Annotated in this window: 111 protein-coding genes (1 of these 111 cut by a window edge); 53 read left to right on the top strand and 58 right to left on the bottom strand. The window is 66.2% G+C overall.

Annotated elements, in window-relative coordinates; all coding sequences use genetic code 11:
- Positions 1-498, top strand: the 3' portion of a protein-coding gene (locus AC0QDI_RS16575; protein WP_474670119.1) for a PadR family transcriptional regulator. The gene continues 27 nt to the left of window position 1, outside the view; the window shows 498 of its 525 coding nt (coding positions 28-525); its start codon lies beyond the left edge, outside the window; its stop codon occupies positions 496-498.
- A gap of 183 nt (positions 499-681) precedes the next feature.
- Here the strand turns inward: AC0QDI_RS16575 and AC0QDI_RS16570 are convergent, their stop codons facing one another.
- From AC0QDI_RS16570 to AC0QDI_RS16555, 4 genes are all read right to left on the bottom strand, one after another.
- Entirely contained in the window at positions 682-2,526 is a 1,845-nt protein-coding gene (locus AC0QDI_RS16570; protein WP_474670117.1) for a site-2 protease family protein, read from the bottom strand.
- A gap of 147 nt (positions 2,527-2,673) precedes the next feature.
- Positions 2,674-4,449, bottom strand: coding sequence for a lysine--tRNA ligase (gene lysS, locus AC0QDI_RS16565; protein WP_474670115.1), 1,776 nt, complete (start codon positions 4,447-4,449; stop codon positions 2,674-2,676).
- A complete protein-coding gene (gene pyrH, locus AC0QDI_RS16560; RefSeq protein ID WP_474670113.1) occupies positions 4,446-5,171 on the bottom strand; it encodes a UMP kinase in 726 nt (241 codons plus the stop codon). Before pyrH ends, lysS begins: the two co-directional genes overlap by 4 nt.
- A 105-nt stretch (positions 5,172-5,276) precedes the next feature.
- On the bottom strand, positions 5,277-6,347 hold the full coding sequence (locus AC0QDI_RS16555) for a CapA family protein (RefSeq protein WP_474670111.1): 1,071 nt from the start codon (positions 6,345-6,347) through the stop codon (positions 5,277-5,279).
- Between the two features lie 193 nt (positions 6,348-6,540).
- Between AC0QDI_RS16555 and AC0QDI_RS16550 the strand changes: the two genes are divergently transcribed.
- The 3 genes from AC0QDI_RS16550 to AC0QDI_RS16540 all read left to right on the top strand — a co-directional run bounded on the left by AC0QDI_RS16550 (position 6,541) and on the right by AC0QDI_RS16540 (position 9,382).
- The gene (locus AC0QDI_RS16550; RefSeq protein ID WP_474670109.1) at positions 6,541-7,377 is read left to right on the top strand and encodes a molybdopterin synthase; all 837 of its coding nucleotides are present in this window, start codon (positions 6,541-6,543) and stop codon (positions 7,375-7,377) included.
- Positions 7,378-7,633: 256 nt separating this feature from the next.
- A complete protein-coding gene (locus tag AC0QDI_RS16545) occupies positions 7,634-7,873 on the top strand; it encodes a DUF7123 family protein (protein ID WP_474670107.1) in 240 nt (79 codons plus the stop codon).
- Positions 7,874-8,224: 351 nt separating this feature from the next.
- Positions 8,225-9,382 (top strand): site-2 protease family protein, encoded by a 1,158-nt coding sequence (locus tag AC0QDI_RS16540; protein WP_474670105.1) that lies wholly within the window; start codon positions 8,225-8,227, stop codon positions 9,380-9,382.
- A gap of 62 nt (positions 9,383-9,444) precedes the next feature.
- Here AC0QDI_RS16540 and thiL read toward each other — a convergent pair whose 3' ends face one another.
- Positions 9,445-10,350, bottom strand: a complete 906-nt coding sequence (gene thiL, locus AC0QDI_RS16535) for a thiamine-phosphate kinase (protein WP_474670103.1) — start codon at positions 10,348-10,350, stop codon at positions 9,445-9,447.
- A 98-nt stretch (positions 10,351-10,448) separates the two neighbouring features.
- On the opposite strand from thiL, the gene AC0QDI_RS16530 reads away from it, so the two are divergent.
- From AC0QDI_RS16530 to AC0QDI_RS16520, 3 genes are all read left to right on the top strand, one after another.
- Complete coding sequence (locus AC0QDI_RS16530) at positions 10,449-10,904, top strand: 30S ribosomal protein S19e (RefSeq protein ID WP_474670101.1); 456 nt, start codon at positions 10,449-10,451, stop codon at positions 10,902-10,904.
- Positions 10,905-11,001: 97 nt separating this feature from the next.
- A complete protein-coding gene (locus AC0QDI_RS16525; protein WP_474670099.1) occupies positions 11,002-11,349 on the top strand; it encodes a DNA-binding protein in 348 nt (115 codons plus the stop codon).
- Positions 11,349-11,939, top strand: a complete 591-nt coding sequence (locus tag AC0QDI_RS16520) for a DUF7411 family protein (protein ID WP_474670097.1) — start codon at positions 11,349-11,351, stop codon at positions 11,937-11,939. Before AC0QDI_RS16525 ends, AC0QDI_RS16520 begins: the two co-directional genes overlap by 1 nt.
- A 106-nt stretch (positions 11,940-12,045) precedes the next feature.
- Here AC0QDI_RS16520 and AC0QDI_RS16515 read toward each other — a convergent pair whose 3' ends face one another.
- Positions 12,046-13,092 (bottom strand): sensor histidine kinase, encoded by a 1,047-nt coding sequence (locus AC0QDI_RS16515; RefSeq protein ID WP_474670095.1) that lies wholly within the window; start codon positions 13,090-13,092, stop codon positions 12,046-12,048.
- A gap of 181 nt (positions 13,093-13,273) precedes the next feature.
- On the opposite strand from AC0QDI_RS16515, the gene hisS reads away from it, so the two are divergent.
- Positions 13,274-14,572 carry a histidine--tRNA ligase gene (hisS, locus tag AC0QDI_RS16510; RefSeq protein ID WP_474670093.1) on the top strand — a complete coding sequence of 433 codons (1,299 nt, stop codon included), beginning with the start codon at positions 13,274-13,276 and terminating at the stop codon, positions 14,570-14,572.
- Between the two features lies 1 nt (position 14,573).
- Here hisS and AC0QDI_RS16505 read toward each other — a convergent pair whose 3' ends face one another.
- Entirely contained in the window at positions 14,574-14,816 is a 243-nt protein-coding gene (locus AC0QDI_RS16505) for a hypothetical protein (protein ID WP_474670091.1), read from the bottom strand.
- A gap of 131 nt (positions 14,817-14,947) precedes the next feature.
- Between AC0QDI_RS16505 and AC0QDI_RS16500 the strand changes: the two genes are divergently transcribed.
- Entirely contained in the window at positions 14,948-16,432 is a 1,485-nt protein-coding gene (locus AC0QDI_RS16500) for a sulfatase family protein (RefSeq protein ID WP_474670089.1), read from the top strand.
- 49 nt (positions 16,433-16,481) lie between these two features.
- Here AC0QDI_RS16500 and AC0QDI_RS16495 read toward each other — a convergent pair whose 3' ends face one another.
- Entirely contained in the window at positions 16,482-16,754 is a 273-nt protein-coding gene (locus tag AC0QDI_RS16495; protein WP_474670087.1) for a hypothetical protein, read from the bottom strand.
- Between the two features lie 137 nt (positions 16,755-16,891).
- Here AC0QDI_RS16495 and AC0QDI_RS16490 point away from each other — a divergent pair, with 137 nt between their 5' ends.
- Positions 16,892-17,332, top strand: a complete 441-nt coding sequence (locus AC0QDI_RS16490; RefSeq protein WP_474670085.1) for a hypothetical protein — start codon at positions 16,892-16,894, stop codon at positions 17,330-17,332.
- Positions 17,333-17,428: 96 nt separating this feature from the next.
- On the opposite strand, the gene AC0QDI_RS16485 is transcribed toward AC0QDI_RS16490, so the two are convergent.
- Positions 17,429-17,848 (bottom strand): desampylase, encoded by a 420-nt coding sequence (locus tag AC0QDI_RS16485; protein ID WP_474670083.1) that lies wholly within the window; start codon positions 17,846-17,848, stop codon positions 17,429-17,431.
- Positions 17,845-18,825 carry an ABC transporter substrate-binding protein gene (locus AC0QDI_RS16480; RefSeq protein ID WP_474670081.1) on the bottom strand — a complete coding sequence of 327 codons (981 nt, stop codon included), beginning with the start codon at positions 18,823-18,825 and terminating at the stop codon, positions 17,845-17,847. Before AC0QDI_RS16480 ends, AC0QDI_RS16485 begins: the two co-directional genes overlap by 4 nt.
- Before the next feature lie 127 nt (positions 18,826-18,952).
- Here AC0QDI_RS16480 and AC0QDI_RS16475 point away from each other — a divergent pair, with 127 nt between their 5' ends.
- Positions 18,953-19,321: a DUF7475 family protein gene (locus AC0QDI_RS16475; RefSeq protein WP_474670079.1), complete on the top strand. Its 369-nt coding sequence runs from the start codon at positions 18,953-18,955 to the stop codon at positions 19,319-19,321.
- Positions 19,322-19,351: 30 nt separating this feature from the next.
- Here AC0QDI_RS16475 and AC0QDI_RS16470 read toward each other — a convergent pair whose 3' ends face one another.
- The gene (locus AC0QDI_RS16470) at positions 19,352-21,208 is read right to left on the bottom strand and encodes a molybdopterin biosynthesis protein (RefSeq protein WP_474670077.1); all 1,857 of its coding nucleotides are present in this window, start codon (positions 21,206-21,208) and stop codon (positions 19,352-19,354) included.
- A 269-nt stretch (positions 21,209-21,477) separates the two neighbouring features.
- Between AC0QDI_RS16470 and AC0QDI_RS16465 the strand changes: the two genes are divergently transcribed.
- Both AC0QDI_RS16465 and AC0QDI_RS16460 read left to right on the top strand, forming a co-directional pair.
- Positions 21,478-22,956 carry an MATE family efflux transporter gene (locus AC0QDI_RS16465; RefSeq protein WP_474670075.1) on the top strand — a complete coding sequence of 493 codons (1,479 nt, stop codon included), beginning with the start codon at positions 21,478-21,480 and terminating at the stop codon, positions 22,954-22,956.
- 125 nt (positions 22,957-23,081) lie between these two features.
- On the top strand, positions 23,082-24,209 hold the full coding sequence (locus AC0QDI_RS16460) for a serine hydrolase domain-containing protein (RefSeq protein WP_474670073.1): 1,128 nt from the start codon (positions 23,082-23,084) through the stop codon (positions 24,207-24,209).
- A 58-nt stretch (positions 24,210-24,267) separates the two neighbouring features.
- Here the strand turns inward: AC0QDI_RS16460 and AC0QDI_RS16455 are convergent, their stop codons facing one another.
- Positions 24,268-25,929, bottom strand: coding sequence for a potassium channel family protein (locus AC0QDI_RS16455; RefSeq protein ID WP_474670071.1), 1,662 nt, complete (start codon positions 25,927-25,929; stop codon positions 24,268-24,270).
- 165 nt (positions 25,930-26,094) lie between these two features.
- Between AC0QDI_RS16455 and AC0QDI_RS16450 the strand changes: the two genes are divergently transcribed.
- Positions 26,095-26,745, top strand: coding sequence for a DedA family protein (locus tag AC0QDI_RS16450; RefSeq protein ID WP_474670069.1), 651 nt, complete (start codon positions 26,095-26,097; stop codon positions 26,743-26,745).
- 36 nt (positions 26,746-26,781) lie between these two features.
- On the opposite strand, the gene AC0QDI_RS16445 is transcribed toward AC0QDI_RS16450, so the two are convergent.
- Positions 26,782-28,107 carry a molybdopterin molybdotransferase MoeA gene (locus AC0QDI_RS16445; RefSeq protein ID WP_474670067.1) on the bottom strand — a complete coding sequence of 442 codons (1,326 nt, stop codon included), beginning with the start codon at positions 28,105-28,107 and terminating at the stop codon, positions 26,782-26,784.
- A gap of 667 nt (positions 28,108-28,774) precedes the next feature.
- Here AC0QDI_RS16445 and AC0QDI_RS16440 point away from each other — a divergent pair.
- The 7 genes from AC0QDI_RS16440 to AC0QDI_RS16410 all read left to right on the top strand — a co-directional run bounded on the left by AC0QDI_RS16440 (position 28,775) and on the right by AC0QDI_RS16410 (position 36,689).
- Positions 28,775-29,137, top strand: a complete 363-nt coding sequence (locus AC0QDI_RS16440; RefSeq protein WP_474670065.1) for an Hsp20/alpha crystallin family protein — start codon at positions 28,775-28,777, stop codon at positions 29,135-29,137.
- A gap of 76 nt (positions 29,138-29,213) precedes the next feature.
- A complete protein-coding gene (locus tag AC0QDI_RS16435; protein WP_474670063.1) occupies positions 29,214-30,890 on the top strand; it encodes an ABC1 kinase family protein in 1,677 nt (558 codons plus the stop codon).
- Positions 30,891-31,025: 135 nt separating this feature from the next.
- Positions 31,026-32,705: an asparagine synthase-related protein gene (locus tag AC0QDI_RS16430; RefSeq protein WP_474670061.1), complete on the top strand. Its 1,680-nt coding sequence runs from the start codon at positions 31,026-31,028 to the stop codon at positions 32,703-32,705.
- A 244-nt stretch (positions 32,706-32,949) separates the two neighbouring features.
- Entirely contained in the window at positions 32,950-34,023 is a 1,074-nt protein-coding gene (locus AC0QDI_RS16425) for a hypothetical protein (RefSeq protein WP_474670059.1), read from the top strand.
- Positions 34,024-34,561: 538 nt separating this feature from the next.
- Positions 34,562-34,936 (top strand): translation initiation factor IF-5A, encoded by a 375-nt coding sequence (locus AC0QDI_RS16420; protein ID WP_098725471.1) that lies wholly within the window; start codon positions 34,562-34,564, stop codon positions 34,934-34,936.
- Positions 34,936-35,823 carry an agmatinase gene (gene speB, locus AC0QDI_RS16415; RefSeq protein ID WP_474670057.1) on the top strand — a complete coding sequence of 296 codons (888 nt, stop codon included), beginning with the start codon at positions 34,936-34,938 and terminating at the stop codon, positions 35,821-35,823. The genes AC0QDI_RS16420 and speB overlap by 1 nt, the downstream gene beginning before the upstream one ends.
- Before the next feature lie 374 nt (positions 35,824-36,197).
- The gene (locus AC0QDI_RS16410; RefSeq protein ID WP_474670056.1) at positions 36,198-36,689 is read left to right on the top strand and encodes an 8-oxo-dGTP diphosphatase; all 492 of its coding nucleotides are present in this window, start codon (positions 36,198-36,200) and stop codon (positions 36,687-36,689) included.
- A gap of 32 nt (positions 36,690-36,721) precedes the next feature.
- Here AC0QDI_RS16410 and AC0QDI_RS16405 read toward each other — a convergent pair whose 3' ends face one another.
- The 4 genes from AC0QDI_RS16405 to AC0QDI_RS16390 form a co-directional block, all read right to left on the bottom strand.
- The gene (locus AC0QDI_RS16405) at positions 36,722-37,696 is read right to left on the bottom strand and encodes a quinone oxidoreductase family protein (protein WP_474670054.1); all 975 of its coding nucleotides are present in this window, start codon (positions 37,694-37,696) and stop codon (positions 36,722-36,724) included.
- A 159-nt stretch (positions 37,697-37,855) separates the two neighbouring features.
- Positions 37,856-38,779: an LLM class oxidoreductase gene (locus tag AC0QDI_RS16400; RefSeq protein ID WP_474670052.1), complete on the bottom strand. Its 924-nt coding sequence runs from the start codon at positions 38,777-38,779 to the stop codon at positions 37,856-37,858.
- A gap of 99 nt (positions 38,780-38,878) precedes the next feature.
- Positions 38,879-39,940 carry a zinc-binding metallopeptidase family protein gene (locus AC0QDI_RS16395; protein ID WP_474670050.1) on the bottom strand — a complete coding sequence of 354 codons (1,062 nt, stop codon included), beginning with the start codon at positions 39,938-39,940 and terminating at the stop codon, positions 38,879-38,881.
- 99 nt (positions 39,941-40,039) lie between these two features.
- Positions 40,040-42,010 (bottom strand): aconitate hydratase, encoded by a 1,971-nt coding sequence (locus AC0QDI_RS16390; protein WP_474670048.1) that lies wholly within the window; start codon positions 42,008-42,010, stop codon positions 40,040-40,042.
- Between the two features lie 272 nt (positions 42,011-42,282).
- Between AC0QDI_RS16390 and AC0QDI_RS16385 the strand changes: the two genes are divergently transcribed.
- From AC0QDI_RS16385 to AC0QDI_RS16350, 8 genes are all read left to right on the top strand, one after another.
- Entirely contained in the window at positions 42,283-42,765 is a 483-nt protein-coding gene (locus tag AC0QDI_RS16385) for a deoxyuridine 5'-triphosphate nucleotidohydrolase (RefSeq protein ID WP_474670046.1), read from the top strand.
- Between the two features lie 87 nt (positions 42,766-42,852).
- Complete coding sequence (locus AC0QDI_RS16380; protein WP_474670044.1) at positions 42,853-43,407, top strand: metal-dependent hydrolase; 555 nt, start codon at positions 42,853-42,855, stop codon at positions 43,405-43,407.
- A gap of 78 nt (positions 43,408-43,485) precedes the next feature.
- Entirely contained in the window at positions 43,486-43,950 is a 465-nt protein-coding gene (locus AC0QDI_RS16375) for a copper resistance protein CopD (protein WP_474670042.1), read from the top strand.
- A gap of 95 nt (positions 43,951-44,045) precedes the next feature.
- Positions 44,046-44,477 carry a hypothetical protein gene (locus AC0QDI_RS16370; protein WP_474670040.1) on the top strand — a complete coding sequence of 144 codons (432 nt, stop codon included), beginning with the start codon at positions 44,046-44,048 and terminating at the stop codon, positions 44,475-44,477.
- A gap of 82 nt (positions 44,478-44,559) precedes the next feature.
- Positions 44,560-46,530, top strand: coding sequence for an ATP-binding protein (locus AC0QDI_RS16365; RefSeq protein ID WP_474670038.1), 1,971 nt, complete (start codon positions 44,560-44,562; stop codon positions 46,528-46,530).
- A gap of 149 nt (positions 46,531-46,679) precedes the next feature.
- The gene (gene gnd / locus AC0QDI_RS16360) at positions 46,680-47,579 is read left to right on the top strand and encodes a phosphogluconate dehydrogenase (NAD(+)-dependent, decarboxylating) (protein WP_474670036.1); all 900 of its coding nucleotides are present in this window, start codon (positions 46,680-46,682) and stop codon (positions 47,577-47,579) included.
- 155 nt (positions 47,580-47,734) lie between these two features.
- A complete protein-coding gene (locus AC0QDI_RS16355; RefSeq protein WP_474670034.1) occupies positions 47,735-48,040 on the top strand; it encodes a HalOD1 output domain-containing protein in 306 nt (101 codons plus the stop codon).
- A gap of 611 nt (positions 48,041-48,651) precedes the next feature.
- A complete protein-coding gene (locus tag AC0QDI_RS16350) occupies positions 48,652-49,038 on the top strand; it encodes a hypothetical protein (protein ID WP_474670032.1) in 387 nt (128 codons plus the stop codon).
- Positions 49,039-49,135: 97 nt separating this feature from the next.
- Here the strand turns inward: AC0QDI_RS16350 and AC0QDI_RS16345 are convergent, their stop codons facing one another.
- Entirely contained in the window at positions 49,136-49,618 is a 483-nt protein-coding gene (locus AC0QDI_RS16345) for a hypothetical protein (protein ID WP_474670030.1), read from the bottom strand.
- Positions 49,619-50,293: 675 nt separating this feature from the next.
- Between AC0QDI_RS16345 and AC0QDI_RS16340 the strand changes: the two genes are divergently transcribed.
- Positions 50,294-50,425 (top strand): hypothetical protein, encoded by a 132-nt coding sequence (locus AC0QDI_RS16340; RefSeq protein WP_474670028.1) that lies wholly within the window; start codon positions 50,294-50,296, stop codon positions 50,423-50,425.
- Positions 50,426-50,613: 188 nt separating this feature from the next.
- The gene (locus AC0QDI_RS16335; protein ID WP_474670026.1) at positions 50,614-50,790 is read left to right on the top strand and encodes a hypothetical protein; all 177 of its coding nucleotides are present in this window, start codon (positions 50,614-50,616) and stop codon (positions 50,788-50,790) included.
- A gap of 312 nt (positions 50,791-51,102) precedes the next feature.
- On the opposite strand, the gene AC0QDI_RS16330 is transcribed toward AC0QDI_RS16335, so the two are convergent.
- The 3 genes from AC0QDI_RS16330 to AC0QDI_RS16320 form a co-directional block, all read right to left on the bottom strand.
- Positions 51,103-51,468 (bottom strand): 4a-hydroxytetrahydrobiopterin dehydratase, encoded by a 366-nt coding sequence (locus AC0QDI_RS16330; protein WP_474670024.1) that lies wholly within the window; start codon positions 51,466-51,468, stop codon positions 51,103-51,105.
- A 79-nt stretch (positions 51,469-51,547) separates the two neighbouring features.
- The gene (locus AC0QDI_RS16325; protein WP_474670022.1) at positions 51,548-52,798 is read right to left on the bottom strand and encodes a hypothetical protein; all 1,251 of its coding nucleotides are present in this window, start codon (positions 52,796-52,798) and stop codon (positions 51,548-51,550) included.
- A 58-nt stretch (positions 52,799-52,856) separates the two neighbouring features.
- The gene (locus AC0QDI_RS16320; protein WP_474670020.1) at positions 52,857-53,132 is read right to left on the bottom strand and encodes a hypothetical protein; all 276 of its coding nucleotides are present in this window, start codon (positions 53,130-53,132) and stop codon (positions 52,857-52,859) included.
- Between the two features lie 31 nt (positions 53,133-53,163).
- Here AC0QDI_RS16320 and AC0QDI_RS16315 point away from each other — a divergent pair, with 31 nt between their 5' ends.
- On the top strand, positions 53,164-53,550 hold the full coding sequence (locus tag AC0QDI_RS16315; protein WP_474670018.1) for a thiol-disulfide oxidoreductase DCC family protein: 387 nt from the start codon (positions 53,164-53,166) through the stop codon (positions 53,548-53,550).
- Between the two features lie 27 nt (positions 53,551-53,577).
- Here AC0QDI_RS16315 and AC0QDI_RS16310 read toward each other — a convergent pair whose 3' ends face one another.
- Both AC0QDI_RS16310 and AC0QDI_RS16305 read right to left on the bottom strand, forming a co-directional pair.
- On the bottom strand, positions 53,578-55,038 hold the full coding sequence (locus AC0QDI_RS16310; protein ID WP_474670016.1) for a lipase maturation factor family protein: 1,461 nt from the start codon (positions 55,036-55,038) through the stop codon (positions 53,578-53,580).
- A 204-nt stretch (positions 55,039-55,242) separates the two neighbouring features.
- Positions 55,243-56,475 (bottom strand): MFS transporter, encoded by a 1,233-nt coding sequence (locus AC0QDI_RS16305; protein ID WP_474670014.1) that lies wholly within the window; start codon positions 56,473-56,475, stop codon positions 55,243-55,245.
- A 105-nt stretch (positions 56,476-56,580) separates the two neighbouring features.
- On the opposite strand from AC0QDI_RS16305, the gene AC0QDI_RS16300 reads away from it, so the two are divergent.
- The gene (locus AC0QDI_RS16300; protein WP_474670012.1) at positions 56,581-56,847 is read left to right on the top strand and encodes a pyridoxamine 5'-phosphate oxidase family protein; all 267 of its coding nucleotides are present in this window, start codon (positions 56,581-56,583) and stop codon (positions 56,845-56,847) included.
- 75 nt (positions 56,848-56,922) lie between these two features.
- Positions 56,923-57,060, top strand: a complete 138-nt coding sequence (locus AC0QDI_RS16295) for a hypothetical protein (protein ID WP_474670010.1) — start codon at positions 56,923-56,925, stop codon at positions 57,058-57,060.
- A gap of 95 nt (positions 57,061-57,155) precedes the next feature.
- On the opposite strand, the gene AC0QDI_RS16290 is transcribed toward AC0QDI_RS16295, so the two are convergent.
- The 6 genes from AC0QDI_RS16290 to AC0QDI_RS16265 all read right to left on the bottom strand — a co-directional run bounded on the left by AC0QDI_RS16290 (position 57,156) and on the right by AC0QDI_RS16265 (position 64,946).
- Positions 57,156-59,666 carry a heavy metal translocating P-type ATPase gene (locus AC0QDI_RS16290; RefSeq protein WP_474670008.1) on the bottom strand — a complete coding sequence of 837 codons (2,511 nt, stop codon included), beginning with the start codon at positions 59,664-59,666 and terminating at the stop codon, positions 57,156-57,158.
- A gap of 81 nt (positions 59,667-59,747) precedes the next feature.
- The gene (locus AC0QDI_RS16285; protein ID WP_474670006.1) at positions 59,748-60,878 is read right to left on the bottom strand and encodes a GNAT family N-acetyltransferase; all 1,131 of its coding nucleotides are present in this window, start codon (positions 60,876-60,878) and stop codon (positions 59,748-59,750) included.
- A 301-nt stretch (positions 60,879-61,179) separates the two neighbouring features.
- A complete protein-coding gene (locus AC0QDI_RS16280) occupies positions 61,180-62,550 on the bottom strand; it encodes a WD40/YVTN/BNR-like repeat-containing protein (protein ID WP_474670004.1) in 1,371 nt (456 codons plus the stop codon).
- 27 nt (positions 62,551-62,577) lie between these two features.
- Positions 62,578-62,718, bottom strand: coding sequence for a hypothetical protein (locus AC0QDI_RS16275; protein ID WP_474670002.1), 141 nt, complete (start codon positions 62,716-62,718; stop codon positions 62,578-62,580).
- 86 nt (positions 62,719-62,804) lie between these two features.
- A complete protein-coding gene (locus tag AC0QDI_RS16270) occupies positions 62,805-63,101 on the bottom strand; it encodes an Hsp20/alpha crystallin family protein (protein ID WP_474670000.1) in 297 nt (98 codons plus the stop codon).
- Positions 63,102-63,263: 162 nt separating this feature from the next.
- On the bottom strand, positions 63,264-64,946 hold the full coding sequence (locus AC0QDI_RS16265) for a sulfatase (RefSeq protein ID WP_474669998.1): 1,683 nt from the start codon (positions 64,944-64,946) through the stop codon (positions 63,264-63,266).
- Positions 64,947-65,262: 316 nt separating this feature from the next.
- On the opposite strand from AC0QDI_RS16265, the gene AC0QDI_RS16260 reads away from it, so the two are divergent.
- Positions 65,263-66,057 carry a prolipoprotein diacylglyceryl transferase gene (locus tag AC0QDI_RS16260; protein WP_474669996.1) on the top strand — a complete coding sequence of 265 codons (795 nt, stop codon included), beginning with the start codon at positions 65,263-65,265 and terminating at the stop codon, positions 66,055-66,057.
- Positions 66,058-66,191: 134 nt separating this feature from the next.
- On the opposite strand, the gene AC0QDI_RS16255 is transcribed toward AC0QDI_RS16260, so the two are convergent.
- Positions 66,192-67,127, bottom strand: coding sequence for a phosphatase PAP2 family protein (locus AC0QDI_RS16255; protein WP_474669994.1), 936 nt, complete (start codon positions 67,125-67,127; stop codon positions 66,192-66,194).
- Positions 67,128-67,357: 230 nt separating this feature from the next.
- On the opposite strand from AC0QDI_RS16255, the gene AC0QDI_RS16250 reads away from it, so the two are divergent.
- The 3 genes from AC0QDI_RS16250 to trpB all read left to right on the top strand — a co-directional run bounded on the left by AC0QDI_RS16250 (position 67,358) and on the right by trpB (position 69,792).
- The gene (locus AC0QDI_RS16250) at positions 67,358-67,495 is read left to right on the top strand and encodes a hypothetical protein (RefSeq protein ID WP_474669993.1); all 138 of its coding nucleotides are present in this window, start codon (positions 67,358-67,360) and stop codon (positions 67,493-67,495) included.
- Positions 67,496-67,499: 4 nt separating this feature from the next.
- Entirely contained in the window at positions 67,500-68,483 is a 984-nt protein-coding gene (locus AC0QDI_RS16245) for a YeiH family protein (RefSeq protein WP_474669991.1), read from the top strand.
- 157 nt (positions 68,484-68,640) lie between these two features.
- On the top strand, positions 68,641-69,792 hold the full coding sequence (gene trpB / locus AC0QDI_RS16240; protein ID WP_474669990.1) for a tryptophan synthase subunit beta: 1,152 nt from the start codon (positions 68,641-68,643) through the stop codon (positions 69,790-69,792).
- Between the two features lie 54 nt (positions 69,793-69,846).
- Here the strand turns inward: trpB and AC0QDI_RS16235 are convergent, their stop codons facing one another.
- The 3 genes from AC0QDI_RS16235 to AC0QDI_RS16225 form a co-directional block, all read right to left on the bottom strand.
- The gene (locus tag AC0QDI_RS16235) at positions 69,847-70,257 is read right to left on the bottom strand and encodes an HIT family protein (protein ID WP_474669988.1); all 411 of its coding nucleotides are present in this window, start codon (positions 70,255-70,257) and stop codon (positions 69,847-69,849) included.
- A 78-nt stretch (positions 70,258-70,335) separates the two neighbouring features.
- On the bottom strand, positions 70,336-71,397 hold the full coding sequence (locus AC0QDI_RS16230; RefSeq protein ID WP_474669986.1) for a glycosyltransferase family 4 protein: 1,062 nt from the start codon (positions 71,395-71,397) through the stop codon (positions 70,336-70,338).
- Positions 71,398-71,559: 162 nt separating this feature from the next.
- Positions 71,560-72,279, bottom strand: a complete 720-nt coding sequence (locus AC0QDI_RS16225; RefSeq protein ID WP_474669984.1) for a hypothetical protein — start codon at positions 72,277-72,279, stop codon at positions 71,560-71,562.
- A gap of 229 nt (positions 72,280-72,508) precedes the next feature.
- On the opposite strand from AC0QDI_RS16225, the gene AC0QDI_RS16220 reads away from it, so the two are divergent.
- The 3 genes from AC0QDI_RS16220 to AC0QDI_RS16210 all read left to right on the top strand — a co-directional run bounded on the left by AC0QDI_RS16220 (position 72,509) and on the right by AC0QDI_RS16210 (position 76,163).
- Positions 72,509-74,329 (top strand): S9 family peptidase, encoded by a 1,821-nt coding sequence (locus AC0QDI_RS16220; RefSeq protein WP_474669982.1) that lies wholly within the window; start codon positions 72,509-72,511, stop codon positions 74,327-74,329.
- 74 nt (positions 74,330-74,403) lie between these two features.
- Positions 74,404-75,345: an ABC transporter ATP-binding protein gene (locus tag AC0QDI_RS16215; protein ID WP_474669980.1), complete on the top strand. Its 942-nt coding sequence runs from the start codon at positions 74,404-74,406 to the stop codon at positions 75,343-75,345.
- Entirely contained in the window at positions 75,342-76,163 is an 822-nt protein-coding gene (locus tag AC0QDI_RS16210) for an ABC transporter permease subunit (protein ID WP_474669978.1), read from the top strand. The genes AC0QDI_RS16215 and AC0QDI_RS16210 overlap by 4 nt, the downstream gene beginning before the upstream one ends.
- Positions 76,164-76,220: 57 nt before the next feature.
- Here AC0QDI_RS16210 and AC0QDI_RS16205 read toward each other — a convergent pair whose 3' ends face one another.
- Positions 76,221-77,282: an NAD(P)-dependent glycerol-1-phosphate dehydrogenase gene (locus AC0QDI_RS16205; RefSeq protein WP_474669976.1), complete on the bottom strand. Its 1,062-nt coding sequence runs from the start codon at positions 77,280-77,282 to the stop codon at positions 76,221-76,223.
- Between the two features lie 1,248 nt (positions 77,283-78,530).
- Entirely contained in the window at positions 78,531-79,520 is a 990-nt protein-coding gene (locus AC0QDI_RS16200; protein WP_474670574.1) for an NAD-dependent epimerase/dehydratase family protein, read from the bottom strand.
- 189 nt (positions 79,521-79,709) lie between these two features.
- Here AC0QDI_RS16200 and AC0QDI_RS16195 point away from each other — a divergent pair, with 189 nt between their 5' ends.
- Positions 79,710-79,847, top strand: a complete 138-nt coding sequence (locus AC0QDI_RS16195; RefSeq protein ID WP_474669975.1) for a hypothetical protein — start codon at positions 79,710-79,712, stop codon at positions 79,845-79,847.
- A gap of 221 nt (positions 79,848-80,068) precedes the next feature.
- Complete coding sequence (locus tag AC0QDI_RS16190; RefSeq protein WP_474669973.1) at positions 80,069-80,683, top strand: peroxidase-related enzyme; 615 nt, start codon at positions 80,069-80,071, stop codon at positions 80,681-80,683.
- A 133-nt stretch (positions 80,684-80,816) separates the two neighbouring features.
- On the opposite strand, the gene gltB is transcribed toward AC0QDI_RS16190, so the two are convergent.
- The 7 genes from gltB to AC0QDI_RS16155 all read right to left on the bottom strand — a co-directional run bounded on the left by gltB (position 80,817) and on the right by AC0QDI_RS16155 (position 90,621).
- Positions 80,817-85,376 (bottom strand): glutamate synthase large subunit, encoded by a 4,560-nt coding sequence (gltB, locus tag AC0QDI_RS16185; RefSeq protein ID WP_474669971.1) that lies wholly within the window; start codon positions 85,374-85,376, stop codon positions 80,817-80,819.
- 630 nt (positions 85,377-86,006) lie between these two features.
- A complete protein-coding gene (gene proS / locus AC0QDI_RS16180) occupies positions 86,007-87,488 on the bottom strand; it encodes a proline--tRNA ligase (protein ID WP_474669969.1) in 1,482 nt (493 codons plus the stop codon).
- Between the two features lie 157 nt (positions 87,489-87,645).
- Complete coding sequence (locus AC0QDI_RS16175) at positions 87,646-88,104, bottom strand: BAR domain-containing protein (RefSeq protein ID WP_474669967.1); 459 nt, start codon at positions 88,102-88,104, stop codon at positions 87,646-87,648.
- 80 nt (positions 88,105-88,184) lie between these two features.
- Positions 88,185-89,423 (bottom strand): MBL fold metallo-hydrolase, encoded by a 1,239-nt coding sequence (locus AC0QDI_RS16170; RefSeq protein WP_474669965.1) that lies wholly within the window; start codon positions 89,421-89,423, stop codon positions 88,185-88,187.
- Between the two features lie 65 nt (positions 89,424-89,488).
- Positions 89,489-89,842, bottom strand: a complete 354-nt coding sequence (locus tag AC0QDI_RS16165; RefSeq protein ID WP_474669963.1) for an SHOCT domain-containing protein — start codon at positions 89,840-89,842, stop codon at positions 89,489-89,491.
- Positions 89,843-89,944: 102 nt separating this feature from the next.
- Positions 89,945-90,289, bottom strand: coding sequence for a hypothetical protein (locus AC0QDI_RS16160; RefSeq protein ID WP_474669961.1), 345 nt, complete (start codon positions 90,287-90,289; stop codon positions 89,945-89,947).
- 53 nt (positions 90,290-90,342) lie between these two features.
- Positions 90,343-90,621, bottom strand: a complete 279-nt coding sequence (locus AC0QDI_RS16155) for a WNWW family protein (protein WP_226039386.1) — start codon at positions 90,619-90,621, stop codon at positions 90,343-90,345.
- Positions 90,622-90,984: 363 nt separating this feature from the next.
- Between AC0QDI_RS16155 and AC0QDI_RS16150 the strand changes: the two genes are divergently transcribed.
- Together AC0QDI_RS16150 and AC0QDI_RS16145 are read left to right on the top strand one after the other, a co-directional pair.
- Positions 90,985-91,386, top strand: coding sequence for a 30S ribosomal protein S6e (locus AC0QDI_RS16150; protein ID WP_474669959.1), 402 nt, complete (start codon positions 90,985-90,987; stop codon positions 91,384-91,386).
- A 27-nt stretch (positions 91,387-91,413) separates the two neighbouring features.
- Positions 91,414-91,851, top strand: coding sequence for a DUF7112 family protein (locus AC0QDI_RS16145; protein ID WP_474669957.1), 438 nt, complete (start codon positions 91,414-91,416; stop codon positions 91,849-91,851).
- A 165-nt stretch (positions 91,852-92,016) separates the two neighbouring features.
- Here the strand turns inward: AC0QDI_RS16145 and AC0QDI_RS16140 are convergent, their stop codons facing one another.
- From AC0QDI_RS16140 to AC0QDI_RS16105, 8 genes are all read right to left on the bottom strand, one after another.
- Entirely contained in the window at positions 92,017-92,517 is a 501-nt protein-coding gene (locus AC0QDI_RS16140; protein ID WP_474669955.1) for a helix-turn-helix transcriptional regulator, read from the bottom strand.
- A 337-nt stretch (positions 92,518-92,854) separates the two neighbouring features.
- Complete coding sequence (locus tag AC0QDI_RS16135; RefSeq protein ID WP_474669953.1) at positions 92,855-93,319, bottom strand: FlaD/FlaE family flagellar protein; 465 nt, start codon at positions 93,317-93,319, stop codon at positions 92,855-92,857.
- 175 nt (positions 93,320-93,494) lie between these two features.
- Positions 93,495-95,222, bottom strand: coding sequence for an archaellar assembly protein FlaJ (gene flaJ, locus AC0QDI_RS16130; RefSeq protein WP_474669951.1), 1,728 nt, complete (start codon positions 95,220-95,222; stop codon positions 93,495-93,497).
- A 7-nt stretch (positions 95,223-95,229) separates the two neighbouring features.
- A complete protein-coding gene (locus AC0QDI_RS16125) occupies positions 95,230-96,909 on the bottom strand; it encodes a type II/IV secretion system ATPase subunit (protein ID WP_474669949.1) in 1,680 nt (559 codons plus the stop codon).
- On the bottom strand, positions 96,910-97,638 hold the full coding sequence (gene arlH, locus AC0QDI_RS16120) for an archaellum protein ArlH (RefSeq protein WP_474669947.1): 729 nt from the start codon (positions 97,636-97,638) through the stop codon (positions 96,910-96,912).
- The gene (gene arlG / locus AC0QDI_RS16115; protein WP_474669945.1) at positions 97,635-98,096 is read right to left on the bottom strand and encodes an archaellum stator protein ArlG; all 462 of its coding nucleotides are present in this window, start codon (positions 98,094-98,096) and stop codon (positions 97,635-97,637) included. The genes arlH and arlG overlap by 4 nt, the downstream gene beginning before the upstream one ends.
- 3 nt (positions 98,097-98,099) lie before the next feature.
- Positions 98,100-98,549 (bottom strand): archaellum stator protein ArlF, encoded by a 450-nt coding sequence (gene arlF, locus AC0QDI_RS16110; protein ID WP_474669943.1) that lies wholly within the window; start codon positions 98,547-98,549, stop codon positions 98,100-98,102.
- 38 nt (positions 98,550-98,587) lie between these two features.
- Positions 98,588-99,694, bottom strand: a complete 1,107-nt coding sequence (locus tag AC0QDI_RS16105; RefSeq protein WP_474669941.1) for a FlaD/FlaE family flagellar protein — start codon at positions 99,692-99,694, stop codon at positions 98,588-98,590.
- Between the two features lie 417 nt (positions 99,695-100,111).
- Between AC0QDI_RS16105 and AC0QDI_RS16100 the strand changes: the two genes are divergently transcribed.
- The 5 genes from AC0QDI_RS16100 to AC0QDI_RS16080 all read left to right on the top strand — a co-directional run bounded on the left by AC0QDI_RS16100 (position 100,112) and on the right by AC0QDI_RS16080 (position 103,278).
- Positions 100,112-100,738 carry an archaellin/type IV pilin N-terminal domain-containing protein gene (locus AC0QDI_RS16100; protein WP_474669939.1) on the top strand — a complete coding sequence of 209 codons (627 nt, stop codon included), beginning with the start codon at positions 100,112-100,114 and terminating at the stop codon, positions 100,736-100,738.
- Entirely contained in the window at positions 100,739-101,338 is a 600-nt protein-coding gene (locus AC0QDI_RS16095) for an archaellin/type IV pilin N-terminal domain-containing protein (protein WP_474669937.1), read from the top strand.
- Positions 101,339-101,370: 32 nt separating this feature from the next.
- Positions 101,371-101,814, top strand: coding sequence for a DUF7500 family protein (locus AC0QDI_RS16090; RefSeq protein WP_474669935.1), 444 nt, complete (start codon positions 101,371-101,373; stop codon positions 101,812-101,814).
- A 243-nt stretch (positions 101,815-102,057) separates the two neighbouring features.
- Positions 102,058-102,492, top strand: coding sequence for a DUF5807 family protein (locus AC0QDI_RS16085; RefSeq protein WP_474669933.1), 435 nt, complete (start codon positions 102,058-102,060; stop codon positions 102,490-102,492).
- A 90-nt stretch (positions 102,493-102,582) separates the two neighbouring features.
- Positions 102,583-103,278: a hypothetical protein gene (locus AC0QDI_RS16080; RefSeq protein ID WP_474669931.1), complete on the top strand. Its 696-nt coding sequence runs from the start codon at positions 102,583-102,585 to the stop codon at positions 103,276-103,278.
- A 528-nt stretch (positions 103,279-103,806) separates the two neighbouring features.
- Here AC0QDI_RS16080 and AC0QDI_RS16075 read toward each other — a convergent pair.
- Together AC0QDI_RS16075 and AC0QDI_RS16070 are read right to left on the bottom strand one after the other, a co-directional pair.
- Complete coding sequence (locus AC0QDI_RS16075; RefSeq protein WP_474669929.1) at positions 103,807-105,087, bottom strand: DHH family phosphoesterase; 1,281 nt, start codon at positions 105,085-105,087, stop codon at positions 103,807-103,809.
- Between the two features lie 77 nt (positions 105,088-105,164).
- The gene (locus AC0QDI_RS16070; RefSeq protein ID WP_474669927.1) at positions 105,165-105,638 is read right to left on the bottom strand and encodes a universal stress protein; all 474 of its coding nucleotides are present in this window, start codon (positions 105,636-105,638) and stop codon (positions 105,165-105,167) included.
- A 199-nt stretch (positions 105,639-105,837) separates the two neighbouring features.
- Between AC0QDI_RS16070 and AC0QDI_RS16065 the strand changes: the two genes are divergently transcribed.
- Complete coding sequence (locus tag AC0QDI_RS16065) at positions 105,838-106,296, top strand: universal stress protein (protein WP_474669925.1); 459 nt, start codon at positions 105,838-105,840, stop codon at positions 106,294-106,296.
- Between the two features lie 37 nt (positions 106,297-106,333).
- On the opposite strand, the gene AC0QDI_RS16060 is transcribed toward AC0QDI_RS16065, so the two are convergent.
- Positions 106,334-106,909, bottom strand: coding sequence for an N-acetyltransferase family protein (locus AC0QDI_RS16060; RefSeq protein WP_474669923.1), 576 nt, complete (start codon positions 106,907-106,909; stop codon positions 106,334-106,336).
- A gap of 2 nt (positions 106,910-106,911) precedes the next feature.
- A complete protein-coding gene (locus tag AC0QDI_RS16055; RefSeq protein WP_474669921.1) occupies positions 106,912-107,283 on the bottom strand; it encodes a universal stress protein in 372 nt (123 codons plus the stop codon).
- Positions 107,284-107,428: 145 nt separating this feature from the next.
- On the opposite strand from AC0QDI_RS16055, the gene AC0QDI_RS16050 reads away from it, so the two are divergent.
- Complete coding sequence (locus tag AC0QDI_RS16050) at positions 107,429-108,880, top strand: ATP-binding protein (protein WP_474669919.1); 1,452 nt, start codon at positions 107,429-107,431, stop codon at positions 108,878-108,880.
- A 383-nt stretch (positions 108,881-109,263) separates the two neighbouring features.
- Here AC0QDI_RS16050 and AC0QDI_RS16045 read toward each other — a convergent pair whose 3' ends face one another.
- Positions 109,264-109,680, bottom strand: coding sequence for a universal stress protein (locus AC0QDI_RS16045; RefSeq protein WP_474669917.1), 417 nt, complete (start codon positions 109,678-109,680; stop codon positions 109,264-109,266).
- Positions 109,681-109,802: 122 nt separating this feature from the next.
- On the bottom strand, positions 109,803-109,952 hold the full coding sequence (locus AC0QDI_RS16040; protein WP_474669915.1) for a DUF7557 family protein: 150 nt from the start codon (positions 109,950-109,952) through the stop codon (positions 109,803-109,805).
- 197 nt (positions 109,953-110,149) lie between these two features.
- Here AC0QDI_RS16040 and AC0QDI_RS16035 point away from each other — a divergent pair, with 197 nt between their 5' ends.
- Complete coding sequence (locus AC0QDI_RS16035; protein WP_474669913.1) at positions 110,150-110,389, top strand: hypothetical protein; 240 nt, start codon at positions 110,150-110,152, stop codon at positions 110,387-110,389.
- A gap of 42 nt (positions 110,390-110,431) precedes the next feature.
- Here the strand turns inward: AC0QDI_RS16035 and AC0QDI_RS16030 are convergent, their stop codons facing one another.
- Entirely contained in the window at positions 110,432-111,220 is a 789-nt protein-coding gene (locus AC0QDI_RS16030; protein ID WP_474669911.1) for a hypothetical protein, read from the bottom strand.
- A 195-nt stretch (positions 111,221-111,415) separates the two neighbouring features.
- Positions 111,416-111,682 (bottom strand): cupredoxin domain-containing protein (locus AC0QDI_RS16025; protein WP_474669909.1); only part of this gene is annotated, 267 nt, incomplete at its 5' end.

Raw genomic sequence — 111,682 nt, 5'->3', positions numbered from 1 at the left:
CTCATCGCCTATCTCGTGCTCGAACTCCTCGAGGAGAAGCCCCGGTACGGCTACGAGATCCTCAAGGAGATTCGCGAGATCAGCGGCGGTCACTGGGAGCCGTCGTACGGCTCGGTGTATCCGATCCTCTACAAGTTCGAGGAGAAGGGCTGGGCCGAGCGCATCGAGCGCGAGGACGAACCCGATCGGAAGTACTTCGAACTCACCGACGACGGCCTCGCCGAACTCGAGGACCGCCGCGAGAGCGGCTCGGAGAAGGCCCGTGACTTCGCGGACGTCATCCTCGGCTTCTTCCACGTCTACGCGACCTTTTCGACCGACGACCGGTTCGAGATCCCCGAGATGGACGGCGAGTGGCGCTTCGACGAGGCGTTCAGCCACTGGGTCGTCGAACAGGTCGTCCGTCACCACGAACACTACTTCGATACCGAGTTCGAACGCCTCGAGGAGACGCCCGAGGAGTTCTTCGAGCGCCACGGCGTCGATATGGAGGACTGAGACGGACGCCCCTCCAGCAGCTCTGGCGCACCCGTGACTCCCCCTCCGGATACGCCGATACCGAGGTACAGCAAGGCTGTCTGCGGAGACGACGGTTCGCGCTCGTTCCACGCGGTACTCGATTGATCCGGTCATTCCTCGAGGAATGTGGTCGATTCGGTGCGCAGCTGTGAGACCCCTCGATCAGCCCGAGAACAGTTGCGGGCCGAACAGCATCACGAGGAAGCTGACGAGCATCGTCACGCCGACCGTCGTCGTTACCAGACGGACCATCCCCCGGGTCGGGTCGACGACGGGCAGCCGTGAGACGATCGCCTCGGTACTCGTCCGAAGGATGTGCCCGCCGTCGAGCGGGAACGCCGGGACGCAGTTGAAGAAGCCGAGCTGGACGTTGATCCAGCCGGTCCAGAACAGCAGGTTCGCAACCAGGAAGACGGTCCCGTCGCCGAACGCGCCGAGTGCACCCTGCACCTCGTAGAAGTTCTGGATCCCGCCGGTGAACCCGGCGAAGTTAAACGGCAAGGCGCCGCTGACGCCGATGACCGGCAGCATGATGGCGAGCCCCATCTTCCCGAGGAAGGTGTCGGCGACGCCGCCGAAGCGCGTCTCGCCGTCCCCGCCGAGCAGGCCCAGATACTCGCCGGCGGGATAGAGTTGGACGCCGATGTCGCTGACGTCGACGCCGGACGTTCCCGGATACGGTTGAATCCCGAGGAACCCGCTCTCGGATCGCGGATTCTCGTCGAGCGTGACGGTGTGCGTCTGTCGTTCGTCACCGAAGTAGCCCGTCACCTCGACCTGCTGGCCGGGCTCGGTGTCCGCCAGCAGGGGAGCGAGGTCCTCGTAGCTGTGCACCCGCTCGCCGTCGAAGCGGGTGATGACGAACGTCTCCTCGGTCGGGCCGGTTTCGGCCTCGAGCGGCTCGTCCTCGGCGATCGAGACCGCGGCGCCGATCGTCACCGTTCGTTCGACGCCCTCCTCGCTGTCCGCGGGTTCGATCGTGAGAGTGACTCGCTCGTCGTCGCCGACCGCGTCGAAGAAGCCGCGTTCGGTCGCGACTGTCTGCCCGTCGACCGCGCGAATCTCGTCACCGGTAGAGAGCCCCGTCGGACCGTCGTCCATCGCCGCGGTCACGATCAGCGATCTATCGACCGTTACGGTCTCCTCGCCGTTGAGTTCGACGGCAACCTGCTCGCCCTCGACGGTCTCGAGCCGGTCCGCGAGATCGTCGTTGCCTTCGACCGCGGTGCCGTTGATCGCCGTGATGCGGTCGTTGGGTTCGATGCCGGCGTCGGCCGCGGGGGAGTCCTGAGCGACACCGCCGACGGCGGCTCCGGGTGCGACGCCGATCGCGCCGACGACCGGGCCGAAGAGGAGCGCGAAGGCGAGGATCGTAATCGCGAAATTGTTCGTCACGCCGGCGGCGAACATCCGCGTCTGCCCGCCGCGGGACGCGGATTTGCTGCTCTCCTGGTCGGGTTCGACGAACGCGCCGACGGGAAGGACGGCGAGCATCGCGACTCCCATCGAGTCGATGTCGATGTCCTCGACGCGACAGAGCAGGCCGTGGCCGCCCTCGTGAACGACGAGTCCGACGAGCAGTCCGAAGACGATTCCGGGGGTCGCCGACAGCGGCAGGAAGTCGTTGACGCCGGGGATGACGAGGACGTTTCGCGGCTGCCGAACCGCGGAGGTCGCCATCTGTGGCGTCGAGAGCGCGGTTATCGCCGCTTGAATGAGGAACGCGAACATGGCGACCATCACGACCAGTGCGATGCCGACGCCGATATTCGACCACGCGCGCCAGAACCGTTTCGGACGGGCGAGCCGGTCGAGGAGCACCCGGCCGCGTTTGGTGTGGAAGGTGAGAATCGGTCCTTGCGTGCCGATATAACCGGGCAGATAGCCGCCGTTTCGGAGTCCGACGACCGCGAGCCAGTAGAGCAGGAGGCCGAGCAGAACCCACGTCAGGAGTTCCGATCCGTAGATTGCGGGGGGCGAAACGAAAGCGAAGAGACCGTGATCCATCGATAGTATCTCCGGGCGGCGTTCTCAAATGGCTTTTGTCATCAGCCCGACGATCCGGGTCGATTCATACGGTCTGTTGTACCGATGTACCGGTACAATCGCAGGGCGGTTCGCGGTTGTACCGGAACTGACTGACAGCAGTCCGTATCACCGCTCCCGGCGGAGCCGGCCGACGACGAACTCCCGGTCGACCTTCGCGAGGAAGGAACCGAGCTTCGGCCCCTGCTCTTCGTCGAAGAACAGCCGGTAGCCCGCCGCGAAGAAGTCGCCGACGTCGACGTCGTGGCGTCTCGCGGTCTCGTAGATCTCGCCCTGAATTTCGTCGGGGTCGTGGCCCGCCTCGATGAAGTCGGCCAGTTCCGCGAGCGCGGCCTCGGTGGCCGCGTCGAACTCGTGGTCCGGGATCTCGCTCCGCTTGAGCTCGTAATCGAACTCGTTGCCCGTCCGGCGCGCCCAGTTGCGGGCCTGCTCGACGCGCTCGAGCGCCCCGTCGACGGCCCACTCGGGCGCGTCGTCGGGAATATGGCCTTCGCGCCGGGCGATCTCCTCGCGCAGGTCGGGATCGTCGGTCATCCCGAGCACCGCGGCGAAGGTGTAGGGGAGCCGAATGCGCTCTTCGCGCGGCTCCTCGACGACGAACGGATAGACCCGCTCGGCGAACGCCCGCTCGTCCTCGCTACCCTCGATCTCGCCGAAGTAGATCGCCTCGAGCCGGTCGAACTCGTCGACCAGCTGGTCCAGCCGTTCGATGCTGAAGTCTCGGGCCTTCGCTGGGTCCTTCGCGAAGAAGTAGCGCAGGACCTCGGGCTCGAGCAACTCGAGCACGTCCGAGACCAGAATCACGTTTCCTTCCGACGAGGAGAACGGTTCTCCCTCGAGGGTGAACCACTCGTAGACCATCGGGACCGGCGGCTCGATCTCGAGGACGTTCCGGGCGACGTCCTGGCCGCTGGGCCAGGAGCCCTCGGCGTGGTCCTTGCCGAAGGGCTCGAAATCGACGCCGAGGAGCTGCCACTGAGCGGGCCACTCGAAGCGCCAGGGGAGTTTGCCCTCGCGCAGCGTCGCGGTGCCCTCGTGGCCGCAGCCGTCGACCGTCTGGTTGCCCGCGTCCATGTCGGTACAGCGGTAATCGACGGTCCCGGCCTCCCCCGCGTCTAGATCGACGCTCGTCACCGTTTCAGTGATCTTGCCACATTCCTCGCAGATCGGGTTGAACGGCACGTAGTCGCCGTTCGTGTCGACTTTGTCCTGATACTTCGAGAGGACCTCGCGTGCGCGCTCTCGGTGCTCCAGGACGAATCGCGTCACCGCCTCGAACTCGCCGGATTCGTAGAGTTCGGTGTTCGAAACGAGCTCGATCGGCACGTCGACGGCGTCGGCGCTGTTCTGGATGATCGTCGCGAAGTGGTCGCCGTAGGAGTCACAGCAGCCGAAGGGATCCGGGATATCGGTGTAGGGCGCGCCGAGGTTGCGGCCGAGCGCGCCGGCGTCGACCTCGCCGAGATCGACGAGGTTCCCCTCGAGGTCACAGAGGGTCCGCGGGAGCTTTCGAAGGGGGTCGCGGTCGTCGGCGGTGAAGACCTGCCGGACCTCGTGGCCCCGGTCGCGAAGCACTTCGGCGACGAAGTAGCCGCGCATGATCTCGTTGACGTTGCCGAGGTGGGGGACGCCGGAGGGAGAGATGCCGCCTTTGACGACGATCGGCTCGTCCGGGTTCCGGCTCGCGGGTCGTTCCTCCCCGCTCGCTTTGTCCGTGGCCTCCCGCTGGTCGGCCACGCGCTCTTCGACTCGATCCGCGACCGTATCCGCCCAGAACGCGTGTCGCGTTTCGCTCGCTTCCTCGCGCTGGAGCGTGTAGGGGCTGATCGCGTCGGATTCCGGCGCGTCGATCGCGTCTCCGTCAGGGTCGCCGTCGGTACTCATTGCTCGTCGTTCGCCCAGTAGGTCGGTTCTTCGCCGGCACCGTCGGGGATGACGTCCGTCCCCTCGTGATCGCCGTGGCGAACCGCGCGGGCGATCCGGTCGGGATCGGTGCCGTCGAGGACGATGGTGCGCATTCCGGAGCGCTCGATTATCTTCGCCGCCAGCAGGTCGACGGGGGCGGACGCGCCGGCGTTCATCTCGAGGCCGGCGATGACGTCGACAAGCTCCGTGGCGGAGAGCCGGTCGTACTTTGTCGCGTCGGCGTCCTCGTTCGGATCGTCGCTGTAGACGCCGGGGACGCTCGTCGCGTAGACGAGGAGGTCGGCGTCGATGTACTCCGCGAGGGCGGCGCCGACGGCGTCGGTGGTCTGGGCCGGCGCGACGCCGCCCATGATACAGATGTCGTCTCGACGGAGCGCCTCGCTGGCCTCCTCGTAATCGAGAGCCGGCGCAGTTACGGACTCCTCGCTCAGCGCCGCGATGAGCAGCCGAGCGTTGAGTCGCGTGACGTCGATCCCCAGCTGATCGAGTTCGATCTCGTTCGCCCCGAGCTCTCGAGCGGCCGAGATGTACTCGCGGGCGACGCCGCCGCCCCCGACGACGGCACCGATCCGACAGCCCTCCGAAATGAGTTGCTCGATGACGGCAGCGTGTTCGGCGACCCGATCCCCGCCGGGTTCGGGAACGAGGACGCTCCCGCCGATAGAGACGACCACTTTCATACTACACCGGTGTAACGGAGTTGCTATCTTAAGGGTTGCCAACTGCCCGGACGACGTGGTGACACACCCCTCGAGTCGGCGCTCGGCGGACCTTCGTGTCGGTGTTTAGGCACCTCTCGATCGGAGCGAATCGACCGACGCCTCGAGCGACAGGACGAGCCCGTCGCCGTCCCGATCGAACTCGGTGCCAAAGGGCTCCGAGAGTTCGCGCATACGCTCGCGGGACCACGCGGCGGCCGCCGGGTTCGCCTCGCGGACCGCACAGTCGTCGATCTCGGTCGGCTGCAATCGGAGTTCGGTCGGCCGCCCGTCGGGCGTCACCGAAAGGACGAACAGAAAGCTCCGGTCGTTCCGTAACTCGTCGTCGACCCGGTAGTCGTCGACGAAATCCCCCGCGTCGTAGACGATCGGCCGGCCCTCGTGGACCTCGATCCCCTGGAAGACGTGCGCGCTGTGGCCATGAACGATATCGACGCCCGTTTCGATCAGCCGGCGGCCGAACTCCCGGAACGACTCGGGCGGCTCCGCGACCATGTTCGGCCCCCAGTGCAGCGAGGCGACCAGCAGGTCCGGCTTCGTCTCGCGTGCGCGCTCGAGCGCATCTGAGACCAGCCGCCGCGTGTCCGAATCGTCGACATTTATCTCGATTCGGGCCGTCCCCGGCGAGTCCCCGTCGGCCGCGTACTCCGGCGTGTTGTCGGTGAACGAGACGACCGTAACGTCGAGTCCGCCGTCGGTGTCCGCGTTCGACTCATCGTCGCCGGTGCTCGAACCGTCGATCGTCCGAACCGCGGGCTCGAGCGCCTCGTCGATCGTCTCGCCGGCACCCGCGTGAGCGATGCCGGCCCCGTCGAGGGCCGCGAGGGTGTCCCGCAGCGCGACCGCCTCGTAGTCGAGGACGTGATTGTTCGCCAGCGCACAGATATCGACGCCCGCGCGCTCGAGGGCCGGAATCGCCCACTCGGGATCGGCTCGGAAGTGAAACGGACGGTGAGTGCGTTGCCACTCCCGGCCGCGCGTCGAGAGCACGCACTCGAGGTTGATCACGAGTCCGTCCAGTTCGCGAAGGCGCTCGCGGACGGTTCCCCAGACCGCACCGACGGAGCGGCTGCGTTGACGGCCGTCGACGAGCCGCCCGAGCATCACGTCGCCCGTGAAGCCGATTCGGAAGGGCATATCGAACGTTCGGGGTGCACGCCCAAAGTCCCAGGACCCCGGTTCTCGACGCGCTTTCCGTCGCAGGACACCCTCCCGAGCCCGACTCTGCCGGGTGGGACTGAAGGGGGCGCAGTGGGCGGGCGTGTGGCGATCGCCCAGCGCGGTGCTTTCTGGCGACAGCTACAAAGCCCGACCGCCCCATCGTTCGAACATGCACGTACTGGGTGTTCGCGACGGGGGAGCGGACGGCGACGCGCTCGAGGCGGTCGTCGATCGGACCGTCGATCGGCTCTCCGAGCGAGGCCGCGTCGGCGTCGTCAGGTACGACGCGACGATCGCTGACGGCGCACGGGCGCGCGAATCGATCACGCTCGGCGGGGACGTCACCTACGACCTCGGGGTCGACGGCGACTGGCTCGCCTCGGGGACGGGGATGTCCGTCGGCGACGCGCTCGACAGTCTGGCGACCGACTGCGAGTACGCGGTCGTCGCCGGCACGCCGACGCTTCGCTATCCCTCGATCGTCGTGGGATCAGCCGACGTCGAGCGCGAGCCGACCGGTGACATTATCGCGAGCGTCAACGACCCCGGTGACCTCGAACTCGATGCCGTGGTGGGGGCCGTCGAGTCGGCAGAGCCCCACGAGACGCTCGAGTCGCTGGTGGCCCGCATCAAACGATCGCCGCGGGCCGACCGAGCGGGTGCGATCGCGACCTTCACCGGCCGGGTCCGCGCGAAAGACAGCGCGGACGACGCGCGCACCCAGCACCTCGAGTTCGAGAAGTACGAGGGCGTCGCCGACGAACGGATGGCGGCCCTCGAAGCGGATCTCGAGGCTCGAGACGGCGTCTTCGACGTCGAACTCTATCACCGGACGGGTATCGTCGAGGACGGCGAGGACATCGTCTTCGTCGTCGTCCTCGCCGGCCACCGCGAGGAGGCGTTTCGGACCGTCGAAGACGGGATCAACCGCCTGAAAGACGAGGTGCCGCTGTTCAAAAAGGAGGTCACGGTCGAGGACGAGTTCTGGGTCCACGATCGACCGTGACCGTTATTTTCGTTCGCCGTTCGGGATGCAACTGTGAAACGGTCGGGAAAGACGATATTGCATCGATCGGAACGGTCTAATCTGAAATAATGCGTTAGGCACGGTTTTAAAACATCTCGTGGCTTCTCTTCGTCTTATTAACAGTCTGGTAATCGAGCATAAAACGTCGTTTACCCCCCAGATCGCTGAACACAATCGAAACGCCGCTAACCATCTGCTATTTATAACAGATATCCCCCACAAGGAGAATCCGTCGATGAGCACGACAGCCCAACCCTCCACGGAAAGCAAGGAACACCGCCTCAAGTCCTACCTTCGCGATCGCGCCGAAGACGGTGAACTATACTTCAAAGGCAAGTTCATCGCGGACGATGTCGGGATGTCTCCCAAGGAAATCGGCGCGTTGATGGTCAAACTCTCCGACTCCGTCACCGACCTCGAGATCGAGAAGTGGTCGTACACGAGTGCGACGACGTGGCGCGTCGCCCCTGCGTAACTCCGATCACCCAGACCGATTCGCACGAACGACAGTCCCCGCGTTCTCCACTCCGCGCTGTGTCACCGACGCGATCCAGCGCGGTTCCCTACGTTCCCGGCGACTCCGCTGACGCTTCGGTTCCCTTCCCGTTTTCCCGACCGTCGTCTCAGGTCGCGACGAGCTGTTCCGACGTCGTTCCCGCGCGGCTCGAGCGACGCGTACGCGCCCCCCTCTTTTCGCCTGCTCTGTCGACGATTCGCAGACTGGCGAGGGCGACGTGGCCGAGGCGGGTAGGCTCTGTAACCGGGAGAAACGGACGGCCCTGCCGACGGCAGTCGATTTATACCCGGCCGCGGTAAATCACGCGTGATGGACGACGTCGACCGGTCCGAATTCGGGACGGCGAGACGGGGCGGCCGCTCGCTCGAGGACGGGCCGCCGATCGACCGGATCGAGTCGGTGTTTGCGGTCTACGAGGTGAGCCGCGAAGACGGGCAGTTAGTGTACTACGGCGATCCGTCGACCCACCCGGAGCAGGTGCTTCGAGAACTCTGGCCCGTCTTTCACGAACGCGGGTACGACGTCGACCTCGAGCGTCGTCACGGCGAGTACGCGATCGTCGCCGAGCCGACCAGCGTCGGGATCGACGGGATTCCGTGGACGAACATCGTGCTGTTCCTGTTGACGATCGGCTCGACGCTGTTCGCGGGTTCGTTCTGGTACCAGCTCGATCCGATCTCCGATCCGACCGTGATCTGGCAGGCCTGGCCGTTCACGGCGGCTATTCTGGGGGTGCTCGGCGTCCACGAGATGGGTCATTACGTCGTGAGCCGGTACCATCAGGTCGACGCCTCGTTACCCTACTTCATCCCCGTCCCGACGCTTATCGGGACGATGGGGGCGGTCATCACCCTGAAAGGCCGGATGCCGGACAGAAAGGCGCTGTTCGATATCGGCGCTGCCGGACCGCTGGCCGGGCTGATCGCGACGGTCGTCGTAACCGTGATCGGACTTCACCTGCCGCCGGTTTCGGTCGATCCAGCGTTACTCCAAAACCCCGACGCGGTTCGGATCGAACTGGGCTATCCGCCGCTACTCGAGTTGCTCGCGGCCGGGTTCGACCAGCCGCTGTACCGCAACGATCCGACGACCGGGGTGAACCCGGTCGTCATCGGCGCGTGGGTCGGGATGCTCGTCACCTTCCTCAACCTGATCCCGGTCGGTCAGCTCGACGGGGGCCACATCCTCCGGGCGATGGCCGGCGAGTTGCAGGAGACGATCGCCGCGCTGGTTCCGGGCGCGCTGTTCGCGCTCGCCGCCTACCTCTACTACGTCGACGGCTACGGCGTGAACACGGTCCTGATCTGGATCATCTGGGGATTCTTGACCGCGCTGCTCGCCTCGAAGGGGCCCGCCGCGCCGGTACGGGACGAGCCGCTCGGCCGCGGTCGGTTCCTGCTCGGGACCGCGACGTTCGGCCTCGGGGTGCTCTGTTTCATGCCGATCCCGGTCGTGATCGTGGGGTAATTCGGCCCGCGTCCGTCCCTCTACTCGCACATCTCTGCCCCTCTTCTCGCCGTTACACTCCCTCAGCCGTGGGTATAGCCGCGATCCGCGAGCGGTTCGCCGTCCATCGCGAGTCCGTCCTCGGCTTCGGACGCGACACCGATCACCGACAGCGATACGTCGGCCGTCTCTCGGACAGCCGCCAGCGCGTCCTCGGGGAGCGTCGCGACGAGTTCGAAGTCCTCGCCGAAGGTGGTCGCGAGCTCGAGCGCCTCGTCGTCACCGTCTGCCACGTCGCGGACGCTGTCGTCGATCGGAATCGAGTCGGACTCGATCGCAAATCCGCAGTCGCTGGCCTCGGCGAGCTGATGGAGCGACCGGGCGAGCCCGTCGCTCGAGTCCATCATCGCGCTCGCGTGGGGAGCCAGCGCACGGCCGGTCGCGATCCGCGGCTCGAAGCGAAAGAGGTCGTTCGCGCGTTCGAACAGCCGCTCGTCGCCACCGGCACTCGCGGCCGCCCGTTCGAAGTACTCGAGCGCGGCCGCGCTGCGACCGAGCGTGCCGGTCACGCAGACGGCGTCGCCGGGCCGAGCGCCGCTCCGGGGGACGGGCTCGTCGGTGCGTCCGATCGCGGTCGTCGCGACGGTGAACTCGTCGTGGCCGTCTAGATCGCCCCCGACGTACTCCGTGTCGACGCGCTCGCAGACATCGCTCGCGCCGCGAACGAAGTCGAGCAGCTCGTCGCGGTCGAATTCGGGGGCCGCGTAGGCGGCGACGGCGGCCGTGGCCTCGGCTCCCATCGCCGCCACGTCCGAGAGGGACGCGCCGACGGCGCGCCAGCCGGCCGTGTAGCGGGTCGTTCCGTCCGGAAAGTCCGTCCGCTCGTGAAGCATGTCCGTCGTGACGACCAGCCCGTCGACGACGGCCGCGTCGTCGCCGGCCGTCGCGAGTTCGTCCGACAGGAGTCCCAGAGCGGCGCGTTCGTCCATACCCCCCGTTTCGACTCGAGGGCGAAAAACGGTCCGGGCCGACGCCGGGCTGTGCGGATACGATGGCCTTAAATGCCGCCGACGGGAATCACACGCCAATGGCTACGATGTACGACGTTCCGGCGGACGACCTCATCGAGGCGCTCGCCGACGATCTCGCGGATCGACTCGAGGAACCGGACTGGGGCGCGTTCGCCAAGAGCGGCGTCGACCGAGAACTGCCACCCGAACAGGACGATTTCTGGGCGACCCGCGCCGCGAGTCTCCTGCGCAAGGTCGCCGACCGCGGCCCCGTCGGCGTCGAGCGGCTCTCGACGCAGTACGGCGGTGCGAAGGGCGGTTCGAACCGCTATCAGGTCGCGCCCGACAAGCGCACCGACGGCTCGAAGAACCTCATTCGGACGATCCTCCAGCAACTCGAGGAGGAGGACCTCGTCGAGACCGCCGAGGGCGAGGGTCGCCGAATCACCGCCGAGGGACGGAGCCTGCTCGACGACACCGCCGGTCAGGTTCTCGAGGAGCTCGACCGTCCGGAACTCGAGCGCTACGCCTAATTCACGAGTTCGTTTTCGTGTCGGTTTTCCCGCCCAGAGCCATCGCTACCGTCGTCCGTAATCATTTTCCGGCGTGCCGGCCAAGTACGAGACAACGATGAGTGGCTCACCGGACGAGGAAAAACTCGAGGAGCTTCGACAGAAGAAAATGGAGCAGCTGCAGGACCGCGCCGACGGGCAAGGCGAGGGCAATCAGGAGGCGGCCCAGCAACAAGCCGACGCCCAGAAGAAGGCCGTGTTGCGCCAGCACCTGACCGACGAAGCCCGCAAGCGGCTCAACACGGTCAAGATGAGCAAGCCCCAGTTCGGCGAGCAGGTCGAGCGCCAGGTCGTCAGTCTCGCCCGAAGCGGCCGCATTCAGGGCAAGATCGACGACGACAAGATGAAACAGCTCCTCAAGGAGCTGAAGCCGGACTCCCAGAGCTTCGACATCCAGCGCCGGTAATGGAACTCGGACTGCTCTACAGCGGCGGGAAGGACTCGACGCTCGCCGCGCTCTTGCTCGAGGAGTTCTACGACGTAACGTTGCTGACGGCTCACTTCGGGATCAGTGACGACTGGAAGCACGCCCGCGAAACGGCCGATACGGCCGGGTTCGAGTTCGAACGCCTCGAGTGCGATCCGGACGTCGCCCGCGAGGCCGCCGATCGGATCCGCGAGGACGGTTTCCCGCGAAACGGGATCCAGCTGGTCCACACGCACGCCCTGGAGCAGTTGGCGACTCGAGAGTTCGACGCGATCGCGGACGGCACTCGCCGCGACGATCGCGTTCCCACGGTGTCGCGGGCGCAAGCCCAGAGCCTCGAGGACCGACACGACGTCGATTACATCGCGCCGCTGTCGGGCTTTGGCCGGTCGGCCGTCGACCGGCTCGTCGAGGCGCGCCTGGACGTGACCGTCGGGCCGAGCGAGGAGATCGACAGGGCCGATTACGAGGCGGAACTCCGGGCGCTCATCGCGGAAGAAGGCGGCCCGGCGGCGATCGCGGAGTGTTTCCCCGATCACGATCAGACGTACGTGACGAAGATTCGGTGACCGTCGGCCCGATGTGAGGCGTTTCGTACGGACTGACGGACGTCATCTCCGGAGCAGCCGCGAACCGTCCCGCGGGTGCTCCGGGACGCCGTTCCACCGGACCGTCTCAGCCGCCGCGAGTAAACTCGAACCGGGCCCCGCCGCCCTCGCTTTCGGCGATCGAGACCCGCCAGCCGTGGGCGTCGGCGATAGCGCGGACGATCGCGAGGCCGAGCCCCGACCCCTCCGCGGACGTCGAGTACCCCTGCTCGAGCACCGACGCTCGCTCGTCTTCGGGGATACCGGGGCCGTCGTCGGCGACGAAGAAGCCGCCGTCGCAGGGGCCGACGCGGATGTGGACGTCCTCGCGGCCGTGTTCGATCGCGTTACGATAGAGGTTTTCGAAGAGTTGTTTCGACCGAAGGGGGTCGACTTCCAGCGTTCGGTCGCCGACGATCTCGTAGGTGGCCTCGTCCGTCTCGACGACCGTCCACGCGTCGCTCGCGAGTTCGACCAGCGGGACGTCGTACGTATCTTCGACCTGCGTCCCGCTGCGAGCCACCGACAGCGTCTCCTCGATCAGTTCGTCCATCCGATCCAGCGCGGCGTCGACCTCCCGCAAGTGCTCCGGATCGCCGTCGGTGAACGCCGCTCGGAGCCGACCCTGAGCGACGCTGAGCGGGTTTCGGAGATCGTGACTGACGACGCTCGCGAACTCTTCTAAGCGCGCGCTCTGTCGTTCGGCCTCGCGGACGGCGGCCCGCTGTTGGATCTCGTAGACGCCGGCGACGGTACCCGCGCCGACGCCGACCGTTCCGCCCATCAAGAGCAGGTACAGGGGCGCTTGCGCGCCGGTCTCCTCGAGATACAGCACGTAGAGATGCATCGCCGTCACGAGGACGGCGGCGAGGAAGCCGCCGAGTCCGTAGCCGAAGACGGTGAGTCGGTCTCGAATCGAGATGTCGCGGGAAACCAGCCAGCGGTCGGCGAAGACGACGGCGGTCGCCGCCAGCAGCGGAAAGACGCTCTCGAGGAGCGCTCTGGTCGTCACGTGTTCGAGAGCGATGCGGATCCCGATGATCGCGGCCAGAAAGAGACCGAGCGCCGAGAGCGGCGAAACCGGCAGTCGCTCGCCGATCTCCGCGACCCAATCGTCGTCGGCCACGCGTTGCACAGTTGCCACTTGACGCAGGTCAGTATCAATGTACGGGACGGTCTCAGGGCGGGGACGGTCGAACTAACGGGAATTAGCATTGAACCAAAACGCCCACCGACCGCTCGTCGAGACCGCCGACGGTCGCGACGGACACGCCGGAACGAAAGGATAGAAGTTCGCCGTCCCCGAACGAATTCGCATGTACGACCGGATCAAGGGCTTTCGTGACTTCTATCCCGGCGAAATGTCCGCCAGGCGGGCGACTATCGACGTGTTGGAGGAGACCGCCCGAGAGTACGGCTTCCGCGAGATCGGAACGCCGGCGCTCGAGCGCGCCGAACTCTGGACCGACAAGAGCGGCGACGAGATCGTCGACGAACTCTACTCTTTCGAGGATCAGGGCGGCCGCCACGTCGCGATGACGCCCGAACTGACGCCGACCGTCGCCCGGATGGTCGTCGCCAAGCAACAGGAGCTGTCGAAGCCGATCAAGTGGGTCTCGACGCGGCCGTTCTGGCGCTACGAGCAGGTCCAGCAGGGCCGCCAGCGCGAGTTCTATCAGACCAACGTCGACATCTTCGGCTCGTCCGCGCCCGAGGCCGACGCCGAGATTCTCGCGTGGGCCGCCGACGCCCTCACCGGCCTCGGACTCACCGGCGACCACTTCGAGTTTCGGATCTCCCACCGGGACATCCTCGGCGGCGTCCTCGAGAGCTACGACGCCGACGTCGACACCGAGGCGGCGATCCGCGCGGTCGACAAGTCCGGCAAGATTTCGGCCGTCGAGTACCACGACCTCCTGATCGACGCCGGTCTCTCGGCCGATCAGGCGGCCGAGTTCGACGATCTCATCGCTGACGGCGACCTCGAGGCGGTCGACGCGTTCGCCGACACCGAGCGCGTGACCGCGGCCGTCGAGAACCTGCAAAACGTGCTCGCGGCCGCCGAGGACTTCGGCGCGCGCGAGTACTGCACCGTCTCCCTCGAGACGGCCCGCGGACTGGACTACTACACCGGCGTCGTCTTCGAGTGTTTCGACTCCGCCGGCGAGGTCTCCCGGTCGATCTTCGGCGGCGGCCGCTACGACGATCTCATCGAGGGTTTCGGCGGCCAGCCGACGCCCGCGGTCGGCGTCGCGCCGGGCCACGCGACGCTGCCGCTCCTGTTACAGCGCGCGGGCGTCTGGCCCGAGGAGGAGGTCACGACGGACTACTACGTCCTGCAGGTCGGCGACACCCGAAGCGAAGCGGCGCGAATCTCCCGCGAACTGCGCGATCGCGGTCACGTCGTCGAGACCGACGTCGCCGGTCGTTCGTTCGGGGCGCAGCTCGATTACGCCGACTCGATCAACGCCGAAACCGTCGTCATCGTCGGCGAACAGGACCTCGCGAACGACGAGGTGACGATCAAGGACATGTCGTCGGGCGATCAGACGCAGGTTCCGGTCGACGAGTTCCCGGGCGACGCAGAGCGGCCGACGTTCGAGGACCTCGACTGAGTCACTCGAGGCGCGTGTTCGAATCCCGTTCCGACACCGACGCTGGCGGCTGTTCCGACCGGTTCTCTGCCGGTTGCTCGTCGGCATCGGCGCGGTTCTCGAGGCGCTCCTCGGCGTCGCGTCGCTCGACCGGCGAGTGCCCCGTCTCGACGAAATGATCGATCATCGCGCGGCTGAGCTCGCCCGGGTCGTCCCCGTCGACTCGGTGCTGCCACTCACACTCACCACAGTACGCACTAGGCACGCGTGCACCGTCGAACGGGGGGCTATTGAACGGTCGGGTTCACACCGAGGATATCGCATCCGTCCCCCCGCTCGAGCGAGATCACGACTGCAGGTCCCATCGTTAACTGCTGCGGCGACGTACCTCGCCCGATGGCTGACGCTGACGCCGATACCCGTCCGAACGTTCTGCTCGTTCTCACCGACCAGGAGCGATACGACGCCAGCACACCCGAGGGACCGCCGATCGAAACGCCGGCGATCGATCGGCTCTCGAGCGAGGGGGTCCGCTTCGAGCGGGCGTTCACGCCGATCAGCATCTGCTCGAGCGCTCGCGCGTCGCTCCTGACCGGGCAGTTCCCCCACGGTCACGGAATGCTGAACAACTGCCACGAGCCGGACGCGATTCGGGCGAACCTGCCCGCGGAGCTGCCGACGTTTTCCGAGGCGCTCGTGGCGGCCGGCTACGACCTCACCTACACGGGGAAGTGGCACGCCGGTCGCGATCAGACGCCCGCCGATTTCGGCTTCTCGTATCTCGGGGGCAGCGACAAACACCACGACGACATCGACGAGGCGTTCCGCGAGTACCGCGAGGAGCGAGGCGTCCCGGTCGGCGAGGCCGACCTCGAGGAGGAGATCTACACCGGTGACGATCTGCGAGACGCCGAGGAGGGGACGTTCGTCGCCGCGAAAACGTCCGTCGACGTCGAGGACACCCGAGCCTATTTCCTCGCCGAGCGGACGATCGACGCGATCGAATCGCACGCGGACGGCGATCGGAATGGTCCCTTCTTCCACCGGGCGGACTTCTACGGGCCCCACCACCCCTACGTCGTCCCGGAGCCGTACGCCTCGCTGTACGATCCCGACGAGATCGAGCCCCCCGAGAGCTACGCCGAAACCTACGACGGGAAGCCCCAGGTCCACGAGAACTACCTCGCCTACCGCGGCGTCGACGGCTTCGACTGGGACATCTGGGCCGAAGCCATCGCGAAGTACTGGGGCTTCATCACGCTGATCGACCACCAGCTCGAGCGGATCCTCGAGACCCTCGAGAATCGGGGGCTGGCCGACGACACGGTCGTGGTCCACGCCTCGGATCACGGCGATTTCGCCGGGAGCCACCGCCAGTTCAACAAGGGGCCGTTGATGTACGACGACACCTACCGCATCCCGCTGCAGGTGCGCTGGCCGGGCGTGGTAGACGGCGAGTCGAGTTGCGACGTTCCGGTTCACCTGCACGACCTCGCGGCCACCTTCCTCGAGATCGCCGGCGTCCCGGCTCCCGACGGCTTCGACTCGCGGAGTCTGGTTCCGCTCCTCGAGAACGGCGGCGAGTTGCCCGAGGGCCACGACTGGCGCGACTCCACGTTCGCGCAGTACCACGGCGACGAGTTCGGCCTTTACAGCCAGCGGATGGTCCGCACGGATCGGTACAAGTACGTCTACAACGGCCCCGACATCGACGAACTGTACGATCTCGAGGCGGATCCGGCGGAGCTCCGAAATCTGATCGATCACCCCGAATACGAGGACGCGCGACGCGAGATGCGGGATCGACTAGTCGACTGGATGGAGGTGACGGCGGACCCGAACCGCGTCTGGGTGACGGACGTCCTCACGAACGCGTCGTAATCGCATGCGTCGTAATCGCGACTCTCGTAACGGGGTTGGATTGCGACCGCTACACTTTGTCGAGTCCGATCATCCGTACCATCGAGATCGTCCCGAGGACGACTAGCGGGAGGACGACCCCCAGACCGACGACGTTCGCAACGATGCCGACGTAAGGAAACTGTGGTATCAATTCTGAAACATCTACAAAGTGGCGGACCATCTCGCGGAGAGCGACGTAGAGAAGAGCGCCGATTCCGACACCTTCTACCGCAAAGATGACGATATAGCGATTTTTCACAACCCCACTTTCACGAGGGGGGTTCGTAATGATCTCGGCCACATGTCAGAAAATCTTTAGCCAGTTCGTCGTCGACCCCTCGCGAGATGACGGAGCGAGGAACAAGCGTACGTTTACGGTGCCAAAGCGGGTACCGTCCAGTATATGATCGCGGACACCGACGTGCCGGGGGAGAGCCGATGACGGGATCCGATTCGAGTGAGTCACCGGCAGACCTTCGCGAGGAAGCCGCCGAGTGCGAGGAGATCGCCGACGCCCTCGAGGACCTGCTCGCGGAACTGCGCGACGAGGAGATCAAGGACTCGCGACTCGAGGGGCTGTTCGACGAGGTGAGCTCGAGCGATCCGAACATCTGGAACATCGTGAGCGCGTTCATCGACGTCGAGGACGGCGAGGCGGTGATCGCGGACGAATCGAAGCTGGCACAGGGAAGCTGGGCCCCTGAGATCATCGAGGGCTGTGACACGATGATCACCCTCGATATCGAGTACGGCATGATGCCCGACGAGTTCAAATACACCGCGGGGAAGAAGCTGAGCCAGCGGATCGAGGAGTTTCGGGCGCAGGCGGCCGAGGCGCGAGCGCACGCGGACGAACTCGAGGACGACGCGGACGACTGATACGGTCTGCTGTCCCTGTGTACCGGTGCACCCGCATGGCGGGTCGCGGGTGCGCCGGAACGACGGACAGTAGTCCGTATGAGAACCGCTCGACGATCAGCCGACGACGATCCGTTCTCGCTCGAAGTTATCCGCGCCGGTATTCGTCCGCCAGCGCCACGACCCCACCTCGAACGGCTCGAGCGAGACGATCACGTACGACCGATCGGGCCACGTCGCTCGCGCGGCGTCGGTCGCGCTCGGCCGCGGCGGGCCGCGGGGATGGGAGTGGTAGAAGCCGACGATCTCCTCGCCGCGGTCCTCGAGGCGCTCGAAGATCAGGAGCTGCTGCTCGGGATCGATCTCGTAGCGCGTGCGCGGCGTTTCCGCGACGTTTTCGGCCGGGTACTGCGACCGCGCGCGGCTCCGCCCGTCGGGCTCGTACTCGCCGCCGAGGACGCCGCAAACCTCCTCGGGATCCCCCTTCCGAGCGCGCTCGAGGATCGCCTCGCGGACGGCGGTCGGGAGGACGATCACGGGCTCGAGTCGATTTCGGCTCGCGACTCGGGATCGGCGGGGTCGCGCTCCGACTCGAGCCCCTCGAGTTCCGCGAACGGAACCGCGATATCCGCAGCCGGTTCCTCGAACGGTTCCGGTTGAACGATCGGTGCCAGCGCCTCGAGCGTGTTCACCAGCTGCGGTCCGGGTCGATTGAGGTAGTGATCGCCGTCCATCGCCCAGACGCGTCCCTCGCGAACCGCCGTCAGCGCCTCCCATCCCTCGCGCTCGGTGAGGTCTGCCGTGTTCTCGGCGATCTGCTCGAGGTCGAAGCCACAGGGCGCGACGATCACGACGTCGGGATCGTACGCGCGGATGTCGTCCCACTCCCGCGGCCGCGAGCGCTCGCCGACGGCGGCCAGCCCGTACTCGCCGCCGGCCCAGCCGACGAGTTCGCCGGTCCAGTGGCCCGCGATCATCGCGGGATCCGTCCAGTCGAAGATCGCGACGCGCGGACGGTCCTCGGCCGGGATGTCGGCGGTTCGACTCCGGACCGCCTCTATCCGCGACTCGAGCTCCCGCCGAACCTGCCCAGCGCGCTCTTCCCGACCGACCGCACGGCCGATTCGCTCGAGGTCGCCGAGCACGTCGTCGACGCTATGGGGATCGGTCGGAACGATTTCGGGGTCGGCCGAACTCCGGTCGACGGCGTCCTCGATGACCGCCACGTCGACCGCGCAGACGTCGCACATCCCCTGCGTGACGATCACGTCCGGCTCGAGGTCGTCGAGCGTTTCGACGTCGACGTCGTAGACGCCGCCCTCGGCGTCGGCGGTCTCGAGGACCTGCTGATCGATCTCGCCGCTCGAGCCCGACGCGTCGATCCGCGATCGGGTGACGGCTGGCGCGTCGGCGGCGTTCGGTGGATAGTCGCACTCGTGGGAGACGCCGACCGGCTCGCAGCCGAGCGCGGCCACCATTTCGGTCGCCGAGGGGAGCGTCGTGACGATTCGCATGGCTGCTCGTACGGCGCGGGCGACCAAAAACGGCGGCCTCGGTTCGCGGGGGTGGCCCGTGATCGTGGGGGAGCCGATGTCGCAATTCAGCAACTGGTATGCCGTGCACTCATCTATCGATACGAGAATGACCGTTGGATTAGGGGCCCACAGAGATTCGATCAGGTGGGTCTTTCTGCTGTTGTGTCTCCTGCTGGCCGGTATCCACCTGTATCTGGGGGGATTCGCGTCGTCGGTTCCGACCGACTCCGCCCGCCAATTCGTCCTCATCGGAGCGGCGCTCCTCGTTGGCCCCGTCGTTTATCTCACGCGATACTGGCGTCCGGTCCTCTATCTGATCGGTGCAGGCTTCGCCGTCTACCTCGGTATTCTGTGGCTGTTAGGCGGGATGGAGTATCCGCTCATCGGCATCATTACCGGGATCGCGGCGACGAGTTTCATCGTCCTCGCGCTGGTGCTGTTCGTTCGCGAGGAGTCGTCCCACAGTGAGTCGTAGTGGTCCGGTGGGAATCGTTTCGACGCGCGTTCACGACGAGACGTCCGAAAGCGCCGCCTCGAGTTCTCGCACTCCGTCCTTCTCCGTCCGGTCGGGGTTCGCGAGGACGCGAACCGGCTGCTCGCCGAGGGAGACGAAGCCGAGATCCAGCCGGTCGGCGGTCTCGCGCAGACCGAGCCCGGCGTCGGCGTCGCCCGCGATGACTTTGCGGGCGGGGCTCTCGTGGGCGCGCAACCCGAGGTCGTAGCCGCTGATCGCGTCAGTCAGGTCGCGGCGGGTCGTCCCTCGGTCGGTCGAGATCTCGTCTACGGCAGCGTCGAGACTCGAGCGCAGTCCGGAGTCAGTCGTCCGATTGACGAAGCGCAGGTCGCGATCGACCAGGTCTTCGAGCCCCTCTATCTCGTCGGGGTTGCCGGCGCGGACGATCAGCCCCCACTCGCGATCCCAGTGGCCGAGTTCGCTCGTTTCCGTCTCTCGCTCGAGGGGCCCCGCAACTACGGCCACGTCGGGGCCCCCCTCGCGAAGCTGCCGCAGGCCGGGCCGAGTGCCGACCGAGAGGTAGCGCGGGTTCTCGAGGCCGTCGAGCACTCGATTCAGCGTCGGATCGCCCTCGCCGACGCCGAACAGCGTCGGCGGCCGGACGTCTGGCGAGAACAGCGTGACCGTGACGGGTTCGCCCTTCTCGAGGTAATCGGTCTCGGGACCGACCTCCACGACGCCGTCGGCGTCGGCGAGACTGGTCGTCGCGCCGCTGCCCTTGTCGACCGGGTAGACGAGCGTCTCGCCTGCGCCGTCCGTAACCAACCCGACGGGCATGAGCCGATGGCGTCCCTCCTCGTAGCGTTCCTGTCGTGCGAGGCGGCCGGAAACCGTCGCGGACGCGGGTTCCGGGATGCCGGCCGCCTCGCGGATCGCCGACGCGACGAACGCTCCGAAGACCATCATCGCGGAGACGGGATACCCCGGCAGCCCGACGTATGCAGAGTTATCGAGCCGTCCGATCAACATCGGCTTCCCCGGCTTGACGCTCACGCCGTGGAGCAGCAACTCGCCCTGTTCCTCGATGACGCGGTAGATGACGTCGACCGCGCTCGCGCTGGTCGATCCCGACGAGAGCACGAGGTCGCACTCCTCGGCGGCCTCGCGAAGGATCCGCTCCATCTCGTCTTGCTCGTCTCCGGCGTGGGGGTAGAGGACCGCCTCTCCGCCCGCGTCTTCGACCCCCGCGGCGATCGTGTAGCTGTTGACGTCGTAGATCTGCCCGCGCTCGCTGTGCAGTTCCTCGCCCGGCCGGACGAGTTCGTCGCCCGTCGAAACGATGCCGACGCGCGGCTTCGCCCGGACCGGCACCTCGTCGATTCCCAGCGCGGATAGGAGGCCGATATCGCGCGGCGTGATCGTCGTTCCGGGACCGAGCGCGCGCTCGCCGGCGGCGACATCCGCCCCCGCGAACATGACGTTGTCGCCGGGTGCGACCGACGTGCGGACCAGCACCTCGTTGCCGTCTGCGTCTGTATCAGTTCGCTCCACCGGGACCATCGCGTCGGCCCCGTCGGGCATCACCGCGCCGGTCGAAATCTCCGCCGCCTGTCCCGACTCGAGTACCACGTCGGGTTCCGCGCCGGCGTGGACCTCGCCGACCACCTCGAGCCGAGCGGGATCGGCCTCGTCCGCGCCGAACGTGTCCCGCGCCCGCAGCGCGTAGCCGTCGAGGCTCGCCCGGTCGAACCCCGGCACGTCGAGTTCGGCGTCGAGTCGCGCGACGAGCACCCGACCGCGCGCGTCCTCGAGCGGGACGCGCTCGATGCCGCCCTCGAGCGAGAGCGAGTCGATCGCCTCGCGGGCCTCGTCGGGGGAGGCGAGATCGCGAAACTCCTTGCGGTTCATAGCGGCTCTTCGCGCGCCGAGGGTAAAAACGTCGGTCGAACGAGCCTGCGGTCCCAGCGACTGGATCGCTCCCCGATCCGATGGTCCCGCAGCCCGGACACGTCCGACGGGAGCCGTTCCGATCGCGTCGATCGTCACCCGTTATCCATCACCGAACGAGCGTGACGAAATGACCGGTCTGGAGCGATTGACACCGCTAACTAGGCCGATTGTTAATTATAAATGTCGGAATGTGAAGGGTTTTACCGCCGGATCACTGACCGTCGTCCGTGTCCCTCCGATGGAGCGCCGTCCCGAACCCCTTCCGGTGGTTCCTGCTGGCGGTCGGCTACCTGCTCGCACGGCTCGGTGTCGTCGATGCCCGGCGCGTCGAGCGGACGACCGACCTCGCCTGGCCGCGGATCGTCACGGGGATCGCCCGGATGTCGAAGTCCGCGGCGGACATCGCGATGGTCGGGATCGCCCTCGGCCCGGCGGCGATCGCCGGCGTCGGGCTCGCGACCCCGTACTGGGCGGTCGCCTTTGCGATCGGTGGCGGGATCGCCGGCGCGACGATCGGTCTGGTTTCCCAGCGCTACAGCGGCGGGACCGCGGAGGGCGTCACGCTGGCGGTCACGGCGAGCGGCGTCATCGTCGTCGCACTGTTGCTTCCCCTCGCCGCGCTGTACGGAACGGTTCCCGAACGACTGATCGCGCTCGTCGGTAACGACCCCGCGTCGATCGCCTACGGTTCGGACTACCTCCGGGTCGTCGCGATCGGGGTCCCGTTCGCGGGGCTGAATCTCATCGGCAGCCGGGCGCTCGTCGGTGCCGACGACGCGTGGACGCCGATGGTGCTCCGAGCGGGCGGTGCGGTGGTCAACGTGACCATCAACGCGGTGTTGATATTCGGCCTCGAGCTGGGCGTCGTCGGCGCGGCCATCGGGACCGTCGTCGCGAACGTGCTCGTGCTGACCGCGTTCGTCACCGGATTCACCGTCGGCCGGCTCCCGCTGATCGGCGAGTTCCCCGTCACCATCGACGTGGCGTGGCCGCGTCCGACGATCGGCGAACTCCGAACCGTCCTCGACATCGGGACGCCGCTCGTCTTCACGAACATCGCCCGGCGAGCGGCGCAGTTTCCGATGCTCGCGATCGTCGCCCTCTTCGGGCCGAACGTCCTCGCCGCCTACGTCGTCGCCCGCCGCGTCCGGGATCTGCTGGACACGCCCGGCTGGGGCTTCTCGCTCGCCTCGAGCAGTCTCGTCGGGCAGGAGCTGGGCACGGGCGACGAACGGGACGCCGACACGTACGGCCGCGAGGTCCTCTGGTTCGGGACCGGCGTCTACCTCGTCAGCGGGGCGATCGTTCTCCTCTTCGCCGAACGGGTCGGTCGCATCTTCGTCGCCGACCCGTCGATCCTGCCGCTCGTGACCGCGTTTATCGCGGTCGCCTGCGTCAGCGTCGTCTTCCGCGGCGTGAGCAGCGGTGCGACCGGGCCGCTTCGCGCCAGCGGCGACACCCGCTGGCCGTTCTACGGGCAGGTGCTCGGTCTCTACGGCGCCGCACTCCCCGTCGCCTTCCTCGGTGCGGTCCCGGTTCCGCTCCCGTTCCTCGAGGCCGTCACGCCGCTGGGGATCGGCGCGCTCTACGCGGCGTTGATCCTCGAGACGCTCGTTCCCGCCGTCGTCACCTACTATCGGTTTTCGACCGGCCACTGGAAGGCCATCAGCCGATCGTACCGTCCCGGGTCGTCGCCCGGTGACTAACCCCTCGAACCGAAGACGGTCAGTTCGATCTCCCCTCGTTTCTCCCGTCGATCCCGAACGAATCCGCCGTCACGCTCGGGCCGCCGAGGGGAACGGTTACAACCCCGCCGCTGGATGATTGTGGTATGTCACGACTTGGCCAATCGGACCGCGAGCGCATCGCAGCCCTCTTCGAACGCCACCTCGAGGTCGGGCTCCACCACGGGGCGCAGCTAGCGGTCTACGTCGACGGCGAGCCGGTGATCGATCTCGCGGGCGGCGTCGAAGCGCCGGACGGCGAGGAAGAGACCCGCGAGACGCGCCACGTCCTCTTCTCGAGTACGAAGCCCTACGCGGCCGTCACGTTGCACTCTCTCGTCGAGGAAGGGGCGCTCGACTACGACGACCGGGTGGTCGACCACTGGCCCGAGTTCGCCGACGAGGGGACCGAAAAGGTCGAAATCACCGTCCGGCAGGTACTCAGTCACACCGCGGGGCTCAACCGCAGCGAGATCGACGACCGGCCCGATCTGTGGGGCGACTGGGACGCCGTCGTCGAGAAACTCGAGGCGATGGAGCCGAACTTCTCGCCGGGGGAGACGCCGGCCTATCACGCGCTGACCTTCGGCTGGCTCGTCGGGGAACTCGTCCGGCGCGTCACGGGGACGCCGATCGAGGCGGCCGCCCGGGAGCGCGTCTTCGGTCCGCTCGGACTGGACGACACCGGGATCGGCTTGCGGGACGACGAGGACGACGACGTGGCGACGTTGGTCGGATTCGAAGAGTTCGACCGCTGTCGCGACCCCGGCGAGGGCCTTGGCGATCACACCGACGTCGCGGCTCCCTTCAATTCGGAGGAGATCCACCGCGCCGTGATCCCCGCTGCCAACGGCATCGGGACCGCCGGGGACATGGCCAGATTCTACGCCTGTCTCGCCAACGGCGGCGAACTCGAGGGAACGCAACTCCTCGAGCCCGAGACCGTCGAGCGGATGACGCGCCTCGAGGCCGAGACGGACGCCGACGGCACGATCGGCCGGGAAGCCCGGTTCGCGCTCGGCTTCTGGAAGGGCGGGACCACGGTCGCGCCGTACGGCTCGCTCTCGCCCGAGCGCGTGTTCGGCCACGCCGGCCTCGGGAGTAGCGTGGGCTGGGCGGATCCCGAGGAAAACATCGGCTTCTCGTACGTGACGAACGGCGTTCGCGACGGCTCCTACGAACACGTCGCCCGCGTGAACGCGCTCGCGGACGCGGTTCGGCAGGCGCTCCGGTGAGGGAGTCGAGCGAACACTACGGCCGTTCCGGCGGTCGATCGCTGACTGCAGACCGCCGTCAGGAGGCGTCGACCGTCCGCTCGAACTCCCGAATCGTCTCGTCGCTGCCGGCGACGATCACCTCCTCGCCCGATTCGATCGCCGTCCGCTCGTCGGTGACGATCGCTCCCTCTCGGACGACCCCGACCACCGTCCAGCCGCGCTCGGTGTGTCGGCGGACCGCTCTGAGCGAGTCGCCGGCGAACGGTTCCGAACCGGTCCGAACGAGGCGGATCTGGCTCGTCGGATCGATGACTCGCTCGCCGTGGACCTCGGCCGCGACCAGCCGCGCGGTCGTCCGCTGAATGGAGAGGACGTAGTCGGCACCGGCCTTGAACGCCGGCGTCGCCTTCTCGGTGTCGGTCACGCGGGCGAGTATCTCCACGTCGTCCGAGAGCGATCGGGCCGTCGCCACGGTCAACAGCGCGGTCGCGTCGTCGTCGACGGTGACGATCAGCGCGTCGGCGTCGTCGACCCCCGCTTCCCGGAGCGTCTCCGGTTCGCTGACGTCGCCGACGACGTCGGGATCCGTCGGCGCGGACCGGTCGACTGTCGTGACCGAGGCCTCGTCGGGGAGCGCGTCGGTAGCGGCCGTCCCGCCTTCGCCGACGCCGGCGACGACGATATCGGCGTCCGCCGACGTTCGCGGCGCTCGGACGCCGGACACCTCGCTCGAGACCTCGTCGATCGCCCGTTCCGGCCCGGCGACGACCAGTACGGTGTTCGGCGTGAGCCGAACGTCGCCCGGCGGCGACAGGCGGAGGGTCCCGTCGAACCAGCCGCCGACCAGCGTCAGGTCCGGACTGGTCGCGATCGGCGACTCTCCCACGCGAACGCCGTGGAGCGGACTCTCCCGTCGGACGAGAACCTCTCGGACGGCGATCGACTCCTCGTCCTCCGTTGCGGGGTCGTCGACCGCGACCGGCGTCGTCGCCTTCTCGGCGAGCCGACGACCGATGAGCGCGTGGGGCGCGACGCTCCGGTCGACGCCGATCTCGTCGAACGCCTCGTCGTGGCGCGTCGATTCGGTGAAACTGATCGTCCGCAGCTCCTCGTTGGCCTCCAGCGCCGTCAGGACGATGCTCGCGGTGCGATCGCCGGCGTCGGTGATCAGCAGCGAGGCGCGATCGATCATCGCTCGCTCGAGGTCCGCCCCGTCCTCTGGATCGCCGTGGATGGCCTGATAGCCGTCGTCCGAGAGCCGTTTGGCCTCGTCCTCGTCGGACTCGAGGAGGACGTACTCCGCGTCGAGTTCCTCGAGTTCGTCGAGCAGGACCTCGGTGTCGCGCCGGTACTCCGCGACGACGACGTGATCGTCCTTCGCGGTGAGCCGATCGTCGAGGTTGAGCGGCGTCCGCTCGAACAGCGGGATGACGAGGATTCGCAGGGTGAAGAAGCCGATCCCGACGCCGGTCACCTGCATCGACATCATCAGCAGGTTCATCGCCGGGGTCGACCACGGCGCGCCCGCGCCGTACCCCGTCGTCGTCATCGTCTCGGTGACCGTCTGCAGCGAGCGGAAGATCGATTGGGGCCGGTCCTCGAGCGCTCGCATCCCGACGTTGTAGAGCGTCGCGTAGAGGAGGACGATCGAAACGAGACTGACGACGTAGACGACCAACAGCCGCTGGCGTCGCGTCAGATCCGCCGGGTGCAGCCCCTCGAGCTGTAATTCGCGCATACGCCGTTTTCCGTGGTACCGGCTCCGGGCCACTAAGGGCTCGGTCGGAATAACCAACCGGCCCGCACGCGACCCGTCAGTCGGCCGTGCGCGGATGTCGTCGCTTCCGCACTCCTCGAGGGCTCCGGCCGAACAGTGAAACGTCGTCCACGCCCTAGCCCACCCATGGTGGATTTCGGGACGGCGGCCTTCGGGATTGACTTCGGGTCGACCGCGTTGCGATTCATCCGGCTGTACGGTCCGATCGCGCTCTTGCTCTTCGTCTTCCTCGAGACCTCCATGCTCTTTCCGTTCTTCCCGAGCGAGGTCGTCGTTCCGGCGGCGGCCGCGCTCCTGATCACCGATCCGTTCTCGTTCCTCGTCTTCGTCGCGGCGGCGACCGTGGGCGGGACCGTCGGGGCGTTCGTCCCCTATTACGCGTTCCGCGGCCCCGGCTCGAGCGGGCTCGGCCGCCTCAGAGAGCGGATCAACGTCTCCGACGGGACGGTCGAGCGCGGCCGGCGATGGTTCCGTCGCTGGGGCGCGTCCTCGGTCTTCTGGGGTCGGTTCCTCCCGGCGCTGCGCTCCGTCGTCACCATTCCGGCGGCGCTCGCCGGGATGTCGCGCCTTCGGTTCGGCGTCTACACCGCGATCGGAACCCTCCTGTTCTACGCGGCCGTCGGCGCGCTCGTCTACTACGGCCGACGGGAGTCCCTCTTCGCGGCCAGCCGGGCCGCCGCCGTCGACCGACCGCTCCTCGCCGCCGCGATCGCGCTCGCCGCGCTCGCGGTCGGCCTGTGGGCCGTCCTGCGCTCTCGGCGGAGCGAACGGTACTGAGCGCCGGCCCTGGCACCGCGCCTCGAGACGCCGCCGTCAGGCGGTCGGTTCCCAGTCCTCGACGGCGACCGTCTCGCCCGCCGGAACCCCCTCGCGGTCGTCGTCGACGACCACCCAGCCGTCCGCCAGCGCGACGCTCGAGAGCACGCCCGAGCCGCTCGCCCGCGTCGGAATCGCCGCGTACTCGGGCTCCTCCCCCTCCCTCTCACCCTCATCCTCGTCGCGTACCTCGAGTTGCACCCGCGCGAACGTCCGCGTCCCGGGTTCGCTCGGGATCTTACGCTCGAGAGTCGCCCGCGTCGTCGGGTGGGGATCGGGCGTCGTCCCCTCGAGCCAGCGCAGTGTCGGCCGGAGGAACTGGACGGCGTTGACGATGCAGGCGACGGGGTAGCCCGGCAGCGCGAGCACGGGGGTGTCCTCGACGATTCCGAGACAGACGGGGTGGCCGGGTTTGAGCCCGACGCCGTGGACGAGCACTTCCCCCAGATCGTCGATCACCTCGGGTAAGAGGTCGCGCTCGCCGACCGAGGAGCCGCCGGTCGTGACGATCACGTCCTTCGTCAGATCCCGCTGGATCGCCACCCGTAGCGACTCGGGATCATCGGTGACCACGTCGCGGTAGGTGGCTCGAGCGCCCCAGCGCTGGGCCAGCCGCGAGACGGTGAGCCCGTTGGTCTCGACGACTTCGCCGGGGTCCGGGTCGCCCGCGACCAGTTCCTCGCCCGTCGGCACGACGCCGACCGCGGGTTGCTGGGCCACCGCGACGCGACCGTAGCCCGCCGATCGGAGAAGCCCCAGATCCGACGGTCGGAGCCGGTGGCCGGCGTCGTACAGGTGCTGGTCCGCCTCGATATCCTCGCCGATCGGGGCGACGTTTTCCCCCTCCGCAACTGCATTCCCGACCTCGAGTTCGCCGGCCGACTCGAATTCGGTCACCCGCTCGATCATAACGACGGCGTCGGCTCCCTCGGGGAGCGCGCTGCCGGTGTGAACCCGGGCAGCCGTTCCCGGTTCGATTCGGTCGGCGGTAGCGTGCTCGCCGCCGTCGGACCCCGAAGCGGGTTCGGCGATCCGCAGCACTTCGGGCGACCGATCGCTGGCCCCGAACGTGTCCGCGGCCCGGACGGCGTAGCCGTCCATCGCCGCCCGCCGGTAGTGTGGCACGTCTCGAGCCGAGGTGACGGGCGCGGCGAGGACGCGGCCGTCCGCGCGGTCGACGTCGACGGTCTCGGTCCCGCAAGGGACGTCCAAATCGGCGTCCCCACTCCCCTCGAGCGCCTCCTGTAGAATCCGACGCGCCTCGTCGACCGGCGTCCGCACCTTGAACCCGGCCTCCGTGCGCTCGCGGTCGGCACCTTCCATACGGTGACTCGAGTCGCCGGAGGCCAAAAGCGTGGGGGAACCCGTTGTCTGACCATTCGATCCGTAGGTGGGCCAGGGCGTCACAAACCGGGGGCTCTCGTCCCGATTGAAAGCACACTAGAGGAGAGGGAGGTGTCATTCCGATCTCACCAACCGGTGTGCAGTGGCGCGCGCTGTCAGCTGGTCGAACGGGAGTGAGGCCAGCTGACGACATTGTGCGAGGGATGAGTGAACGCCGCAGGCGTGAGCGAATCGGCTGGGGAGGGCGTGGCGATTCCATGTTGCCACGGTCGCCGGACAGATTATTTTCCGTTCTCCTCGTCAGAATCCATCATTCCATACATACACGAATGGACAGTGTACTCGAGAGTGATCGAACCGAAACAGAAGCGTCCTGCTATCATGGCAACACGGAATGACCACATCCTCCCCAGCCGATTCGCTCACTCCGTTCGCTCATCCCTCGCACGAGTTCGAACCGCGGTTCGCTATCCGCTCACCGCGATACAGCGCGCGCCACCGCACGTCGGTTGGCGAGGTCGGAGTGACACGGAATGTTTCCGCTCCGTACACAACTCGTCAGTGAAACCGTCATAGATCGTTCACAGGGTGTCAACGCCTCGCCGCGACCGCGGGGTTTTTCGTATCGGCGTTCGAACCTGTATCCATGTCTGCGCTCCGCGACGCGTTGCGGGATCTCTCCGAGGACGTCTTCTTCGATCTGCTCGAGAGCGAGGACGCCTACCTGCTCGTGCTCGACGTGCCCGGAGTGTCCGCCGAGTCGCTCGACCTCGCGATCGAGGACGGTCGGATCACCATCGACGCCCACCGCGAAAAGGAGCCGATCGACGACTACCAGTACGTCGCGGAGAACCGCTCGCTCTTCCTCGACGTCGACCTGCCCCTGCCCGACGACGCCTCCGACGCTAACGCGACGGCGACGGTCGATCGGGGCGTCCTCGAGTTGACCCTCCCGAAACGCGGGACGAGCGGCGAGACGACGATCGACATCGTCGACGAGGACGCCTAACCCGGGGTGACCGAGGCTGGCCTCCCTCCGCGCGTACAAGCGATTCGTCATCGTCGCCCGGCAGTTCCTCCCGCTGTTGCTCGCCTACGCCCGCGACCGACGGCGCTTCCTCCTGTTCGGTCGCCCCCGGCGGGTCGACACCGAGACGCACCGCCGTCGGGCCGAGCGGTTGCTCGAGTCGTTATTGACTCTCGGGCCGACCTTCATCAAACTCGGCCAGTTGCTGTCGACGCGTCCCGACGTGCTCCCGCCGGCGTACATCGACACCCTCGCGTCGCTTCAGGACGACGTGCCACCGGCTCCCTGGCCGGACGCGAAACGGGTGCTCGAGGACGAACTCGGGCCCGTCGACGAGCGCTTCGCGGAATTCGACACCGAGCCGATCAGCGGCGCGAGCCTGGGGCAGGTCTACCGAGCGCGTCTCGACCCCGAGACCGAGCGGAGACGGGCCGAGAGCGAACGGGCCGACGGAAGACCGTCCGAGACGAACCCCGACGTCGGCCGTGACGTCGCCGTGAAGGTCCGCCGCCCGGAGATCGAGGCCCTCGTCCGGGCCGATTTGCGGGTCATCAAGTGGTCGCTGCCGCTCCTGCTGTACTTCGTCGACGACGCCCGGTCGTTCTCGCTCGAGAATCTCGCCGAGGAGTTCTCGAAGACGATCCGCGAGGAGATGGACTACGAGCGCGAGGCGGAGATGCTCGCCGAAATTCGGTCGAATTTCGCGGACGACGACCGGTTTCTCATCCCCGACGTGCTCGAGAGCCACTCCGGCCCGCGCGTGCTCACGATGGAGTACGTCGAGGGGACGAAGATCAACGACCTCGCGGCACTCGAGCGCGAGGGAATCGACCGAACCGAGGTCGCGGAGAACCTCGAGCGAGCGTACCTGCAGATGATCATGGACGACGGGGTCTTCCACGCCGATCCGCATCCGGGAAACCTCGCGGTGACCGACGACGGCCGGATCGTCTTCTACGACTTCGGAATGTCGGGACGGGTGGAGCCGTTCGTCCAGGAGAAGATCATCGAGTTCTACGTCGCCGTCGCCAACCAGGACATCGACGCGATCCTCGACGCGCTGATCGAGATCGGGACGCTCAGCCCGGACGCCGATCGGGGCGTGATGGCCGAGGTGATGGAGATCGCGATCCAGGACGCCCGCGGGGAGGACGTCGAGCAGTATCGCGTCAATCAGATCGTCGGCCAGATCGAGGACTCGATCTACGTGTTCCCCTTCCGGCTGCCGAAGAACCTCGCGCTCGTCCTCCGGGTCGCGACCGTCGTCGAGGGCGTCTGCGTCACCCTCGACGAGGACTTCGACTTCATTTCGACAGCGACCGACTACCTGACCGAGCAGGGGTATCGCGAGGAGTCCATCCGACAGTATCTCGACGAAACGGGCCGACAACTCCGCCGGTCCGGCGAGTCGTTAACGCGGCTCGCGCCCAAGGCCGAGCGGGCGCTCGACCGCCTCGACCGCGACGACCTCCACGTCCGCATCGGCGTCGAGGACAAAGAGAACGTCTTCGACAAACTCGCCAAGCGGCTGGTCTACGGCATGTTGCTCACCATGTCGCTGTTCTCGATGGGCGTCCTCTACGCCCTCGAGGCACCCCGCGGATCGATCGTCGCCGCGGGCTTCGCGGTGCTCGTGACGGTCCAGCTCTACCGGTCGTTTCGCTCGCCGAAATCGATCGGTACCCGGCCGCAGTTCACGCGACAGAACCTGCGCCAGCGTCGCGGCGAGGAGTAGTCACGGCGTTCATCGCCGGACGCAACCGCGGCGTTCATCTCCGAACGTAACCGCAGCGTTCATCGCCGATTGATTGTCCGCTCGAGCGGAGTATTCCTTTCATAACAATAGCTGTGTATCCGATTCGGGTCGATAATGACGACAGTACTGCTCGCGAATCCGAACGCCGAGGTCGTTAGCTCCGGCGAGCGACGGTGGATACTCTGTGGAACGCATCGGCGTGAGCTTCGGTCGGAGATCGAAGACGGTGGCGACTTTCGGGACGTCAAAGCGTGTCACGACTCGCTCCCCGGCGAAGGGACCGTCATCGTCCTCTCGACGCGGGCGGGCGAGCCGACGATCCGGGCCCACCGCGGAATTACGTCCGCCTACGAAGTGTTCTACTGTCTCGATTCGGGCGGCGAGCCCGTCCTGACCGACCTGTTCCGGAACGCGCTCGCCCGCCTCGAGCCCGGCGATCGGACGGTTCCGGACCGGGCGAAGGCCGATCACCTGCTCTATCGGACGACGCCGATCGACTCCTACGTCGAGCGCGTTCACCGGCTCGGCCACGGCGAGACGCTCACCTGGTCTCCGGGAGAGACGACGCCGCGAACGGAACTGACGGAGACGCTCGAGCCCGAGGTCGGGCTCACGCCCGAGAGCGCACACGAGCGACTGGACGAGGTGCTGTCGGCCGTCTGTGCTCCCGTCGCCGACGAAGCGTCGCTCATGCTCTCCGGCGGCGTCGACTCCACCGTCCTCGAGCCCTACCTGACGGGCCCGACCGAGAGCGTCACCGGCTCGTTCGACACGCCCGAACTGGAGTTCGAACGGGAGTACGCCGACCGCGCCGACGCCCTCGTCGAGACCGACCGCGAAATCGTCGAGATGTCCGAATCGTCCTACCTCGAGCGCCTCGAGGCGGCCGTCGACGCGCTGGGATTGCCGCCCCACCAGCTCCAGACGCCGACGTTCGACGGCATCTATCGCGAATACGACGGAAGCGACACGCTCGTCAGCGGACAGGTCGCGGACGCCGTCTTTGGTTTAAGCGGCCAGCTCGACGTCGCCCGCACGGTGTGGCGGACCCGCCACCTCCGGTACGCGCCCCCGGTCCTGGAGAAACTCCGGCGGCACCGAGCCGAACTCGAGAAGCTCACCCGGCATCCGTCGGATCCCGAGGGACAGGCGCTGCGCTTCGCGCTGTACACGGACCGTCAGTCGGCCGTCGACGCGATCGGTCGCCGTGAGTTCGACCGCCGGCAGCGGGAGCGTTACGAGTACGCGATGGATCGCGTTCCCGACGCGACCGGCGACGACTACGCCCGTCACGTCCACGTCGGCCAGTGGGTCGACTTCTTCTGCGAGGACGCCGTCACCGTCTGGCGACAGGCGGGTATCGCGCGGGGCCGCGAGATGTACACGCCGTTTGCCGGGAAGGCGGTCGCCGAACTCGCCCTCGGCCTCGACTCGCCGGAGCGATACGTCCACGACGGCGAGCCCAAACACGTCCCGAAGAACCTGCTCGGCGAGTGGTATCCCGACTACGATCGGAGCAAGCCGAAGGGCAACGGGAACTTCCCGGCCGACCGATTCCTTTCGTCCGGCCCGCTCGAGTCGGTCTTCGACCGCTACGACGTGCCCGAGTTCGCGCCGGATATTCGGGGCGAGATCGTCGACCACTCCCCCGGTCTCGCGTGGAACCTGGCCGGCTACGCCGTCTGGCGCGACCGCGTCCTCCGATCGGACGGCCTCGAGCCCGCGCCCCACAGCCGGATCGTGTCGGTTTCCGATCGCGCGACAGCGCCGCGGTCCGATATCGAGTTGGTGTGAGCGATCGACCGGCGTGCCGGTGCACGCCGTCACACGACGTCTCTCCCTCGAGCCGCCACAACCGCCGCAGTCGCCGGACCACCGAAGCCGCGGGACCACCGCAGCCACCGGAATACCGCAGCCGCCGGATTACCACAGCCACCGAGTCGCCGAGCCACCGCAGTCACTACCCCGCCGAGCCACCCCGCTCACCGAAGCTGCGACAGCGGCCAACCTTCTTTCCACGGCGGGCCGAACGCCCCGTATGGACTACGATCAGATCGCCGACCTGCCGCTGACGATCGAGTCGGTCGCGAGCGAGCGCCTCGAGCGCGAGACCTCGAGCGAGTTCACTCGCGTGACCACCGTCTTCTCGCTCTCGGGGCCGGCACCGGGCGACGGTGACACGACCACGGGTCGGGGCGAGGACGTCACCTACGAAACCGACGACCACGACCGGCTGGCGGAGACGGGCCTCCCGGATCTCACCGGCGACTACACCGTCGGGTCGTTCTCCGAGCGACTCGCGGACCTCGATCTCTTCCCTGGCGGCGCACCCGACCGCGAGGTGTTTCGGAACTACCGGCGGTGGGGTCTCGAGAGCGCCGCCCTGGACCTCGCGCTCCGGCGCGCGGAGACGGATCTCGGGAGCGTGGTCGGTCGCAGCGCCGATCCCGTCCGGTTCGTCGCCAGCACTCGCCTCGGCGAGCCGCCGACCACCGACCGGCTCGAGGCGCTGCGCGAGCGGGTCCCCGACCTCGAGTTCAAACTCGACCCGACCCCGGCATGGGACGCCGATCTCGTCGCGGCCATCGACGAAACGGTCGGCACCGATTCGATTCGCATCCTCGACCTGAAGGGCCAATACGAGGGGACCGACGTCGACGTGCCGGCGGATCCCGCGCTGTACGAGCGCGTCCTTGAGGCGTTCCCGGAGGCCGTCATCGAGGACCCCAACCTGACCGACGAGACGCGGTCGCTCTTTGCGGATCCCGACGTTCGATCCCGCGTCTCCTGGGACGCGCCGATTCACGGCCTCGCGGATATCGAGGCGCTCCCGTGGGAGCCCAGCTGGCTGAATATCAAACCCTCCCGCTTCGGTTCGCTCGAGTCGCTACTCGAGACGATTTCCTACTGTGAGCAACAGGACGTTCGGCTCTACGGCGGCGGGCAGTTCGAACTCGGCGTCGGCCGCGACCAGATCCAGACGGTGGCGTCGCTTTGCTATCCCGACGGGCCGAACGACGTCGCACCGGGGGCGTACAACGACCCCGAAGTCGGGGCCGAGTTGCCCCGGAGCCCGCTCGAGCCGCCGGCCGATCCCCTCGGATTCGAGTAAGAATCGATCTGTGTTGGTGAAGTACGGCGACTGAGATGAGCCCGTCGACCACGCGGCGGGTTCGGTGAGGTTGACGCCGATATCGTGACAACCGCTGTCGTAATCGGGCAGTAGAACTTTCCTCGTCCGTGTCGATCGAAGAAGTCCGGGTTGGACTGGATGGATGTGAGCTCCGCGGTCCAGCCTGGATGTGAGTTTTTTACCCGGACATCCTTCCGGTTTGGATCACTCCTATGAAAATATACGGATTTTCGCCCGCCTGTGGCTAGTTCACGCGACCGTCGCTCGACCGTGTCTCGAGCACGACGATCGCCTGGCGCTGCCGACCGAGCGGGACGGAGCGATCGATTCGGTGAGCCGACGCGGCCGGTTCGACCGAACCGGCTCCGTCCTCCCGTCTAGCGTCTCGCCTCGTGCGATTTCCCGAACGGGTCGCGGCGAATTGTGACACCGACTGACATTCGGCAGTACACCACACCGAACGCGCCCCAGCGGGCATTCCAAACGGTTTATGGCCGTCGGTTGATTACGCCGGGACATGGCGAAACAGCAGACCGAAGTTCGCGAACTCCAGGAAGGGAGCTACGTCATGATCGACGACGCGCCGTGTAAGATCAACGCCTACTCGACGGCGAAGCCGGGCAAACACGGCAGCGCCAAGGCCCGCGTCGAGGCCGAGGGCGTCTTCGACGGGAAGAAACGGTCGCTCTCTCAGCCGGTCGACGCGAAGATCTGGGTTCCGATCATCGAGCGCAAACAGGGCCAGGTCGTCTCCGTCGACGGCAACGACATGCAGGTCATGGACCTCGAGACCTACGAGACCATCACGATGCGCATCCCCGAGGACAAAGACGTCTCCCCCGACGAGGACATCGAGTACCTCGAGATGGAAGACAACCGAAAGATCGTCTGATGTTTCCCGGGGCGACCGACGAACGCGAGGCGACCGACACGGCGGATCGATCCGATCGTGACGGTGAGACCGACGCGCGAGGCCGAACGGCCGACCGTGGCGGCGCGAACTTCGCGGTCGTCGGTGCGCCCCTGGACGCAACGACGACCTTTCAGCCGGGGACCCGATTCGGGCCCCAGCGGATCCGATCTTTTGCGGAACCGTTCGACGATTACGACCACCGGACGGACCGTCGCTTTTCGGAGCTCGGCGTCGTCGACCGGGGGAACGTCCGCGCGTGGAACGACGTCGAAGCCTACCTCGAGTATCTCACGAGCAGCCTGCGGGAGGCCGTCTGGAACGACGCGGTTCCCCTGCTGTTAGGGGGCGAACACACCGTCTCGCTCGCCGGTGCCCGCGCGGTAGAACCCGAGGTGTTCGTCTGTCTCGACGCGCATCTCGATCTGTACGACGCCTACGACGGTAATCCGCTCTCGCACGCCGCCGTGACGCGGCGGATCCTCGAGGACGTCGACTCCGTCGAGGAAGTCATTCTACTGGGCGTCCGCACCGGCAGCGAATCCGAGTGGGACCGGGCGGCCGCGGACGACGTGACCGTCGTTCCGCCCGCGGACGTCAGTGACTGGTCGCCCGGCGACCGACTCGCGGACCGCACGGTCTACCTGAGCGTCGACATCGACGCCGCGGACCCCGGCTACGCGCCGGGAACCGGGACGATGGAGCCGTTCGGACTCGAGCCCCGCGAACTCCGCGAGGTCGTCCGAACCGTCGCCCCCCACGCCGGCGGCTTCGACGTGGTCGAGGTCAACGACCGCGATGACGGCCAGGCGGCCGCACTGGCCGCGAAACTGGTGCGGGAGTTCGTCTTCTCGTACGCCGACGGGTGAACCGGACTTCTCGTTCCTTCTCAACGGAGTGCGGTGGCGCGTGCTGAGCCGCAGTGAGCGGTGAGCGAACTGCGGTTCGAACGCACGCGAGGTCTTCGCGAACGTAGGGAGCGAGGGCTTGGAAGACGCAATGCGTCTTCCAGTGGATGAGTGAGTGACCGAAGGGAACGAGCGTTAGCGCGGGACCAACGGTCCCGCGAACCATACGAACGGGCCTTCGGCCCGTGAGTAGAAATCGGTTGGGGAGGGTGTGGTCCCCTAGTTGTCGCGATAGCAAAACGCCATTCTCAGAACCGCCCCTCTCTACGAGATGGATTCTAAGTCACCTCGAGCGAGAGCGCATGCTTTTCCTCTTCCAAACGAATCGCTCGGATATGATCGAGGCGACGCTGTGTTTCCCGCTCCGAAACGGCGGTGCCGAAACCGGTCCCGAGGTCTTGTTGATCGAGAAACGCCGCGGGTTGGGCGAGGGCTGGTACAACGGCCCCGGCGGGAAGTGCGAACCCGGCGAAGCCCCCCGCGAGTGTGCTATCCGCGAAACCCGCGAAGAAGTCGGCCTCGAGGTCACGGCCCTCGAGAAGGCGGGCGAACTCATCTTTCTCCTCGACGGCGAGGGCCACACCCGCTGCCACGTCTACCGCACGCGCTCGTTCGACGGCGAGCCGACCTCGTCCGAAGAAGCCTACCCGGAGTGGGTCTCCGTCGAAGATGTCCCCTACGATCAGATGTGGGACGACGACCACCTGTGGCTTCCCGGCGTGCTCGAGGGAAAAACGGTGATCGGCGAGTTCAGGTTCGAGGGCGGCGAACCGCTGGACGAGGCCGAATTCGTCGACCACGACCTCGAGTGGGACGTTTCGTTGTAATCGATAGTCGAGACGAGGACTCGATTGTTGAATTACGGCTTCAGCACGACCTTCCCCGAACTCTTCCGGTCCTCGATGTACTGATGCGCTTCCGCCGCGTCCTCGAGCGCGAACGATTCGCCGAGGATGATCTCGAGATCGCCGCTCGCGAGGCCCTCCGTCAGTTCGGGAACGGCCTTCATGACTCTCCCCGGATCGTGCACGGAGGCCTGCCCGAGGTGGAACCCCTTGACGGTCTTGTTCTCGAAGAGCAGCCGCTGATTGCTCACTTCGGCGGGGACGCCGCTGGCGACGCCGTAGGTGACCATCCGCCCGAAGTGGCTCATCGCGTCGAGGCTGCGCTCGAAGACGTCGTCGCCGACGCTCTCGAGGACGAGATCGACTCCCTCGCCGTCGGTTTCCGCCTCGACGACCTCTCGGAAGTCCGTCTCGGTGTAGTTGATCGGGTGGTCGCAGCCGAGGTCCGCGGCGAGCTCGAGCTTTTTGGCGGTGCTCGCGGTGCCGAAGACCTCCGCGCCGGCGTTCGACGCCAGCTGGACGGCCGCCGTTCCGACCCCGCCCGCGGCGGCCTGGATCAGCACTGACTCGCCTTCCTCGAGGCCGCCCCACTCGAAGAGACAGGCGTGGGCGGTGAGGAACTGAACGGGGAAGCCGGCGGCCTCCTCGAAGCTCATCGCCTCGGGGACCGGGAAGAGCGACTGGGCAGGGGCGGTGACGTACTCCGCGTAGCCGCCAGTGTCGACCATGCCGACGACGCGGTCGCCCTCGCTCAGTTCGTTGACGCCCTCGCCGACCGCGTCGACCGTCCCCGCTGCTTCCATACCTGGGACGTACGGCGGCTCGGGACCGCCCGGGTAGTGACCGCGGCGCTGCATGATGTCCGCGAAGTTGATTCCGGCCGCTTCGATCTCGATCCGAACCTCGCCGGCGTCCGGTTCGGGCGTCTCCGCATCGATGACCGATAGCTCGCTGCTGTCGCCGTACTCGGATACCTCGATGGCTTTCATGTCTCCCCCTCCGTGCGACAGCCGCATAAAGCTCCGAGAACCGGATAGAACTAATTCGAAGTTGTAAATTCACCCGTTTCACATCGGGTGACTCGAGGCCGTCTCATCGCAGCGTCGCGCTCGTATCGACGGACATTCTGACTCACAGAACCCGAATCGCTACAGCTGATCGATAATCTCGTCGGCGAACGTCGACAGCGCCGCCTCGCGGTCGTCGTTTCGGAGGCCGACGATCGCGTGATCGAGTCCCATCGCCTCGAGCCGGCCGAAATAGTCCCGAAACCACTCGATTCCGGCCCGGAATCCGAGGTGCAGGTGCTCCGGGTCGGCCGTCGGATCGTCGGTCAACTCGACCTGGACGGCGATGGCGAACGGCTTTGCCCCCGCGGCCTCGCGCCAGTCCGCGAGATAGTCCTCCAGCGTGCGCTCCGGGAGGTGGTAGAACAGCCAGCCGTCGCCGTGCTCGGCGATCCACTCCCGAGACTGACGCGAGTTTCCCGTCGGAAGCAGCGGAATCGTCTCCGCCGTCGGCTTCGGAACCACGTCGAGGTCCCCCTCGAGCGACCCCCACCGTCCCTCGAGTTCGGGGAACTCCTCGCGCCAGACCGCTCGGAGGGCCTCGACGGACTCGCGGAACAGTTCGCCGCGCTCCTCGCGGTCGACGCCGAAGGCGGGGTACTCGGGGTCGCGGTCGCCGGAGGCGACGCCCATCACGAGCCGCCCGTCCGAGAGTCGGTCGACGGTCGCCGCGGACTTCGCGACGTGGATCGGGTGGCGGAGCGTGAGGACGACGCTCGAGGTCCCGAGCGCGATATCGTCGGTGTGAGCCGCGACGTGCGAGAGCCACGGCCAGGTGTCGAACGTTTGGCCCGCGTCGCCGAACTTCGGCCAGTCGGTCGGTACGTCCCGAGCCCAAAGTCCGTCGAAGCCGACCGACTCGGCGTGTTTGGCGAGTTCGATTTCGGCCGCGATATCGGGTGTCGAGCGGTTCGCACCCGTCAGCGGAAAGCCGGCCCCGAAGCTCAGGCCGTCGTCGTCGAACAGTCGTCGGTAGCCAGCGTTTTCGTGTCCACGGGTCGGCATTCGGTCGAGCTATCGGCTCCGGTCGGATGTCGATACCGGTTCGCGAGCTCGGACGGAGCGCGTCTCGTCGCAGTCCTCACCGATCGACCCGATCGGGAATCAGATATCGACGGCGAACGGGGCGAACTCGTGTGCGGTACTCGCGAACGCGCCGAGCAGCGCCGCCACGGACTCGAGGTCGTCCGTCTCGATCACTTCGACGGGCGTGTGCATGTACCGGTTGGGGACGCTGACGACCTGCGACGGGATCCCGCCGGCCGCGGTGAAGAAGCCGTCGGCGTCCGTCCCAGTCCCGAGTCCCAGCGCCTCGAGTTGCACGTCGAGTTCCCGATCGTCGGCGACCGACCGCAGCGCCTCGAACAGCACCGGGTGGTTCGTGCTCCCGCGTCCGAGGGCCGGCCCGCCGCCGAGTTCCATCCCGCTCGTCTTGTCGCTCGGCGCCGAGGGGTAGTCGACCGCGTGACCGACGTCGACCACGACGACCGCGTCGGGCTCTAAGTCGAAGCCGACCATCTGCGCCCCCTTGACGCCGACCTCCTCCTGGACGGTCGAGACGGCGTAGACGGTCGCCTCGGTGCCGGCCTCGACCGCTTCGCGGAATCCCTCGGCGGCGGCCCACGTCCCGACGCGGTTGTCGATCCCGCGAGCCGCGAGACGGGTCTCCGAGAGCCAGGAGACCGTCGACGAGAACGTGATTGGATCGCCGATCTCGAGGCGTTCGCTCGCCTCCTCCTCGCTCTCGGCCCCGACGTCGATCCAGAGGTCCGAGACGTCGGGGCCGTCGTCGTCCTCCTCGCGGAGGTGGATCGCCGTCCGTCCGACGACGCCCTCGACGGGACCGTCCGCGGCGTGGACCGTCACGTGTTGACCCCGCGAGACCGACGGATCGCTGCCGCCGATGCGCCCCGGTCTGACGAATCCGTTCTCGTCGATCGATCTGACGATGAACCCGATCTCGTCGGCGTGACCGGTGAGAACCACCTCGGGCGCGTCGGGGTCACCCTCGTGGACGGCGATAGCGTTCCCGTAGGCGTCCGTCCGAACGTCGTCCGCAAACCGTTCGACGTAGTCGAGCCAGACGCGCTGTCCCCGCGTTTCGTAGCCCGACGGAGAGGGCGTCTCGAGCAGTTCGACGAGGAAATCGCGCGGCGAATCGTCCATATCCGAACTGGCGGAGCGACGAATAAATACTATCGGCTAGGGGCGAGCCGAGCGACGGCGAAAAAATCGCGACGCGAGTTCGGTCGCTAAGCGAGCCGATCAGTCGTCGGCGGGTGCGGCGCCGCTGCCGCCTTCGGCCTGGTCTTTCGTCCAGGCGAGCTTGCCACCGGCGGCGAGGATTGCGCGCTCGCGTTCGGAGGCGTCGAGCGTTGCGGTGTACTCCTCGTCGCCGACGCGGACCGTGAACTCTTCTTGTCCGCTGGTGACGGCCTCGTAGACGTCGTCGACGATCTCGATCTGGTCGCCCTGATCGATGTTCTCGTAGGTGTCCTCGTCGATCGTCAGCGGGATGATCCCGAAGTTGAAGAGGTTCGCGCGGTGGATGCGTGCGAAGCTCTGTGCGAGGACGCCCTCGATGCCGAGGTACATCGGACAGAGGGCGGCGTGCTCTCGAGAGGAGCCCTGCCCGTAGTTCTCGCCGGCGACGAGGAAGCCGCCGTCGGCGTCCAGTGCGCGCTGTGCGAAGGTGTCGTCGACGCGGCTCAGGGTAAACTCGCTCAGTTTGGGGACGTTCGACCGGTACATCAGGATATCCTGCGTCGCGGGAATGATGTGGTCGGTCGTGATGTTGTCCTCCATCTTCAGGAGCGCCTCGCCCTGAATGTCGGTGCCGAGCTGGTCCTTCAGCGGGACGTCGCCGATGTTGGGGCCCTTGATGAGCTCGTCGTCGACGGCCTCGTCGGGACTGATGAGGTCCGTTTTGGAGCCGTCGTACTCGTCGGGGAGCTCGACGCCGGGTGCCTCGAGGTCGCCGACTTCGTCCGCCAGGTTACGCGGATCGACGATTTCGCCCTTGAGGGAGGCCGCGGCGGCGACCTCCGGCGAACAGAGGTAGACGTTGTCGTCTTCGATCCCGGAGCGCCCCTCGAAGTTGCGGTTGAAGGTTCGCAGGGAGACGGAGTCCGAGGAGGGGACGTGACCGATGCCGATACAGGCACCGCACGTCGCCTCGGAGAAGTTGACGCCGGCGGCCATCATCTCCGCGACCCAGCCCTCGCGGGCGAGCATCTCGGAGGCCTGCTTGGAGCCGGGCGCGACGATCGTCTCGGTCTCCATCGAGGTTTCACGGCCCTCGAGCATCTTGGCGACGGGGAGGATGTCCTCGTAGCCACCGTTCGTACAGGAGCCGACGATGACCTGCTCGACGGACTCGCCTTCGACTTCGCTGACGGGAACGACCTTGTCCGGCATCGAGGGCTGAGCGATCAGCGGCTCGAGGTCGGAGAGGTCGACGACGATCTCGTCGTCGTAGTCGGCGTCGTCGTCGGGCTGGAGCTCGACGTACTCGTCGCCGCGGCCGACGCGCTCGAGGTAGTCCTCGGTCTGGTGGTCGGTCGGGAAGATCGACGTCGTCGCGCCGAGTTCCGTTCCCATGTTGGTGATGGTCATCCGCTCGGGTGCGGTCAGGGTCTCGACGCCCGGACCGGTGTACTCGAGGATCTTGCCGACGCCGCCCTTGACGGAGAGGCGGCGGAGCAGTTCCAAGATGACGTCCTTCGCGGTGGCCCACTCGGGAAGCTCGCCCTCGAGGCGAACGCTGACGATCTCGGGCATCTCGATGTAGTACGGTGCGCCGCCCATGGCGACGGTGACGTCGATCCCGCCGGAGCCGATGGCGAGTTCGCCGATTCCGCCGGGCGTCGGGGTGTGGCTGTCGGAACCGAGCAGCGTCTTGCCGGGCGCTGCGAAGTTCTCGCGGTGGACGTTGTGGCAGATACCGTTACCGGGTCGGGAGAAGTGAGCGCCGTATTTACCGGCCGCAGAACGCAGGAAACGGTGGTCGTCGGTGTTCTTAAAGTCGAACTGATATGTCTGGTGGTCGCAGTACTGCGCTGCGATCTCGGTCTGGACCTCGTCCAGCCCCATGGCTTCGAACTGGAGCCAGACCATGGTCCCGGTCGTGTCCTGGGTAAGTACCTGGTCGATCTCGATCCCGATCTCCTCGCCGGTCTCGAGTTCGCCCTCGACGAGGTGGTCGTCGAGAATCTTTTCGGTGAGAGTCTGTCCCATAGCACCCAGAACTCGGCTTTCCGTCCTGATAAATCCAGCGTGTTTCTGTGAGCGTCGACCGCCGTATGGGGGTCCGAAACGGAGGGTTTCGAGTAAGTATTGCCGATTGAGCCCTCGGCTCATCGGTCGAGACGCAGCCCCTCGTCGGCCACTCGCTACCGGGGCGTCAGCACCGTTTCGTCCCAAGAGCTTTCGTGTCGATTGGTACCGCCCCATCGAGCCGTCGCGAACGGATACGCTTTTGCCGTCGCCGCAGCGTTGAGCCAACAGACATGTTCCGTTCCGGTGCCTTCGTCGCCGACCACGTCTCGCCGACGACCGACGCGCAGATCCAGCCCAACGGCGTCGATCTCACCGCCGACGTCGTCTTCGAGCAGCTGGAACCGGGCCGCATCGGCCGGGACGGCAAACAGATCGGCGACCGCGTCGCCCGTCCGCTCGAGGAGATCGAGCAGAAGGATCCCGACACCTACTACCTGCCGGAGGGTTCCTACGTCGTCCGATACGGCGAGCGGATCGCGATTCCGGAGGGACACGTCGGCTTCGTCTATCCCCGCTCCTCGCTCATGCGCAACTCGTGTATGCTCAATACGGCGGTGTGGGACGCCGGCTACGAGGGACGGGGCGAGGGACTGTTGCAGGTCCACCACGACATCGAACTCGAGCGCGGCGCTCGAATCGCCCAGCTCGTCTTCGCCGAAGCCGATCACGAGGACGTCTACGACGGGAGTTATCAGGGCGAGAACCTCGAGTAGCCGGTCGCCGAAGCGGCCCCAACACGCGCCGGGTGCCGGTTCGCGTACCGTTTTGCCCCTCCTCTCCGTACGCCCCAGTGGTACCCCATGATGGCGACCACGCACGTGTTTGCCGGACTCGCGGTCGTCGCGCCGGTCGCGTACGTGGCCCCCGATTTCGCGGTCGCGCTGGCGGTCGGTGCGATCCTCGGCGGGCTCGCTCCCGATTTCGACCTCCTTCGTACGCATCGGCGGACGCTACACTTTCCCGTCGCCGGGCTCGCCGTCGCCGTCCCCGCGGTCGTCCTCGCCGCCGTCGCCCCCTCGACTCTCACGCTCGCGCTCGCCGCGTTCGTCGTCACGGCCTGGCTGCACGCCGCGAGCGATTCGATCGGCGGCGGTCCCGAGATGGACCCGTGGAACGATCGCATGGAGCGTGCGGTCTACGATCACGTTCGCGGGCGATGGATACGGCCGCGACGGTGGGTCCGCTACGACGGTGCCCCCGAAGACGCCGTTCTCGGCGTCGCGCTCGCGATCCCGGGGCTCGTCGCCTTCGACGGCTGGCTCACGGCCGTGATCGCCGGCGGCGTCGCCGTCTCGCTGATCTACGCGCTCCTTCGGCGACGACTGGTCGCGTGGACGCCCGACTGGCTCGAGTAGCGGGACGTAACGGCGAGGCGGACTGTCTCCCGGTCCGAAGTCGGAACCCTGATACGCCCGGTCCTCGAGCGGCCCCGTATGGTCGACGCGCTCGTCGCCAGAACGACTCACCTGGTCTTTGCTGCTCTCTGGGCCGGCAGCGTCTGCTTCGTCGCCGCCGTCGTCCTGCCGCTGGCACGCGACGGGGCGTTCAATACGACCCGTCCGCTCGAGGTCATTTCGGGAAAGCTCACGACCGTCTCGCGGGTGAGTTCGCTCGTCTTGTTCCTCTCGGGGAGTCACCTCGCGGGCACCGTCTATACGGCCGACACCCTCTTCGGGTCGACCAACGGGCGGCTGGTGCTCGCGATGGTCGCGCTCTGGCTACTCCTGACCGCCCTCGTCGAAATCGCGGCGAAGCGCTTCGAGGCCGGGCTCACCGGGAAGAAGATCCGCGAGCCGGCCCGCGAGGCGCTACCGGTGTTCCGGGCGGCCGCCGTCGTCGCCGTCGGACTCCTGGTCGTTGCCGGCCTGCTTTCGGCGAACGTCGGGCGGCTTTTGTGACTTGCGGCCCTGACGGGCGTTTTTCGACGTCGAACCTCTCGGAAACGAACATTCTTGCGAAAGATACTTAGTCAGTTACTGTAAGGTACTCGCTAATGATCAGGGGTAAAGACATGGCCATCTCGCTCCTCGCGGTGGGATCGGCTGCGGTGGCCGGCTACGTCCTCCGTTCCGAGCGAACAGGAACCTGCACGTCGCGATCGAAAGCGGATCTCGGTGCCCGTCTCGTCGGCCCGGCCGACGTTCCGGACGACGCGACGGTCGTCGACGCGTCCGCACGACGTCTCGGCGAGATTCCCGGCGCTCGGCGAGCGCTGGACCGCGCCGTCCGTAACGGCGCGCGCGACGAGTGGGAACACATCACGCTCGAGAGCGACGGCGCGTGGTCGGTCGTCGACCGCGTCCGCCAGTCGTTGCCCTACTACGATGCCGATACCGGCTCGTACAACGGCGTCTACGTGCGATACAACGATCGCATCGTCGTTTTGGATGCGATCGGCTGGGCCCGTCTCGAGGAACCGATTTAGTAACCGCAGTCGGCAGCCCCAGCTATTCCGGTCTCACCTGCCATAACATTAATCCCGGACGGGTCCCTCCATTGGTCCGACAGTGACTGGAACCGGTCAGCCCGTCGTCTACGTCGGCGACGAGCCACCGCTGCGGGAACTCGCGATCGAATTCGAGATCGTGACGGTGCGAGAACGGATCCGGGCGGTCGAGCGCGTCGAAACGGCCGCCGTTAGTTGCGTCGTCGTCGACGGGCGCGAGGGCGACCGCCTCGAGGCCGTCGCTGCGGTGCGCGAGGCAGCGCCGTCGGTCCCGATTCTCTACGTGACGGCAAGGCCCGACGGCACCGTCGCGGCCGCAGCGACGCGCGCGGGAGCGACGGAGTACTTCGCCGGCGCGACCGACGAGACGCTCGCCGACCGCGTCGCTGCCCTCTCGGTCGACGGCACCGACGCGCACCGAGCGGCGACCGGTTCGATCCGAGCTAGTCCCGGCGCTCGAGCCCCCCTCGCAGAGCGAGACGGTAGTGGAGAGACGGTCACCGAGGGAAACTACCGCGCGGACGTCGTGACCCAGTTGCTCGAGACGACGCGAGCCCTGTTCTCCTGTGAGTTGCGCGAGGACGTCGCGGACGTCGTCGTCGACGCCGGCGAACGGGTGCTCGGGTTCGACGTCGTCTCCGTTCGACTCCACGAGTGTGACGACGATGATCTGGTCCTCACCGCGGCCTCCGATGCGGTCGGTGACCTCTTCAGCGAGCGAAAACGCGTCGGCGTGTCCGAGAGCAAGATGGGTGACTCGTTCCATCGATCCGAACCGGTCATCTTCGAGGACCTGCAGCACAGTTCGCAGTACGATTACGGCCCGCTTCGGGGCGCGATGATCATTCCGATCGCCGACCACGGCCTCCTCAACGTCGGTTCGCCGGTCAGCGGCGCGTTCGACGACCACCACGTCCAACTCGCACAGCTACTGACGGCCAGCGCGGCGGCCGCGCTCGAACGAGCCGACCGCCGCGAGGATCTCCTCCGTCACGAACGGGTCCTCGAAACCGTCGAGGGGATGGTGTACGCGACCGACGGCGACGGCCGGCTGACGCTCGTGACCGATCCGCTGGCCGAGCGGCTGGGGTACGATCGCGACGACCTCCTCGGCGAACACGTCTCGCTCATCTTCGACGAGCGGGCCTACGACCGTGCGGTCGGACACGTCGAGGAGTTACTCGCGGACCCCCAGCGAGACAGCGGTCCCCTTGAGGCGACCTACGCGACCGCGGACGGCGACCAGTTCCCGGTCGAGATCGAGTGTTCGCTGTTGCCCGGTGCCGACGGGAGCTTCCGCGGTACCGTCAGCGTCGTCAGAGACATCACCCACCGAAAGGAGCGCGAACAGTATCTGCAGGTGCTCAACCGCGTCCTCCGCCACAACCTGCGCAACGATCTCACCGTCGTCATCGGCTACGCCGAACTGCTCTCCGAGCGGCTCGACGACGATGACCTCGTGGCCGCCGCCGACAGGCTCCGCGAGACCGCGACCGGCCTCGCCCGGACCAGCGAGAAGACGCGGACCATCCAGCACGCACTCGATCGGGACGACGATCTCGAGGCGATCGATGTCGCCGAAATCGTCGACGGTGCCGTCGACGCGTTCGACACCGCTGACGTCACGCTCTCCGTCTCGACGGTTGGCTCCTGCCGTGCGTGGGCCGATCCCGGGCTACGAGCCGTCGTCGACAACCTCCTCGAGAACGCTGCCCACCACACGGGATCGGAGCCGACCGTCGAGGTGTCGGTCACGCGCGACGGCGAGACGGTCCGCCTCTCGGTCGCCGACGACGGCCCCGGCATCCCGCCGGCGGAGATCGACGTCGTCACCGGCGAGACCGACATCACGCAGCTGACCCACAGCAGCGGCCTCGGCCTCTGGTTGGTCCGCTGGATGATCGACAGCTACGGCGGCAGCGTCTCGTTCGCACGGTCGGCCATCGGCGGCAGCCGCGTCGAAATCACGCTCGAGGCCGCGCCGGTCGAGTCGTCGGACGCGATGCGATCCGGCGGGCAGTCGAGTTCCTGACGCGAATTCGCGGCGGGGCGGGTCCACCCGACCGCACCGAACCGCAGTCACTCCCCCAGCGGCCGCCACCGAATCGCAACCGCAATCACTCCCCCAGCGGCCACCACCGAATCGCAACCACTACCACACCGGCCGGCCGACCCATATCCATGCAACTGGGCCTGATCGGACTCGGACGGATGGGACAGATCGTCGTCGAGCGCACTACCGCGGCGGACCACGAGGTCGTCGCCTTCGACCTCGACGAGGACGCAGTCGCGACGGCGGCCGACGCCGGTGCCGACCCCGCCGACTCGATCGCGGACTTCGTCGACCGGCTCGACGACGAGAAACGCATCTGGCTGATGGTCCCAGCCGGCGACGCGGTCGACGTCACCCTCGAGGAACTCGAGCCCCACCTGGACGGCGACGATATCGTCGTCGACGGCGGCAACTCAAACTTCGAGGACTCCGTCCGCCGCGCCGAGGCTTGCCCCGCGGCGTATCTCGACTGCGGCACGTCCGGCGGCCCCGCCGGTGCCGAACTCGGCTTCTCGCTGATGGTCGGCGGTCCCCGGTGGGCCTACGACGAACTCGAGTCCGTCTTCGACGCCGTCGCGACCGGCCCCGACGGCCACGAACGGATGGGCCCCGCCGGCTCGGGCCACTACGTCAAGATGGTCCACAACGGCGTCGAGTACGCCCTGATGCAGACCTACGGCGAGGGGTTCGAACTGCTCCACGAGGGGCGGTACGATCTGGACCTCGAGAACGTCGCGTCGGTCTGGAACAACGGCGCGGTCATCCGCTCGTGGCTGCTCGAACTCTGCGAGGAGGCCTTCCGCGAGGAGGGAAGCGATCTGGGTACCGTCGCCGATCGCGTCGAAGGCGGGTCGACCGGCACCTGGACCGTCCAGGAGGCCCTCGAACAGGAGGTTCCCCTGCCGCTGATCTACACCGCGCTGGCCGAACGGTTCGGTTCGCGGGCCGACGACGGCCGGTTCTCGCGGCGACTGGCGAATCGACTCCGGTACGGCTTCGGCCGGCACGAGGTCCCGAGACGAAACTAACCGTGCGTTGACACCGAATCCCGGAGATGCGAACACTCGATTCCGGACCGTTCGTGACAGCTATTCGACCGACTGCGTCGAACCGTTCTTTTATCCGGAACTGGCGTGCGGAAATATTGGGGCATCTTCTTTACTCCGCGACCCGGATGGCGGTTATGAACACGACTCAGTCGCAATCCGCATCAGCGGAGACGTCCGTCAGCATGACCGTCATCGACCTCGTCGCCCGGGCGGACGGCGCCGATCCGCTCGAAACCGAGCCGCTGTACCACGCGATCGATCCGGACCTCCTCGACTCGCTTCCCGACGCTGACGGCTTTTCACGCCTCGAGTTCTCCTATCAGGGGTATACCGTCTCCGTCACGGACGGCGACGACGGCGTCGAGGTTTCGCTCGCCGAAACGGGCGTTTCGGCAGACGGGTCGGGCGAGGACCTCGTCGACACCGAATTTTCGACGTAGTCTCGACGCTGACGGGGCGACCGTGTCGGAACGGGGGATCGTCGTATTTTCGCTGCGGCTCCGTTCTCTCGAGGGCGCATCGCTCGGCGGCTGCGCTTTTCGTCTCGAGCCAGGGTAGCGAGTCCGAACGCAACCCAATGGCCGCTCGCTCGAGCGTTCACGAGCGGTGCCGTTACTCCGAGCAGTGATGTCTGTCTCGACGGGCGCTTCGAACGCCGCTCGAGTCCCTCGTTCGGTCGGACCCAACGTGATTTGGGGATAGACGTATCATCTGTACCACGGTATACAGAAGTACGGCAGGGCGACGCGCGACATTGAAAGTCACTTAATTTCGCGTGCTGTGTCCCCTGCCAGCATACCACTTCTCACGCAGCGCCGATCCGTCCCCGAGGCATCCCGAAAGACGTCCGACGGTCGATAGCGCCGCTCGACGACCAGCATAGTCCGGCCTTCAATACACGCTGATCGAGCGACAGCGATGCGATCAGCGCGATAATCGCCCGATCACTGGGTTACCGATCGGATCGTGAGCCGGGCTCGGGTGCCGTCGAACTCGAGCCCGGCGGCTCGCAGTAGTCACTCTTATCAACGCCTTGTCCGATTGAACTTACATGGAGAGGCGGGCGGTACTCTACGGGAGCGGTGCGATATTCATACCGGCACTCGCCGGCTGCTCGAGCGACGAGACCGACGCCGATTCCGACGGTAACGGCGACGGTGACGAACCGGAAACGGTCGTCGACGAAACGATCGTCACCGCGTCGAACTACAGCGTCGACGCCGACGCGGGAGACGTGATCACCGTCGACGTCACCGGGTACGAAGAGGGAGCCAGTATCCGCGTGGTCAACGTGGACGGGGCCGTCGAATCGATCTATCGCGAAACCGTCGAGGCCGACGCGTCGTTCGACGTCGCGATCGAGGACGCCGGAACGTACGAAATTCGAGCGGATCCACGGGGAGAGGCGAAGATCCGGGCCCGAATCATTCGCTCATAGGCAGCTACCGATACCGCCGGCCGCCGACTGTGTCGACCCCGATCGCCGAGCGAGTACGGCGATGGGATTCCGTACCCGGCCTCGAGAACCCCGGATCTCAGTCGTCTTCGGTCTCGCGCTGGCGCTCACGCTCGCGCTCGAGCGCCTCCGGCTCCGGGCCGCGATAGGCAGTCGTCAGCGAGCCGCCGGGAGCGGCGATCGAGAGGCCGCTGGAATCGCCGTCGGGTCGATACGGAATCGCCATCTCCGGACCGAACAACAGGAGGCCGACGCGGCTCGCTTCCGCTCTGATTTCTCGGATGTGTCGTGTCGCTTCGAGACGTGCGTCTCGATCCGCGGTCTCGAGGTCGGCGTGAAACTCGCCCGTCTGGATATCCGCGAGCAACGAGCGCGTGAGTCGATCGAGCGACTCGAGTCGCTCGCGAACGGTGTCGTCGGCCGCCTCGCCGTCGGAACGGAGTTCCGGAGCGGGGCGCTTCGTTTCACTCGGCTTACCGCCATTGTGACGGCCTCGAGCATTCGGTGTCGATACGTCTAATCGGTCGGGGCTTTCAAGGCCCCGTGAATTGTCGTCGGACATGGCTTCCGTAGCACTGATACGGGAGCTACTGCGGCTCGGTGTCTGCGCACCGGACCGCTTTTCGAAGTACCCGGACCGACAGGGCCTCCGTCGCTTCCGTCCGAGTGCCATTTCGTGATCGATCCACTTAGGATCTTTGCATATGCGAATTTTAAAAAATCCATATGCGTATACGAGAGTGCATAAAAACCTATATGCGAGTATTTTCGCTTGCATGAGCGGGTTCTATTGCCGTGTAGAACACGGGCCTCGGTATGCGGGAACGCGCTGACTGGATGGTTCCGACTGACGACGCTGTTCTGGAGTATACCCGAGATGCAGGCGAAGTTCCGCCAGCGGTTATCGGTCGGAATATCGATTCCCATCCGAACTACACCGGACAGCGCTGTCGCATCCTCGCCGACCACGGACTACTCGATCGCGAAAGCGATGGGTATTATTCGCTTACCAAACTGGGTGCTCGGTATCTCGACGAAGATCTCGAGCCGGGCGAATTGGATGACGATTCGGGGTAGGAGAGGACATGCGTCCGAGGTTAGCCGACTGGATGACGCCGGTCGATCGAGACATCCTCGAGGTACTCCACAACGCTGGCGGTCCTCACGAACTCGTTCTGTCACCGCGATTATCGCGGAAAACATCGACTGGAGTCGGCAAACCGTTCGAGACCACGTAATGACGTTCCGTGACCGGGGTCTCGTCGAGTACTACGACGAAACCGGCGGCATCTACCAACTCTCCGATCGCGGCCGTTCGCATCTCGAGGGGGATCTCGATGCCGCCGATCTCGAATCCGAGAGTGACTAACAGTAAGTAGTAATATAATTCCTTTATTCAGCTCGCAGCATGAAACTGAAACATTCGATTTGGTAAGTACGCATGCGTACTAGCCGGCAGAGGTTTTGCTCGGTAACGGACAATCGTGCTAAGTCGGCTGCCCGTGTGGATATTCAAGAATCGTAACACGGTTCAATAGTGATGGACTGTTGACCGGTATGGATCGAACGGAACTGTTCCTCGCTTTGCTTGTGTTCCTTTTAGCGGCGCTTGTATACGAGACAGGAGATGGATATACACCAGATTTTATCGCGATTCCAGTCCTAGTGATAGTATTCATATTCCCACTTTATGTGGTTGGTGCCATCATCAGTGAGAATATCATCGATAAGTGAAAAATACCCATTTTTACTGGCAACTACACGTGCTTATTCAGCGGTGGACGGTACGAGCATCCGCGAGCGAAGCGAGCGGTTCACCGCCGGAGCGGGGTGAAACCCCGCGACGGCGGCTTTTTGGCATCAACGGATTTTGCCGGGGTTCGACCAAGTGAACAAAGCGAACGAGGGAGGACCCCGGTAAAAGAGGTTGCTCTACTTGCCGCGAATTGCACGGGTATTGCTACATGAAACCGCGGAGAGTCCTGCCCCGCTGAAGCGAGCCGCTTCACATCCAACAGTGGTGTGTCTGCGGTCGGATCGCCAGCGCTACGCGTCCTCGTCGGGTTCGTACTCCGCGTAGATGCGGTCCATCCGAGCGGCCATCACGAAATCGGTCTTGTGGAGCCCGTCGATCTTGTGGGTCCACATCTCGATCGTTACCTCGCCCCACTCGAGTTGGATATCCGGATGATGCCACTCCTCCTCTGCCAACTCGCCCACCTCGTACGTGAACTCGAGGGCGTCCCGGAAGTCCGCGAACGCGTACGTTCCCTCGAGATGGTGGTCGTCGACGACACCCCACACGTCGTCGCGAATCTCCGCTACGTAGTCGGCGTACTCGTCGGATTCGAGGGGTTCGTCGTCGCTCGTACAAGCTTCGCACGCCTGGTCGGCCAGTGCTGGTTCGGACATGGACGATACTACGACCGCGAACGACGTGAAGATTCGGACGAGAAGCCGCGTCGTCTCGAGGAGCCGAAGGCGAACCGAATCAGACGGGTTCGCGAAGCGCCCAGACGTCCTCAAGCGGCTCGAGCCGGTGGGGTTCCGCTCCTCGCTCGGAGAGGATCCCGGTGTGGTACAGCATCGCCTTCAGCTGGAACACGGTCGGGGAGTGATAGACGGAGCCCTCCTCGAGCGCGGAGCGCCGGAGCTCGCCGTCCTCGGTCAGCACCCGGCTTCGAACGCCGTCGTCGCTCCGAATGAACAGTTCGACGGTGAACGACGGGTGGAGCTCGTGCAGATAGGTGACCGCGTCCACCAGCGACGGCGCCGCGATCCCGTCCTCGTGCATGGTCTGTAACTCCGCGACCAGCAGTTCGGTCGCGGGATAGGCGAAGAGCACCCGCCGGGCCAGCCGGCCCCACGCGGGCGCGAGATCGACGAACCGCTTCCGGGATCGGTACCAGTCCTCGAACTCCGCGAGCGCCGCCTCCGCGGAGCCACAGCGGGCCGTGGCGAATCGGACGACTTCCTCGCCGAGCGACGTCAGTTCGACGCCCTCGACCCCGACGCCGTCCTCGATCAGCCCCAGAAACGCGGCTCCCTGTCTGGCGCTTTTCACGGCGCTGACGACCTCGTACTCCGACAACAGCGCCGCGGTGTCTCCCGCCGCGTAGTGGGCCAGCGGATAGCTGAGATAGTTCTTCGGGTGGTTCAGCCCGAACGAGGCGTCCGCGACCCCCTGCGCGCTCGCCTGGAATCGCAGCGCCGTCGCCTCGGTCGTCGTCCGATTGCCGACGACGCGGGGCACCTCGAGCGCGTCGACCGTCCCCGCGGAATCGACGCCGAGAACGCCGACGTTCAGCTCCCGCGCGAGCGTTCGATCGGTCTCGGAGATCGCGCCCGCCGGCGCGGCGAGGTAGGCCGCGTTCGCCTCGTGGAGCCGATCGTACGCCTGGACGATCCCGCGTTGCGTGTCGACGCCGCCGCTCGTCTCCCCCTTCGCTTCGACGACGATCAGCGGCGGCTCGTCGCCGAGGCGCTCGACGGCCAGCAGGTCGGACTCGAGGGTTCGAACCCCGACGAGATCGGGGTAGCCGCCGCCGATCCGGACGTGGTTGAACGGTGCCAGAGCGTCGCGAATTGCCGGCTCAACGGGCCGGCCGGGCAGCCACTCTTCCCGCGAGAACTGGGTGTCGGCCACCGCGTAGGCGGTCGACTCCGCCTCGGCCGGAAAGAGCCGCCGCTTCGCGTGGGCCAGCACCTGCGGTTCCGAGAGCGACCGGGCCGCGCTACTCATGGCTCCCCATTGGCCAGCGCTCCCAATACTGTTCTGGTAACGGGTCGACCGAACGGGGTCACTCCTCCTCGACGGCGAACGCGCCCGGCTCGAGTTCACCCGTAATTCCGGCGACGACGGCTCCCGTTCCGAGCAGGGCGAGGACGACCCCTCCTACCCACGGGCCGGACCCGTAGTCGGCGAGCGCGACGAGCCAGCACGCGCCGACGAGGACGAGGCCGCCGGCGACGATCAGCCGAACGAACCGCTCCATGGGTGTCGCTTCGCCGTCCCGGTCCAAGTATCCCGCTGCTCGAGGGTTCCCACCGCCGGCCGCCGCTCGCACTCGAGCCAAGCGTTTGTACCTCGAGCCCGTTCGTCCGGATATGACCGAGGCGACGTTAGTCTACGACGACGACTGCGGCTTCTGTACGTGGTGGGCCGACTACTTCGACGAGCGAACGGACCTCCAAATCGTCGGCTTCAGCGACCTCACCGACGAGTTACGTGCGAGACTCCCCGACGAGTACGAGGACTGCTCGCATCTGGTGACCGACGACGCGGTGTACTCCTGTGGCGCGTCACTCGAGGAGGCGCTCACCCGAACCGACGTCGGCGGCCCCGTCGACGACGTCGTCGCGTTCCTCCGGCAGTTCGAGGACTACGAGCGCTTGCGCGAGCGCGGCTACCGCTGGGTCGCGGACAACCGCGACCGCTGGGGGCGATACCTCTCGAAGACGCCGCCGGCGCGTCGGGGATCCGACGACGGCTGAACTGCGGCGCCAATACGGGCCGCCGAATCACCCCGATCGCCGCCGGCGTCCCCGCAACTCCTCGAGCGAGACCGGCCGGACGTACGTCCCGACGCGCTCGCGGTCCCACCACCGGCCGCTCTCGGCGCGCTCCTCGGGCGTGGTGTACCGGTAGCGGTATCGGACCGCGCGGACGTGAGCCGGTGGCTCCCCCTCGAACGGGTCCTCGGCGAGCAGCGCGAGCGTCTCCGCGTCGGCCTCGAGGAGCTTCGCGAGGAATCGCGGGAACCACGGACTCCGGCGCGGGGTCGGCGACATGGCGGCGAACCATAGCTGCCAGTCGAGCCGGAGGTGGTAGGGCGCGATCTGTGGCGGCCACCGCTCGGGATCCGTCGGCTTCCCTTTGAACCGATAGGACCGCCACTCCGTCTCCGGCGTGAGTTCCTCGTCGGTGGTCCCCTCGACGACGACCTCGTAGCGCTCTCGTGTTATCGAGCCGAACGCGCCGTAGGTGTTGACGAGATTCAGCGGATCGAACGACGTGTTCATGAGCTGGCTCTCCGAGAGCATGTTTCGCACCGGCTGGACGCTCAGGACGATCACGACCACGGCCAGGATGACCGCGAGGACCTCGAGGTAGAGCGGCGTCGGCGCGGTCGCGGGCGCGGAGAGCGGGAGCGCGGCCGCGAGCACGCCGTCGCTGAACGTCGGAATCGCCAGCACGATCGTGAGCGCGTTCAGCCAAGCGAAGTTGCCGGTGACCAGCAGCCACCCCTGAAAGCCGATCGTCGCCAGCCCGGCCAGCGCTGACAGGGGTTGGGGCGCGAAGTAGCAGAACGGCACCAGCAACTCGAGGACGTGGTTTCCGAACGTCTCCGCGCGGTGAAATCGACCCGGGAGGTGGTGGGCGAACCAGCTCACGGGGTTCGGGATCGGCTGCGTTTCGTAGTGGTAGTCCATCGCGGTCAGATCCCGCCAGCAGTCGTCGCCGCGGAGCTTGATCAGCCCGGCACCGAACATGTTTCGAAACAGCACCCACTGCAGGAGCACGAGTACGACGAACGGCGGTGCGACCGATCCCGCCCCCAGAAAGATCGCGAGAAAACCGGTCTCGCAGAGCATCGACTCCCAGCCGTAGCCGTAGAAGGTCTGGCCCGCGTTCACGAAGGAGAGATAGAGCGCCCACAGCGCGGCCCACAGGATCATCGAGACCGGCGTCGCGAATCCCGCGGGGAGCCAGTACGGCACTCCCACGAGCGTGAGCGCCGAGAGCACCACGCCGGTCCATGCCGCAATACCGATCGCGCGGTCGCTCGGCACGACGTAGAAGAGGCTCGGCCGGTCCCAGAACGAGACGCCGTCGACGTACCGCTCGAGGGGCAACAGCCCGTCCTCGCCCGCTAGCGGTCGAAACTGGGAGGCCGCCACGAAGAAGGCGAGCAGGTACAGCAGGGCGAGGCCCCGCTGGAAGAGGAACCGGACGAGCCAGTAGCCGTCGCCCTGCCACATAGTCGGCCGTCACTCCGCGGACGGCCAAAGGAGTGACGCGTCTGAGCGCGCGGTCTGCTCCCGGGATTCGATTTTGCTGGGATTCACCGATCGATCGCGTCGCCGGACTGCTTTTGCATACGAGGAAAAGGGTTGCATATCATGCAAAGCCGAGTCCGAGCGCAATTTCGATCCGAGAGATAGCCCGATCGGAGACGTGAGCGACTACTCGTACCGATACCGCAACACGCCGCCGGCGACCGCCGCGACGAGCCCGCCGGTCGCGAGGATTCCCAGCCCCGGCGCGTACGAGCCGGTGAGGTCGTACAGCGTCCCGATCAGTACCGGGCCGAGGAAGCCGCCGATCTCGCCGACGGCGAAGATGAAGCCCACGGCCGTCCCGGTCAGCCGCGCGCCGATCCCCTCGAGTTCCGGCGGAATGGCCCTGATGAGCGGCGAGAGACCGCCGAAGCCGAAGCCGGTGACGAGGACGCTTCCGAGGAGCACGAGTCCGAGATCGCTCGAGAGCACGCCAGAAATCCCGAGGCTGGCGACGAGTCCACAGGCCATCAGGGCGGTGCGGCGAGCGCCCAGTCGGTCGGCCGCCGCGGGGACGGTCAGCACGCCGACGACGTTGGCGGCGACGAGCAGACTCGTCGTCCGTCCCGCTCGATCCGGCGAGTAGCCCCGCGCCTCGAGTAGCGTCGGGAGCCACCCCTGCATCCCGTGGGCGATCAGCAGGTACATCGTCCCGATGACGACCACGAGCTGTAGTTCGCGGTGGGTGAGCACGAGCGCGAGATCCCGTCGAACGGCGGCGAGCGAGAGCGACGAGTCCGCCGCGTCGGCGTCGTTGGCCGCGCGGTTTCGGGCGTCGATCCCCCATCGGCGAGCGACGACGAACCACAGGAGGCCGTATCCGATCGCGACGACCCCGCTCCAGAAGAACAGCTCGCGCCAGCCGCCCAGCAGCGGGCTCAGGATCGGCCGCCCGACGGCGAACGCGCCGGCCGTTCCCGCCGACGCGCCGACGAGGTAGATCGAGGACGGGACGCCGGTCTCGTCGGGCGGAAACAGCACGGAGACGAGTTTCGGCATCCCGAACGTGATGGCCGTCGCGCCGACGCCGATCAGCAGCGTCGCCGCGAGCAGCGACGGAAACCCGGCCGCGAAACTGCGACCGACCTGGGCGACGCCGTAGATCAGGACGCCCGCCGCGAGGCTCCGACCCGGCCCGACGCGGTCGACGAGTATCCCCATGAACAGCGCGATCGGGATGTAGGTCAACGGAACCGCACCCGCGACGACGCCGGCCTGCGTCCCCGAGAGCCCGAGGTCGTCGATGATCGTCGTGAGGGACGCCGGCAGCGAGAACCAGATAAACATCAGGCAGGTGTAGCCGAGCGTCCCGACGACGACGGCACCGTACGCGCGACGCCGACTCATCCGATCGTCCATCTGGACGTGGATGGGACGCGACGGCCCGAGTAAGTTGGCCTCGCGGAACGACTCCCCGCGGTCCGCGGCCGCAGTTCTTTCCGCCCGCCTCTCGTCCGTCGCGCTATGACGCCCGACGAACGGCGCTTCCTCGAGCGAGCGCGCGTCGGCTCGCTAGCGACGGTCGACGAGGAGAATCGCCCGCACGCGGTGCCGATCTGTTTCGCGCTCCTCGAGCGCGGGGACGCGACGCACGCCGATTTCGAGGACGCGTTGCGGATCGTCTCGGCGATCGACGAGAAGCCGAAGGCGACCCGCGATCTCCGGCGCGTTCGGAACGTCCGGACGAATCCGCGGGTGACGGTGCTCGTCGACCGCTATCGCGAGGACTGATCGCGCCTCGCGTGGGTTCAGGTCCGCGGTCGTGCACGGGTTCTCGAGCCCGACGCGTCGAGACACGAGTCGGCCGTGAACGCACTCGAGTCCAAATACGATCAGTACGCGGACCACGCCCTCGACGAGCGCCCGATCGTTTCGATCCGCGTCGCTCGAGTCGTGTCGTGGGGCGCGCTCGAGGACGCCGAGGAGAGCGTCGAGGAGGACTGAGACGGTCTGCTGTCAGTCAGTCCCGGCGCGACTGCGATCCGGCCTGCGGTCGCGCCGGGACATCGGTACAGCAAATCGTACGACGGCCGTGACGGTCAGTCGTCGACGAGCGATCGCTCCGCGTTCCCGACGATGAGGAGGGTGCCGACCACCACGGCGACGGTCGTCACCAGCGGGTTCACGATGCCGAGCAGGGCCGGCGGGATGGCGATCGCGTTGTAGACGAACGCGAGCCCGAGGTTCTGCCTGATTCGGTCGCGTGCGGCCCGCGCCAGCGCGAACGCTCGCTCGACCGCGGCGAGGTCGTCGTCGACGATCGCGACGTCGGCCGCGTCGGCGGCGAGCGCGGTACCGCTCCCAAGCGAGATACCCAGATCGGCCGCGGCGAGTGCGGGCGCGTCGTTCGTCCCGTCGCCGACCATCGCGACTCGGCCCTCTCCTTTCATCCGCCTGACGGCCGCCGTCTTCCCGTCGGGCGAGACGCCGGCGAAGACGTGATCGACGCCGGGATGCCGGTCGAAGACGTCGGCCGACGTTCCGTCGTCACCGGTTAGGACCACGATATCGACTCCGTCCGCGTCCAGGGCCGCGATCGTCTCCTCCCACGCCTCGCGGGGTTCGTCGCCGACGATTACGACCCCCTCAGCCGTCCCGTCTCGGCCGACGACGACCGGGAGCTGCCCCCCTTTTCGAGCGCGTTCGACCCTCGCCTCGAGCGCGTCACCGAGCGTCCAGCCCCGATCTCGGAAGAGGTCGGGATGGCCGACCAGCACGGTTCGGTCGTCGACGGTGCCTTCGACGCCGGTCGCGTGGGTGTGGAAGTCGCGGACCGATCGGTCATCCGCCGCAGCCGCGCCGCCGTCCGCGCGAGCCGGCCCGCTCGCGTCGTCCCCCTCGTCGCGCTCGCCGCTCCCGTCGAACGCGTCCGCGATCGCCGCCGCCGCCGGGTGGGCTGCGCGCCGCTCGAGGGCCGCGGCGGCCGCCAGCAGGTCGTCGGGCGCGTCGGCCTCGAGGACGGACATCTCGCCGGTCGTCAACGTCCCGGTCTTGTCGAAGACGACGACGTCGATCGCGCGCAGGCGCTCGAAGATCGTCTCGTCGAAGACGACGATGCCGCGCTCGAGCGCCGCCTCGAGGCTCGTCGCGACGGAGTACGACGTCGCGAAGCCGAGCGCCCACGGGCTCGCGACCATGAGGGTCATGCAGACGGCCAGCGCGGTCACCGTCCCGCTCGCACCGAAGAGGAGGGAGCCCGCCCCGACGACGACGGCGGCCGCGAGGACGATCGGCACGAGGGTCGCGGCGAGTTCGTCGCCCCGGCGCGTCACGCCGTGGTCCGCGCTCTGGACGTTCCAGACGATCCGCGTGAGCCGGTCGATGCTGCTGGTCGTTCGCTCGCCGACGTCGACGACCGCCGCGTCGGTCGTGACCACCGAGCCGCCGACCACTTCGTCACCGTCGCGTTTCGTCACCGGGAGCGACTCTCCGGTGACGACGGCCTCGTCGACCGCGCACTCGCCCTCGGCCAGCCGTCCGTCGACGGGAACCCGCTCCCCCTCGCGGACGAGCACCCGATCGCCGGACTCGAGGTCACCGACGGGAAGTTCGGTCGTGGAGCCGTCCGACGCGTACAGCCGGGCCGTCTCGACCTGCGAAACGGTGAGGTCGGTCAGTCGGTCCGTTGCGCGCCGCTTGACCGTCGCCTCGTAGTAGGTCGCGCCCATCACGATCGAGGCGACGACGATCGTCAGATCGAAGTAGAGGTCGTTGCGTCCGAGTCCGGAGACGACGACGCTGTAGACGTACGCGCTGCAGATCGTCAGCGCCGCGAGCAGGTCCGTCGTCGGCCGCCGGAGTTTCAGGCTGACGTACGCGCCCCGCAGGAGCGGGCCGCCGGTCAGGGAGAGGATCGCGGCCGTCATCACCAGAAACAGGGGCATGTACATCGGGCCGCTGAAGCCGGTAAAGGCGTCGTCGAACTGCGAGAGCGCACCCCAGTCGGTAAAGTCGGTCAGAAACATCGGATAGAGGACGGCCAGAAACGGCAACAGGAGGAAGGAGCCGAAGACGACGCCGACCACGTACCGCATCTCGAGCATGTCGTCCGCGCGGCGCTTCCGGAGGCCGGACATCTCCCGCGAGCGCCGGGTCCCGCCGGTCTCGTCGTCCGCGGTCGCGTCCTCCCGAAGGTACGCCGTGTAGCCGAGCGTGCTCAGCGCGTCCTCGAGCGCGTCCGCCGAAATCCGATCCGGCTCGTGGTCGATCCGGATCGTCTCCGTGACGTAACTCGCTTCGGCGTCGCTCACGCCGTCTCGGCCCTCGGCGACGGCCTCGAGGAACGCCTCGCAGGTCGCGGAGTGCATCCCGTCGACTCGGAAGAAGGTGCGGACGGTCCCGTCTCGATCGGTATCCTCCGTCCCGCCGTCGGTCATGTCTCCGCTGTCGGTCCCGCTCTCGCCGTCGTCCGCGCCGAACTCGGCGGCGACGTCGCGACAGCCGGTCGAACAGAAATCGCTCACCGCAGCCTCGCCGGCCGTCTCCGAGAGCGGCGACTCGCACAGTCGACAGCGGTCGCGTCGGTCGTCGCCCGCGCGTCGATCGCTCACGCTAGTGGCTGCGGGTTCGACGGCAATAACGGTGGCCGATTCCGGCGGCCTCGCCGTCGACCGGTGACCCGCCTCGCTCTCTCAGGTCGTGTCCAGATCGAGCCGGGAGAACGTCCACGACGCGATCGAACTCGACTCGAGGTCGATCTCCGCTCCGAGATTGCGCGCGAGGAGCGTTCGAGAGGTCGGCTGGATCAGCGCGGACAGCGGGAATCGGGTATCGGGATAGAACCGGAACCGGAGCGGCGCGGGCAGTGTTTCCCCGAACGCCTCGACGTAGCTCCGGTCCGCGCAGTCGTCGAGCGCCGAGACGAGCAGGCGGTTGAGCGTCTCCGATTCCGATTCGACCGTTCGAGGGAGCGTGTCGACGATCCGAGCGTACTGGTCCGCGCTCGAGACGACGACCGCGGCGATCGGTTCGCCGTCCCGTCGGGCGACGTAGGCCCCGTACGAGTGCACGGGGTTGTCGAACCGCCAGCGATAGAACGTCGCAGTCCGGTTCGTGTGGATCGCCTCGGGAATCGACCGTCGATAGATCGCCGCGAGCGTGTCTGCCGGCGGCGGCTCGTAGTACTCGAGTTCGAGTTCGGAATCGGATTCGACGAGCAACCGATCGCTGGCCCGCTGGGAGGTCGCGATGGCGTCCTCGAGCGTATCCGTGACGGCGGTGGCCGGACCGTCGTCGGTCGACCGGGCGTCGGTGACGTCTCTCCTCGGCCCGGCGTTGATCCGGTCTCCGAGAACGCTAATCGGGTTTTGCGGCCGATAGTAGGCCGGGACCGTGCCGATCTCGCGCCAGCCGTGTGCCAGATTGCCGGGCTTCGAGTTCTCGTTCGGGAAGTTGAAGAAAAACGACGGCTCTCCGTCGGTGTAGCGCTCGATGGCCCGCTCGTTCAGACGACCGAACAGGCCGCGTCCGCGATGATCCGGGTGAACCATCGTATCGCAGGGCTGGAACGCGGTTCGAGCGACCCCGCCGATGCGCATCTCCTGGGCGAAAAACGATCGGAACCCGACGGGATCGCCGTCCTCGCTCGCCACGAGGATCGGGACGTGATCGACGTACGGGTTCTCGTTGAACTTCCAGCGAAACCAGTCCGCGTTCCGCTGGTGGCCGAACACCGATTCGTACAGCGACAGAAACGCCGATCGGTCATCGGATTCGAACGCGCGGACGGTGTATCGCGTCGCCGTTCGTTTGCGTGTACTCATGGTGGTGGCCGTTTCACGGCTGTCTGCAGGTCAACCGAGAGATGTCCCGCAATGCGGTCGTGATAGTCCGTTATTCCCTCCGGAGTGGAATGGTGGTTTGCCTTGAATACGCCGATCCGACAGGTCGTGAATTACTCGATCGATGTGACTAGTAATCGGTCCGCTCGAGCCCACGAACGGGGAATCCCGAGAAGCTAAGAACTCGACACTATCGTCGTTCCGTCTGTTTCGAGACCCGGCGTTCCGTCGATCGTACTCCGATCAATCGTATTTCGGTCGATCGTGCGCTACTCGATCGGTGTCACCGACGTTCGACGGCGGTCCCGTCCTCTCCGACCGCGACCGCCCGCTCGCCGTCTGCACCGACCGAGACGGCCAGCAGCGACTCGGGTGCACGCGCGTCGGCCTGTCCCCACTCGGCCTCGGTCCGCTCGTGGATCACCCCGTCCGCGTCGCAGGCGATCGTCTCTCCCGTCCGGCGAGCGATGCCGCAGATGGCTTCCTCGCCGACCCGCTCGGGCGTCCACGTCGACCCGCCGTAGCGGTGGACGACGCCGTCGTCGGCGCTCACCAGGCAGTCGCCCCGCCCCAGCGTCGCGAGGTTCTCGAGCGTTCCGCCGGCCCCGACTGGCCCGATGCGATCGAAGGAATCGCCGCCGTCGGTCGTCTCGAAGACGCCGTCGTTCGTATCGCAGCAGTAGCCGACCGACGCGTCGGCGAGCGCGATTCCGCTCAGACTCGAGCCGCCGCCGGGTGTGACGGGCTCGTCCCACGAACACTCGCCGTCGCGATAGCGTCCGCGGAGGACTTCGCCGGAGCCGTTGATCAGCAGTACCGTCTCGTCGCCGCTCGGGCCGGCGACGGCGACTCCCGGCCAGTTGTCCGTGATTCCCGCCGGAGCCGAGTAGTCGGTGTGACGGCCGGTATCGGCCTCGAGCCGGCCGACCGAACCGCTGTCGCCGGCGATCCAGACGGCCTCGCCGTCGGCGGTCGCGTCGACCCCGCTGAGGTTCTCGCCCGCGGCGGCCGGGCCGTCCTCGAGGACGACCGTCCACTCGCGCTCGGCGGAGTCACCGTCGCCGGGGCCCGCAGTGAGGACCTGCCCGTCGTCGCCCACCGCGTAGACCGCCCCCGTCTCGGTGACGCAGACGCCCCGGAGCGTCGTCTCGGTTGGGACGTCGACGAATTCCCAACTGGGGGAGCGCTCGTCGTCGGTCGCTCGGTCCGCTTCGGTTTCGTCGTCACCGTTCGGTTCGGCGCCGCGACGCCGCCCCTTCGAAACGGTCGGAGCGCCGCCGGGTGTGCGGCCGGGTTCGGTTCCCTCCTCGCTCTCGGGCTCAGCAACGGTCGCTGGCTCGGTGTCGCCGTCGGTTTCGGGACGCTCGAGCGACGCGGTCCCCGAACCCGTCGCGCGATCCGCGGCTACCGCGTCACGCTGGCGATCGGTCGCGGCGTCCTCGTCGGATCCCTCGATCGGCGTCCGCAGCACGTAGAGCAGGATCGGCGGCACGACGTAGGAGGCGAGCGCGAGCACGGCGAATCCGCGGTGGACGATCGTCAGCGTCCCGAAGGCGGTCATGCCGGCCGCCGCGACCGCGTGAACCCACGACTTCGCGTAGCGCCGAAAGAAGGGGACGAAGCCGTCGCCGGTGCTCGAATTGCGGGTGGCCATTGGTGGAATCCGAGGGCTCGCATCCACCTATCCGACTGGCGATGAAAAGCGTGCTGCAGGCACGCCGCGGCGGCGGCCGGGAGCCGGATTGCCCGTTCGGAACCCGTGGGATTCGTCGACCTCGAGTTCGTCCGCGAAATCGTCTTTCGTGTGGTAGTCGTCGCTCATCGGGGTCCCGGTGATTCGACGCCACGCGGGATCGACGCGGGGCGAGCAAATACCGGCGACGAGCGCTGAGCGGGCGCTGACTACCGTCAGCGTTCGACGGGCTCGAGGGTCACGCTGAGGACGCCGTTGTTGTAGACGGCCTCGCGGTCGTCGCCGAAGACGAGCTCGCGCGGGAGCGGCGTGACGATTCGTTCAGCGGCGTCGTGAGCGTCGTTAGAGGCGACCCCGATCCGGAGGCGACGCGCGCCGACCGCGACCGTCACGTCCTCGGGGGCGACGGGGGCGACGTCGACGGCGGCGCGTACCTCGTCGGCCCGACCGTCGTAGAGGACCTGCGTCGGATACGGGAACGACGTCGTTTCGGGAGGCGAAGCGGAGGACACGGACCCATGTTCCGACGACGGTCGGAAACGGGTCCGGGTGTACAGTTGTGCGTTTGATAGTCACGGTCCCGTCGTTGAACCCTCTTTTTCGCCGTCAGCACGCTTCGATGAGCGTCTCGCCTCCGTGACTGTCAGGGTACGAGACACCCTGCCAGGTACACCTCAGAGATAGCCGAGATCCGCGAGTCGTTCTTTCGTCCCCGCTCGCATCTCGACCTCCTCCGACGCGCCGTCCTCCGACGAGTCATCCGCCGACCCGTCGACCTTCTCGAACGGCTCGAACCGCTCCTCGAGCCGCCTGCGAAGCGCTCGGACGCGCCGGGGCTCGTCGTCGCTGATATCGGTCCGCTCGAGCGGGTCGGTCCGGACGCGGTGGCAGCGCTCGAAGCCGTCGTCGCCGCGGACGTACTTGTACTCGGCCGTGCGGACCGCCCGCAGCCGTCGGTCGAACGCCCGGACGCGGTCCGGAATCTCGCCGAAGCGGGCCTCGAGGCGCCCGATAGACGGTTGGGGAGCGACGTACTCGGCGAAGACGGCGTCGCGGGGCTCGGCGGCCGATTCGGGGTGGAGCGATCGACTCGACCACTGCTCGCGGAGCTCGGGGTCGTCGATACCGGCCGTCTCGAGCAGCGTGGCCGGGAGGTCGAGCAGTTGAACGAGATCTTGCCGTCGGCCGCCGCCGGGGCGGTGGCCGTCGGTGAAGGGGCCGCCGTGGAACACGAGCGGGACGTTGAGCAGGGTGTCGTAGAGGTTGTACTGGTGGCCGAAGAAGCCGTGTTCGCCGATGTGCTCGCCGTGGTCGCCACAGACGACGAAGAGGGTGTCCTCCCACTCGCCGCTCTCCTCGAGCGCGGTTCGAAGCTGCCCGACCTGCTGGTCGACGTAGGCGAGTTCCGCCCGATACAGGCCGCGGAGGAGGGCGAATTCGTGGTCGGAGATGTCGTAGTCCCCGCAGTCGTAGGCGCGGGGATCCTGCCTGATCGCGGTCGCTTCCTCGTAGCTGGCACCGCGGGGGAGGAACCGTTCGGCGTACTCCCTGGGGGGATCGTACTGGACGTGGGGCTCGATGAAGTTACAGAACAGGAAGAACGGCCGCTCGTCGTCGCGACTCTCGAGCCAGTCGGCGATCCAGTCGGTCGCTCGGTCGGAGCCGTCGTCGCCGGCGGGTTGCAGGAGTTCGCTGTAGAGGATGTTGGCGGCGTTGACGACCGGGTTGCCGTCGAAGAGCCGGTTTCGAGTCGCGGTCAGCTTCTCCCGGAGGTCCTCGCCGCGGACGACCGCGCCCATGTCGGCGTCGGACTGGATGTACTGCCAGCCCTTGCGAAGGTCGTCGAATCCGCGGTCGAAGCCGAACTCCTCGGTGATCCAGGTGTTGTTCGAGACGCCGATCGTCTGAAACCCCGCGTCGGCGAAGGCCTCGGGGAGGGTTCGCAGCTCGTCGTCCAGATACGTGTTGCCGCCGTGCGTGCCGTGTTCGGAGGGGTACGTTCCGGTGAAAAACGACGCGTGAGAGGGGAGCGTCCAGGGCGCGGTCGCGAACGCGTTCTCGAACGCGGATCCGTCCTCGGCCAGCCGCGTGAGCGTCGGCGTCGGTTGTGCGCCGGTGGAATCGTCGCTCGAGACAGCGACGCGCCGCTGGCCCGGAGCGGCGCGTACGCCGGCGGGATCGGCTCCGGTCGTGACCGCCTCGTTGCCGGCCGCGTCGTCCTCGGTATCGGCCTCGGTGCGATTCGTCGGAAGCGGCTGCATTCCGACGCTTTTCGCCCGTGCCGTATCGAGAACGACGAGGACGACGTTCCGCACAGTGCTATGTGACTCGGCATCACGTCCGTTAGAGTCCGACATGGGTAACTAGGTCCACGGCAAGCAGGGAAGGTCACCGGGCCGGAGTATGCAGGGCTCTATTCGCAAATATCGTCCGCTTTTCGGGTAAAAACGGTCGGTTTCGGCCGCGCTCGATATCGCCGCTGCCCGCTACGTAGACTATCGCTCCCGGCGCGGGTATTCATCTGCCGGTCGAATATTCATCCGATCGGACATCGTAGGGAGCGTGAGCGGATCACTGGTGACCCGGCGGCTCGCCAGCCGGCAGGGCGGCGGCCTGTCAGCGATCCGATGCGACGATCGAGGCTCACCAGCACTGTCGCTCGGAGGCTTTCCGATGACCACGAACCACGAAAACGACGCGGCGACGGACGATTTGATGGACGCGCTCGAAAAGATCGACGACATCGACGGCGTCGAGGATCTCGAGGAACTGGATTCCCCGGCCGGCGATGTAGCCTCGGCGGCGGCCAGCGCGCTCGAGAGCGGGACGCTCCCGCTGATCGGCGGCGGACTCGCGCTGGCGGCCGCGATCCGATCGATGGCCGCGAAGCGACGGCGGGCGATTCCGCTCGCCATCGTCGGTACCGGTCTCGTCGGCTTCGGGCTCAGCAACCGCCGCTCGAGCGGCGAGTCCGCGACCGAGACCGGCGTCCCGGACGTCGAAGCGGGGACCGACGGCAAGGAGACCTCGGACGAAGCCAGCGCCGCCGCCGAACGCGTCGATTCTGGACGGGAGTCCGAGATCCAATCCGACGGCGAGATTTCGCCGGAACCGGGGATCGACGACGCGGAAGCGTCGAGTTCCGAGATCGATTTCACCGAAGAGCCCGACGAGGACGAGTCCCGGTCTCGACCCGACCTCGGGACGGACGAGGAGGACCCTCGGCGCGAGACCGATACCGACGGGGTCGAGGTCGACGTTTCCGACTCGGCGATGGCAGACGAGACGAGCGAGGCGACGGGGCCGGATCCCACGCAGGCCCAGCCGACCCAGACCGCGGACACCGAACCGGAGGAGAGCCCCGCGGACGACGCCTCCGACATGAAGGTCGATCCACCGGACGCCGACGAGTCCGACTCGGAGACGGACGAGACTGACGCGGCGGAGCCGGACGAGAGCAACGAGTAATTCACCCGATCGGGGTTGCGACTGGAGCCAGCACTGCTGACTGCCGCGTTGCTGGCTGACCGCTGTTTTCGAGAATTCGTCCCTCGAAGTAGGCCAGCAACCTCGAAGAGCGGGCCAACAACAGCGGGGACGAACTACCGCGAACGCGAGGGCGACCGTCGTCGGAGATTACCGACGCGGTCGAGCCGATACAGCACGGGTGCGGTGATGAACGCGGCGACGATCACTCCCAGAACGCCGCTGCCGGCGAGCACCAGTGCGGGCCAGTAGTAGCCCGAAAGGGCGACGAGCGACGCGATGACGGCGGCGACGACGGCGACTCTCGCGGTGAGGACGCGGCTGCGTCGGATCGGGCCGCGTCCGGCGTCCAGCGCTCGAGCGAGGAGGGCGAGTTGCCAGCCGGCGAAGGCGCCGAGCGATGCGCCGACGAGGAGCACGGCGTCGCGCTCCCCGCTACTGACGACGAGCGCGACGGCGGCGATGCCGACCGCGAGCCCGAAGGCGAGCGTCCCTCGGCGGGTCGAATACCGGTTCAGGAGTCCCCGCGCGAGGGCGAGAAAGGCGAGTCCGACGACGACGCCGGCGACGACATCCACGAGGTAGTGGACGCCGAGGCCGACGCGGGAGAGACAGACCGCCGTCACGATTCCGGTGGCACCGAGGTATCGCTGGCGGCGCGTCCCGAGAGAGCTGTATTCGGCCAGACTGACGTACACGATGGTCGTCATCAACGCGTGGCCGCTCGGAAAGCCGTAGCCGGTCGCCGTCGCCGTGGCCTGATAGAGCGGGTGTACCGTTTCCGGGAGCGCCCCGATATCGACGAGTACGCGCTCCGGGCGCGGAAGCGCGAACACGTGTTTCAGTGCCGTAATGAGGGAGAGGCCGGCCAGTAACAGCCCGAAGACGGCGGCGATCTGCGCCCGATCGTCGGTCGCGAGCCAGTAGAGCGTCCCCACGATCAATCCGAGAAACCAGACGTCGCCGAGCTGGGTTACCACTCCGAGCAGAACGACGGCCCACTCGGGAGCGACTTCGCGGAACCCGTCGAACCAGCCGATCCCTCGAGACATGTCCCATGCTACGGACGACGAGATACATAAACGATTTCGATGAGCGAGACGGCGCCCCCGCCACCGATCGCGGACGTCCGTCACTACTGATCGGGACCTCTCGTCGCTTGTGGCCGTCTCCCGCCTCCGTGTACGATCGTCACGACGCTGCCGTCTGAACCGGAACCGTCCGCCCGGATCACCGACCGATCGGCAACTGTTAACTGTGGCGGCGTCCGGAGACCGGACACATGGCGATCGATGGATGGCGGTCGAACGTCGACACCGGGGCGGCCCGCCGGTCGGCGCTGGAACGTGACTGGAAGGGCGTCGTCGGCGCGGCGATCGTCGCACCGGTCGCCGCACTCGAACCGCGGGCTCCCCGGTGACGAGATGGCCGTTCGTCGGCTCCTTCCGGGGTTCGTCGCCCTCTGTCTCGGCGCGTTGCTGGCGCGAGCGCTCGCGCAGTCGCTCGGATTCAATCGGCTGCTCCTCGCTATCGCGCTCGGATTCGTCGCGACGAACGCCGTCGGCGTTCCGGAACGCCTCGAGCCCGGTCTCGCGACGCACAACCTGTGGCTGGGGGCCGGCATCGTCCTCATGGGCGCGTCGATCTCGCTCGACACCGTCCTCGCGGTCGGCGGGTCGATCTTCCTCCTGGTGGTCGTCGCGGCCGCGCTCTCGCTCCTCTTCGTCGAACTGCTCGCGCGAACCGTCTTCGGACTGACCGAGCGACTCGGCTCGCTGCTCGCGGCCGGTGCCAGCATCTGCGGCGTCTCCGCGGTCGTCGCGGTCGCCGGTGCCATCAGCGCGCGCGAGGAGCAGATCGCCTACGCGGCGGCGACGGTCCTGCTGTTCGACGCGATCACGATCGTCGTCTACCCGATCGTCGGCGATCTGCTGAACCTGTCCGGGACGGTCTTCGGGATCTGGGCCGGCGTCAGCATGTTCTCGACGGGGCCCGTCGTCGCGGTCGGCTTCGCACACTCCGAGGCGGCCGGGGAGTGGGCGACGATGACGAAGCTCTCGAGAAACGCGCTGATCGGCGTCGTCGTGCTCGCGTACGCGGGGTACTACAGCCGGTCCGGGGGCGGTAGTCGCCCGTCGCTCCGAACGCTCTGGGACGAGTTTCCGACGTTCGTTCTCGGCTTCTTCGCGGTCGCCCTCATCGCGAGCGCCGGCCTGTTCTCCGCGGCACAGCAGGCGTCGATCGAGCACGCCTACGACTGGCTGTTCGCGCTCGCGTTCGTCGGCCTCGGGACCGAAATCCGACTCGGAAACCTCAGGGCGACCGGGCTGGTGCCCGCGCTCGTCGTTCTGTTGGCGCTGCTCGCCAGTAGCGCGCTCTCGCTGACGGCGCTGTTGGTGTTGTTCTGACGGCCGGCGCCGAATCCGACTGCGTCCCATCGAATCGTGCGGGATCGGCCGGCAGAAGCGAGGAATCGTCGGCGGTCGCGGTGCTATTTTCACGACCGGCGCGGACGCCGGGCGTCACCGCGGAACATACTTGGTGATGAGCGCGAAATCGACCAGCATGGAGAACGGAGAATTCGAGGGATACGGCGGTCGGCACGTTCCGGAACCGCTTCGAGAGCCGCTCGAGCAACTCGCGTCGGCCTACGACGACGTCGCGAACACCGACGAGTTCCAGTCCGAGTTGCGCGGCCTGCTCGAGGAGTTCGCCGGCCGACCGACGCCGCTGTACTACGCGCGAAACCTGAGCGAGCGCTACGACGCCGAGATCTACCTCAAGCGCGAGGACCTGCTCCACGGCGGTGCGCACAAGATCAACAACTGTCTCGGGCAGGCCCTGCTCGCCAAGCGGGCCGGCCGGGAGCGGCTGATCGCCGAGACCGGTGCCGGCCAACACGGCACCGCGACCGCGATGGTCGGCGCATTGCTGGGCCTCGAGACGGAGATCTATATGGGCAAAAAGGACGTCGAGCGCCAGGAGATGAACGTCTTCCGGATGCGCCTGATGGGGGCGGAAGTCAACGAGGTCACACGGGGCGACGAAGGCCTCGCAGATGCAGTGGACGCCGCGCTCGAGGACTTCGCCGAAAACGTCGACGACACGCACTACCTGGTGGGCAGCGTCGTCGGCCCCGACCCGTTCCCGCGGATGGTCCGGGACTTCCAGAGCGTCATCGGTCGCGAGGCTCGCGAACAGATTCGGGAACGCACCGGTGACCTCCCCGATGCCGCGGTCGCTTGCGTCGGCGGCGGCTCGAACGCGATCGGGCTCTTCCACGCCTTCCGAGAGGATCCGGTCGATTTCTACGGTGCCGAAGGCGGCGGGAAGGGTTCGAACTCGAGTCGACACGCGGCCCCGCTCGCGAAGGGAACGGACGACGTTCTGCACGGCATGAAGACGCGCGTCATCGACGACGACGTCGACGTCCACTCCGTCTCCGCGGGACTGGACTACCCCGGCGTCGGCCCCGAACACGCCATGTTCCGGGCCGTCGGTCGCTGTGAATACACGGGGATCACCGACGACGAAGCGCTCGCGGCCTTCCGCGAGCTGAGCGAAACCGAGGGGATCATCCCCGCGCTCGAGTCCAGCCACGCGATCGCTCGCGCGATCGAGCTCGCGGAGGCCGGCGAGCACGACACGATCCTCGTCAACCTCTCGGGTCGAGGCGACAAGGACATGGAGACGGCGGCGGCGCAGTTCGATCTCTGAGCGTCGACTCCGAGCGCGGCGAGCGTCCGTTCGGCGCTCGCGGGACCGACTCCGTCACAGGTGCGCCCGAACGCGATCCCGCAGGTGCGCCGCTTCGTCGGAATCGAGTCGATCCCGCGACAGCGACAGCCGTACGTCGTCGTCCGCGAAGCGAGGCACGAGGTGGACGTGGGCGTGGTCGACGGTTCCGACCAGCGGTCCGCTGGTGTGAAAGACGCTGAACCCCTCCGGCTCGAGTGCCGCCTCCAGCGCGGTCGAAACGGTCCGGACCGTTTCGAAGACGGCCGTCGAGATCGATTCGTCGATCGTCAGTACGTCTTCCTCGTGGACGCGCGGAACGACGAGACTGTGTCCGGGGGCGGCCGGATTCCGGTCGAGAAACGCGATCGTTCGTTCGTCTTCGTGGAGCACGTGGGCCGATCGATCACCGCTGTGAATCTGACAGAACTCGCAGTCGTCGTGCATGGCCGAACTTTCTTCGCTACCGACATATAAGCGTCCCCGCTCGACGGTCGCCCGTCGGCGTTCGACGCGAACGGACTCCTACAGGAGACCGTGTTCGTCCTGTAGCGTGCGATACAACTCGAGATACCGGTCGGTTACCGCCGCTCGGTCGTACTCCGCGAACGCCTCGTCGTACGCGCGGTGCTCGAGGTCGCCCGCCGCGAGGATCGCTTCGGCCAGCTCGTCCTCGCTGGTGGTCCGGAACCCCCGATCCCAGCCTTCGACGAGTTCGTGGGCGCTCGAGTTCGCGTGGTACTCGACGATGCCGACGCAGCCCGCGGCGAGCGCCCACAGCATCTCCGTCGGGAAGACGCAGTGGTCGGCCGTCTGGGCGAAGACGTGCGCCCCGCGGTAGGCCGCGATCCGCTCCTCGAGATCGAGATCGCCGACGAACGTCACGCGGTCCTCGATCCGGAGGTCCCGCGCGAGGCGTTCGTAGGTCTCCCGTTCGGGGCCGTCGCCGATGACGTTAGCCCGCCAGTCGCGGCCGCGGAGTTCGGCCAGTCCCAGTAACAGGCTCTCGAGGTTGGCCCCCTCGTCGAGTCGTCTGGCGTAGATCACGTCGACGTCCTCGCCCGGCTCCACGCTCCGAATTCGGTCGCAATCGATCGGGTTCGGGACGGTTTCGACGATATCGCCGTCGGCTCCGATCTCCCGAACCCACGTCCCGACGAGTTCGGAGGGCGTGACGATCCGGCCCGGTCGGCCCGTCGCGAGACGGGTCCACCGCGTGTCATCCACGCCGTCGTCGCCGTACCACTCGAGGACCAGCGGCGCGCGAGCGAGGGTCGATCCCCAGCCGGCCGCGAGCACCTGACTCGACGGCTGCGCGCCGGCGTGGATCACGTCCGGACTCGCGGCCGCGAGGACGAACGGCAGCCGCAGGAGGAACGAGCTCCGTGCCTCGGTTCCGCTCGAGACCGCGTGATAGGTGACGCCGTTGCGATCGAACGTGGACTCCTCGCCGGCCCAGAACCCGGCGCAGTAACAGTGGACGTCGTGGCCGCGCTCCGCGAACAACTCGCAGACGGTTCGAAAGCGCTGGTTCGTCTCGGTATCGCGGTGAAAAACCGTTTCGAACGAGACGAACGCGATTCGCATATTCGGCCGCCACGTAGCCCCGGGCTATAAAGTCACTTTTTTCGTCCGATTCGTCGGCTCGAGGGTCGCGATTTCGCCCGCAATCGTCGATCGAAACCGACGGACGGGCCACGATCCGTGACCGGTTTCGGCCGCGCTTCGACGGATTCGGGACCGGCTCGATCACTCGTCGCTCTCGTCGCCGGGAAGAAGGTCCTCGAAGAACGATCCGACTCCCCCGAAGAAGCCGCCGTCGGTGTCGTCCGAATCGTCGTCGTCCGTGCTGTCATCGTCACTCGTGCCGTCGTCGGTTTCGTCAGCATCGTCGTCAGATTCGCCGTCACTGCCGCCGTCGTCGCCGTCTTCGGTCGCCGTCTCGTCGTCGCTCTCGTCCTCACTCGTTTCAGATTCCGGATCGTCGACGGCCCCCTCGTCCGTGTCGTCACCGTCCTCGGCCTCCCGCGCTTCGTCTTCGGTTTCGTCGCCCTCGGACTCGTCGTCCTCGGTCCCGTCCCCGTCTTCTGCAGTCTCGTCAGTATCGGTCTCGTCGCCTTCATCAGTTTCGTCATCGCCAGTTTCGTTCCCCTCGTCAGACTCGGTCTCGTCTCCACCAGTCTCGTCGCCGCTGTCCTCGGTTCCGCCTTCCTCCGTCGAATCGTCCGCCGATCCGCCGTCCTCGAGGTCGCCACTCCCGTCCTCGGAGTCGTCAGCCTCCCTCTCGTCGCTCTCGGCGTCCTGTCCCCCCAGCGGTTCCGTTTCGCCGTCGGCTTCGGGCGTTTCGTCTACCTCGCCCGCGAACAGCTCCGGGCCGACGGCCGCGACGGTCAGCCCGAACGCCGCGAGGATGATCACGGTCGTCACGAGGACGGTCCCGATCGACGACGAGTCGGTCTCACCTGCCATCGACTGTGTTCGGCACGGGAAACGGTATTGTTAAGCGCAGCCATCGGCGGAGCGAGCCGCCGTCACGGCAGCCGACCGACCGCTCGTCGCTCGAGTGCTCGACTCGTCGCGGTCGGTGACGAACGAGGATAACCGACCCGTACCGAGGCGTTGGCCTCGAGTCCGTCCCGACCGGATCGACTTCGCCCTGACCGAAACGACTACCCGCTCGAGTCCGTACGGCCCTGCAATGGGAAGCTACGCTATCGAGCGCTATCTCAACGTCCGCAGCGCCTACGGCGCGTCGTTCGGTCCCGACGGTGACCGCCTCTCTTTCCTGATGAACACGACCGGCACGCCACAGATCTGGACGCTCGAGAACGCCCGATCCTGGCCCGAGCAGCGAACGTTTTACGACGAGCGGGTGACCTTCGCCTCGTGGTCGCCCGAGCGACCGGAGCTGATCTTCGGGATGGACGAGGGCGGCAACGAGCGCGCCCAACTGTTCCGGCTCGACGCCGAGACGGGCGAGATCGAGAATCTGACTGCGATGTCCGACGCGAAACACAGATGGGGCGGCTGGAGCCACGACGGCGAGCGGTTCGCGTTCACCTCGAACCGACGCGACGAGTCCGTCTTCGACGTCTACGTCCAAGCGCGCGACGAGCGGGGAGACGATGCGATCCTCGTCTACGAGGGCGACGGTTGGCTCTCGCTGGCCGGCTGGAGCCCCGACGACTCCCGACTGCTCGTCTCGCAGGCCTACTCCAACTTCGATCAGGACCTCTTCGTCCTCGACCTCGCGGCCGACGAGCGCGACCTCGAGCACCTCACGCCCCATCAGGGGGACGTCCGCTATCAGAGCGCGAGCTGGGCACCCGACGGTGAGGGAATCTATCTGGTCACCGACGAGGGCGACACCGACACCCTGTATCTGGCCTATCTCGATCTCGAGACGAAGGATCTCGAGACCGTTATCGACGGGGACGGATGGAACGTCGACGGCATCGCTCTCGACGACGAAACCGGCCGATTCGTCTGCTCGCGAAACGTCGAGGGCTACACCGAACTGACGGTCGGGGAGTTCGACGCCGACGAGCCGACGGCGTTCGAGACCTTCCCCGAGCCCGACCTGCCGGGGGGCATCTCCGGCGGCGTGAGTTTCGACCCCGACGCGGACCGGTTCGCGCTGTCGACGACCGGCGACGCGGTCAACACGAACGTCTTCGTGGTCGACCTCGAATCCGGCGAGACCGAACAGTGGACCAGCGCGCCGACTGCAGGTATCCCACCGGAATCGTTTCGCGACTCCGATTTAGTTAGCGTGGAGAGCTTCGACGGACTGGACGTGCCCGGCTTTCTGACGCTTCCGGACGATAGCGAGGACGGGGAGACGCCCGTCATCGTCGACATCCACGGCGGCCCGGAGAGCCAGCGTCGTCCCTCCTTCTCGAGCGTCAAACAGTACTTCCTCGATCGGGGCTACGCCTACTTCGAGCCGAACGTGCGCGGGTCGTCGGGCTACGGCTCGGAGTACGCCGCCCTCGACGACGTCGAAAAGCGGATGGACTCGGTCGCGGACGTTCGGGCCTGCGTCGAGTGGCTGCAAGATCACCCCGCGATCGACCCCGATCGGATCGCCGCCAAGGGCGGCTCCTACGGCGGGTTCATGGTCCTGGCCGCGCTGACCGAGTACCCCGACCTCTGGGCCGCCGGGATCGACGTCGTCGGCATCGCCAACTTCGTCACCTTCCTCGAGAACACCGGCGACTGGCGGCGCGAACTCCGCGAGGCCGAGTACGGCTCGCTCGCGGAGGACCGCGAGTTCCTCGAGGAGATATCGCCGATCAACAACGTCGAGGCCATCGAGGCACCGCTGTTCGTCCTCCACGGCGAGAACGATCCGCGCGTCCCGGTCGGCGAGGCCGAACAGATCGTCGAAAAGGCAGCCGAGCAGGGCGTCCCCGTCCGGAAACTGATCTTCGAGGACGAAGGCCACGGCTTCTCGAAGCTCGAGAATCGCATCGAGGCCTACTCCGAAATCGCGATTTTCCTCGACGAACACGTCTGAGCGTGCCGTTCACGCTCGAGTGTCCGAAATTTAATTACAAAAGATACACATGATGGCGCGGGAGAGGGTTCGATATGGCCGCTATCCAAACGTCCTCGCTCACCAAGCGATACGGTGAGTCGGTCCTCGCAGTCGACGACCTCGACCTCACTGTCGAGGAGGGTGAAGTGTTCGGCTTCCTCGGCCCGAACGGTGCCGGGAAGTCGACGACGATAAACATGTTACTCGATTTCGTCCGACCGACCGAGGGGAGGGCGACGGTGCTCGGCCTCGACGCGCAGGCCGACACCGACGAGATCCGTCATCGAATCGGCGTCCTCCCCGAAGGGGCGAGCGTCTACGACCGCCTCACCGCGCGCGAACACCTCCAGTGGGTCATCGACACGAAGGACGTGGACGACGATCCCGACGTCCTCCTCGAGAAAGTCGGTCTCTCGAGCGACGACGGCGATCGCCCCGCCGGCGACTACTCGAAGGGGATGGCCCAGCGCCTCGGGTTCGGCATGGCGCTGGCCGGCGACCCCGACCTCCTGATCCTCGACGAACCCTCCTCGGGGCTCGACCCTGCGGGGATGCAGGAGATGCGCGAGATAATCAGCGACGAGGCGGATCGCGGAACCACCGTCTTCTTCTCGAGTCACATCCTCGGCGAGGTCGAGGCGGTCTGTGACCGCATCGGCATCATGAACGAGGGACGGCTGGTCGCGACCGGTACCCTCGACGACCTCCAGGGCGAACTGGACCTCGGCGCGCCGATCTCGCTCGAGGTCGCGAGCGTCCCCGAGAGTCTCGCCCTCGACGACCTCGCGGGCGTCCGCTCGGTGACCCTCGAGGACACCACGATCACGGCGACCTGCGCCGATCCCTCGGTCAAGGTCGACGTCGTTCAACACGTCGCATCCGCGACGACCGTCCGCGACATCGTCTCCGAGGACGTCTCGCTCGAGCAACTGTTCAACACCTACACGAACGGCGAGCGCGACGAGGAGACCGCGACAACGGAGGCGTCAGCATGAGTACGATCGACGTCGCGAAGAAGGACTTTCTCGACGTTCGTCGAGCCAAGATCGTCTGGTTCGTCGGCGCGTTCTACACCCTATTTATGGTGTTGCTGGTGTACTTCGGACAGAACGGGCAGACGGATCCGACCATCCTGAACGCGCTCTGGAATCTGACCGCGATCGGCGCGATGTTCATCCCCCTGATCGCGCTCGTGACGGCGTACCTCGCGATCGCCGGCGAACGCGAGTCCGGCGGCATCAAGTACCTCCTCTCGATCCCGAACAGTCGTCGCGACGTTGTTCTCGGAAAGTTCGCCACCCGGACGGCCATCGTCAGCGCGTCGATCGTCGTCGCGTTCCTGGTGGGCGGTGCCCTCACGCTACTGTGGTACCCCTCGCCCGAGATGGACACGTTCGGCATCATGGCGGCACTGACGGTCCTGTACGCGCTGACCTACGTCGCCGTCGCGATCGCCATCTCCGCCGCGACCGCCTCTCGATCGCGCGCGATGGGCGGTTCCATCGCCTTCTTCTTCATCACGAGCGTGTTGAACGTGTTCGGTCCGCTCCAGCTCGCCATCGATTACGTGCTCAACGACCTCGCGGGGCTCGAGGTGACGATGAACCAGATCGCGTTCGTCCAGTCGCTGGTCAGCCCGACGGCGGCGTACGTCAACTCCACCGGGCTCGCGTTCCCCGAGGGGTTCAACACCATTCCGCCGGACCTCCCGTGGTTCCTGCAGGGCGAGACGATGCTCGTCGTCATGCTCGCCTGGCTCGTCGTCCCGCTCGCGCTGGGCGTCTGGCAGTTCCAGCGGGTCGATCTGGGCTGATCAGGGCCGGCCATCGAGCCGCTCGGAGCCGCCGAGTCGGCGATGTCCACCGCTCGATCAGTCGATGACGCCCGTTTTCGTCGCCACGTCTCGAGCGGCCCGCTCGTTCATCCCGTCGCCGAGGATCGTGTACCGATCGCGGATCTCGTGGCAGGTCGTTAACGCCTCTATCACCGTCTCGTCGTCGATCCCGAGTTCGGCCGCCGTCGTCGGCGCGTCGATGCTCGAGAGCGCGTCGCGAATGTCCCACCAGATGCCATCCTCGCCCTGGTGGAGGTAGGCGGTCATGATCGAGCCGACGCCGACCTGATGGCCGTGGAGGGCCGCCTCGGGAGCCAGCCGGTCGAGTTGGTGCGAAAAGAGGTGCTCCGCGCCGCTGGCCGGCCGCGAGGAGCCGGCGATGCTCATTGCGACGCCCGAGGACATGAGCGCCTTGGTGACGACCCAGGCCGATTCCTCGAGCCCCGGCCGGATGAGGTCGGCGTTGTCGACGAGGATTTCGGCGGTCATCTCCGAGAGGGCGGCGGCGTACTCGGAGTACTCGACGTCTTTGAGCCGCTGGGCGAGCCGCCAGTCCATCACGGCGGTGTAGTTGGAAATGATGTCGGCGCAGCCGGCGGTCGTCAGCTCCCACGGCGCCTCGGCGAGGATGCCGGTGTCGGCGACGACCGCGAGCGGCGGCTCCGCGGCGACGCTGTGGCGCGAATCTCCGTCCGGCACGGAGCCGCGATTGCTGACGATCCCGTCGTGGCTGGCCGCCGTCGGCACCGAGCAAAAGCCCATCTCGAGGTGGTGACTGGCTAGCTTCGCGATGTCGATGGCCTTCCCGCCGCCGATGCCGACCAGATAGGAGACGTCCTCGGCCTCGGCGACCTCGATCACCCGCTCGACGGCCTCGAAGGTCGCTTTCTCTATCGTGACGATCGCGGGCTCGATCCCGGCGGCCTCGAAGTCGGCCGCGATGGGGTCCGCGGCGACCTTCCGAGGCGTCGGACTCGTGACGAACAGCGGCCGCCCCTGCAGGTGGAGGTCGTCGATCACGTCGAGGACCTCGTCCCGAACGCCGTGGCCGACGACGACGTTTCGCGGCAGGCGGATCCACGTCGACTTCTCGAACATACCGTTCCTGACACACCCCCGGGTCATGTGTTTTTCCTCGTCGACGCGTCGTTCGGGCGACCGCTACCGGGGCCGAACTGGCGAGCCGATTGCGGCGGTCGTCCGGCGATCTCGAGTCGAGCCGTCGGATCGATCGGCGATGTTATATAATTACCAACTATAACGGCCGTATATGATGGCAGTAGCGGTGCTCTGGCTCGGATTGCTCGGCGCGGGCTACGCCGGCGCCAGGCTGTACGGACGGTACACGCTTCGACGCCGTCCGGACGGCCGGCGATCGCGCGGCACGTATCGCCTGCTCGCCGTCGTCGGCTTCGGGACTGGGATCGTCCTCGCGTTATCCGGCCTCCCCGAGGCGACTGAAAACGCCCTCTCGAGCGTCCACCCAGCGCTGGCGGGCGGGACCGGAGCGACGCTCGCCTGGCTTCCCGTGCTCGGCGGTGCGATCGTCGCGACGCTCGTCGCGTATCTCGGCGTCTTTCCGTACGCTCGCGAACGCCGCGACCTCGAGATCAGCGCCGCGACGGCGGTCGGTCGGCTCGCGAAATATCTCGTGGCGATCACGATGCTCTGCCTGGGGGTACTCGTCCCCCTCGTTGCGCTCGTCAGCGCGTCGGATCCCAGTCCGCTGTATAGTCCGCTCCTGTTCGTCGTCCTCATCGCCGTGGTCTACGCCTGGTTGCAGTACGGCATCCGCCTCTCGCAGACGGTCACCGAGACGACGACCGAACAGCGCCAGCGATTCGAGAACGCTGCCGACCGAGCCGGCCTGACCGCGACGATCGGCGGCGTGATCCCGGCTCGCGAAACCGAGGTCGCCAGACTCTACCTCGACGGGCCGTTCTGGAATCGGCGGGTGTACGCCACGGACTACGCTCTCGACGCCCTCGACGACGAGGCGCTGACTGCGCTCTGTGCGCGTGCGGACGCCGGCGACGAGTTGGGGCTCCTCGAGCGGCGGTCGCTAGTGCTGGCGCTTCTCTTCGGACTGATCGTGACGCTGACCGTCTGGACATCGCTTCTCCTCACGGTGGTAGCGTTGCGGTCGCCGCGCCGCTTCTCCTCCGGTATTACCGGCGGTTCGAGTTCGCCGCCGATCGCCGCGCCGCTCGAGCCGTCGGGGCCGCGCCCCTCGCGTCCGCTATCGAGACCGGCTCCGACCTGTCCGACGACCGGGGTCGGCTCAACGAGCTGCTCGCGTCGAAGCCGTCGCGGTCTCGGCGACTCGATCGCCTTCGCGACTCCTGATCAAAGCGTCTCGAGGATCCCCAGCACACGCTTCTCGGCCTCCCGATCCGGTCCGTTCTCGTCGCCGTCCCGGTCGCTCTCGAGGTGGTCCGCGACCGAGCGGTCCATCGCCGTCTCGAGCGGCGTCGACTCCCAGCCCAGCGCGGCGAGTTTCGCCGTCGAGAGGACGTGCGGATACGTCCGGTAGAGCGGGTAGTCGTCGAGTTCGACGTCGCCGGCCGCGAGTTCGCGCGGGCCGGCGTGGACGATGTCGACCGTCGCGTCCAGCGCGTCGGCGATCAGATCGATCATCTCCTCGAGCGTGACGAGCCGTCGGTCGCCGACGTTGTAGGCCTCGCCGGCCTCGCCGCGCTCGGCGACGATCCGGAGCGCGCTCGCGACGTCCTCGACGTAGACGCGATGGCGGAGGTTCGTCCCGTCGCCGGGCACCACGACGCGGGCGAAGCGGTTCACGCGGTCGATCCACCAGTCCAGGCGCTCGGTGTGGTCGTGGGGGCCGTAGACGATCGGCGGGCGGACGGCCATGGCGCGGACGCCGTTCTCGGCCGCCGCGAAGACGGCGCGGTCGCCCTCGGCCTTCCGATTGCCGTAGGTCTCGAACGAATCGTCGGTCGCCTGCTCGGGCGTACACTCGTACAGCGGCGTCTCGCCCTCTCGCTTGGGGATCTCCTCGCGGCCGTAGGCTGCCCCGCTCGAGACGTAGACGTACGCGTCGCAGTCCGCGAAAATGGTCGTCGCGGCGCGAACGTCCTTCGGGTGGTAGGCCACGCAGTCGAAGACCGCGTCGGGGTCGACCGTCGTCGCCGCGGCCTCGAGGGCCGTGTCGTTCGTCCGGTCGCCCTCGACGTGATCCACCCGGTCGTCCTCGGCGAACGGGTTCCCGCTGTTTCCGCGGGTGAACAGGGTGACGCCGTAGTCGTGCTCGAGTAAGTCGTCGACGAGGTGGCGGCCGATGAAGCGAGTGCCGCCGATGACGAGTGCGCTGTCTATGTGTGGCCGTCACGATTGCGGGAGAAAATTGTGACGGACGAGGACGTCCCCACCACAACGGAGACATCGCCATCACCGGGAGCCCACGACCAACGGCACCGTGTTACCTCTACTCAATAACGATAATTAATTCACTATACAAAAACTATATTTGTCAATGTCTAAATGATCTCGACTCGAAACCGATGCATGGACGCACCCGAACGCAGAGATCCAATTACCGGCGTTTCGATCGAACGACCCGACACCCCGGTCTACATGCCCGGAACGCCGACCGCCTCGTTTACGGAAACCCTCGAGCGCATCGTCAGCATAGTTTTCCGCTGAGACGGAAGCTACGGAACAACCCCGAAAACGACGCCGCGGGGAACGGCCCGCCGAACCCGGTCCGACTCGGATAGACGGCTGCCACCGGAACCGACAGCTACGAGACGACGACACGAGCACCCGCCGGCACGTCCACGAGCGCGATCCAGTTGCCGGATGATCGACGGATAGCACCCGGAATCCGCCCCTGAGTTATTAGGGATACATGTGAAACGGTAGCTATGGCCAACTCAGGTTCCGACGCCGAGTCAGCGACCGACCCCGAACTCAGCGATGACGCGATGGCTCGCTTCCCCGTGCCGGCGTTCGACGACCTCCCCGAGGACCTCCGGGACCGGATCGCCGAGGAGACCGAAGCGGCCGGGTTCACGCCCAACGTGTTCTCGGCGTTCGCGTACAAACCATCGCACTTCCGGGCCTTTTTCGAATTTCACGACGCGCTCGTCGAGGACACCGCCCTCGAGCGCGAAGAGATCGAGATGGTCGTCGTCGCGGTCTCCGGCGTTAACCACTGCTACTACTGCAACGTCGCCCACGGCGCGCTCGTCCGCATCTACGCCGACGATCCGACGCTGGCCGACCAATTGGTCGCCAACTACCGGACCGCCGATATCAACGAGGCCCACCGGACGATGCTCGACGTCGCGGTGAAACTCACCGAGCGGCCGACCGAGGTCGAACCCGCGGACCTCGAGGCGCTCCGCGACGCCGGCTTCAGCGAAGAAGCGATCTGGGATATCGGAGCCGTTACCGCCTACTACAACATGAGCAATCGAATGGCGACCTTCGCCGAGATGCGACCAAACGACGAGTTTCACACGCTCGGTCGCGAGTGAAGAGTGAACTTCGCCCCGTTCTCCGCCATTTCGGACTCCAGTGGCCGGTCGGATCGCGACCGCTTTCGCTATCGGGTGTCGAAACGACGCACAAAAACGAAACCGGATCGCGACCGCTCGAGACGAACGGCCGTCAGTCGTCGCTCGCTGCGAAACTGGCTGATTCGGATTCAGCTGCCACCTCGGGCGCACCGGGCAGTTCGTTGCGGACGTCGTCGCTCCCCTGCTCGGTGATCGCCTCGTAGTAGGCCTCGGGCATGATCTTCACGAAGGCGTCGAGCGCGCGCTCCCAGTTGTCCAGCAGCAGTTGCCCGCGTTCGGAGCCGGTGTACGCGACGTGGTTCTCGACGAGTCGACGGAGCATCCGTTCGTCTTTCTCCTCGAGGTCGTCGTGGAGCGAGACCATGCCGGTGTTGGCCTTGGCGTCGAACTCGTCGTCGGGGTCGTAGACGTAGGCGACGCCGCCGGACATGCCGGCCGCGAAGTTCTTGCCCGTCTCGCCCAGCACGGCGACGACGCCGCCGGTCATGTACTCACAGCCGTGGTCGCCGACGCCCTCGACGACGGCCTTGGCACCGGAGTTGCGCACCGCGAAGCGCTCGCCGGCGACGCCGTTGACGTGCAGCTGACCGTCGGTCGCGCCGTAGAGCGCGACGTTGCCGATCGAGACGTTCTCGGTCGGATCGTAGGCGGCGGTCTCCGGCGTGCGGATCGTCAGTTTGCCGCCGGAGAGCCCCTTGCCGACGTAGTCGTTGGCGCTGCCGTCGAGGTGCATCGAGACGCCGCTGGCGAGGAACGCACCGAAGCTCTGACCGGCGGTCCCCTCCGCGTCGATTGTAATCGTATCCTCCGGGAGGCCGGGCTCGCCGTAGCGGTCCGTGATGCGGTTCGAGAGCATCGCGCCGACGGTTCGGTCGACGTTCGTCACGTCCGTCTCGAGCGAAACCGGCTCTTGCTCCTCGATGGCGTCGGCCGCGGCCTCGATGAGGTCGCGATCGAGTTGGTCCTCGAGTTCGTGGTCCTGCTCGCGGATCTTGCGGCGGACGTCGCCGCCGGGGTCCGCGAGCACTTCCGAGAGGTCGACCTTGCGTGCTTTCGGGTGGTCGACGTCGTCGCGCTGCTCCAAGGCGTCGACCTGGCCGATCATCTCGTCGATGGTTTCGTAGCCGAGTTCGGCCATGATCTCGCGCAGCTCCTGAGCGATGAACGTCATGTAGTTGATGACGTGTTCGGGCTCGCCGGGGAAGCGCTTGCGCAGGTCCTCGCGCTGGGTGGCGACGCCGACCGGGCAGGTGTTCTTGTGACACTGCCGGGCCATCACGCAGCCGCCGGTGACGAGCGAGGCGGTGCCGAAGATGTACTCTTCAGCGCCGAGGAGGGCGGCGACGGCGACATCGCGCCCGGTCTTCATCCCGCCGTCGGTCGAGACGCGGATGCGATCGCGGAGGCCGGTCGCACAGAGCATCTGGTTGGCCTCGGCGAGGCCGAGCTCCCAGGGGAGACCGGCGCTCTTGATCGAGGTGCGCGGCGAGGCACCGGTGCCGCCGTCGTGACCAGAGATGTGGACCACGTCGGCGTTGGCCTTGGCGACGCCGGCGGCGACCGTGCCGATGCCGGCCTCGGAGACGAGCTTGACGTTGATGTCCGCCGTCTCGTTCGCGGCCTTCAGGTCGAAGATCAGCTGCTTGAGGTCCTCGATGGAGTAGATGTCGTGCAGCGGCGGCGGGGAGATCAACCCCACGCCGGGCGTGGACTTGCGGACGTGGGCGATCATCTCGTTGACCTTCGAGCCGGGGAGGTGGCCGCCTTCGCCGGGCTTCGAGCCCTGCGCCATCTTGATCTGCAACTCGTCGGCGTTCGAGAGGTACGTCGAGGTGACGCCGAAGCGGCCCGACGCCACCTGTTTGACGTTACACTCGCGCTCGGTGTTGAACCGCTCGGGCGGTTCGCCGCCCTCGCCGGAGTTGGACTTGGCGCCCAGCCGGTTCATCGCGATCGAGTTGTTCTCGTGGGCCTCCGGCGAGAGGCTGCCGAGACTCATCGCGGCCGTCGAGAACCGCTGAACGATGTCCTTGATCGGCTCGACGTCCTCGATCGGAACCGGATCGCGATCCGACTCGAACTCGAGTAAGCCCCGAAGCGTCTGGAGGTTCTGTTGCTGATCGTTGATCTGCTCGGCGAACTCCTGGTAGCGTTCGTAATCGTTCGAGCGGACCGCCTGCTGGAGCGCACCGACGGTCTGGGGGTTCCACTGGTGGTGAATTCCGTCCGAGCGGTGTTCGAACTCGCCGTGGCGGTCGAGGTCGGCCGCCTCGCCGTCGCCATCGAAGGCGGTGGCGTGGCGCTCGCGGAGGTCTTCTTCGATCTCGGCGAGGCCGATCCCCTCGGTGCGGTTCTCGGTGCCTTCGAAGTACTCGGCGACCAGTCCCGAGTCGAGCCCGACGGCCTCGAAGATCTGGGCCCCCTGGTAGCTCTCGACCGTCGAGATGCCCATCTTGGCCATGATCTTCAGCAGGCCGTCCTCGACAGCGCCGACGTAGGCGTCGATCGCGACCTCGGTGTCGGCTCCGTCGGGGCCGGCGGTGATGTCCTCGATCGTCTGGTAGGCCAGATACGGATTGACCGCGCCCGCGCCGTAGCCGACCAGCGTCGCGAAGTGGTGGACGGTGCGCGGATCGGCGGACTCGACGACGAGCCCGACGTGGTTGCGCAGCCCGTTTCGCACGAGGTGGTGGTGGACGGCACCGGTCGCGAGCAGGCTCGGGATCGCGACCCGGTCCTCGTCGACGGTGCGGTCCGAGAGGACGATAACGTCGTGACCGCCGTCCTCGATCGCCTCGACGACGTCCTCGCGGACGCGTTCGATCGCCGCCTCGAGGTCGGCCCCGAGTTCCTCGCTCGCGGGTTCGTACGTGATGTCGATCGTCGCGGCGGTGATCCCGTTGGTCGAACAGTCGCGGATCGAGCCGAGTTCGGCGTCCGTCAGAATCGGCGAGTCGAGGACGAGCTGGCGGGCGTGTTCTGGCGACTCGTCGAGTAGGTTGCGCTGGAAGCCCAGCCGGCTCTCCATCGAGGTGACCAGTTCCTCGCGGATGTAGTCCAGCGGCGGATTGGTGACCTGCGCGAACAGCTGCTTGAAGTAGGAGAAGAGCGGTCGGTTGAACTCGGTGAGCACCGATAGCGGCGTGTCGTCGCCCATCGAGCCGACGGGGTCTTTCCCCTTCTGGGTCATCGGCTCGATCAGGTTCTCGAGTTCGTCGTGCGTGTAGCCGAACGCGGCCTGGTGGTCGCGAAGCCCCGAAACCGCCTGCTGTGGCGAGCGATCGTTCGTGGTGCGGATGTCGTCGAGGTGGACCTGCTCCTGGGCGACCCACTCGCCGTAGCGGTCGTCGGTGAGGTCCTCGAAGACCTCCTCGTCGGGGATGACGCGCCCCTCGTTGGGGTCGGCGAGGAACAGCTGTCCGGGCTTGAGACGGCCGCGCTCCTCGATGTTTTCGGGATCGGTCTCGAGCGCCCCAGCCTCGCTGGCCATGATGAGGCGGTTGTCAGTGGTCACGTCGTACCGGCAGGGGCGCAATCCGTTGCGGTCGAGGACGGCACCGACGCGTTCGCCGTCGGTCGCCGCGACGAGCGCGGGGCCGTCCCACGGCTCGACCAGCGACGCGTGGAAGTCGTACCAGTCCTTTCGATCGGGATCCATCGCGTCGTCGCCGCGCCAGGCCTCCGGAACGAGCATCCGCAGGGCGTGTTCGAGGTCCCGGCCTCCCTGCATGAGGAGCTCGAGGGCGTTGTCGACGCTCGCCGTGTCGGATTGGTCGGGATCGTCGATGATCGGCTTGACCGCCTCGAGGTCCGCCAGGACGTCGCTCTCGATGTCGGTTTCGCGGGCCCGCATCCAGTTGATATTGCCCTGAATGGTGTTGAACTCGCCGTTGTGGATGATGTTCCGGTAGGGGTGGGCGAGGTGCCAGGCGCCGAGCGTGTTCGTCGAGAAGCGCTCGTGGACCATCGCGAACGTCGATTCCATGCGCTCGTCGGTGAGATCGGGGTAGTAAGTGGGGACCTGAACGCCTTTCAGCAGCCCCTTGTAGACGACCGTTTTGGAGTCGAGAGAGACGATGTAGAAGCGTTCTTTGTTCTCGATATCGGCATTCTCGACGGCATTCTCGAGCGCGCGTCGGGCGACGTAGAGTCGGCGATCGAAGTCGTCGCCGGAGATATCGTCGTCGGGTGCGATGACGACCTGATGGACGTCCGGTTCGGAGTCGACGGCCGTCTCGCCGAGGTCGTCGTTGTTGGTCGGCACGTTCCGCCACTCGAGGACCGAGAGATCGTAGGTGTCGACCGTCTCTTCGACCAACGAAACGAGCGCGTTGCGAGCCGCGTCGTCCTGGGGCAAAAAGAGCGAACCGACGGCGTAGGTGTCCGGAAGGTCGGCGTCGAGCACCTCGCGGAAGAACGAATCCGGCGTCTGGAGCATGATACCGGCTCCGTCGCCGGTGTTCTTCTCCGCCCCGGTCGTCCCCCGGTGCTCGAGATTGCTGAGCAGTTCGAGTCCGTCGGCGACGACGTCGTGGCCCCCGTCCCCATCGAGATCCATGACGACGCCGACGCCGCAGTTCGACCGCGCGTCCGCGGGGTCGGCGAGCCCCTGTGAACGCTCGGCGGATGACGCTATATGTGGCTGTGGCATAGACTTCCATAGCGGAAACAGATATAAGAGGCTAACCCATTATGGCTAAGTGTATTATAAACACATATGGTCTAATATAAGGCATTCGTATGTCCCTTATACATGGCCTCGTCGCCGTTCACGCGCTTTCTCGCCGTAGTTGCCACAGCTATCGGATCGAGCTGCCGCTCGGAGTTGCAATCTACGACGGTACTGTTCGAACCCCCTTCCGGGAAGCGGCGCTTCCCGACAGCGGGGTGTGTTGTCAGAGGCACGTAGTGTTCACCCACCAGAGTGAACACCACAGTATCTAGTTACTCGCCTCCGGTAAGCACTATCGGGTTAAAGAGTTAGGTCCATATGACAGCGATACCCACGATTCGTCGCGTTGACCGTTCGAACATGTTCCCGAAGCGGGCCGACCGGTTCTCCCGGGTAGTCCGTCTCGATGCTGCTCGCATCGATGATCCGTTTGCACCGTTTCGCGCGTCCAGCCGGGGCGCGAGTTCTATCGAAGACCCCGTCGGATCGGGAGTAGCTGCCGCCGGCAGCGAAACATCGGAAAACGGACGATTCGATTCTCGCCTCGAGTGAGCAATGATGAGACGACGTGTTACCGCCGAACGGACCTGCTACCGTCGAGTGACCGCGCTAGTACGATTTCGCGAAGTAGGCGATCTCGTCGGCGGGATCGCCACAGACGCCGCACTCGTCGCGGTCGGGCTCGGGTACCTCGCCGGCCGTCGTCCCGCCTTCGTCGGCCAGGGGCTGCATGACGATCTCGGCGGCGATCTTCTCCTTGATGGCCTCCTCGCAGGCCTCGTCGCCACACCACGGCGTCTTCACGTAGCCGCCGTGTTTGCCGATCGTCCCGAGGATCTCCTCCGGACTGTGGGCCTCCCGGACGTTCTCCTCAAGATTCTCTTCCGCGGTCTCGTAGAGTTTGTCGAAGATCTCGTCCAGATGCTCGTCGACGGCGTCGATGATCTCGTCGCGCTCGGCGACGGACTGCTCGTTGTCCGGCCGGTGGACCAGCGTGGCTTCCCCGTCGTCGACCTCGTGGGGACCGATCTCGAGTCGCAGCGGGATCCCGTTGAGCTCGTGTTCGTTGAACTTGAAGCCGGGATTGCGCTCGTCGCGGTCGTCGAGTTCGACGCGGAAGCCGGCGTCCTCGAGGTCGTCGGCGATCCCCTCGGAGTACTCGAGGACGTCGTCCTTGGTATCTTCCTGCCAGATGGGGACGATGACGACCTGTGTCGGCGCGACCGTCGGCGGGAGCACGAGGCCCTGGTCGTCGGAGTGGGTCATGATGAGCGCCCCGATCGCTCGCCAGGAGAGCCCCCACGAGGTGGTGTAGGCCGTCTGTTCGGCCTCGTCCTCGTCGGCGAAGGTGATGTCGAACGCCTCGGCGAAGCTCTGGCCGAGGTTGTGGCTCGTCGCTCCCTGGACGGACTTCCCGTCGGGCATCAGCGCCTCGACGGTCGTCGTCGTATCCGCGCCGGGGAACTTGTCGTGTTCGGGCTTCTTGCCCCGCAGCACCGGAATCGCCAGCACGTCCTCGTAGACGCGCTCGTACTGCCCGAGGCGGGTCCAGACCTCCTCCCACGCGCCCGCATTTGAGGCGTGTGCGGTGTGGCCCTCCTGCCACATGAACTCCTTCGTCCGGAAGAACGGCTTCGTCTCCGTGGCCTCCCACCGCACGACCGAACACCACTGATTGAGCCGCATCGGCAGATCGCGGTGGCTGCGGGTCCACTCGGCCATGAAGGGCGCGATGATCGATTCGCTCGTGGGACGGACGGCCAGTCGCTCCTCGAGTTCCTCGTGGCCGCCCTGGGTCACCCACGCGACCTCGGGGTCGAACCCCTCGACGATGTCCTTCTCCCGCTCGAGGTAGCTCTCGGGGATGAACATCGGGAAGTAGACGTTGTCGACGCCGGTCTCTTTAAACCAGCCGTCCAGCGAGTCCTGAATGGCCTCCCAGAGGGCGTAGCCGCGCGGCTTCGTGACGATGAACCCGCCCATCGGGGCGTAGTCCGCGAGGTTCGCCTTCTGGACGACCTCGGCGTACCACTCCCCGGGCTTGTGCGATTTCGACTCGGTGATTCCGAGTTCTTGACTCTCGTCGCTCATTGTGTCGACATGCAGGCAGCGCGGGCTTAAACCATGCGAAGGCCACCGGCGAGGCCGCGGGAAACGTTCGCCGGCATCGTCGTGGGAGACGTTCGCTTGCAAACGGCGTCGGTGGCGACCGCCTACGACGCTCCGCGAGCGCGCTCGAGGCGGGCGATCAGTCGCGTTCGCCGTCCGCGGCGCGCTCGCGAAGCTCGCGTTTCTGCCGGCGCTCGGTGACGTGATCGACGCCGTCGGCCAGTTCCGCTCTGACCTCGCGTTCGAACGCGTCGACGTCCTCGAGGAACTCGTCGGAAAACTCCTCGACGAGTTCGAACGTCCACTGGTCGCTGATCGCGCCCGCGGGGAGGTGGTCGTCGCGGAGGTCGTTCGCCCACTCCTCGTGGTCGGCCGCACGCAGCCGGTCCTCGGCGTCGCCCAGCCGGTCCATCGCGTGGCCGAGCTGGTGGTGGAACTCGAGCAACGTTCCGTAGGCCCGGTGGACGTGCTCGATGCTCAACTGGAGTTCGTGGAGCGCCGCCCGTTCGCCCTCGCTCAACTCGAGTTCCTCGAGGTCGACGTCGGCGTCGGGACCGGCGTCCGCCTCGGGGCCGGCGTTCGAATCGGAGTTCGTCACGCACGCGACAACCACGACCGGACGGAAAACCGTCCCCGTTGAACGTGCCGGACCGCGGGACGGAGTGCGAGCTCGACCGCCTATACTCCAATTCGCTCGCCCAGTTCGGGCGCGGTCGCGTCGTAGCCGTCGGCGCGCAACTCCGCGGCGAACCCCTCGCAGCGATCCCCGTGGTTGATTAGCACCGTCGCGTCCGCGTATGACTCGAGGAACGCGCGAATCCCGTCTCGATCCGCGTGCGCGGAGAAGTCGTACTGTTCGACCTGTGCGCTGACCGGCATCATTCGGCCGTCGATCTCGGCGCTCCCGGTCTCGAGCAGGTCGCGGCCGGGCGTCCCCTCGACCTGATAGCCCGTCATGGCGATCTTGTTCGTCGGGTGAGAGCGGATCGCGGGCACGTAGGTCATCGCGGGGCCGCCGTGGAGCATCCCGCTGGTCGTGACGATCACGGTATTTTGCTCCGCGATCCGTCGGCGCTGGCCGTCGCGTCCGTCGACGAACCTGGCGTTGCCCTTCGCCCGGCGCAGTAGGTCCGGATCGCGCAGGAACCCTCGGTTCGCATCCCGCAGAAAGAGTTCCGTGACGCGTGTGCCCATCCCGTCGACGTAGCACTCGAGGTCGTGTTCCTCGCAGATGCAGAGCACCTCCTGCGTTCGGCCGATGCCGAACGCGGGGACGACGACGGTGCCGCCCTCCCAGATCGTCGTCCGGAGGCTCTCGGCGAACTCCCGTTCGATCTCGGGCCGCGGCGGTCGCGTCACGTCTGAGTAAGTGCTTTCACAGAGCACCGCGTCGGCGTCGGGCCGCGCGGTGGTGCCGTCGAGTAACCGCTGTTCCTCGGTGTGAAAGTCGCCGGTGTAGAGCAGTCTGGTCTCGCCGTCGTTCACGAGCACGTGGGCGCTGCCGGGGACGTGACCGGCGTCGAAAAAGGTGATCTCGTAGCCCGCGGCGTCGAAGGTCCGCTCGTATCCGTGGGTCTCGGAGACTTCCGCGACGCGAGCGAGTTCCGCCTCGGTGAACGGACAGTCGTAGCTCCCGCCGTGGAGTTTCAGCGTGTCCCGCGCGAGGACCATCGTGAGGTCGTACGTCGGTTGCGTCCAGTGGATCGGCGGCCGCGCGTCGCCCGACAGGAGCGCCGGGACGGAGCCGACGTGATCGAGGTGGCCGTGACTGACGACGACGGCGTCGGGGTCGACGTCGCCGATCGGAAACGCCGGCGGGTTCCCCGAATCCATCCCGAAATCGAGCAAGAGCGCGTCGTCGATGAGGACCGCGCTCCGGCCGATCTCGCGCGCGCCACCCAACAACTGGACGTCCATTACGAGTCCCTTGCATCTCGTCCGGTTTGCCTCCGTTGGTTCACGGACTCCGGTCGAGAGCTCCGTCACTCGCGTCGCTCGTCCGGTTCGAGGACGCGCTCGAGTTCCCGTTCGAACTCGGCGTCGTCGAGTTCGCCGTCGACGTACCGAGATCGAATTCGGTCCTCGGGGGCGGGGTCGTCGGACCGTCGTAGTGGACGCGCGTCGTCTCCCGCGGCTGAATCGTCGCTGAACACTGAAAACAGCCCGACGATCGCCAGGACGAACAGGCCCAGGACGGCGAGCGAGACGATCACCGAGAGAACGGCGACGACGAGGGAGAGCGCGATACCGACTATCGTTCCGACGACGCTCAGCGCGACGAGCGCGAGTACGAGCACGCCGATTCCCTGCAGCAGGACGGAACTGAGACGTCCCATACGCATCGTTCGTCGGATGTGCACAAAAATCACGCGGGCCGTCAACGGCGATATTCTCCGCACAGTGACCCTCTCTCGAGCGGACGGCTCTTCGCAGCGGCGTCAGGAACTGTTCGATCGAAGGTCGTTCGCATCGGTCCGCCGGGCGTCGGTCCGCTCGGTGAGCCCGATGAGATAGACGTCGAGGAGACAGATCGAGAGGATCGCGAGCGGTACGGCGACGTCGGTGAAGCGCACCGCGTCGAACTGCAGCGCCGTCACGACGAACGGCTCGCCCGGCTCGAGCGCGCCCGACAGCGATCGCGCGCTCAGGAACGCGAGTGCGAGGCCGTAGCAGACGAACCAGATCCCGGCGCGTTTCCACCGACCGAGGTAACAGTGGCCGAGGCCGGCGACGAGCGCCGACAGCGGATACGCCGGCCAGACCGGTCGCGATAGCTCGCTCATTGGGCTCTCGTACATCGGGGAAGACAATCCGTGTTGCCCTTTCGACCGAGCGGTTATTTCCGATACTGACGGATCCCGAACCGGCCGTAGCCACCGTACGCGACCTCGAGCGAGCCGATCCACCAGTTCCACCGCTCGGGCGGGGTGCCGTCGGGGGCGTCCGACAGCTCGTCGATGACGATATCGTTCGTCAGCGTCACGCCCACGTCCCCCTCGTACTGGTTGGAATCCGCGAGATCGACGGCCTGTCGAACGACGACGCGCGACTGCCCCATCGTTCCGCCGAACTCCTCGCGCAGGCGGATCTCGAGTCGTCCGGGATCGATGAACACGGCTACTCGTAGGGGGTCGGGGTACTTGACTGTTCGAGCGGTCGAACGCTGAAACACTACCGCTCAAACGCCGCTGGGCCGAGTGGCCGGGCGGACGGCTCTCGCGTTGCTCGAGCCGTCCAACTCGGGGGAGGGCAGGCGGTCACCCAGTACCGACCGCGAGCGACCGAAGGGAGCGAGCGGGCCGACGACTGACCCAGAAGCCGCGCTCGGCGCGGCTGGCGGGGAAGGAGGAGTGCTTTTGATCGACCTTTTGCCGAGGGACATCACGCTGTGCGGCAGCTACGCTGCCGTCAGCGAGATAGACCGCAGAGCAAAAGGTCGATCGATGATCTTTTGAGCGACGGCCGTCTTCCGTCGGGCATGGCAAGTTTCACTGTCGTTGTCGGCGACCCCGAATCCGGGTCGTCCTATCAGCTCGAGGCGGAGGAACAGGACGCGAACCGATTCATGGGCAAGTCGATCGGCGAGGAGGTCGACGGCGGCTCGGTCGGCCTCGACGGCTACACGCTCGAGATCACCGGCGGCTCCGACGAGGCGGGCCGGCCGCTCAACGGCGAGGTCTCCGGGCCGAACCTGACGCAAGTGCTCATGAAGGGCCGACAGACGGGCTATCATCCCAAGCGTGACGGCGAGCGCCGCCGGATCACGGTTCGCGGTCGCGAGATCTCCGACGCCGTCGCGCAGGTCAACGCCTCGATCGCCGAGCGCGGGAGCACCGACGTCGACGACCTCCTCGGCGAGGGCGGCGACGACGACGAGTAATCGCGGCGATTCCTTCGATTCAGTTTCATGGGAGACAGAATTGCGAGCGACCATTCCTCGGTGAAGACGGTCCGGTCGACGTGTGCGGAGACGGCGACCGGCGTCAGACTCGAGGTACCGGCCGACGAACGCGGTGCGTTTCCAACCGACGAGGTCGTCCGGGTCGCCCTCGACGGCGAGGAACTGTTCGCGCGCGTCGAGCGGGCGCTGACGGGCGACGACCTGTTGATTCCGGGCGTCTACGAGACGCCGGACGAGGCCCGAGACCCAAGCGGCGCGACCGACCGGCTCTCCGAGTGGACCGCCGAGAACGACATTCCGGCGGGGGGCTCGGTGCTGGTCGACGTCGTCGAATCCGAGTTCCTCTACGGCCTTCGCGCACCGGGCGAGACGACCTTTTACGACGCGCGAGAGCCGCCGAGCGATAGCCTGAGCGAGATCGCGAAGGATCTCGAGGACCACTGACACTGCGCTGCGAGCACCCGGATCTCGGTGGGTGCCGGGTTTCGGCCGAGAAAGAGCGTCGTCACGACCGACGCGGCTCCGCCGACTCGAGCCCGCCGCTGATGGCGTGACTTTGGGTTCGGAAACGCAGTCGCTCTCAACTCGAGTGCGGAAAATGGGAGCGCCTTAGAGTCGCGGCAGAAACGCGTACAGCAACAGGCCGAAGGCGAGATGCTGTACCATCGTCCGCTCGACGGTCGCGCGGACGTACTCTTCGTCGGCGATCGAGTACTCCTTAGTTCTGACCTTGGCGTGCATCGAGAGCACGTCCTCTTCCTCTAAGTTGTGGAGGCTCGGATAGACGGTGCCCGGGCTGAGCTGGGCTCCGAAGAGGTGGGTCAGGTCCGAGAGGAGCTCTTTCCCGTGTGTTTCTTCGTGGAGCGCGATGAGCATCAGGAGGATTTCGTCCAAGTTCTCCTTGATGATGGCCTCGTCGAACTGGACCTCGTCGGTCGGGAGCGCGCTGTTTACCTGCGCCATCAGTTCGTCGAGTTCGCGTTCGACGTCTCTGGTCGTCTCGTCGGCCGATCCGAGCGAGATATCGTACGATTCCGACTGGTTGTCCGCAGTCGCCGCTCTCGACAGTTCGTCGAGCACGGATTCGGTATTTGGAGTGTCCTCACGCATTGACGATCACCTATGGGGGACGTGATGTGGACCGTTCCGCAGCCGTCGACCACGCACTGTCGCCGGATGATCGGTGACGGAACCACTCACGACTACTGAGTCCCTGACACCGACCCGTATTAAGAGACAGGGAATTGAATGGTATCTCGTATAGATAAATCAATATTCCGTGAATGATACAATAAACATCCAATCGCGGACTCACCGGATACTAGTCTGTGAGGGGGAAAGAAACGAAACATATGGCTATAAAAGCCGACGAATGTGTCTATACGTGCGATTGTGGGGGCTGTTTGAATTTGATGATAAGTGTTGTGGCCAGAAGCCGAATATATGATCAGTGGCTCGATGGCCCGTCGCGGATGATACTCACCATCTCGTTCGGTTCGTCGCCGTCGTCCTCGTCGTCGTCGTCGATTCGCCGCTCGACGCGCCGCTCGGCCATCCGTGCGACCATCACGTGTTCCTCGAGATCGTCGCCCCGAATCTTCGCGATGTACTCGAGGGTCTGGGCGTGGGCGCTGAAGAGCGTCCCGCTCAGGGACTCGAGGGGATACTCGAGCGTCGTCGGTTCGTCGTAGCGTTTGTTGTGGATCTCTCCGAGCGAGAGTCCACGAAGGTACGAGGTCATCTGCTCGCGGACGAGCGGGCTGATCCAGCCCAGGTCCTCGTAGTACCGCAGGCAGTTCAGCGCGCCCGTCGTGCCGAAGGTTTCGCCGAGAAAGCGCGCCCACTGGATGGTGGCGTTGGTTCGCCCCGCCGATCGCTCGAGCGTCTGGAGATATGGGTTTTGATCTGGCATGAATGGCTGGTGTCGCCGGTCTACTGTAACCCAGTCGGCCACGACTCAAGAACATTCACGTCATTACGAACGGTGAGTCGTCGTCGCCACCGGATCGAGGGCTATCGGATTGCGAGCGACCGGGGTGAGTCGATCGATGGCCGGTCGTCCGTCGGGATGACGCGTCCGAACGCCGCTACACGCTGATAGCCATTCCGACGACGTACTCCGTGATGACCGCGATCACGGCGCCGAGCCACGTCAGGAAGACGAAGTGAACCAGGGCGCTGATAATGTGACCGCGGTCGGTGAGTCGAATCATGATCGCCGAGAGCGCGGCGTTGATGACGATCGTCAGGAGCAACAGGTACTCGATAACCTGAATGTCGTACTGCTCGGTACTGAGTAGACCCCCGGTGAAGCTGCCCTGATTCTGGAGGTCCATCTCGCCCGTGATGTTCATCATGATCTCGACGACCTCGAGGCCGACGAAAAACGAGAAGACGGCCGCGGCGGTGATGCCGTAGAGGACGCCGATCAGTGTCATCGTCGCCTGATCGCGTTGCTCGCGGACTTTGAGCACTTCGTTTTGGTTCTCGCTGATGACCTGCCCGAGGATCTTCGGATCGCCCCCCATCTGGCGACCGACGACGTACATGTCGCCGAACTTCTGGATGAGATAGGAGCCGGTCTCCGCTGCGAACAGTCGCCACGAGCGGATGTCGTCGATCCGCATGTTGAGCCGCTTGTAGAGTGCGTCGACGTTGTCGGTCAACGCCCCGAAGTCCTTGCGCCGCAGGCTCTCGAGGACGCTCCCGGTCGAGGTCTGTTTGACGCTCTCGACGGCGCCGAGCGCGCGGATGAAGCTGGGGAACTCCCCGTCGCGGACCTTGACTTTCTGTTCTTCCTGTCGCATCCGCCACCCGGGGAGGAGCAGCGGTGTTACGGGGATCGCGACCATTATCGGTAGCGGGACGCGGCTGGCGATCGGCGGGACGTACCCGAGGACGGCCAGTCCCATGACGACCGCGAGGAGGATGCTACAGCCGATGCCGATCGCGAGCGCTCGCGGAATCCGTGTGAGCGGGCCGGTCCCCTCGGTCTCCTCGATGTACCAGAGGGGATCGTACGGCGAGATGACGTGAACCGCGTAGATGAACGCGACCTGGACGATCGTGAACATGGCGATGGTGCCGCCGATCAACAGCGTCGGGCTCGTTCCGGTCAGGATCGGCAGGACGATCGCGAACACGAGGATGAACGCCACCGACAGCATCATCGACATGTACAGCTCCTTCATCACGTCGAGTTTCCCCAGGTCCGCCTCGTACCGGGTGACGAACTGTTGAATGATCGTGTCCTGTTCGTCGATCAGGAACTCGCTGATCTGCTGACCGCCGCCGACCGTGTACGCCAGCCGCTCGAGGAAGTCCGTCAGGAGCGGACTCGTCGTCTGTTTGGCGCGGAGCCGGCAGGCGTCGTCGAGGCTCTGGTTCCAGGTGTCGACCATCGCGACGAGGTGCCCCATCTCCTCGGCTAAGGCGTCGTACTCGTCTTCCTCCGCGAGGGTGCGAAAGATCTCGACGCGGTTGATGTTCGTCATCGAGAGGACGGTGATGTGGGTCAAGAAGAGGTGAAAACGCTGGCGGATCTGCTTGCGTTTGCGGTCTTGGGCCAGCTTTGGGTAGATGATCGCGACGACCATCGCCAACAGTCCCAGGAGGACGACCGGAAGGCCGATCAGCAGCGAGAGTCCGAGCACGACGACCGCGACGCCGCTCCCGATGAAAAACGCGAACGCGGGCGCGATGACGAGCAGAAGATACCGCGATGCGCCCATCTCCATGTTCGCGTACGCCATGTTGAGCGACTCGAGGGCCGATCGAGCGCTCGTATCGGGCGCGGACTGGGTGTCTGTGGACATTGTGGTCTCAGGCGAACTGGTCGATGCCGCTGATTCGGATGGGCAGTCCCTCGAGGCCGTCGCGATGGAAGCCGGCGATCGCGTCGTTGACCTCGTGGTAGCCCAGCACGTCGGCGTCGATGAGCTGGCGGATGATCTCCGCCCGGCGGTCGAGTTCGTCGTAGATCTTCCGGGTGTCCTGATAGCCCAGCAGCGTCGCGATCTGCTCCTCGAGGACGAAGGAGTTGTTCCGGCCCGTGAAGGCGACCTCGTCGTCGCGGGGGTCCCACTTGAACGCCTGCCGGGTGACGACGCCGCCCTCGTAGTCGGAGTAGCCCTCGATTTCCTGCACCGAGGTCACCCGTCTGAGGACGTCGTCGCCTTGCTTCACTCGGTTCTGGAACAGCGCGACATCGCAGTTGTCCATGAACGTTTCGGGGACGTTGATCGGCGCGCCGGTGAAGCGCTGGATCATCGAGACGATGTCGCTGGCGTGGAAGGTCAGCATGACGGGATGGCCGGTCTGGGCCGCCTGGAACGCCATCTGCCCTTCCGCCCCGCGGACCTCACCCACGATGATGTAGTCCGGCCGCGACCGGAGCGCGGCCGCGACCAGGTCGAACATGTCCACGTCGGCCGACTCGTCGCCCGATCCCTCGCGGGTAAGCAGCTGCTGCCAAGTGTTGTGGGGCGGAATGACCTCGGAGGTGTCCTCCGCCGTGTAGATCTTCGCGTCGCGCGGGATGAACGACAGCGCCGCGTTCAGCGTCGTCGTCTTGCCCGAGGCTGTCTCGCCGACGACGAAGACGGTCTGTTCGTTCTCGAGGCAGAGCCAGAGGTAGGCGGCCAGTTCCGGGGAAATCGTCCCCCACTTCGTAATCTGAAAGACCGACAGCGGGATCTCCTCGCCCTGTCGGATGGTCATCGAGGGCCCCTGGACGGAGACGTCGTCTGAGTAGATGATGTTGATACGCGAGCCGCCGGGCAGCGTCGCGTCGATGATCGGATCGGAGTCGCTGATCGGGTGATTCATCCGCTCGCCCATATTTCGGAGCCACTGCTCGAACTCCTCGGGCGTCCCGAAGTCGACGGTGGCCGAGATCATGCCGTACGTGCCGTGATCGAGGTAACACTGCTTCGGACCAATGACGTGGATGTCCTCGTTGGCCGTGTCGGCCATCACCGGTTCCAGCGGGCCGAGGCCGACGATGTCGCGCTGGAGCTGGTAGCGCAACCGGGTGAACTGATCCTGCGAGAGCGAGACCTTGCTGGTGCCGAAGGACTTGAGCCGCCCGATCGACTGGCCGGTGATCCCGGACGTGATTTCGACGACTTCGTCCAGGAGCTCGTCCAGGTGCTCCTCGAACTCCTCGTTGTCGCCCGGTGCGGGTCGAGTCACGCTCTTGTCGAGGATCCGCTGACGAATCCGGTCGTAGAGCGCCTTGTCCTCGTCCTCGAGGGTCGGCTCGACGCAGTAGTAGGTGGTGTCGATCCCCAGATCGCCGTAGACGTGACAGAAGATGGGCGCCTCGGCCTCGTAGATGACGTTCGGCCGTTTCGACTCCCACTCCTCGGACGGTTCGTCGATGAGTTTCGGGTATTCGCCGTACTCCTCGTGGAACCACTCGAGGTGTTCCCGCAGGTGCGGGTGCTCGTCGGCCAGCGCGTCGAGTTCGTTCTCGAGTCGTGCGCTCCCGAAGTCCGACATTTAGGCCACCGTCCTGCTGACGATCGAGATTCCCCGTCCCTGCTGGACGGTAAAGCCGATGGAGTCGTCGACCGGACTCTTCATGTTCTGAAACCGCCGGACCAGAACCTTTCGTCTGATCTCCTGGCCGACCGTGTTCGTCTCGATCTGGAAGTAGATGTCGGCCATGTTCCGCAGCGGTCGCAGCGCGTCGTCGCGGACGCTCGTCGGATCGACCGTCAGCACGACCGATTTGTCCTTCATCGTCATCTGGCGCAGGAACGTGACGAGCCGTTGAATGACGTGGTCCTCGTCGCCTTCCTCGATGACCCCCTCGTAGTTGGGATCGTTCCGCAACAGCGCCGAGAGGGTATCGACGAAGACGACGTCGGCCTTCCAGAGCGTCTCCGCGCTCGCGAGTCGCGCGAGGAGCTGGCGTTCCTGTCCCTCGTTGTGCGTGTCGATGTTCGCGTGCAAGAAGAGTAGTTGTTCGTCCAACAGCAGATCGACCACGTCGTAGGACAGCGAGTGCATCTGCTGAACGAACTCCCAGGACTCGAGCTCCGTCGAGATGTAGGTGACGTAGGCGTCCTCGGAGGCGATCCCGTAGGAAAAGCGCTGGGACAGGGCGCTTTTCCCCGCGCCGTCCTGGCCTTCGATGAGCATGATGCTCCCGGCCGGAATCCCGCCGCCGATAGCGGTGTTCACGCGGTCTTGGTCGGTCAGTCCGATTGAGTAGTAGTCTGTCATGGGACGTAGAATTCCAACACCTCCTCCGCACCGTTGACGGTCACGCTGACCCGGTGCTCCTCGCCCGTCGCGAGCGACCGGTCGATCTCGAGTTCGGCGACCGTTCCGTCCCGCCAGGGGCCGCCGTCCGTGACCGCGACGGTAAACTCAGCACTCGAGACGTACGAGCCGTCGACCAGCACGTCGAGCGCGGTGCTGTCGGCCGTGAGCGTCTTTCGGCCCGTGTTCTTCACGAGGACCGTAACGTTCTCCGCGCCGCTCGAGTTGTACACCGCGTGGCTTCCCGGATCGCTGATGATCTCGATGTCGGTATCGATCTTGTCCGTCACGTCGCCGCTCTGGCTGTCGACAGAGTTGCTGAGGTCGTTGACGTTGGTCACCAGCGTGCCGGCGACGCCGGCGGCGACCAACATCGCGGCGATGAACAGGATCAGTGTCGAAACGGAGTCACCGGCCATGGGTCACCCTCCGACCTCCGTTACCGTCTCGGCGATCCCGTGTTCGGTCACCAGTTTCACCCTGTCCGGTTCGGGCGTCCTGTTGGCCACCGTCACGTGTAGCGTCTCGCCGGGCTGCCACAGCTCTCGTTCTGCATTCCCCTCGACACGCGTCACGTACGAATCCCGCGTCTGGTAGACGCCGTCGACCAGCAGATCCGTCTCGGCGACCGAGAGCGTCGTCGAACCGGTGTTGTTCACGCTCATGGTAAAGTTCTCGTTGCCGCTCTCGTTGTAGCTCCACGAGTCGACCGCGATCGCCGTGTTTCGCATCGACAGCGTCCGATCGTCGCGGTCCTGTATCGCCGTCCGTCGCTCCTCCTGTGCCGAGTGAAAGACCGGATAGGCGATCCCCGCGGCGACCAGCACGCCGACGAAGATGATCGCCGTCGCGCCGCTGGTACTGAACCCCACGCGCGATCACCGTCCTCCCTCGGTGCCCCGACGCATGGCTACTGCCCCCGTCCGGTATCCGGGCCGACTTCCCGCTTCGTCTCGTGGATCTCCTGGAGCTTCATGATGTACGTGTAGCTATCGGCGTGATCCTCGGCGGTCAGTTCGTCCGGCGTCATCTCCGGGTCGACGTGAATGTCGAGGTCGGGGCCGCTCAACATCGCCTCGAGGTGGTCCTTGACCTCGTCGTCGATCCAGCCGATCTCGGCGTAGTACGAAATCGCACGCAGCGTCGCCGCCGGCCCGGCCGTCCGGACCAGTTCTGTCAGCCACTCGAGGACGATGATATCCGTCGCGTACGTGTCCGCGAGCGACTCGAGGGTCACGTCCGATTCGTCGTCCGCCCCGTCCGTCGCGTCGGCGTCCGCACTCCGCTCCGAATCGGGACCGTCGACGCTCTCGGTCGCTTGCACTTCGACGCGGGTGTCGTCATCGTCGTCCTCGTCGAACGTGATCGCCTCGCCGCTTGTCTCCTCGGCGCCGTCGGACTGGGCCGCCGCGTCCTCGATGACTCCCTTGAGGTCGTCGAACGAGACCGTCTCCTCGCGTCCCGACGAATCCATTTCGGCCCGCAATCCGGACATCGCCTCGCTCCCGCCGTCGGCGACCGACTCGTCCTCGCCGAAGACGCCGAACCCCTTTCGCTCCTCGCCGGCGCCGGTAAACGGGTTCACGTCGTCGGTCAACATGTCGTACACGCCGAGCAGCTGGCGGACCGTCTCGTTCATCTCCTCGACCTGATCCGCGACCTGCCGCTGGGAGTCCTGGACCGTCCCCAGCGTCGACTCCTTGTTCTCGAGTTCCTCCTCGAGTTCCTCGATCCGATAGAAGAGGTCGTCGAGATCGTCGTCGTCGCCGCTCGAGCCCTTCCCGCGACCGAACAGTCCGCCACCGCGTTTCTCGCCGGCGTCGGACTCGCTCGGTTCCTCGTCGTCCGTCGCTTCCGAATCGGAATCGCCTCCCGCTTGCGCGGTCGCCCCTTCGGCGTCGTCGGTGCCGTCGTCGCGCTGTTGACGTTGTTGTTCGCGCTCGCGCCCCCGACGGCCGCCGCTGTCGCTGAGGAAGTCTTCGATGAGGCTCCGCAGGGAGGCGAGTCCGAAATCCATCTTAGCTCCGCGAGCCCGTCACTCGGCTCGTCACCTGCCGGCGGAAGCGGTTGTCTCCGTCGGACGATACGGTCATACTACTCCCCAGTAGCGGGGGCGGTCCTAAAGGTGTACGCTCGAGTTCGTCCCGCGTTTCGAGTCGTGAGTCGAGTTTCGATACGTCGACTGAAGTGATACAGAGCTTGATAGTCAATCTATTCGTTGTCTTCGTCGGGGTACATCCCCAGAATCTGTGATGCCAACGACCTCGTCACACGTCTGCCTTCGACGGGACACCGATCGTGTTCCGTCGTCAGTCTCGCGGTGGGAGCGACGGGCTCGGCCCGTCGAGCTGGCAGACGGTGTCCGCGCGGACGGCTCGTGTCGCGATGACGGTGACACGATGCGGACGAGGACGGCACGCAGGGTGTACACATAATGTTCGAAGCAATAACAGACAACGACGAACGCGGGCAGGTCGGGATCGGGACGCTCATCGTATTCATTGCGATGGTCCTGGTCGCGGCGATTGCAGCAGGCGTACTGATTAACACGGCTGGTGTCTTACAGAGCCAGGCGTCCGATACCGGCTCCGAGACGCAGGAAGAAGTTGCCAATCAGATCGACGTGGTCCATGCTGTTGGCGAGATCGGAGAGAACACTAGTACCGGCGATCAAGCGGTGGATAGAGTCAACCTAACAATCAAAAAGTCGGCCGGATCGAACGCTATCGACCTTACGTCGATGACCGTTCAATACACCAGTGATCAGAAAGCAGTGACGCTGATCCACGGCGGTAACACTGTCGCTGATGCCAATTCATCCGTATTCACGACAAACGGTGTTGACACGTACGGAGACAATTCACTGACTAGTAGTGAACAACGTGTCGTTGTCACACTTCAGGTGAACGAGATTGAACAAGGAGATGGTGCCGATGTTGCCACCGGACTTGAGGGTGGTTCCGACGCCTCTATCAAGTTGATTGACCAGTCTGGTGCACAGTACACTTACGGTGTGAGTGTGCCGAGCACCTTCGGTGATAAAGATGTTGTGGAGGTCTAAATGTTCGAAATTATAACTGATAACGATGAGCGCGGTCAGGTCGGTATTGGTACCCTGATTGTCTTCATCGCCATGGTGCTCGTTGCAGCAATTGCGGCAGGGGTACTAATCAATACGGCAGGAGTCCTTCAGAGTCAAGCGTCTAATACTGGCTCTGAAACCCAAGAAGAGGTCGCAAACCAAATTGACGTTGTTCACGCTGTCGGTATGACTGACAACGTTGAGAATGTCACGGCGTTAAACTTGACGATTAAGAAGTCGGCTGGGTCTAATGCCATCGACATTACGTCAGCAACAGTCCAGTATACAAGTGACAGTCAAGACGCAGCTCTCACTTACAACGGGACTACTAACGATCTAACCTCTGCAACTGACAGTAACTTCGCTACTAATGGTATCAACGGAAACGATGGTGAATCGCTGATTAAAACCGATGAGAGAATGCAAATTCTCATCGATACTGTCGCTATTGAACAAAATGGTGGACTGAGTACTGGTTCGGATGCGACAATCAAAATCATCGACCAGTCCGGTGCGCAGTACACCTACGGTGTGACCATTCCAAACACCTTCGGTGACAAGAGCGTCGTTGAGGTCTAACGAAACACACCTCACACGATATAACGCGAACTATGACCCCCAATCCATCCGACGACGGCGTTCTCGACCCCGACGAGTTGCAGTTAGACGACGATCGCGTCGACGAGTTGGGCGAGAACCGATATCTCGTTCGATCGGAGGGGTCCGGTTCGGATCGCGCGGCGATGTCGGCGGCCAGCGAGGTCGCGGACGCACTGCCAGCGGGCGACGGGCCCGCCGGGGACGCTCGCAGCGAGCGCGACGATCACGATCGCACACACGCACACGATCACGCACTCGCCGACGCGCCCGAACCGCACGGGGTCGACATCACGCTGAAGACCGACGGAGAGGTCGCACACCACAGCGCGGCGTCACACGACGTCCGCGAGGTGTTCGTGGACCTCCTGACGTGGTATGCCGGCCAGCTCGACGACGACATGTCGCCCAGCGAGGCGCTGCAGGTCATGCTGGCCGCGTCGGATCTCGAGGTCTAATAGGGTCGATTGTACCAGTTTCCTGGGATGACCGCACGTACGGTCGCGGTCACCCCGGAAATAACGTACAATCGACCCTATGATCCGTCGAATCGCTCGCAAACTACAGGGAGTACCGCGGCGGTACATTTTTTATGCGGATCGACATCCACCAGTGACGATTCGAGCTCCAGCTGACGCCGTCTCGTCCGGCCGAAAATCCGAATACCGCCCTTTTTCCACCTCGAGTGCGAATCCGACGCCATGAGTGACCAACGCGAGGCGTTTCTGGCGGGCGAGCGACTCGAGGACGTGGCGCTGTTCCTGGCGGATTCCTACGTGTCGGACGAGCGCCTCGAGGAGTTCGGCGAGCGCGTCGACGACGGGACGCTGATCGTGATCGACGGCGAGCGCGGGCGGAACGCCTTCGAGGCGGCGACCGGCACCGGAGCGATGGAGTTCGCCAAGTCCGCGATGAGCAACGAGGGGGAGATCGACGACGAGCTGACGGGCGGGCACTGCCCCGACGCAGCGGGTGACGAGGAGCACGCGATTCAGTTCGTCTTCGCGTTCGCCGAGGCGCAAAACGAGGAGGTCGGCGGCATCTACGCCGAGGGGGACGTCGTCCACGCCTACGCCCAGTGTACGTGCGGGACGGCGTTCTCGGATCGATGGAACGTGGGCGAGACGGACGGCTAGCGCCGTCGGAGGCGAATCGCAGACGTAGCAGACGTGGCTCGTCAGGAGTAGGCCGTAGTCTTTTGCGGCTCAGCGGCTTACTGAGACGTGATGAGTTCGACCGAAACCCCGTACGAGACCGGCCGCGGGTTCGGTCTCTCGAGTCGCGAAGCGCGCGTGATCGGCGGCGCGAGCGTCCTGATGGCGATCAACGTGGCGTTGATGTACGTCATCGTGACGACACCGCTCGCGTCCGTCAACGACTACCTGTTTTCGTTCCCGATTATCGGCGCGCTGGCCTACGGCGCGGCCATCATGGCCGGACAGTTGGTCGCCGAGCGAGGCGTCACGGGCGGGAACACGGGAATCGCGTTCGTCGGGATGGTGATCCTGCAACTGGCCTTCGGCGTCTTCGGAGCCGGCGTCCTTCGCTTCGCGCCTCGAGCCTCCCAGCTGACGATCCTCGCCGTGACGGCGGTCGTCGTCGCCCTGTTGACGGCCGTCATCGCCGCCTACGTCTACGCGCGATCGAAGCCGTTCGACCACTGGGGATCGTACGCCAACTACGCGTTCATCGGCGGCCTCGTCGCGATTCTGATCGGGACCTTCGTCGCGCCGGTGTTGCTCGTCGGCTTCGTCCTCATCTTCCTCGGCTTCCTGCTCCGGCTGGGCTGGGAGATCTGGAAGGTTCGCGACCAGCGCAACGCGTCGGTCGCGCTGCAGACGATCGGCGTCTACATCGCCGTCGCCGGCGTCTTCGTCCACGTTCTGCAACTCGTGATGCGGTACTTCGCATCGCGAGGGTGATTCTAACCGGTTTGCTCGAGCGTTTCCGACGGTTCGCTCGAGCCGAGACTGGTTCTTGACGGGCCTCCTCGAGAACCAGCGGGTAACTGCTGTTCACTATCACTTGTTTACTGAGTATAACGTTCGGTAGTGAGTTCGATGAAAGAAGTGTCCTGCTATCGTGGCAACACGGAATCGCCACGCCCTCCCCAACCGATTTCTACTCACGGCGGCGGAGCCGCCGTTCGTATGGTTCGCGGAACCAACGGTTCCGCGCTAACGCTCCCTCACGGGTCGTTCCTCCCCGTTCGTTCGCTCACCCACTGGAAGACGCAAAGCGTCTTCCAAGCCATTCGCTCACGAAGCTCGCGAAGACCTCGCACGAGATCGTCGACCGGCCTCGTGTTACTCGGCCGATCAACAGCGCGCGCCACTGCACACCGGCTGGCCGGTTGGGAGCGAGACGTTGCTGCCCTCCACTGGCCGTTCACTGACGGTCAAGAATTCCGTGATAGAGACAAAACCGATTCGAGCGGCTCCTCGAGCCGATCAGTTCTCGCTCGTGTCGGAATCTGCGCCGCTCTCGGCGTCCTCGTCTGCTTCCGCGACGACGTCCCGGAACGCGTTGAGGATGACGCGTTTCGTCACGGCCCCGCGGGTCGTCCAGTGGTTCGCGTAGTCGAGCATGTCGTCGTAGATGTCGGGCTTGCAGCCCGCGGCCTTGGGATGGCCGCCGCCGTTGACCTTCCCCGCGACCTCGTGGCACAGTTCGAACTCGTCGGTGCCCCGAATGGAGGCCGAGCCGGCGGGTTTGACGATCACCGAGGCGTCGGCTCCCTGCTCGCGCATCGCTTCGGCGACCTCGTTTTGCGAGCAGCGGCCGTAGGTAATGCCGACCGTGTAGCCACCGATCTCGCGAAGCTCCGCCCGGCCGACCGCCTGGTCGATGAGCGCCTCCTTTTCGACTCGGCGCTCGGCGATGTAGTCGGTGACCCACTCGGGCAGGTCGACGCCGTACTCGCGGACGACCTCGACGTATTCGGCGGGATCCGTCCAGTAAGCGTAATCAGCCAGATCGTCGCTGCGCGGGTCCTCGCGCAGCCAGAGGTCGTGATCCCGGGTGACGGCCGCCAGTTCCTCGTACATCGGGCCGAACTCGTACTCGAGCGAGCGATAGACCACGTCGGCGCTGCACTCCTCGTCGGAGTCGCCGACCACGAGGTCGACGCCGGCGTCGCGGACCGCCTGCGCCACGTCGTCGCCCCACTGGTGGTGGTCGTACCACGAGACGCTGTCGGCGGTCTCGAGCGCCGCCGCGAGTTCCTCCTCGACGTACTCGTAGCGATCCGGCGCGAGGTCGCAAACGAAGCAGTCGATCCCCTCGTCGCCGAACTCGGCGACGCGAGCCAGCGCGTCCTCGACGTTGTGAGGACTCGCGGGGATGAGCGCGACTTCGTGGGGCGTCGGCTCGGGCTCCTCGAGCGGTTCTTCGGCGTCGCCGGCCGCGATGACGACGTTCTGTTCGTCGGCGTCGTCGGTCGCGTCGGCGACCGGTTCCGGGTGATCGTCGTTCCCGCTCTCGTCGTCATCGTCGTCCGGCTCGGGCACGTTCTGCACGTCGCCGTAGGCCTCCCGGATGAGCGCGACGCAGGCCAGCCCGTCGGCGTCCGGGTCCGCGATGACCGCGACCTCGGCCCCCTCGAGAGCCGCTGCGGTCTGCTGGTCCTCGAGGTCCTCCTCGAGCGTATCGGGCAGGAAGAAACCGGTTCCCGGCAGCACGGATTTCCGGGCGAGCGACAGATCGCCGCTCCGAATGAGTTCGTCGTACATGGTACGTGGTGCGTGTCCGGCGGGGAAGTAACCGCCGATATCGCGAGGTGGCGGGCCAGCAACTGCCGCCGCTCGGATCAGGCGTCCGCGACTCCCTCCTCGCTGTCGGCGTCGGCACCGTCGCGGGTCGGGTCGAGTTGGCGCACCGTCAACACGGGGACGGGCGAGGTCCGGACGATTCGCTCGGCGACGCTGCCGAGCAGGAGACGGTTCTCGCCGTGGCGACCGCGGGTCCCGGTCGCGACCACGTCGGCGTCGACCTCGCGGGCGTACTCGCAGATCTCGATGGCGGGGCGTCCCTCGCGGATCTCGGTCGTCACTCCCCCCTCGGATCGCTCCTCGACCGTGGCGATCGCGGCATCGGCGGTCGTCTCGAGGGCGGTTCGGAGTTCCTCCCGGAGCTGCTGGGGCGAGGCGTCGACCTCGCTGGCGTCGACCACCGAGAGGGCGTGAACGTCGGCCCCGAAGCGGTCCGCGAGATCGAGCGCGACGTCGACGGCCCGTTTCACGCTCTCGGAGCCGTCGGTGGCGACCACGACCGTGTCGAACATATCGATGAATTGCGCTCGCGGTCGCTTAAACGTCCCTGTTCGGGCGGCGAGTTCGTCCGAGCGAGGTGAATCGTCCCGTTCGCGTGGTCTCGAACGCGATGGATCGCAGAGCGTTTGGTGGAACCTGGATATCTTCCGGGAGGATCGAGACGGCATTCGGTGGGGTGGCTTTTTTGTGACGGAACACCCACTGCCGCGTATGGACGCCAGCGAGCCGTTTACCGTCGACACCGTTCTCGCGCCGGTCGACGGCAGCGACGAGTCTGCCACCGCCGTCGAGTACGCCATCGCCGTCGCCGACCGCTACGACGCCGCCGTGCACGCGCTGTTCGTTCTCGGACGGGGCGTCGTTCGGGGATTAGACGTCGGCACGGTCGACGAAACCGACATCGCGGAGAATACGCAGGGGTTCTTCGACGACATCTGCGACATCGCCGAGGACGCTGGCGTTCCGATCGCCACGTCCGTCGACGACGGCTTCTCGCAAACGCGGAAGACGCGCCACCCCGGCAACGTCGTCCTCGACACCGCCGACGACATCGACGCCGACTTCATCGTGCTCCCGCGCGAACCGGTGACCAGAGCGGAGGCGGAAGTCCTCGAGAAAGCGGCCGAATACGTCCTCTCCTACGCGAGCCAGCCGGTCCTCTCGGTGTAGCCGGACGGCTCGACGACCGATCGTCCCGCAGCCCGTCTCAGTCGTCAGCCTCGAGCAGGATCGCCATCTCCTGTTCGAAGCTCTCGGTTCCGGTCGCTTCGAAGCCGACTCGTTCGTAGAGGGCGATCGCCGGATTGTTCCAGCGCTCGACGGTCAGCCAGACGCGGCTGATACCGATCTCGCCGGCGTGACCCAGCAGGTTCTCGAGCAAGAGCGTGCCGATGCCGGCCCGCTGGTAGGCCTGCAGGACGAATATCGCCAGCTCCCACTCGATCCCTCCCTTCCGCTCGATCGCCGCCGGATCGTCGGAGTCGGGGACGAGCATCGCGTGGCCGATCGCGTCGCCGTCGTGGCGGGCGACGACGTTGACGCTGTCCTCGCCGATCGTCTCGAGCCAGTTGCGGATCCGATCCTCGCCGGTCGGTGGAATTCCCTGGGCCCGGTCGGAGGGATCGAACTCGACGTACATGTCGACGACGTCGTCGAGCGCCTCGGTCGCGAAGTCGTCCGGTGCGCGGACTTCGATGGACCGACCGTCGCGATCCTCGACGGTCGTCGGCGGCGAGGGGAACGGACCGGACGGCTCGTCCGGATACTGTCGCGTTCCGACCATGGTTATCGCACCAGCTTGACCGTCGTCGGGGCGTTCAACAGGACGAATTCCGTGATCGGTCCGAGCTGGATCTTCCCCATCGGGCTCAGGGTCCCGCCGCCGATGACCAGCTGATCGAACTCGCCCTGTTCGGCGTAGTTGACGAGCGCGCTCCCGGGGTCGCCCTCGAGTTTCTCGACCGGGATCTCGTCGAGTCCGACCTCCTCGAGCCTGTCGACGGCCAGCTGGTACGTCTCGTCCTGCGAGCGCTTCGACTCGGGCTTGTCGACGACGACGACGGTGAGGTCGTCGCCGACGTCCTGGGTTCGCTCGATGGTCCGCCGGAGCGTCTTCACCGACTCGTCGCTGCCGCCGAGACCCAGCAACACGTTCATACGGGTGACTGTGAGCCGATACACGAAAACGGTTGTGCTGATTTCCGGGTTCGAAACGCGGCCGCGGACCGTTTCGGGTGGAACTGATTCGCATACGTTGCGCGTGACGACGCTGTTAAGAACGTGTAGTGAGTACGTTCACGGAATGAGTGATGCGGCGCTCGATGTCGTGGAGTTCCTGCTCACGACGAGCGTGTATTCGGACGACCGGACGCTAGACGAGAACGATCTCCCGCCGTCGATTCGCCGCGTCTACTGGACCGGCGGCGTCGACGACGAGAGCGAGAGTGACGACGGGAGCGGGGGCAGCGGCGGGAGCACCCGGAAACCGGCCGGAATCAGTCGCCCGCTGTCGGTGACGACCAGCACGGCTCGCGAGGCGACCGGCGTCGGCCAGCCGTGGGACGCCGTCGCCGATCTGATGTTCACCGAGCGCGACGAGTTCTCCGGCACGATCACCCTCGCCCAGCGGGACATGGCCGAGGAGTGGTTCGTCGAACGCGTCGACGACGAGCGACTGCTCGAGAACCCGACGCTGGCGAAACACTTCGCGGACCACGAGGCGTACGACGTCGACGTCACCCACGAGGAAGCTCGCGATCGAAACCGGCCGATTCAGGCCGATCGGGTCTGGATCGACGGGCTCCTCGACGAGTACTTCGACGACGAAGACGACGAGGAGATGCTCGACCTCGTGGAGGTACGCGCCCCCGAAGAGGTCGATATCTCCCTCGAGGACCTCGTCCTGACCCGGGATCAGGAGAACGAACTCGACAAGATCTCGAAGGCGATCGAACACCGGGACTATCTCGCGGATATCGGCCTGCGCGAGATCGGAAAGCTGCTCTTCGTCGGCCCGCCGGGGACCGGGAAAACGTCGACCGCACAGGCGCTGGCCCGGGACATGGATCTGCCGTTCGTCGAGGTCAAACTCTCGATGATCACTTCGCAGTATCTCGGCGAGACGGCCAAAAACGTCGACAAGACCTTCGAGGTCGCCAAACGGCTCTCGCCGTGTATCCTCTTCATCGACGAGTTCGACTTCGTCGCCAAGACCCGTCGAAGCGACGAACACGCCGCGCTCAAACGCGCCGTCAACACGCTCCTCAAGAGCATCGATAACATCTCGCTCATCGATGACGACGTCTTGCTCATCGGGGCGACTAATCACCCCGACCAGTTAGACGACGCCGCCTGGCGGCGCTTCGACGAGATCATCAACTTCCCGAAGCCGGACTCCGGCATGCGGGCGGATATCCTCGGTCTCATTACTCGAACGATGGACATCGACGAGTTCGACCCCCACCTCATCGCCGAGGCCACCGAGGGGCTGACCGGGAGCGACCTCCGAATGGTGCTCCGGGAGGCCGTCCTCGAGGCGCTAACCGAGGACCGAACGACGTTGACGCAGGCGGACCTCCTCGACGCCGTCGAGGAGTTCGAGGAGCGCGACACCCTGAAGAACATGGACATGATGGGCGGCGACCACGACGCGCTCGTCGCCGGTGGGGACCTCGACGCGGCTAGTGATGGCGGTGAGCCGGCTGACCATTCGCACGATCACGATCACGATCACGACCACGACCACGATCACTGACGACCGATTCGGACCGGGTCCGCTTCGATATTCCTTGTTTCACCGGTATGAACGCTATCTGCCGGTTCTAACGGCAATTCCTAGATCGATCGTTCGGTAGCGGTGAGCGACGTATCGTAGAGACTGAACAACCGTCTGCAGTGGCGCGCGCTGGGCCGCGGTGAGTCACTGACGAACCGCGGTGTAAAGCCGTGCGAGGGATGAGTGAGCGACCGCGGAGCGAGCGAATCGGCTGGGGAGGGTGTGGCGATTCCCTGTTGTCACGATAGCAGGACGCCTCGTCTTACTCATTCTCATCAGCGCCCACTGCCCCATTCATTGTGCAATTGAACGACGTACAACTGCCAGATAGTAGGAGCCGCATAGTAGGGTCCCGCACCTACTTATCGAACGATCGTCACGGGCACGGGTGCCTGCCGAGCGACCCGTTCCGCGACGCTGCCGAGCAGGACCCTCGAGAAGCCGGTCCGGCCGTGGCTGCCGACGACGATCAGGTCGATCTCGTTCTCCGTCGCGTGGTCGACGATGGCGTCCGCCGGCTGCCCGACGACGACCGCCGTGTCGATCGAGCGGTCGTAATCGGCCGCGCGAGCGTCGGCGTCCGCGAGCAACTCTTCCGCTTCCTCGCGCTGACGCTCGAGCAGCGCCTCCGGTCCGAGGTGTGCGGCTTCACCGTAGCCGCTGTCCGTCGGGTCGACGGCGTGGATGACCGTAATCTCGTCGTCAGTGTGTTCCGTACACGCGAACTCGAGTGCCGCCCATCCCGGCTCCGAGTCCTCGAGGGCGACTAGCAGGTGCATATTGCATCGTACGGGGACGACCTACTTGAGTGTCATCCCCAATCACACGTCGCGGGCGGTCGTTCGGCGGCTCTTCGCGCCGACGAACGAGCGAGCCTCCCGGCCGTCGCTCGGCCGTCGCCTTATTCCGAGTAGCCCTCTTGCAAGAAGGCCCCCTCGGTCTCGTACATCGACACCAGTTCTTCGATGAGCTCTTCGGGGGACTGGCCCTCCTCGCAGTGGTTGTCGAGTCGCTCCGAGAGGTCGTCGCTGATCTCGAGTGTCTGTGTCATGGGTGGTGGTCTGACGGTGAGTCCGCGTCGATCGGCGTCTCGACGGCCGGCGTCAACTACTCCGGGGTCGCACGAACAGCTTTCTCCGGCCGACATACGCAAGTAGTATTTTTCGCACCCGATCGGGCCCCGGACCGATCACCGAACCGGCACGGGACGGCCGTTCACTTACCCGGGCGGTCCTCGTAGCGACGGATATGACAGCACTACTGACTGACGATGATGTCGGAAAGACCGTCGTCGACGTCGAGGGCAAGGAACTCGGGATCGTCGCCAAAGTCGACGGGACCAGGGCCGCCGTCGATCCCAACCCGAGCGTGACGGAACAGGTACTCGCGTCGGTCGGCTGGGAAGGTGAGGACGAGGAGGACTACGTCGTCACCGAGGACATGCTCCAGCGGGTCGACAACGAGGTCGTCCTGCGCGGCGAACTGTAAGTCCGCCGCCTCGAGCGACGGGGTGAACCCGGACGGCGGGGCCTACTCGGCGGAGCGGTCGTCGAACGACTGCTCGCGCCAGGTCGTCCAATCGTAGAGCCGCTCGAGTTCGCCGCCCTGCTGGCGGATCGCGACGGCGGTGTCGAAGAGGAAGGCGGCGACCAGCGTCGTCCCCACGATCCACGCGGCGTCGGCGAGCGCGCCGTAGCCGTTCAGATGGCTCGTCACGAGGTCGACGAAGACGACCGCGGCGACGCAGAGGATCGCCGGCAGCAGGTGTCGGATCAGCGCGGCGAACGTCGTCCCCTCGTGGACGCTGACGGCGCGAACGCCGTAGAGCACCGCCCACGCGGAGGTGACGATCCAGCCCGCGGCGACGACCAGCCGCGTCGAAGAACTCTCGACGAGGAACGTCCCCCACCAGGCGGCGACGAAGCCGGCGATGACGACGTAGTCCGCCCACGCGGGTAACAGCCGGCTGCGATCGCCCGCGGTCGGCTGATCGTGGTACATAGCGCGGATCGCCAGCGCCAGAAAGAGGATGAAAAAGAGGACCGCGCCGTCGACGAACCGGCGGATCCACGCGGGCTCGAGCAGTATCGAGGCGACGCCGGCGACGGCGTAGACGATCGCCGCCCCGATCCCGATCGTGAGATACCACCGTTCGGCGCGCGCCTCGACCGCGAGGACCTCTCGGACGTAGACGATCGCGTAGTACAGGAGTATCACCGCGGCGATCCCGATCGCGAGATACGCGAACAGTCGACCGATCGCGACCGTCGTCGCCGGATCGCCGGCGTCGAACGCGATCGATGAACGCGAGACGAACATGATGGCTGTAACTGCCGACCGAACCGGCATAAGGATACCCTCGGTTACCGTCGTTCGGGAAGTCACTGGGAGGCTGGGGTGTCGCCTCGAGCAATGGACTCACGAACGGTTCGTAGCGTCTTCGACCGATAGACCGTCTTCCAGACGGAACTGGGGACGAAAGAAAAGGGATCTCGTCAGTGGGGGCGCTCTCGCTCACGGATCCTCGTCGTAGACGTCGGGGTTCTCCTCGCCCTGCACGTCGATGACGCCGAGGGCGCCGCGGTGGACGACCCGCGAGAGGGCGTGATCGACGAGTTTGACCGGGCCGGGGACGGGGAACTCCATCTCGCCGGCGGTGGTGGTGCCCGGCGGGACGGGGGTCGTTTCGACGTTGTTGGCGGGTTCGCTCAGCAGGTCGCCGCTGCGGTAGAGGTCGCTCCAGACGTTGCCGATCGGGTGGAACGAGCTCAGCAGGTTGGG

Source organism: Natrinema sp. LJW11, assembly GCF_056135975.1.
This window is presented reverse-complemented; position numbering and strand designations above follow the sequence as displayed.

Excerpts from the sequence above, each read along its gene's own strand:
- AC0QDI_RS16190 (WP_474669973.1), top strand. The coding sequence starts at position 80,069 with ATGGCCAACTCAGGTTCCGACGCCGAGTCAGCGACCGACCCCGAACTC.
- AC0QDI_RS16035 (WP_474669913.1), top strand. The coding sequence starts at position 110,150 with ATGACAGCACTACTGACTGACGATGATGTCGGAAAGACCGTCGTCGAC.
- AC0QDI_RS16525 (WP_474670099.1), top strand. The coding sequence starts at position 11,002 with ATGAGTGGCTCACCGGACGAGGAAAAACTCGAGGAGCTTCGACAGAAG.
- AC0QDI_RS16080 (WP_474669931.1), top strand. The coding sequence starts at position 102,583 with ATGAGTTCGACCGAAACCCCGTACGAGACCGGCCGCGGGTTCGGTCTC.
- AC0QDI_RS16040 (WP_474669915.1), bottom strand. The coding sequence starts at position 109,952 with ATGACACAGACACTCGAGATCAGCGACGACCTCTCGGAGCGACTCGAC.
- AC0QDI_RS16335 (WP_474670026.1), top strand. The coding sequence starts at position 50,614 with ATGGATCGAACGGAACTGTTCCTCGCTTTGCTTGTGTTCCTTTTAGCG.
- AC0QDI_RS16220 (WP_474669982.1), top strand. The coding sequence starts at position 72,509 with ATGGGAAGCTACGCTATCGAGCGCTATCTCAACGTCCGCAGCGCCTAC.
- AC0QDI_RS16340 (WP_474670028.1), top strand. The coding sequence starts at position 50,294 with ATGACGTTCCGTGACCGGGGTCTCGTCGAGTACTACGACGAAACCGGC.
- AC0QDI_RS16540 (WP_474670105.1), top strand. The coding sequence starts at position 8,225 with ATGGACGACGTCGACCGGTCCGAATTCGGGACGGCGAGACGGGGCGGC.
- AC0QDI_RS16070 (WP_474669927.1), bottom strand. The coding sequence starts at position 105,638 with ATGTTCGACACGGTCGTGGTCGCCACCGACGGCTCCGAGAGCGTGAAA.
- arlG (WP_474669945.1), bottom strand. The coding sequence starts at position 98,096 with ATGGCCGGTGACTCCGTTTCGACACTGATCCTGTTCATCGCCGCGATG.
- AC0QDI_RS16330 (WP_474670024.1), bottom strand. The coding sequence starts at position 51,468 with ATGTCCGAACCAGCACTGGCCGACCAGGCGTGCGAAGCTTGTACGAGC.
- AC0QDI_RS16165 (WP_474669963.1), bottom strand. The coding sequence starts at position 89,842 with ATGGGACGTCTCAGTTCCGTCCTGCTGCAGGGAATCGGCGTGCTCGTA.
- AC0QDI_RS16430 (WP_474670061.1), top strand. The coding sequence starts at position 31,026 with ATGACGACAGTACTGCTCGCGAATCCGAACGCCGAGGTCGTTAGCTCC.
- AC0QDI_RS16195 (WP_474669975.1), top strand. The coding sequence starts at position 79,710 with ATGGACGCACCCGAACGCAGAGATCCAATTACCGGCGTTTCGATCGAA.
- AC0QDI_RS16050 (WP_474669919.1), top strand. The coding sequence starts at position 107,429 with ATGAGTGATGCGGCGCTCGATGTCGTGGAGTTCCTGCTCACGACGAGC.
- gltB (WP_474669971.1), bottom strand. The coding sequence starts at position 85,376 with ATGCCACAGCCACATATAGCGTCATCCGCCGAGCGTTCACAGGGGCTC.
- AC0QDI_RS16255 (WP_474669994.1), bottom strand. The coding sequence starts at position 67,127 with ATGTCTCGAGGGATCGGCTGGTTCGACGGGTTCCGCGAAGTCGCTCCC.
- AC0QDI_RS16310 (WP_474670016.1), bottom strand. The coding sequence starts at position 55,038 with ATGTGGCAGGGCGACGGCTACTGGCTCGTCCGGTTCCTCTTCCAGCGG.
- AC0QDI_RS16500 (WP_474670089.1), top strand. The coding sequence starts at position 14,948 with ATGGCTGACGCTGACGCCGATACCCGTCCGAACGTTCTGCTCGTTCTC.
- AC0QDI_RS16095 (WP_474669937.1), top strand. The coding sequence starts at position 100,739 with ATGTTCGAAATTATAACTGATAACGATGAGCGCGGTCAGGTCGGTATT.
- AC0QDI_RS16235 (WP_474669988.1), bottom strand. The coding sequence starts at position 70,257 with ATGCACGACGACTGCGAGTTCTGTCAGATTCACAGCGGTGATCGATCG.
- AC0QDI_RS16490 (WP_474670085.1), top strand. The coding sequence starts at position 16,892 with ATGACGGGATCCGATTCGAGTGAGTCACCGGCAGACCTTCGCGAGGAA.
- AC0QDI_RS16470 (WP_474670077.1), bottom strand. The coding sequence starts at position 21,208 with ATGAACCGCAAGGAGTTTCGCGATCTCGCCTCCCCCGACGAGGCCCGC.
- AC0QDI_RS16125 (WP_474669949.1), bottom strand. The coding sequence starts at position 96,909 with ATGTCGGACTTCGGGAGCGCACGACTCGAGAACGAACTCGACGCGCTG.
- AC0QDI_RS16275 (WP_474670002.1), bottom strand. The coding sequence starts at position 62,718 with ATGAGCGACGACTACCACACGAAAGACGATTTCGCGGACGAACTCGAG.
- AC0QDI_RS16250 (WP_474669993.1), top strand. The coding sequence starts at position 67,358 with ATGGCGATCGATGGATGGCGGTCGAACGTCGACACCGGGGCGGCCCGC.
- AC0QDI_RS16355 (WP_474670034.1), top strand. The coding sequence starts at position 47,735 with ATGAACACGACTCAGTCGCAATCCGCATCAGCGGAGACGTCCGTCAGC.
- AC0QDI_RS16520 (WP_474670097.1), top strand. The coding sequence starts at position 11,349 with ATGGAACTCGGACTGCTCTACAGCGGCGGGAAGGACTCGACGCTCGCC.
- AC0QDI_RS16085 (WP_474669933.1), top strand. The coding sequence starts at position 102,058 with ATGAGTGACCAACGCGAGGCGTTTCTGGCGGGCGAGCGACTCGAGGAC.
- AC0QDI_RS16135 (WP_474669953.1), bottom strand. The coding sequence starts at position 93,319 with ATGCCAGATCAAAACCCATATCTCCAGACGCTCGAGCGATCGGCGGGG.
- trpB (WP_474669990.1), top strand. The coding sequence starts at position 68,641 with ATGGAGAACGGAGAATTCGAGGGATACGGCGGTCGGCACGTTCCGGAA.
- AC0QDI_RS16090 (WP_474669935.1), top strand. The coding sequence starts at position 101,371 with ATGACCCCCAATCCATCCGACGACGGCGTTCTCGACCCCGACGAGTTG.
- thiL (WP_474670103.1), bottom strand. The coding sequence starts at position 10,350 with ATGGACGAACGCGCCGCTCTGGGACTCCTGTCGGACGAACTCGCGACG.
- flaJ (WP_474669951.1), bottom strand. The coding sequence starts at position 95,222 with ATGTCCACAGACACCCAGTCCGCGCCCGATACGAGCGCTCGATCGGCC.
- AC0QDI_RS16550 (WP_474670109.1), top strand. The coding sequence starts at position 6,541 with ATGCACGTACTGGGTGTTCGCGACGGGGGAGCGGACGGCGACGCGCTC.
- AC0QDI_RS16075 (WP_474669929.1), bottom strand. The coding sequence starts at position 105,087 with ATGTACGACGAACTCATTCGGAGCGGCGATCTGTCGCTCGCCCGGAAA.
- AC0QDI_RS16225 (WP_474669984.1), bottom strand. The coding sequence starts at position 72,279 with ATGGCAGGTGAGACCGACTCGTCGTCGATCGGGACCGTCCTCGTGACG.
- AC0QDI_RS16160 (WP_474669961.1), bottom strand. The coding sequence starts at position 90,289 with ATGAGCGAGCTATCGCGACCGGTCTGGCCGGCGTATCCGCTGTCGGCG.
- AC0QDI_RS16245 (WP_474669991.1), top strand. The coding sequence starts at position 67,500 with ATGGCCGTTCGTCGGCTCCTTCCGGGGTTCGTCGCCCTCTGTCTCGGC.
- AC0QDI_RS16395 (WP_474670050.1), bottom strand. The coding sequence starts at position 39,940 with ATGGACGATTCGCCGCGCGATTTCCTCGTCGAACTGCTCGAGACGCCC.
- AC0QDI_RS16065 (WP_474669925.1), top strand. The coding sequence starts at position 105,838 with ATGGACGCCAGCGAGCCGTTTACCGTCGACACCGTTCTCGCGCCGGTC.
- AC0QDI_RS16345 (WP_474670030.1), bottom strand. The coding sequence starts at position 49,618 with ATGTCCGACGACAATTCACGGGGCCTTGAAAGCCCCGACCGATTAGAC.
- AC0QDI_RS16145 (WP_474669957.1), top strand. The coding sequence starts at position 91,414 with ATGGGAGACAGAATTGCGAGCGACCATTCCTCGGTGAAGACGGTCCGG.
- AC0QDI_RS16045 (WP_474669917.1), bottom strand. The coding sequence starts at position 109,680 with ATGCACCTGCTAGTCGCCCTCGAGGACTCGGAGCCGGGATGGGCGGCA.
- AC0QDI_RS16140 (WP_474669955.1), bottom strand. The coding sequence starts at position 92,517 with ATGCGTGAGGACACTCCAAATACCGAATCCGTGCTCGACGAACTGTCG.
- AC0QDI_RS16315 (WP_474670018.1), top strand. The coding sequence starts at position 53,164 with ATGACCGAGGCGACGTTAGTCTACGACGACGACTGCGGCTTCTGTACG.
- AC0QDI_RS16475 (WP_474670079.1), top strand. The coding sequence starts at position 18,953 with ATGACCGTTGGATTAGGGGCCCACAGAGATTCGATCAGGTGGGTCTTT.
- AC0QDI_RS16205 (WP_474669976.1), bottom strand. The coding sequence starts at position 77,282 with ATGTTCGAGAAGTCGACGTGGATCCGCCTGCCGCGAAACGTCGTCGTC.
- AC0QDI_RS16445 (WP_474670067.1), bottom strand. The coding sequence starts at position 28,107 with ATGGAAGGTGCCGACCGCGAGCGCACGGAGGCCGGGTTCAAGGTGCGG.
- AC0QDI_RS16480 (WP_474670081.1), bottom strand. The coding sequence starts at position 18,825 with ATGCGAATCGTCACGACGCTCCCCTCGGCGACCGAAATGGTGGCCGCG.
- AC0QDI_RS16460 (WP_474670073.1), top strand. The coding sequence starts at position 23,082 with ATGTCACGACTTGGCCAATCGGACCGCGAGCGCATCGCAGCCCTCTTC.
- AC0QDI_RS16210 (WP_474669978.1), top strand. The coding sequence starts at position 75,342 with ATGAGTACGATCGACGTCGCGAAGAAGGACTTTCTCGACGTTCGTCGA.
- AC0QDI_RS16300 (WP_474670012.1), top strand. The coding sequence starts at position 56,581 with ATGACGCCCGACGAACGGCGCTTCCTCGAGCGAGCGCGCGTCGGCTCG.
- AC0QDI_RS16545 (WP_474670107.1), top strand. The coding sequence starts at position 7,634 with ATGAGCACGACAGCCCAACCCTCCACGGAAAGCAAGGAACACCGCCTC.
- AC0QDI_RS16150 (WP_474669959.1), top strand. The coding sequence starts at position 90,985 with ATGGCAAGTTTCACTGTCGTTGTCGGCGACCCCGAATCCGGGTCGTCC.
- AC0QDI_RS16425 (WP_474670059.1), top strand. The coding sequence starts at position 32,950 with ATGGACTACGATCAGATCGCCGACCTGCCGCTGACGATCGAGTCGGTC.
- AC0QDI_RS16370 (WP_474670040.1), top strand. The coding sequence starts at position 44,046 with ATGATCAGGGGTAAAGACATGGCCATCTCGCTCCTCGCGGTGGGATCG.
- AC0QDI_RS16390 (WP_474670048.1), bottom strand. The coding sequence starts at position 42,010 with ATGGGACAGACTCTCACCGAAAAGATTCTCGACGACCACCTCGTCGAG.
- AC0QDI_RS16100 (WP_474669939.1), top strand. The coding sequence starts at position 100,112 with ATGTTCGAAGCAATAACAGACAACGACGAACGCGGGCAGGTCGGGATC.
- AC0QDI_RS16230 (WP_474669986.1), bottom strand. The coding sequence starts at position 71,397 with ATGCGAATCGCGTTCGTCTCGTTCGAAACGGTTTTTCACCGCGATACC.
- AC0QDI_RS16555 (WP_474670111.1), bottom strand. The coding sequence starts at position 6,347 with ATGCCCTTCCGAATCGGCTTCACGGGCGACGTGATGCTCGGGCGGCTC.
- proS (WP_474669969.1), bottom strand. The coding sequence starts at position 87,488 with ATGAGCGACGAGAGTCAAGAACTCGGAATCACCGAGTCGAAATCGCAC.
- AC0QDI_RS16055 (WP_474669921.1), bottom strand. The coding sequence starts at position 107,283 with ATGAACGTGTTGCTGGGTCTCGGCGGCAGCGACGAGTCGGTGAAGACG.
- AC0QDI_RS16440 (WP_474670065.1), top strand. The coding sequence starts at position 28,775 with ATGTCTGCGCTCCGCGACGCGTTGCGGGATCTCTCCGAGGACGTCTTC.
- AC0QDI_RS16375 (WP_474670042.1), top strand. The coding sequence starts at position 43,486 with ATGGTCGACGCGCTCGTCGCCAGAACGACTCACCTGGTCTTTGCTGCT.
- AC0QDI_RS16170 (WP_474669965.1), bottom strand. The coding sequence starts at position 89,423 with ATGGACGTCCAGTTGTTGGGTGGCGCGCGCGAGATCGGCCGGAGCGCG.
- AC0QDI_RS16280 (WP_474670004.1), bottom strand. The coding sequence starts at position 62,550 with ATGGCCACCCGCAATTCGAGCACCGGCGACGGCTTCGTCCCCTTCTTT.
- AC0QDI_RS16530 (WP_474670101.1), top strand. The coding sequence starts at position 10,449 with ATGGCTACGATGTACGACGTTCCGGCGGACGACCTCATCGAGGCGCTC.
- pyrH (WP_474670113.1), bottom strand. The coding sequence starts at position 5,171 with ATGAAAGTGGTCGTCTCTATCGGCGGGAGCGTCCTCGTTCCCGAACCC.
- AC0QDI_RS16420 (WP_098725471.1), top strand. The coding sequence starts at position 34,562 with ATGGCGAAACAGCAGACCGAAGTTCGCGAACTCCAGGAAGGGAGCTAC.
- AC0QDI_RS16105 (WP_474669941.1), bottom strand. The coding sequence starts at position 99,694 with ATGGATTTCGGACTCGCCTCCCTGCGGAGCCTCATCGAAGACTTCCTC.
- AC0QDI_RS16410 (WP_474670056.1), top strand. The coding sequence starts at position 36,198 with ATGATCGAGGCGACGCTGTGTTTCCCGCTCCGAAACGGCGGTGCCGAA.
- AC0QDI_RS16305 (WP_474670014.1), bottom strand. The coding sequence starts at position 56,475 with ATGGACGATCGGATGAGTCGGCGTCGCGCGTACGGTGCCGTCGTCGTC.
- AC0QDI_RS16570 (WP_474670117.1), bottom strand. The coding sequence starts at position 2,526 with ATGGATCACGGTCTCTTCGCTTTCGTTTCGCCCCCCGCAATCTACGGA.
- AC0QDI_RS16060 (WP_474669923.1), bottom strand. The coding sequence starts at position 106,909 with ATGGTCGGAACGCGACAGTATCCGGACGAGCCGTCCGGTCCGTTCCCC.
- arlH (WP_474669947.1), bottom strand. The coding sequence starts at position 97,638 with ATGACAGACTACTACTCAATCGGACTGACCGACCAAGACCGCGTGAAC.
- AC0QDI_RS16400 (WP_474670052.1), bottom strand. The coding sequence starts at position 38,779 with ATGCCGACCCGTGGACACGAAAACGCTGGCTACCGACGACTGTTCGAC.
- hisS (WP_474670093.1), top strand. The coding sequence starts at position 13,274 with ATGTACGACCGGATCAAGGGCTTTCGTGACTTCTATCCCGGCGAAATG.
- AC0QDI_RS16385 (WP_474670046.1), top strand. The coding sequence starts at position 42,283 with ATGTTCCGTTCCGGTGCCTTCGTCGCCGACCACGTCTCGCCGACGACC.
- AC0QDI_RS16215 (WP_474669980.1), top strand. The coding sequence starts at position 74,404 with ATGGCCGCTATCCAAACGTCCTCGCTCACCAAGCGATACGGTGAGTCG.
- AC0QDI_RS16265 (WP_474669998.1), bottom strand. The coding sequence starts at position 64,946 with ATGTCGGACTCTAACGGACGTGATGCCGAGTCACATAGCACTGTGCGG.
- lysS (WP_474670115.1), bottom strand. The coding sequence starts at position 4,449 with ATGAGTACCGACGGCGACCCTGACGGAGACGCGATCGACGCGCCGGAA.
- AC0QDI_RS16325 (WP_474670022.1), bottom strand. The coding sequence starts at position 52,798 with ATGAGTAGCGCGGCCCGGTCGCTCTCGGAACCGCAGGTGCTGGCCCAC.
- gnd (WP_474670036.1), top strand. The coding sequence starts at position 46,680 with ATGCAACTGGGCCTGATCGGACTCGGACGGATGGGACAGATCGTCGTC.
- AC0QDI_RS16030 (WP_474669911.1), bottom strand. The coding sequence starts at position 111,220 with ATGTTCGTCTCGCGTTCATCGATCGCGTTCGACGCCGGCGATCCGGCG.
- AC0QDI_RS16350 (WP_474670032.1), top strand. The coding sequence starts at position 48,652 with ATGGAGAGGCGGGCGGTACTCTACGGGAGCGGTGCGATATTCATACCG.
- AC0QDI_RS16405 (WP_474670054.1), bottom strand. The coding sequence starts at position 37,696 with ATGAAAGCCATCGAGGTATCCGAGTACGGCGACAGCAGCGAGCTATCG.
- AC0QDI_RS16450 (WP_474670069.1), top strand. The coding sequence starts at position 26,095 with ATGGTGGATTTCGGGACGGCGGCCTTCGGGATTGACTTCGGGTCGACC.
- AC0QDI_RS16380 (WP_474670044.1), top strand. The coding sequence starts at position 42,853 with ATGATGGCGACCACGCACGTGTTTGCCGGACTCGCGGTCGTCGCGCCG.
- AC0QDI_RS16455 (WP_474670071.1), bottom strand. The coding sequence starts at position 25,929 with ATGCGCGAATTACAGCTCGAGGGGCTGCACCCGGCGGATCTGACGCGA.
- AC0QDI_RS16260 (WP_474669996.1), top strand. The coding sequence starts at position 65,263 with ATGACCACGAACCACGAAAACGACGCGGCGACGGACGATTTGATGGAC.
- speB (WP_474670057.1), top strand. The coding sequence starts at position 34,936 with ATGTTTCCCGGGGCGACCGACGAACGCGAGGCGACCGACACGGCGGAT.
- AC0QDI_RS16285 (WP_474670006.1), bottom strand. The coding sequence starts at position 60,878 with ATGAGTACACGCAAACGAACGGCGACGCGATACACCGTCCGCGCGTTC.